Raw genomic sequence first — 115,040 nt, 5'->3', positions numbered from 1 at the left:
CTGTAAATGGACCTGGGTCGGCAAATCCGGTGGCCGGGTCGACGCCAAATCCTGCGGCTACGAAACCCGCAAAGTACAGACCCGCGCCGAACGTACCGAATGGGAGCACATCGTGCCGGCCTGGACTTTTGGCCACCAGCGCAAATGCTGGCAGAACGGCGGTCGCGAGCATTGCGTCAATGAAGACCCTACCTTCCGCGCCATGGAAGCCGACCTGTTCAACCTCTATCCGTCCGTGGGTGAAGTGAACGGTGACCGCAGCAATTTCAACTACGGCATGGTTTCAGGCGTTGCGCCCCAGTACGGGCAGTGCACCACCAAGGTCGACTTCCAGCAGAAAACCGCCGAGCCGCGTGACGAAGTCAAAGGGCTGGTTGCGCGCACCACGTTCTACATGTTCGACCGGTACAAGTTGAGCATGTCGAGACAACAGCAGCAGGTGCTTATGGCCTGGGATAAACAGCACCCGGTTTCTGCGTGGGAAAAGCAGCGCAATCAGCGAATCGCCGCGATCATGGGGCATTCGAACCCATTCGTCACCGGCGAACGGAAATGGACGCTGGGCTACAAGCCTGCCGGGGCTATGGACGTGGTAGCTTCGGCAACCCCGAAAACGGCTGCGAGAGATATCGGCAAGCCGACCCTGGCGAGTGCGTCGACTGACGGTGCGATCATTGGCAACCGCAACAGTCACGTGTACCACTTGGCCAGCGGTTGCCCCGGTTACAGCCAGGTCGCTCAGAAAAATCAGGTGGCATTTGGCAGTGAAGCAGAAGCGCAGAGTGCAGGTTACCGCAAGGCGGGTAACTGCAAGTAAGCGTATGGAGCGAGAGAAAATATGGCGTCCCAGGGCAGGTTCGAACTGCCAACCTTCCCCTTAGGAGGGGGATGCTCTATCCAATTGAGCTACTGAGACACAAGAACCGGCAGCGAACGCTGCACAGCTGGACGGCGAGCATGTTAACCAGAGGGCAGCCGTTTGTCATGCATCTATCGGGCTTTTTGCACGTAGGGCTTTTCCGATGCTCGTGTCAAACGGACACTCCCTGTTGACGCAGCAGGTCGAACAATGCGCTGACCGCCGTGGCCAGTGACCCGGAGTTGTCCAGCGCATGCACGCCGGGATCGGGACAGCCCTGGAGCCTGGCACTACGCGCCAGGCGCTGATCGATCTCTTGCGGTGTCTCCCTGCCTCTGGCAATCAGGCGCGCACGCAACACCTCTGGGTCAACCTCCAGGCGTACTGCCAGCAGACCGGGATAGCGCCTACGCGCCTCGGGCAGATAGCTACGGGAACCGTTGACCAGCACCGACCGCCCTTGCGCGAGCCAAACGTCCACTTGCTTGGGGATCCCATACTCCAGACCGTTGGCCTGCCAATGCATGGCAAATTCCCCTGCCGCTCGCATCGCTTCGAAGCGCTCTGGCGTGACGCTTTGCGCCGCTTCACCTGTGGCTTCTGCGGAACGTGTGATGACTCGCCGGGCAATTTCCACACCCGCGCCAGCCAGTTGTGCGCGAGCGGCCTCGATCAGGGAATCTTTTCCCGAGCCAGAGGGTCCCATCAGATATATCAGCACGCCTGAGGCTTTATCTTGGGAGCTTGCGTCATGTTGCATAGCCACTATGCTCTATGGAAGGAAACCTGCGCATTTTAAGGGTTTTCTCTACCCTTTGCCGCGTTTTACGGGTTTTTGACGGCAAAGGGCTGACGGTAAGGCGAACCTTGAAATGCAAAACTTTTCCAACCAGTACTCATTTCTGATAATTGGTACTGGCAAAAAGCCTTTACCGAGATCACTATTTGTCACAGAATTGACGCCAAGGAAACGGCGACCTTGAGGCAAGATGAGCACCAAATTTTCCAGGCGGTTGAACATTTTGTCGTCGCCACGGTCGTACCTGCATCCCGTGCGGCCAATTTGTGAACCGCTTCCCCTGAACCAAAAACCGGTTAATTTATATGCGCCCAATGAAACAGGCTATTTATTCGAGCCGCACCGCTGACAAGTTCGTCGTCCGCCTGCCAGACGGAATGCGTGAGCGCATTGCCGAGGTAGCGCGCAACCATCACCGCAGCATGAACTCCGAGATCATCGCACGCCTGGAGCAGAGCCTTATCCAGGAAGGTGCGCTGGGCGACGAGCTGAGCATGCGCCTGGATAGCCCCGAGCTGTCCCTGCATGAGCGCGAGTTACTGCAACGCTTCCGTCAGCTGTCCCATCGACAGCAGAACGCGCTGGTCGCCCTCATCGCTCACGATGTGGAAATGGCAGCCGACGCCTCCTGAGGCGCGTAGCGAGAACAAAAAAAGCCAGCGTAAGCTGGCTTTTTTGTTGGGCTGCGCACAGGCCTTGGTGGTGCGGTCGGGCGCATGCCTTGATCGCTCTGGCGTGTACTTCCCAATATCAAAGCAGGAACAGCGTAGCCAACCCCAGGAAGATGAAGAACCCACCACTGTCGGTCACGGCAGTGATCATCACGCTGGACCCCATGGCAGGGTCGCGCCCCAGGCGCGTCAGCGTCATCGGGATCAACACTCCCATGAGCGCGGCCAGCAGCAGGTTCAAGGTCATGGCCGCAGTCATCACCAACCCCAACGACCAGCTGTCATACAGCCAGAACGCCACAGCACCGATCACTCCACCCCAGATCAGGCCATTGAGCAGCGACACCGCCAGTTCCTTGCGCATAAGGCGGCTGGTATTGCCCGGCGACACCTGGTCCAAGGCCATTGCGCGAACAATCATGGTAATGGTCTGGTTGCCAGAGTTGCCGCCAATACCCGCCACGATCGGCATCAGCGCCGCCAGTGCCACGAGCTTCTCGATCGAGCCCTCGAACAGGCCGATCACACGCGAGGCCAGAAACGCGGTTATCAGGTTGATCGCCAGCCAGGCCCAACGGTTGCGCAATGAACGCCAGACCGAGGCGAAGATGTCTTCCTCCTCGCGCAGGCCTGCCATGTTGAGAACTTCACTCTCGCTCTCTTCACGAATCAGGTCGACCATTTCATCGATGGTCAAACGGCCGATCAGTCGGTCGCTCTTGTCCACCACCGGCGCCGAAACCAGGTCATAACGCTCGAAAGCCTGCGCCGCATCGTAGGCATCTTCGTCGGGGTGGAAGGAGACCGGATCAATCGCCATGACCTCCGCGACCTTCTTGTCCGGATCGTTGACCAACAGACGCTTGATCGGCAACACACCCTTGAGGATACCGTCGTAGTCGACTACGAACAGTTTGTCAGTGTGGTTGGGCAGCTCTTTAAGGCGACGCAGGTAACGCAGAACCACTTCCAGGCTGACATCTTCACGGATGGTCACCATCTCGAAGTCCATCAGCGCACCGACCTGCTCCTCGTCGTAGCTCAACGCCGAGCGCACACGCTCGCGCTGCTGCGCATCGAGGCTTTCCATCAGCTCGTGAACGACATCACGCGGCAGCTCCGCCGCCAGGTCCGCCAGCTCATCGGCGTCCATTTCCTTGGCCGCAGCGAGGATCTCGTGATCGTCCATGTCGGCGATCAGCGATTGACGAACCGAGTCGGAAACTTCAAGCAAGATGTCGCCGTCACGATCCGAGCGCACCAGCTGCCAGACCGTCAGGCGGTCCTCCAGGGGCAATGCTTCGAGGATATAGGCGATATCTGCAGGGTGCAGGTCGTCGAGCTTGCGCTGCAACTCGACGAGGTTTTGACGGTGGACGAGGTTTTCCACCAGGTCGTGGTGATGACCTTCCTGACGGTGGGTCAGGTCCTCAACCACGCGTTGGCGCTGCAACAGTTCGACCACCTGGGCCAGGCGATCCTGCAGGCTCTCTTGTGCTTTCTTTACTTCTACTTCAGTCATAGGCGAACTCCACTCCCAGCAGCGGAGCACGCCGGGGGAATCAATCGGTCAGATCAGGCTGTAAGAATCTTGTTAAGAAGTAACTACTGGGTAAGTCCATGGTGGTATTCCACAAGCCCCGGCGGGGCTGACGGGCGCAATCATACACTGCCTAAGCTGTCAGATCGCTTAAAATTTTGGCCAGAACAATCGTTTGCGCGATAAAGCTATGACAACGCTCGAAGCCATGTGTGCGACGGCACGAGCCAAAGAAAAAACACATGCGGCGCGCAAAGAAGTGTCGGGCGGGTTTATTTTCAGTCTAGCGGGCATCACTGATAAATCAGTGAACGGCGGAAAACAAAAAGCCCGCTCAATTGAGCGGGCTTCTTGATAGGTGGCGGACTCAGGAGGATTCGAACCTCCGACCGCTCGGTTCGTAGCCGAGTACTCTATCCAGCTGAGCTATGAGTCCGTGGTTGGTAGTTTTAGGCCAGATTACCACTGGCTTACTGAAGTCGCTTTGCAAGCAGAGCCACTTCAAAAGTGGCGGACTCAGGAGGATTCGAACCTCCGACCGCTCGGTTCGTAGCCGAGTACTCTATCCAGCTGAGCTATGAGTCCGTAGTTGGTAGTTTTAGACCAGATTACCACTGGTTGCTTGAAGCAGCTTTTTAAGCAAAGCCACTTCAAAAGTGGCGGACTCAGGAGGATTCGAACCTCCGACCGCTCGGTTCGTAGCCGAGTACTCTATCCAGCTGAGCTATGAGTCCGTGTCTTGCCGCGCATTATAGGTCGCTGAAACATTTTTGCAAGAACTTTTTCGTTTAACTTCAACGACTTAGCGTTCTTACCGATTACAGCGCCCTAAGCGAATAATGGCGGTGAAGGGGGGATTCGAACCCCCGATACCCTTATGAGGTATACTCCCTTAGCAGGGGAGCGCCTTCGGCCACTCGGCCACCTCACCGCAACACGAGGCGAATATTAAACAGGCTCTTCCTCGTTTGCAACCCTTTTTTTGAAAAAAACTTCAAAAAAATTAAAGGCTTGGCTCCTCATCCTTCTCTTTCTTGATCCGCAGGTAGATTTCCTCGCGGTGAACAGCCACTTCCTTGGGGGCGCTGACGCCGATGCGCACCTGGTTTCCTTTGACGCCGAGCACCGTCACGGTGATCTCGCCATCTCCAATGATCAGGCTCTCGGCGCACCGACGAGTCAGAATCAACATAGCTTTCTCCTTACGCAAGACATTCAGGGATAACAGTCTGGGAAAAACCGGGCCTGGTCGTGGACGACGACACAGGGGCCCATAGCGCGTCACGCTGGCAGGACAGGGCCTGCGTGACGAGCAGAAACGCGAAGGGCGCGGCAAGCCGCGCCCCTCAAGGCAACGCCTTACTCGCCCTGTCGGGCCGGAGCGTCAAGCTCGAACGCGGTATGCAGCGCGCGAACGGCCAGCTCCAGGTACTTCTCTTCGATGACTACCGACACCTTGATCTCGGAAGTGGAGATCATCTGGATGTTGATGCTCTCCTTGGCCAGGGATTCGAACATGCGGCTGGCAACACCTGCGTGGGAGCGCATGCCAACACCGACGATCGATACCTTGGCGATCTTGGTATCGCCGATCACTTCGCGGGCACCGATTTCACGTGCGGTGTTCTCCAGCACGCTGTGAGCCTTCTCGTACTCGTTGCGGTGCACGGTGAAGGTGAAGTCGGTGGTGTTATCGTGCGAGACGTTCTGCACGATCATGTCCACTTCGATGTTCGAGGCGCTGATCGGGCCGAGGATCTTGAAAGCGACGCCCGGAGTGTCCGGCACGCCGCGAATGGTCAGCTTGGCTTCATCACGGTTGAAGGCGATACCGGAAATGATCGGCTGTTCCATGGATTCCTCTTCATCAATGGTAATGAGGGTACCTGGACCCTCCTTGAAGCTGTGCAGCACGCGCAGCGGAACGTTGTACTTGCCGGCGAACTCCACCGAGCGGATCTGCAGCACCTTGGACCCGAGGCTGGCCATTTCCAGCATCTCTTCGAAGGTGATCTTCTCCAGGCGGCGCGCCTGCGGCACGACGCGCGGGTCTGTGGTGTAGACGCCATCGACGTCGGTGTAGATCTGGCACTCGTCAGCCTTGAGCGCGGCCGCCAGGGCCACGCCAGTGGTATCGGAGCCGCCGCGGCCCAGGGTAGTGATGCTGCCGTGCTCGTCGACCCCCTGGAAACCGGCTACAACCACCACACGCCCTTCCTTGAGGTCGGCGCGAATCTTCTGGTCGTCGATCTGCAGGATGCGTGCTTTGTTGTGCGCGCTGTCGGTGAGGATGCGCACCTGGTTGCCGGTGTAGGACACCGCCGGCACGCCACGCTTGATCAAGGCCATGGCCAGCAGGGCAATGGTGACCTGCTCGCCGGTGGACACGATCACGTCCAGCTCACGCGGAACCGGCTGATCGGTGATCTGCTTGGCCAGGTCGATCAGGCGATTGGTTTCGCCACTCATGGCCGACAGCACAACAACCAGGTCGTCGCCCGCTTCACGGTGTTTCTTGACCTTGTCGGCAACCTGCTCGATCCGCTCGATGGAACCGACAGAGGTGCCGCCAAATTTCTGTACGATCAACGCCATTTCAATGGTGCCTCAGCCCATACAGGGCCTCAAAAAAACCATCCAACATGGAGGGGCCGGTGACTAGACCACCGGCCCCTCCATCTCAAAGTCCCTGCTCTGCGAACGGCACGGCCAGCGCCAGGGCCTGGTCCAGCGCAGCGACGTCGACGCCACCGCCCTGAGCCATGTCCGGACGGCCACCGCCCTTGCCACCCACTGCCGCAGCGGCTTGTTTCATCAGGTCACCAGCCTTGAGTTGGCTGGAGAGGTCTTTGGTCACGCCGGCCACCAGCACGACCTTGCCCTCATGCTCGCTGCCCAGCAGGATCACTGCGTGGCCGAGCTTGTTCTTCAGCTGATCGACCAGGGCCAGCAGGGCCTTGCCATCCCGCCCATCCAGGCGGGCGGCGAGGACCTTGGCACCCTTGACCTCAACAGCCGCACTGGAGAGATCGTCCCCTGCGGCGCTGGCGGCCTTGGCCTGCAGCTGTTCCAGCTGCTTCTCCAGCTGACGGTTGCGCTCGAGCACAGCCGACAGCTTGTCGATCAGGTTGTCACGGTTGCCCTTGACCAGCTGCGCGGCTTCCTTGACCTGCTCTTCGGCAGCGTTCAGGTAAGCCAGCGCGGCAGCGCCGGTAACCGCTTCGATACGGCGCACGCCAGAGGCCACGCCACCTTCGCTGATGATCTTGAACAGGCTGATATCGCCGGTGCGCTTGGCGTGGATCCCGCCGCACAGCTCGACGGAGAAATCGCCACCCATGCTCAGCACGCGCACGGTATCGCCGTATTTTTCGCCAAACAGGGCCATCGCGCCTTTGCGCTTGGCGGTTTCGATATCGGTGACTTCAGTTTCCACCGGGGTGTTCTTGCGCACTTCACGGTTGACGATGTCTTCCAGAGCCTTGATCTGCGCAGGCGTCACCGCCTCGAAGTGGCTGAAGTCGAAACGCAGACGCTGGCTGTCGACCAGCGAGCCCTTCTGCTGCACGTGCTCGCCCAACACCTGACGCAGCGCTTCGTGCAGCAGGTGAGTGGCCGAGTGATTCAGCGAGGTGGCGTGCTGCACTTCGGCATCGACCTTGGCTTGGACCGGAGAACCGATCACCAGCGCGCCGCTGGCGACCACGCCATGGTGCAGGAAAGCGCCGCCGGTCTTGGTGGTGTCTTGCACGTCAAAGCGTACGGCGCCCGACTGCAGGTAGCCGGTGTCACCAACCTGGCCACCGGACTCGGCATAGAACGGGGTGCGGTCCAGCACCACGACGCCCTGCTCGCCCTCGCCCAACTGGTCGACCGACTGGCCGTCCTTGTACAGCGCAATGACCTTGCCCTGACCTTCGGTGGCGTTGTAGCCGACGAAATCGGTAGCGGTGTCGACCTTGACCAGGCTGTTGTAATCCATGCCGAAGGCGCTGGCGGAACGGGCGCGCTCACGCTGGGCATCCATTTCACGCTCGAAGCCCGCTTCATCGATGGTCAGCTCGCGCTCTCGGGCGATGTCGGCGGTCAGGTCCATCGGGAAGCCGTAGGTGTCGTACAGCTTGAACACCACGTCACCCGGCACTACGTCGCCCTTGAGCTGGGCCAGGTCCTGCTCGAGGATGCGCAGGCCCTGCTCGAGGGTCTTGGCGAACTGTTCTTCTTCGGCCTTGAGCACGCGCTCGATGTGCGCTTGCTGGCTCTTGAGCTCCGGGAACGCCTCGCCCATCTCGGCAGCCAGGGCGGCGACGATCTGGTAGAAGAAGCTGCCCTTGGCGCCCAGCTTGTTACCGTGACGGCAGGCACGACGAATGATGCGGCGCAGCACGTAGCCACGGCCTTCGTTGGACGGCAGCACGCCGTCTGCGATCAGGAAGCCGCAAGAGCGGATGTGGTCTGCCACGACTTTCAGCGAAGCCTGACCGTCGTTGCTGCAGCCGATGGCCTTGGCCGCAGCGCTCAGCAGGTTCTGGAACAGGTCGATCTCGTAGTTCGAGTGCACGTGCTGCATGACCGCACTGATGCGCTCCAGGCCCATGCCGGTATCCACCGACGGCGCTGGCAGCGGGTGCAGCACGCCATCGGCAGTGCGGTTGAACTGCATGAAGACGTTGTTCCAGATCTCGATGTAGCGGTCGCCGTCTTCTTCAGGGGAACCGGGTGGGCCGCCCCAGATATCGGCACCGTGGTCGTAGAAGATCTCGGTGCAAGGCCCGCACGGGCCAGTATCGCCCATGGTCCAGAAGTTGTCGGAGGCGTAAGGGGCGCCTTTGTTGTCACCGATGCGCACCATGCGCTCGGCCGGCACGCCGACTTCCTTGGTCCAGATGTCGTAGGCTTCGTCGTCGCTGGCGTAGACGGTGACCCAGAGCTTTTCCTTGGGCAGGTTCAGCCACTTGTCGGAAGTCAGGAAGGTCCAGGCGAACGTGATCGCATCGCGCTTGAAATAGTCGCCGAAGCTGAAGTTGCCCAGCATCTCGAAGAAGGTATGGTGACGCGCGGTGTAACCGACGTTTTCCAGGTCGTTATGCTTGCCGCCGGCGCGCACGCACTTCTGGCTGCTGACCGCACGGGTGTAGGCGCGCTTCTCGGCACCGAGGAAGCAGTCCTTGAACTGGTTCATGCCTGCGTTGGTGAACAGCAGGGTCGGGTCGTTGTTCGGGATCAGCGAACTGGAGGCGACTCGGGTATGGCCCTGCTCTTCGAAGAAGCGAAGGAAGGCTTCACGGATTTCTGCGCTTTTCATAGGTTCTTCCACGGAAACGGCGGCCCTGGTGGGCAAACGCGTCGACGAAACGACGGCAAAGGGCCGCATTATATCGGTCCTGCAATCTCGGTGCAGTGTGTTTATGCGATGCAAAGCGTCGATTGGACGGCTTTTAAGGCCCATGCAAACGAAAATGACATGACCGGATGCTAAATGCAGGCTTTTGCCGCTGGCAAGCCAATTACCGCTCAAGGGAAGGGAAAATGGAACAGGCGGTGAATTAAATGGTTTTCATGGGCAGCATTCAGCGACGACTGGCCGTTGTAGAAGCGCCCTTGCGCGACAAAAGGCCGCTCCTGCAAGGCAATGCGCAATCTCAGCCCAGGCGCTGCCCCGAGTCCGGGACGATGAGAATGCCGGCGCGCAGCCCGTTCTTGACCTTGGGATTGGGAAAGATGATCCGCGCCCCCTCCTCCTCCACCACCCAGCGCATTTCGGCCAGGTCCTCGGCCAGCAGATAACCTTTGCTCAGCTCGGAGAAGTTCTCGATATCCACCGGCAGGTGCAGGCGGAAGCCCTCACTGTGCTTGATGATCTCGCGAGCCACACTGAACAGTTTAAGACCATCGAGCGAATCTTCGGCCTCAGGCTCATTGCCTTCGATGATCTGGATCAGGCGCTCCTCCAGCTTGTCGAGGTTGACCTGCTCGTTCTGCCCGAACGGCCGTGCCTTGCCAAGCTCCAGGGTGAACGCCTCTGCATCGAGCTGCTCATAGGTGAAAGCACTGAAGGTGATCGAGGACTTGCTCTGCAGCAGCACCGCCTCCATGCCGGCAGCAGCCAGGCGAGCCAGCTCGCGACGAGAATGCTTGCGCCCCTCTTTATAGGGGTAAAGGGCAAACTGCTCGATCTTGGAGCCACGAATGGCGGTATGCAGGTCGTAATGCAGGCGGGTACGCTCGGGCTTGCTGAAGAACACCCGGGCGAACTGCTCAAGTTCCGCGGCACGCAATGCCTCGAAACCACTGGAAAGCTCGTGACGACCATTGAACAGGCGGTTGATGTCCTGCTCGATGAAGCGCTCGCCCTTGCGGATGGCCGCGGGGTTGCCGAACAGGAACATCACACGCGAACGCGGCTTGATCTTGCCATTGGCCACGCCATGCAGCAGCCGTTCGAGCAATTCGATCGGCGCCGTTTCATTGCCATGGATACCGGCCGACAACAGCAGGTCCAACCCGCAATCGTCGCCTTCGGGCGGACGCACCTCAAGTGCGCCCTCCCCCAGCCAGCGTAAACGCACGCCCTTGGGTGTGACTTGGGTCTTCTCGGCCGGCTCATGATCGGTCAGGGTCAGCTCAAGCAATTTGCCAAGGGCGAGCATAGGCGCTTCCTTAGTGGTCGTGGCCGCAGTCGGGGCCATGGACGTGGTCATCGTCTTCACCGACTTCTGCCGGCTCCATCTCCAGCTGCAGGCTGACCAGGTTGGTAGCCATCGGGCGCAGCAGCAGGTTGGCGTACTCGGTGTCGTTCTCATCGACGTCGACACCGATCAGCAATTGGCCACGGCCGTCTTGCTGAATCCACACTTCCTTGCCCTGCCAGACAACGGCAAAGCGGGTGCAGGAGGTTTCCAGCTGGGTGCCGTCTACATCTTCAAGGATCAGGCGCAGGGCGTCGGTCATTACAAAATCTCTCTTCAAGGTTGGCGTTGGAACGGATAGACCGAGCCCAACTTCAGAATCTGGGTCAACTCATCCAGCGCCGTACGGCATTCGACCAGCAACTGCGGGTCGGCAAGGTCCGCTTCGCCCAGGCGGTCGCGGTAGTGCTTGTCGACCCACTGCAACAGTGTGTCGTACAGCGGGGCGGTCATGATAACGCCTGGATTGACCGCCGCCAGTTCCGATTCCTTCAAAGCCACACGCAAGCGCAGGCATGCCGGGCCGCCGCCGTTCTGCATGCTTTGCTTGAGGTCGAACACCTTGACCTCCTTCACCGCGCCACCCTGGCTGGTCAGTTGCTGCAGGTACGCCCAGACGCGCTCATTGTTGCGGCACTCCTCTGGCACCACCAGCAGCATCGAGCCGTCGTCGCGGCTGAGCAGCTGGCTGTTGAACAGGTAGGAACGCACCGCATCCTCTACCGCCACCGCCGCCCGTGGCACACGGATGGCCTGGAAGTTGCCACCCTTGCTGGCCAGTTTAGCCTGCAGCTGGCCAAGCACCGCGTCAGTCTCGAGGAAAGCATCTTCGTGGTAGAACAGCACCTCGCCATTGCCCACCGAAATCACATCGTTGTGGAATACACCCTGATCGATCACTGACGGATTCTGTTGAGCGTAGACCACACCGTCCTCGCTCAGACCGTGAAGCCGTGCTACGGCCTGTGAAGCTTCCAGGGTCTGGCGCGCCGGATACTTCTGCGGCGCGGGATAGCGGCTGTCGAACGCGCTGCGACCGTAGACGAAAAACTCAACGCCCGGCTCGCCGTAGCTGCGGCAGAAGCGCGTATGGTTGGCCGCGCCCTCGTCGCCGAACTGCGCCACGGCAGGCAGCGCCAGGTGATGGGCAAAGTGCTGCTCATTGCTGAACATGGCGGCCAGCACACGGCTGGTGGTCGGATGCTCGATGCTGCGGTGGTACTTGCAGTTGAGGTTGGCCGCGGTGAAATGCACGCGGCCATCAGCGGTGTCGGCGCTGGGGCTGACGGTGGCGGCGTTGGCCACCCACATGCTCGATGCCGAACAGCTGGCGACCAGCAGCGGCATGGCCTCTTTGGCCGCGCGCTGGATGACTTCGGCATCGCTGCCGCTGAAGCCCAGGCGGCGTAACGCCGCTACGTCGGGGCGCTCCTGCGGCGCCAGCACACCCTGCTTGAAGCCCATGTCGGCCAGCGCTTTCATCTTTGCCAGGCCTTGGCGCGCCGCTTCACGCGGGTTCGAGGCCTGCTGGCTGTTGCTCTGCGAGGCCACGTTACCGTAGGACAGGCCGCCGTAATTGTGGGTAGGCCCCACCAGGCCATCAAAATTCACTTCATAGGATTTCATCGGCTAGGCTCCGTGACCTGTTGTTATAGGGTGACGCCCGGCGTCAGGGTCGCCGGCAGGGCAAGGCTGGCAGTCTCCAGCGAAGCCACGGGGTAAGCGCAGTAATCGGCGGCGTAATAGGCGCTGGCGCGATGGTTGCCACTGGCGCCTACCCCCCCGAACGGCGCGCTGCTGGCGGCACCGGTCAGTTGCTTGTTCCAGTTGACGATGCCGGCGCGGCTGCGCAGCCAGAAGTACTGGTAGCGGGCACGGGAGTCTGACAACAGCCCGGCGGCCAGGCCGTACTGGGTGTTGTTGGCCTCGTCGATGGCGGCATCGAAGTCGGTGTAACGAATCACCTGCAGCAGCGGGCCGAAAAACTCTTCGTCGGGCCGGTCGGCCACGGCGGTGACATCGATGATGCCCGGGGTCAGCAGTGCGGCATCGGCCTGGGGCTGGGTCATCTCCAGCAACTGGGTAGCACCCTTGGCGAGCAGCTCAGCCTGCGCCGCGACCAGCGCCCGCGCAGCCTGCAGCGAAATCACCGAACCCATGAAGGGTGCCGGCTGCTGATCAAAAGCGCCGACCGTGATGCCTTTGCACACCTCGACCAACCGCGTGACCAGCGCATCGCCCCAGGCGCCCTGCGGCACCAGCAGGCGGCGAGCACAGGTGCAGCGCTGCCCTGCGGAGATGAACGCCGACTGGATGATCGTGTATACCGCCGCGTCAAGGTCCTTGACCTCATCCACCACCAACGGGTTGTTGCCGCCCATTTCCAGGGCGAGGATCTTGTCCGGACGGCCGGCGAACTGCTGGTGAAGCAGGTTGCCGGTACGGCTGGAGCCAGTGAAGAACAAGCCATCGATACCTGGGTTGGCAGCCAGCGCCACGCCCGTTTCACGTGCGCCCTGCACCAGGTTGAGCACGCCGGCAGGCAGGCCCGCGGCGATCCAGCAATTGACTGTCAGTTCGGCGACCTTGGGGGTCAGCTCGCTGGGCTTGAACACCACACAGTTACCGGCCAGCAGCGCCGGTACAATGTGGCCATTGGGCAAGTGGCCGGGGAAATTGTAGGGGCCGAACACCGCCACCACTCCGTGGGGCTTGTGCCGCAGTACGGCGGTAGCATCGGCCAGCGGGCCGCTTTTCTCACCCGTGCGCTCGCGGTAGCTCTGTATCGAGATCGCGACTTTGTTGACCATGCTGGTGACTTCGGTAGCCGACTCCCACAGCGGCTTGCCGGTTTCCTCGCCAATACAGTAGGCCAGTGCCTCGGAATGCTGCTTGAGCTGTTCGGCGAACTTTTCCAGCACGTCGATGCGCGCCTCCAGGCTCAGTTGCGCCCAGGCCGGAAAAGCCTGACGCGCGGCCTGCACGGCAGCGTCGACCTGGCCGGCATCGGCGCCCTGCCCTTGCCAGACAACGGCTTGCGTGACCGGGTTGAGCGACTGCAGGGCTTCACCCTGGCCGGCCTGCCAGCTGCCGGCGATGTAATGCGTGGTCATTTACTGGGCCTCCCGGCTTGCCGACAGCGGCACGGCGCGCACATTGTCGCCAGCGCCCATGCGCAGGCGCTTGGCGGTTTGCGGGTCGACCACCAGGGTGCCCGCAGCCAGACGTGCGGGCGCGGCAGTGATACGGCAGTCATCGCGCTTGCGGTTATGGATGATGTAAGGGGTTGCGTCATCGCCAGGCGTACCGACGGCCAGCACCAGGGTCTGGCTCTCGCGTACGGCACGGATCTTCGAGGTTTCGCACTCGATGGCCGGGCCTGCGTCGAAGATGTCGACATACCCCTGGTAGCTGAAGCCTTCCTGCTTGAGCATGGCCAGGGCAGGCTCGGTGTCGGTGTGCACACGGCCGATGACGCTGCGCGCAGCCTCCGACAGGAAGCAGGTGTACAACGGGAACTTGGGCATCAGCTCGGCAATGAACGACTTGTTGCCCACACCAGTGAGGTAGTCGGCCTGGCTGAACTCCATCTTGAAGAAGTGCCGCCCAAGGCTCTCCCAGAAGGGCGAACGGCCCTGCTCGTCAGACATGCCACGCATTTCGGCGATGATCTTGTTGCCGAACAGCTCCGGGAACTCGGCGATGAACAGCATGCGCGCCCGCGACAGCAAGCGGCCATTGAGCCCGGAGCGGTGGTCGCTACGCAGGAACAACGAGCACAGTTCGGAGTTGCCGGTCAGGTCGTTGGCCAGGAACAGGGTGGGGATTTCGCGATAGATGTTCAGCTCCTGCGAGGCGCTGACGGTCAGGCCCACCCGGTAGTTGTACCAGGGCTCGCGCAGGCCGACGGCCCCGGCGATGGCACTGATGCCGACCACCAGGCCTTCGTCGTTCTCCAGCACGAACAGGTAGTCGGTGTCACCGCGCTCGGCTTCACCACGGAAGCTCTTCTCGGCCCAGCCGACACGATGCCCGAGGCGCTCCTCGTTGGCCGGCAAGGTGGTCAGCCCGGTGGTACCGGTGCTGCGTGCCAATTCGATCAGCGCAGGTAAATCGCTGCTGCGTACAGGACGAACGATCATGCTATCTCCTTGTGCGGCAACTGTAGCTACCGCAAAACTCTCTGTTCCCAGACCTCAGACCGCGACCAGGCGCACGCTGGCACCCTCGCCCACACCCAGCGCCTCGGCAGCCTCTGCACTGAGGCTGACCGGCTTGCCCGGCACCCAGTCCAGTTCGACCAGCACCGCGCGGTAATCCTGCAGTTGGCCGTTGCACACCAGGTACGGGCGCCCGCCCTTGACCGGCCCTTCCTCGAGCTTGACCGGCACCACCCTGCTCTGGGCGATCGAGCGGATGCCCGAGGCACGCGCATGCAAGGTCGGGCCGCCATCGAAGATGTCGATATAGTGCTCGGTCTCGAAGCCCTCACGCATGAGGATGTCGAAAGTGATCTGCGCGCGCGGATGCACCTGGCCCATGGCTTCCTGGGCAGCGTCCGGCAGCAGGGGCACATAGATCGGGTAGTGCGGCATCAGTTCGGCGAGGAAGGTACGGCTTTTCAGGCCGCACAGGCGCTCGGCGTGGGCATAGTTGAGGTCGAAGAAGTTGCGCCCGATGGCATCCCAGAACGGCGACTCGCCTTGCTCGTCGCTGTAACCGACGATTTCGGTGACCACCGAGTCGGCAAAGCGCTCCGGGTGCGAGGCCATGAACAGCAAGCGGCCACGCGAATTCAGCTCGGCCCAGCCACTGTTCACCAGTTCAGGCAGTACATAGAAGCTGGTCAGCAGGCTGTTGCCGGTGAGGTCATGGCACAGCGACAGGACGTGGATCTTGTTGTGGATCTTCAGTTCGCGGGAGGCGTGCACGAAGGTTTCGTTGCGAAAGCTGTAGAACGGCTCGGAGTAGCCCGCCGAGGCGACGATTGCCGAGCAACCGGCCAGCTTGCCGGTGACACTGTCCTCGAGCACGAAGAAGTAGCTTTCTTCGCCATTGAAACTGACTTCGGCAGCGAACGACGTTTCCGAGGCGGCGATCTTGTCGCCCAGACGGGCAGCGTCGTCCGGCAGCGAAGTGACACCAACGGGGCTGTCGGCAGCCATGCGCTGCACTTCGTTCAGATCAGCCATTTGCGCGGGGCGCATCACCAGCATGGTGTCACTCCTTTGGAAAAACTGGCCGCTTTCGCGGCACGGAAAAACGGCGGGCGCGTGTTGAGTCTGCAAGCACGCGCCCGCACTGGAATTCTGCTATCACCGGCCCGCTCGGGGCCGGCGAAAGGACCGCCAGCGAATCAGGCCTTGGTCAGTTTGGCCACAGCCCGCTCGAAGCGGTCCAGGCCTTCATCGATATCGGCATCTTCGATCACCAGGCTCGGCGCGAAGCGCACCACGTCCGGGCCGGCCTGCAGTACCATCACGCCTTCCTTCTCGGCGGCATTGAGGATGTCCTTGGCCTTGCCCTGCCAGGCTTCGGTCAGCACGCAGCCGATCAACAGGCCGACACCACGCACCTGAGAGAACAGGCCGGCCTGCTGGCCGATCTTCTCCAGACGCACCTTGAAGCGCTCATGCTTGGCTTTGATACCGGCCAGGGTTTCTGGGGTGTTGATCACATCCAGCACCGCGCAGGCAACGGCACAACCCAACGGGTTACCGCCATAGGTAGTGCCGTGGGTGCCGACCGCCAGATGCTTGGCAAGCTCACTGGTGGTGAGCATGGCGCCGATCGGGAAACCACCACCCAGGCTCTTGGCGCTGGTCAGGATGTCCGGCGTCACGCCGTAGTGCTGATAGGCGTACAGCGAGCCGGTACGGCCCACACCGGTCTGCACTTCATCGAAGATCAGCAGGGCGTTGTGTTCGTCACACAGCTTGCGGGCGCCTTCCAGGTACGCCTTGTCGGCCGGGACCACACCGCTCTCGCCCTGGATCGGCTCGATCACCACGGCGCAGGTCTTGTCGGAAATCTGTGCCTTCAGCGCTTCCAGGTCGTTGTAGGGCACATGGCTGATGCCGGTGATCTTCGGGCCGAAACCGTCCGAGTACTTCGGCTGACCGCCGACACTGACGGTGAACAGGGTGCGACCGTGGAAGCTGTTCACGGCGGAGATGATTTCGTGCTTGTCGGGACCGAAGCGGTCATGGGCGACACGACGGGCCAGCTTGAAGGCGGCCTCGTTGGACTCAGCGCCGGAGTTGCAGAAAAAAGCACGGTCGGCAAAGGTGGCATCGACCAGTTTATGTGCCAGGCGCAGTGCCGGTTCGTTGGTGAAGACGTTGGAAACGTGCCAGAGGGTATTGGCCTGGTCGGTCAGGGCCTTGACCAGTGCCGGATGGCAGTGGCCCAGGGCGTTTACCGCAATGCCACCGGCAAAGTCGATGAGCTCGCGACCCGACTGGTCCCATACGCGGGAACCCTCGCCTCGCACAGGAATGAAGGCCGCCGGAGAATAGTTGGGGACCATGACCTGGTCGAAATCGGCACGTTGCACCGGGGCTTGCTCAACGGACATCTGAGTCTCCTGAAGAGGAACGCTGGCCTGGAAGTGGCGAGCGATGGGGGGATTGTAAGGACTGATCTGCGCCTGTCCTTGCGGCCAAGCGACAACTTGTTACAGCGCAAAACCCAGTTTTACCCAGGCTTTCGGCAATGCGACAAACACTGTCGCAATCGCGCAGTGTAACGGCAGAGCGGGACTGGGTGAACGGGTGTTCACATAAGAAGACATGCCGGCTGTACCGGCGGCAACCCGATCAGTATGAGAGCCTGCCTGCCGGCGATGGAAGCGCATTGCGCAGGGAAGCTTTCAGCCCTTTTCGGCAGGCGCCGAACTCAATTCGAAGGGGCTGCTGTTACGCCGCTGGTTACGGTCTTCCCGTGGCGTGGCGCCAAAGAAATTGCGGTAGGCGCTGGAGAAATGCGGGCCGGAGGAGAAACCACAGGAAAGGCCGATCTGGATGATCGATTTGCTGGTCTGCATCAGCATCTGCCGCGCCTTGTTCAGCCGCAACTCCAGGTAATACTGGCTGGGCACGCGATTGAGGTACTGCTTGAAGATGCGCTCCAGTTGCCTGCGCGATACGCATACATGCTGAGCGATTTCGTCGGTGGTCAGCGGCTCTTCGATGTTGGCTTCCATCAACAGCACCGCCTGGGTCAGCTTCGGATGGCTGGAGCCGAGGCGGTTCTGCAGCGGAATGCGCTGGCGCTCCCCCCCTCACGGATGCGCTCGACCACCAGCTCCTCGGAAACCGCACCAGCCAGCTCAGCCCCGTGATCACGCGCCAGCACCGCCAGCAGCAAGTCGGTCACCGCCATACCGCCGCAAGCGGTCAGGCGATCACGGTCCCAATCGAACAGATGGCTGGTGGCGATGACCTTGGGGAAGCGCTCGGCAAAGTCGTCTTGCCAGCGCCAATGCACCGCTGCGCGGTAACCATCGAGCAGGCCGAGCATGGCCAACGGATACACCCCCGCAGACAGCCCGCCAATAATGCAGCCGCTACGGGCCAATTGCTTGAGTGCCGAGGACAGCGCCGGCCCCAGCGCCTGGGGCAACTCGTCAGCGAGCAGGAACAGTTTGTGACAACCCTCCAGGCGCCCGTTCCAGGGCTCGCCCGGCAGGCGCCAGGCACCTTCCTGCGCAGGCTCGGCCTGCAGAAAGGCCAGCTCGTAAACCACGTCAGGATGTACCCGCTGGGCCACCAGCAATACTTCCTCCGCCAGCGCCAACGTCAAGGGCTTGGTGCTTGGCCAGATGAGAAAACCGATTCGCTGGGTGGTCATAGGGTAAGGTCCGAAACCTGAAGTCGTTCGAGTCTGTGGCGCCAGGGCAGACTGCGCACTGCTGCGCAGCATGCCCTATTCTGGTGCGAAGGTGCAGCCTTTACTTCAGGCTGCCAGAGAGAAACTGCTTGAGCCGCTCCGATTGCGGGTTAGCCAGCACTTCGCGCGGGCAGCCGGTCTCTTCGACCAGGCCTTTGTGCAGGAACACCAACTGGTTGGACACCTCGCGAGCAAAGCCCATCTCGTGGGTCACCACCACCATGGTCCGGCCTTCCTGGGCCAGGGCCTGCATGACCTTTAGCACATCGCCGACCAGTTCGGGGTCGAGCGCCGAAGTCGGCTCGTCGAACAGCATCACTTCAGGCTCCATCGCCAACGCTCGGGCAATCGCCACACGCTGCTGCTCACCGCCGGACATATGCCCCGGGAAAGCATCCTTGCGATGGGCGACGCCCACCTTGGCCAGGTAGTGCTCGGCTTTTTCCAGGGCTTCTTTCCTGTTCACGCCAAGCACGTGCACCGGCGCCTCGATGACGTTTTCCAGCGCGGTCATGTGCGACCACAGGTTGAAGTGCTGGAACACCATCGACAGCCGCGAGCGCATGCGCTGCAGCTGGCGCGGGTCGGCAGCCTTGAGCGCGCCGTCCTTGCCGGCGACCAGCTTCAGCTCTTCGTTGTTGAGCAGTATCTTGCCGGCGTGCGGCTGCTCGAGCAGGTTGATGCAGCGCAGGAAGGTCGACTTGCCCGAACCGCTGGAGCCGATAATGCTGATCACATCGCCTGCCTTGGCCGCCAGGGACACACCCTTGAGCACTTCATGGCTGCCGTAGCGCTTGTGCAGGTCTTGGACTTCTAGTTTGTACATGCTGTCGGTTCTCACAGAGCGTTCAGTGCTTGCGCGGCGCCAGGTAGCCGAGCCAGCGGCGTTCGGCCATCTTGAACAGGCGCACCAGGATGAAGGTCAGGCACAGATAGAACACGCCCGCCGTGATGTAGGCCTCGAAAGGCAGGTAGTACTGGGCATTGACCGTACGTGCGGCACCGGTGATGTCGATCAGGGTCACGATCGACGCCAGGCTGGTGGTCTGCAGCATCATGATCACTTCGTTGCTGTACTGCGGCAGTGCCCGGCGCAGGGCCGACGGCAGCAGGATGCGACGGTACATCTTCATGCGGGACATACCCATGGCCTTGGCCGCCTCGATCTCGCCGTGCGGGGTAGCCTTGAGGCTGCCGGCGATGATTTCGGCGGTGTAGGCACTGGTGTTGACGGCAAATGCCAGGCACGCACAAAACGTGGCGCTCGATAGCAATGGCCAGAAGATGCTTTCGCGCACTGCCTCGAACTGAGCCAGGCCGTAGTAGATCAGGAACAGCTGCACCAGCATCGGCGTGCCGCGGATCACATAGGTGTAGAGCCAGGCCGTGAGGTTGACCACCGGCTGCTTGGACACCCGCATCAAGCCCAGCGGCACAGCCGCCAGCAGGCCGAAGAACAGCGATATCGCCAGCAGCTTGAGGGTGGTCAGCAGGCCGCCGAGGTACAGCGGCATGGCCTCCCAGATGACGTTGTAATCGAAAATCATAGCTCAGCCACCTTGACGCCCACCGAGTAGCGCTTCTCGAGATACTTCAGTGCCAGCAGCGAGACACTGGTCAGCACCAGGTACAACGCCGCCACCGCCAGGAAGAAGGTGAAGGGTTCGCGGGTGGCGTCTGCCGCCTGCTTGGCCTTGAACATCATGTCCTGCAGGCCGACCACCGAAATCAGGGCCGTCGCCTTGGTCAGTACCAACCAGTTGTTGGTGAAGCCCGGGATCGCCAGGCGGATCATCTGCGGCACCTGAATGCGGAAGAATACCTGCCGGTTGCTCATGCCATAGGCCGCGCCAGCTTCGGCTTGGCCCTTGGGAATACCCAGGAACGCACCTCGGAAGGTTTCTGACAGGTAGGCGCCAAAGATGAAGCCCAGGGTACCGATGCCTGCGACCAGCGGGTTCAGGTCGATGTAGTCGTCATAGCCCACCAGCGGCCCCAAACGGTTGATGATGTCCTGCCCGCCGTAGAAGATCAGCAGGATCAGCACCAGGTCCGGAATACCCCGGATCACCGTGGAATACATATCGCCCAACCAGGCCAGCCAGCGCACCGGCGACAAGCGCAGCGCCACGCCAATCAGGCCGAGCACAATGGCCAGGGCCATCGACGACAGGGCGAGCTGCAGCGTCAGCCACGCCCCGTCGAGGATGACTGCCCCGTAGCCTTTCAACATGATGAGGTCCTCGACCTAAAGAATGAAAAATGGTGCAAACCTCAGAGCCTCTGCTGTTTGCACCATTGCACAGGTGAAACTCGACGTGTTACTTCGAGTCTGGACCGTAGATGTCAAAGTTGAAGTACTTGTCCTGGATCTGCTTGTACTTGCCGTTTGCACGGATCGCGTCGATGGCCTTGTTGATACGCTCGCGGTTGGCATCGTCACCTTTGCGCACGGCGATGCCGATGCCGTCACCGAAGTATTTCGCGTCGGTGAACGAAGGACCAACGAAGGCAAAGCCCTTGCCGGCGTCGGTTTTCAGGAAACCGTCTTCCAGCAGGGTGGCATCAGCCACGGTGCCGTCGAGGCGGCCAGCGGCCACGTCGAGGTAGATTTCGTTCTGGGTGCCGTACGGAACCACGGTGGCACCTTTGGCGCCCAGCACTTCCTTGGCGAAGCGGTCGTGGATCGAGCCGCGCTGCACGCCGATCTTCTTGCCTTTGAGTTCATCCAGGCTGTCGCTGACGGTAGCGCCGTCCTTCATCACCAGGCGCGCTGGGGTCAGGTAGTAGCGCTTGGTGAAATCGACCGATTTCTTGCGGTCATCGGTAATCGACATGGACGACAGGATGGCGTCGATCTTGCGCACCTTCAGCGCCGGGATCAGGCCGTCGAACTCCTGCTCGACCCAGGTGCACTTGGCTTTCATCTCTTCACACAGGGCGTTGCCGATGTCGTAGTCGAAACCGGCGATGCTGCCGTCGGGCTGCTTGAAGGCGAAGGGTGGGTAGGCCGCTTCGATACCGATTTTCAACGGTTTTTCATCAGCCTGCGACACCAGGGAAAACACGGAAAGCGCCAGGGCGCCAAGCAGTGCGAGCTTCTTCATCAGGTAACTCCATCGGTACGGGGCATTACAAGGCAGGAGTAACAACTGCCCGATATGCGAATGGGTACAACGCGAGCCGCGCAGGGTTCGACCAAGGTCGCAGACCACGAGCGAGTGAGTGGCATTTTAACGACAGCCCGGTAGTCGATATTTCTTCAAAGCGACAACTACTTACAGAAGCGCTTGAAACGGCAGCGGGCGAGGTTGACAGCCTTTGCAAGATATGCAAGAGCGCAAGGAAAATAACCTATAGAACTAGCAATTACTGGGCCTATTATTGGCAAAGCCTTGTACGACGGCAAGTGTAGCGTGCTGCACTGCAAGAAATGGCGCCGCGAACGCACCGAAACGGGTCATGAGTGTTCCCGCTCGCCCCGCAGCTGTGCGTAATCGGTGACAGAAGAGTTACCGATGAATGTCGGGTAACAGTAAAGCAAAAACCCCGCCGGTTGCCCGTGCGGGGTTTTCGTGCGAAGCAGGACTGCCCTGCAGTCCCGCTCATTTCATCAGGCCGACGCCAGGTTCATTGCCTTGTGGGTATCAATCAAATGCTGCACCACGCCCGGGTCGGCCAGGGTGGAGATATCACCTAGCGAGCCGTATTCCGCCGTGGCGATCTTGCGAAGGATACGTCGCATGATCTTGCCCGAGCGCGTCTTCGGCAGCCCTGGTGCCCACTGGATAACATCCGGCGAGGCAATCGGGCCGATCTCCTTGCGCACCCAGTTCTTCAGCTCCATGCGCAACTGCTCGGTAGGCTCCACGCCGGCATTGAGGGTCACGTACACATAGATGCCCTGCCCTTTGATATCGTGCGGCACCCCCACCACCGCAGCCTCGGCCACTTTGGCATGGGCGACCATGGCGCTTTCGATCTCTGCGGTACCCATACGGTGGCCGGAAACGTTGAGCACGTCATCCACCCGGCCCGTGATCCAGTAGTAGCCATCCTCGTCACGGCGCGCGCCGTCACCGGTGAAGTACATGCCGCGGAACGTCTTGAAGTAGGTATCGACGAAGCGGTCATGATCGCCATACAGCGAGCGGGACTGGCCCGGCCAGGAATCGAGGATCACCAGGTTGCCCTCGGCGGCACCATCGATCAGGTTGCCCAGGTTGTCCACCAGCGCCGGCACCACACCGAAGAACGGGCGGGTCGCAGACCCCGGCTTGAGGCCCGTGGCGCCCGGCAGGGGGCTGATCAGGATGCCGCCGGTCTCGGTCTGCCACCAGGTGTCGACGATCGGGCAACGCTCCTTGCCGACGGTCTTGTAGTACCAGTTCCAGGCCTCAGGGTTGATCGGCTCACCGACCGACCCCAGCAGGCGCAGGCTCGAGCCGTCGGCACCCTCAACGGCCGCCTGCCCTTCGGCCATCATGGCGCGAATCGCGGTGGGTGCGGTGTAGAGGATGTTGACCTTGTGCTTGTCGACGATCTTCGATACCCGGGTAATGTCCGGATAGTTCGGTACGCCCTCGAACAGCAGCGTGGTCGCACCGTTGGCCAGCGGCCCGTAGACGATGTAGCTGTGGCCGGTGACCCAACCGACGTCAGCGGTGCACCAGTAGACCTCGCCGGGGCGGTAGTCGAACACGCGCTCGTGGGTCAGCGCGGCGTACACCAGGTAACCCCCCGTGGTGTGCAGCACGCCCTTGGGCTTGCCGGTGGAGCCGGAGGTATAAAGAATGAACAGCGCCTCCTCGGCACCCATTTCCTTTGGCGCGCAATGGCTGGAAGCCACCTTCATCAGGTCTTCGTACCAGATGTCTCGGTGCTGGTGCCAGGCGATGTCACCACCGGTGCGCTTGCACACGATGATTTTCTGCACGCTGTTGGTTTCAGGGTTGGTCAGCGCCAGGTCCACGTTGGCCTTGAGCGGAGTACGGCGGCCACCGCGCAAACCTTCGTCGGCGGTGATCACCACCTTGGACTTGCAATCGATGATGCGCCCGGCCAGCGCTTCAGGCGAGAAGCCGCCAAACACCACCGAGTGAATCGCACCGATGCGGGCACAGGCCAGCATGGCAACCACGGCCTCAGGGATCATCGGCATGTAGATGGTCACTACATCCCCACGGTGCACGTCCTGCCCGCGCAGGGCGTTGGCGAATTTGCAGACCTGCTCGTGCAGTTCGCGATAGGTAATGTTGCGGTGCTCGGAAGGGTCGTCACCTTCCCAGATGATTGCCAGTTGGTCGCCGCGCTCTTCGAGGTGGCGGTCCAGGCAGTTGGAGGAGACGTTGAGAGTGCCGTCGGCAAACCACTTGATATCGACATGGTGATCGTCGAAGGAAGTCTGCTTGACCTTGGTGAAAGGCTTGATCCAGTCAATGCGCTGGGCCTGCTCACGCCAGAAGCCGTCCGGGTTGATCACCGATTGCTGGTACATGGCCTTGTAGGTGGCCTCGTCGGTCAGGGTAGTGGCCGCAACCTCGGGACGAACGGGATACAGTGGAGCCGCACTCATCTGTGTTACCTCGGTGTAATAGTTGTTTTTGTATGGAACCGTTTGTAACTGTACCAGAGCGGCAAAAGCCATACGACGATGGTAGTAACGCGACAGGTTGCGCACCTTGTGGACGGCCGGAAAGGCTCTAGGCCGCAGCTGGCAACCCGGCGAGAGGGGAAGGCAAAAGATTTTCCCGGGGGATTGTTACAGTTTCTGTCAAAAGGCGAAAAAACTTTATCAAAACGCCCACTGTTTCCCTTAATTACCGAAGCATAAGATTCACTACGCCAGCAACGGCAAAGGCGATTAACAACTGGTAACAGTCACAGCCCCCACGAAGGCAACTCGTTAATCGCGCGCTAATCCGATAGTTGAAAACTTGGCTGTATTCGCGGTGCCACAAGCGCCGCGTGCCCCCTCACGACCTTAGACAGGTAAATAGAAAATGAAAGCGTTACTGGTATTGGTACTTGGTAGTCTTTGCAGCGCGGCAATGGCCGATGAAGCAAAGGATGCCGAGCAGATTCCGGTTGAACAGTACAGTTATTCGCAGCACCTGGATATCGCCCGCGTCATCTCCATGAGCGAAGTGCCAAACGTGTGCGAAGTCGTGCCGGCCCGCATGACCTACGAGGATTCCAAGGGTCAGAAGCACATTCTCGAATACCGCGTCATGGGTAACGGCTGCTCCAACGGCTGATGAATGATTTGGGCCCTGCGGGGCCCATTCGTCAACAACCCCACGATGAACAGTGTTGAGTTTAATCCACCCGCCACTCCGTCACTCATTCGACTTGCCCAACGAATAATCCCGCAACTTGTTGGCAATGGTTGTATGTGAAACACCCAGTCGTTTGCCCAGCGCCCGGCTACTTGGATATTCCCCGATCAGACTTTCCAGTACAGCCTTTTCAAAGCGCCCGACAATCTGCGAAAGATCACCTTCAAGGGTAAATTCACCCAAGGGTTGCCGCACGCCGTAATCCGGCAGGCGGATATGCTCGCCTTTCACTATTCCGCCTTCGCACAGCGATACCGCCTGGAACAATACGTTTTCCAGTTGCCGGACATTGCCCGGCCAATGGTAGTGCGCCAGTTTGTCCATCGCCGCAGGCGCCAGGCGCGGCAGGGCACAACCAATCTGCCGGCTGGCCTGATCGAGAAAGTGCTGCACCAACCCCTCCAGGCCGTCCATGCACTCGCGCAACGGCGGTATGTGCAACGACAACACATTGAGGCGATGGTACAGGTCCTGGCGGAATTCGCCCCGAGCGCACAATTCGGAAAGGTCCACCTGGGTTGCGCAGATCACCCGTACATCCAGGTACACCTCCTCATCACTGCCTACACGACGGAAGCAGCCGTCCTGCAGAAAGCGCAGCAGCTTCACCTGCAGGCGAGGGCTCATCTCCCCCACCCCATCGAGGAACAGTGTCCCACCAGCGGTCAACTCCAGAAGGCCCAGTTTGCCTTCGGCGCGCGCGCCCTCGAACGCACCGGGGCCATAACCGAACAGCTCGGTTTCCGCCATGGACTCTGGCAGGCCGGCACAATTGAGGGCCATCAAAGGCGCCTGCCCCCGCGGGCTAGCCAGGTGGCAGGCACGCGCCAGCAGTTCCTTGCCGGTACCTGTCTCGCCTTCGATCAGCAACGGTGCATCCAGCGGCGCCATGCGCCGCGCCTCACGCACCACCGCCGCCATCACACGCGAGCTTTGGAAGATGCTGTCGAAACCGCGCAGCTCCTGCTTGCGCACGTTATAGATGCGCTCGCCGATGCGGTCGGCACGGTGCAGGGTCAACACCGCGCCAGCCAATGCCTCGCTGTCGTCATGCTCGGACTGCAAAGGTGCGATGTCGGCCAGAAAAATGTCACCTTTGACCTTGACCCGCAGGCCATTGATTCGCGATTTGTTGGCCCGCACCAGTTCCGGCAGGTCGAAGTCCTCGACATAGCGCGCCAATGGGATGCCCGGCACCTCGTCGACCCTCACGCCCAGCAACTGCGCGGCGGTGCGGTTGGCGGCGACGATACTGCCGCCCATGTCGACCGACAGCACCGGGAAATCCAGCGCCCCCAGCAGCGCGTTGAGCTCCATGTGCCGTCGCTCGCTGGGCATCAGGCCGACACGCTTGACCCCGAAGACCCCGGCGATGGACTCGAATTTCGGGCGTAGAGCCTGGAACTGCAGGTTTATCAGGTTCGGGCAATGCAGGTAGATGGCATTGCCATGGTCGCCACCGACCTCACCACGGAGCACGTTGATACCGTACTCCACCAACAGGTTGAGGATGTCGCGAAGGATGCCGATGCGGTTCTGGCAATGCACTTTGATACGCATGAAAGCTCTCGAAGCGGCGAAGTTTTTAAACCGGCCGCATAATATTCGTAAAGAAAAGCTGACAAAAACACAGCAAGGGCCAGCTCGACACACCGAATTTTCCGCGATGCCGCCATGTTTGTAAAATTATCGTTACGAAAAACGCCTTGAAACTGCAGTTCAGGCGTTCTGACACCGGGTGCAATCGGGCAGATGAAGGGATATTTCTTAGGTATGTCGTGGACATAACAATAAAAGCCCTCACCAGGAGAGCCACATGAAACAGACGCAATACGTGGCGCGCGAGCCCGATGCGCAAGGCTTCATCGACTACCCGCAGCAAGAACATGCGGTATGGAACACGCTGATCACCCGCCAGCTGAAAGTCATCGAAGGCCGGGCATGCCAGGAGTACCTGGATGGCATCGATCAGCTCAAGCTGCCCCATGACCGCATTCCGCAACTGGGCGAGATCAACAAAGTGCTGGGCACCACCACCGGTTGGCAGGTTGCCCGTGTGCCGGCACTGATCCCCTTCCAGACCTTTTTCGAGCTGCTGGCCAGCAAACGCTTCCCGGTCGCCACGTTCATCCGCACCCCACAAGAGCTGGATTACCTCCAGGAACCGGACATCTTTCACGAGATCTTCGGCCACTGCCCGCTGCTGACCAACCCTTGGTTCGCCGAGTTCACCCACACCTATGGCAAGCTGGGCCTGGCCGCGACCAAGGAACAGCGCGTGTACCTGGCGCGCCTGTACTGGATGACCATTGAGTTCGGCCTGATGGAGACCGCACAAGGCTGCAAGATCTATGGCGGCGGCATCCTCTCTTCGCCCAAGGAAACCGTCTACAGTCTGTCCGGTGAGCCGGAGCACCAGGCCTTCGACCCGATCGAGGCCATGCGCACCCCCTACCGCATCGACATCCTGCAGCCCCTGTACTTCGTGCTGCCGAACCTCAAGCGCCTGTTCGACCTGGCCCACGAAGACATCATGGGCATGGTCCAGCAAGCCATGCAGCTGGGGCTGCATGCGCCGAAGTTTCCACCCAAGGTCGCCGCCTGAGCGACCTTGCCGACAACAACTCGAATCGGAAAACACCTCATGAATGCCTTGAACCAAGCCCACTGCGAAGCCTGCCGCGCCGATGCGCCGAAAGTCACCGACGAGGAACTGGCCGAACTCATCCGCGAGATACCGGACTGGAACATCGAAGTACGTGACGGTCATATGGAGCTGGAGCGTGTGTTCCTGTTCAAGAACTTCAAGCACGCCCTGGCATTTACCAACGCAGTAGGCGAAATCGCTGAAGCCGAAGGTCATCACCCAGGCCTGCTGACCGAATGGGGCAAGGTAACCGTGACTTGGTGGAGCCACTCCATCAAGGGCCTGCACCGCAACGACTTCATCATGTGCGCGCGGACCGACAAGGTTGCCGATACCGCTGAAGGGCGCAAGTAACACGTTGCAAAAGGCCGCTGCGCGCCCTGTTCGCGGGGCGCGCAGCGGCCTTGTTGTGTCAGGAAAATGTCCGGTATCCGCCCGCAAAACCGACAAGCGACCGGGAAAAATTACAAACTGTCATCCAGACTTGTGTATCCTGCCTCAGCTTTGCGAAGCTCCAAACGCGCCTGGCGCAGCCTTTTGACTCACACTTGCGAGGAACGACGAGATGCACGAAATCCCGAATCTTCCCTTCCCAAGCCTGAACCCCGAAGAGCAAACCGTTGCCGCTCACTCCGAACCGGCGCCTGCCGTCGAGGATGGCGACGATCAATCCAGCGCTGACCAGGAATAACCGCGCATCCCCACGACTGTGTGAAAACGGCTGACTTTCGGACTACCGCTGTCATCACGTTTTCACACCGTCCAGAACTTCTGCCACGTAGGCCCCCATGCCCGACTCACCGCGCCCCCTTGCGGTCACCCTGCAAGTCGTCTCCATCGTCCTGTTCACCTTTATCGGCTACCTGAACATCGGCATACCCCTCGCCGTGCTGCCTGGCTACGTGCACAACGACCTGGGCTTCAGCACCGTCGTCGCCGGCCTGGTGATCAGTGTGCAATACCTCGCCACCCTGCTCAGCCGCCCCACAGCCAGCCGCATCATCGACAACCTGGGCAGCAAGAAAGCCGTCATGTATGGCCTCGCCGGTTGCGGCCTGAGTGGTGTTTTCATGCTCGCCTGCGCCTTCCTCACCCACCTGCCTTGGCTGAGCCTGGCCTGCCTGTTGGTCGGCCGCCTGGTACTGGGCAGTGCAGAAAGCCTGGTGGGCTCGGGTTCGATAGGCTGGGGGATTGGCCGGGTCGGCGCTGAAAACACCGCTAAAGTCATCTCCTGGAACGGGATCGCCAGCTATGGTGCGCTGGCCATCGGTGCCCCACTGGGCGTGCTGATGGTAAAGCACCTGGGGCTGTGGAGCATGGGGGTGAGCATCATCCTGCTATGCGCGATAGGCCTGCTGCTGGCATGGCCAAAACGCGCTGCGCCGATTGTCAGCGGCGTGCGTATGCCGTTTCTGCGGGTGCTGGGCAAAGTGTTCCCGCATGGTTCGGGGCTGGCTTTGGGCTCGATCGGCTTTGGCACCATCGCCACCTTCATTACCCTGTACTACGCCAGCCGTGGCTGGGCGAATGCAGCACTGACCCTGAGCCTGTTCGGTGCCAGCTTCATCTGTGCGCGGCTGCTGTTCGGCAATCTCATCAACAGGATTGGCGGGTTCAGGGTGGCGATCGTGTGCTTGTCGGTCGAGACACTGGGCCTGCTGATGCTGTGGCTGGCACCCAGCGCAGAGCTCGCCTTGACCGGAGCGGCGCTCAGTGGCTTCGGCTTCTCGCTGGTGTTCCCGGCGCTGGGCGTGGAAGCGGTGAATCAGGTTTCGGCAGCCAACCGCGGGGCGGCGGTGGGGGCATACTCGCTGTTCATCGACCTGTCGCTGGGCATTACCGGGCCACTGGTGGGCGCGGTGGCGTCGGGGTTCGGGTTTGCTTCGATGTTTCTGTTTGCGGCAGCGGCGGCGTGCTGCGGGCTGGTGTTGAGCCTGTACCTGTACCGTCAGGCGCGGCGTTTCAGGCATATTTGAGCGCATGTGGGGGGCGCTACGCACCCCTTTCGCGACACGAGGCCGCTCCTACGGGTAACCGCGTACCTCTGCAGGAGCGGCCTTGTTTCAGCGGGCGTACTGCAACACCACTTCCAGCGGATGGCGCATCTGCCGCTCGGTCATGCGCTTGACCTGGCTACGGCACGAATAACCGGTTGCCAGGGCCTCGCCCTCCTTGTCCAGCTTGGTCGCCCAGGACTGTTCGAAGATGGTCCGCGACGTCTCCTGGTTACGTGCCTCATGCCCGTAGGTACCGGACATGCCGCAGCACCCCGTGGCCTCGGTCACCAACTTCAGGCCCAGGCGCGCGAACACCTGCTCCCATTGCCGGGTACTGGCCGGCACGTTGGTCTTCTCGGTGCAGTGCGCCATCAGGCGGAAGTTGCCGGGCGCGGCGTGCGCCTGCTCGGGCAGCACATCCATCAGCCATTCCTGGGGCAGCAACACCTTCGGGCAGCCCTCCAGGCCCGGCACCTTCTGGTACTCCTGGCGGTAGACCAGGGTCATGGCAGGGTCCAGGCCCACCAGCGGTACACCACAGTCGGCCAGGGCCTTGAGCTGGGTGGCATTACGGATTGCCGCCTTGGCAAAAGCCCCCAAAAAGCCCTGCACGTGCAGCGGCTTGCCATTGGCACTGTAAGGCGCCAGGAACACACGGTGGCCAAGGCGATTGGCCAGCTCGATGAACGCGGCCAGCAGCGGTGTCTCGAAGTAACGAGTGAAGGCATCCTGCACCAGCACGATGCTGCGCTCGCGCTGCGCCGGGGTCAGTTCACGCAGCGCCGGCACACTGGCCACGCCAACCCGGCAGCGCGTGAGGGTGGACTGGAAGTTGAAGCGGCTGATCAGCGGGCTGTCGACCATGCCGACCTTGTCCGCCAACAAACTGCTGACCCACTTCGACCCCATCACCGCGTTGTACAGCCCCGGTGCATGGGCCAGGTAGGGGATGCTGAATTCCAGCGAACCGATCAGGTAATCACGCAGCGGGCGCTGGTAGCGACCGTGGTACAGCTCGAGGAAACGCGAGCGGAAGTCCGGCACATTGACCTTGATCGGGCACTGGCCTGCACATGACTTGCACGCAAGGCAGCCGGCCATGGCGTCGTAGACCTCATGGGAAAAGTCTTCCTGGCCCTGGTTGCGTGCACGGTTGTTGCGCAGCCGTGCCGGCAGCCCCTTGAGCCAGGACACCTTGTTGCGCGCCGCAGCCAGCACATCGATGTTCGCCTCACCCTGCAGGCGCAGCCATTCGCGCATCAACGAGGCGCGCCCCTTGGGCGAATGCTGGCGCTCACGGGTAGCCTTCCACGAGGGGCACATGGCGTCATTGGGGTCATAGTTGTAGCAAGCACCATTGCCGTTGCAGTGCACGGCACTGCCGAAGTCCTGCCATACACGCTCGTCGATGGTGCGGTCGAGGTCGCCACGCAAGGTTACGCCATCGACCCTGGTCAACCCTTCGGCGCTGCCTGGCGGGGTGCAGATCTTGCCGGGGTTGAGCTGGTTGCGCGGGTCGAAGGCACCTTTGAGGCGCTGCAACGCCGGATACAGCTCACCGAAGTACTCCGGCACATATTCCGAACGCAGCCCTTTGCCATGCTCGCCCCACAGCAGCCCGCCGTAGCGTTTGGTCAACGCCGCCACGGCGTCGGAAATCGGCTTGACCAGTGCCGCCTGGGCGGGGTCTTTCATGTCCAGTGCCGGGCGTACGTGCAGCACGCCGGCGTCGACGTGGCCAAACATGCCGTAGGCCAGGCCATAGCCGTCCAGCAGCGCGCGGAAATCGGCAATGTAGTCGGCCAGTTGCTCCGGCGGCACTGCGGTATCTTCAACGAAAGGTTGCGGGCGCACCTCGCCCTCGACGTTGCCCAACAGGCCCACCGAACGCTTGCGCATGGTGTAGACCCGAGTCACGGCCTCGGCCCCTTCGGCCAGGGTATGGCCCAGGCGCTCGACACTGGTGTCGCGCTGCAGATGGTCGATGAAGGCTTCAACCCGAGCATTGACCTCGGCCGGCTCATCGCCACAGAACTCCACCAGGTTGATACCCAGGGTGGGGCGCTCCGGGTCGGCCGGGAAGTACTCGGCAACGCTGTGCCAGACGATGTCTTTCATCGCCAGCATCAGCACCTTGGAGTCCACCGTCTCGATCGACAGCGGCTTGTGCGCCATCAGCGCATTGGCATCGCGCAGCGCGTCCATGAAGCTGGTGTAGCGGACATTGACCAGCACGGCATACTTGGGAATCGGCAGCACGTTGAGCTTGGCTTCGACCACATAACCCAACGAACCCTCGGCGCCGCACAGCACACTGTTGAGGTTGAAGCGGCCCTGTTCGTCGCGCAGGTGCGCCAGGTCGTAGCCGGTCAGGCAGCGGTTGAGCTTGGGGAAGGTGGTTTCGATCAGCTCGGCCTGGGTTTCCTGAATTTCGCGGGCAGTCCGATAGACCTCACCCACCCGACCGGGCGCAGCACAAGCCTGCTCCAGTGCAGCGTCATCGATCGGCAGGCTGTGCAGGCGCTCGCCACCGAGCAGCACGCTGTGCAGTTCCAGCACGTGATCGCGAGTCTTGCCGTAGGTGCAACTGCCCTGGCCGCTGGCGTCGGTGTTGATCATGCCGCCAACGGTAGCGCGGTTGGAGGTGGACAGTTCAGGCGCAAAGAACAGCCCGTGCGGCTTGAGCGCGGCATTGAGCTGGTCCTTGACCACGCCAGCCTGCACCCGCACCCAACGCTCCTGGACATTGATTTCGAGGATGGTGTTCATGTGCCGCGACAGGTCGACCACGATACCGTCGGTCAGCGATTGGCCATTGGTGCCGGTGCCGCCACCGCGCGGGGTCAGTTTGACCTGCTGGAAGCGTTCTTCGCCCATCAGCGCGGCCACCCGCGCCACATCGTCGGCGTCCAGCGGGAACACCGCCGCCTGGGGCAGGCGCTGGTAGATGGAGTTGTCGGTAGCCAGCACGGTACGGGTACCGTAATCGGCGCTGATCTGGCCACGGAAGCCGCTGCTGCGCAGGGCTTCGAGGAATTCTGGGTAGGCGGCGGTCGGCGCAGTGGTCGGCAGCTGGGCGATCATCGAAGGATGGCCTCTTGATATGGGCTAATTCACGGGAATCCTGTCGCCCTGGCATGGGTTGAGCCATGCCAGGATGACGAATAGGCCAATGTTCCTGTAGTTTCGCCCCAGGGGCAAACGGATAATCCTGCCGCTATCAATGACTTTTATGAATGAATTACCGCCACCTCACACCCTCCATGTCATTGCTGCTGGCTTTCGAGGCTGCCGCCCGGCATGAAAGCTACACCCGCGCAGCTGCCGAACTGTCCCTGACCCAGAGCGCGGTCAGCCGCCAGGTGCAGGCGCTGGAACAGCAACTCGGGCTGACCCTGTTCCGCCGCGAAGGCCGCCAGGTACAGCTCACCGACGTGGGCCGGCTGTACCAGCGCGAGCTCAGCGAAGCCTTGGGCCGCATCCGCAGCGCCACCTTGCAGGCCCTGGCTTACCAGTCCGGGGTCGGCACGCTGCGCCTGGCGACCTTGCCCACCTTCGGCTCCAAGTGGCTGCTGCCGCGCCTGCATGCCTTCTACAGCGCCCACCCGGGCATGCTGGTGCATATTCATTCGCGGATCGAAGCGATCAACTTCGACACCAGCGAGATCGATGCCGCCATCGGCGTGGCCAGCCATGACCTGCCGGGGCTGATCTGCCATCGGCTGCATGCCGAGGAACTGGTGGTGATCCTGCCACCGCAAGCCAACATCGACGGCCAGGGTTGGGACCCGGCACGTATCAGCGCCGAGGTGCTGCTCAACGTTGCCAACAATCCACATGCCTGGGGCGAGTGGTTTTCACACCATGGCCTGCCGCACCGGGCGATGCGCCTGGGGCCGAGTTTCGAGCTGACGTCACACCTGATCCAGGCGGTACGTGCAGGGATCGGCATCGGCTTGGTGCCGCGGATACTGGTGGACGAGGAGCTGGCCAAAGGCGAGCTGTTCAGCCCTGGTACGGCGTTCGCCAGCCAGCGCAGCTATTACCTGATCTATCCGCCAAGGAACGAAGCGTTGCCCTCGCTGCGGGCGTTTCGTGGCTGGTTGCTCGAGCAGATCTGAGTGCTTTCCTGCGTTCACAGACCCTGTCGCCGGCGAGGCGGCGCATAAAAAACCCGATGCCAGCCACCTGACATCGGGTTTCGTTCACCGCCCGCTGCGCTTACTTGGTAGCGGTGCCGGCTGCTGCGCCATTGCCCAGCTCACGACGCTTGGACTTGATGATGTAGAAGACGAACATCACCAGCACCCACACCGGAATGGCATACACCGAAACCTGGATGCCCGGGATTTGCAGCATGATGCCCAGGATCAGTACCACGAATGCCAGGCAGATGTAGTTGCCATAGGGGTACCACAGGGCCTTGAACAGCGGCTTCTGGCCGGTGCGGTCCAAGTGCTGGCGGAACTTCAGGTGCGAGTAACTGATCATGGCCCAGTTGATCACCAGGGTCGCCACGACCAGCGACATCAGCAGCTCCAGCGCATCATGCGGCATGAAGTAGTTGAGCAGCACGGCAATCAGGGTAACGGCTGCCGACACCAGGATCGAACGCACCGGCACGCCGCGCTTGTCGACCTTGGCCAGGGCTGCGGGGGCATCACCTTGCTCGGCCATGCCCAGCAGCATGCGGGCATTGCAGTAGGTACCACTGTTGTACACCGACAGTGCCGCCGTCAGGACCACGAAGTTCAACAGGTGGGCGGCCACATCGCTGCCCAGCAGCGAGAACACCTGAACGAACGGGCTGCTACCGTAGCTGCCGCCAGAAGCATCGATGCTGGCGACCAGGCTGTCCCACGGGGTCAGCGACAGCAGAACGACCAGCGCACCGATGTAGAAGATCAGGATGCGGTAGATGACCTGGTTGATGGCCTTGGGGATCACGGTTCTCGGCTTGTCGGCTTCGGCTGCAGTGAAGCCGAGCATTTCCAGGCCCCCGAAGGAGAACATGATGAACGCCAGCGCCATGACCAGGCCGCTGACACCATGCGGGAAGAAGCCCCCATGCGCCCACAGGTTGGTCACCGAAGCCTCGGGGCCGCCGCTGCCGCTGGTCAGCAGGTAGGCGCCCAGGCCGATCATGCCGACGATGGCCGCGACCTTGATGATGGCGAACCAGAACTCGGCTTCGCCGAACACCTTCACGTTCATGAGGTTGATGACGTTGATCAGCAGGAAGAAGCCCGCTGCCGTGACCCACGTCGGGATCTCCGGCCACCAGTAGTGAATGTACTTGCCGACCGCCGTCAGCTCCGACATGCCCACCAGGATGTACAGCACCCAGCAGTTCCAGCCCGACATGAAACCGGCAAAACCGCCCCAGTACTTATGGGCAAAGTGGCTGAACGAACCGGCCACCGGCTCTTCGACGATCATCTCGCCAAGCTGGCGCATGATCATGAAGGCGATGAAGCCGCAGATGGCGTAGCCCAGAATCATCGACGGGCCGGCGGATTTCATCACGCCTGCCGAGCCAAGGAACAGGCCGGTACCAATCGCGCCGCCAAGGGCGATCAACTGGATGTGGCGGTTCTTCAGGCCCCGCTTGAGCTCGCCTGAATGCATGTTGTGTTCACTCATGAACGAAGTCACCTGCATTGTTTTTATCTGTGACGGAATCGGACCCACCGCGCTCGTGGCGCAGCGGAATGGGCAAGGTGGTTACCTTGGTTTCTTGAACACAGTCGCCGCCGCAGCGGATCAGCCAGGTGTGAGCAAGAGTGCGCGGTACGCAAGAGGGTCACAGGTAAAACGCGGCGCACTGTATACCCCTGCAAGCGCGCAGGCGTCAACGCGTTGCGTCGTTTCCTCGGAAAAAACGCAGCGATCCTGTGGTAGGAAGCCCTGAAAGGCGGAGTGATCGGCGTACATGGCGCCTCCATTTGTTGTTCTATAGGCCCGGCTCTTCGGACGGGCTTTTGCACACGGCAATGGTCGCTATATCAGCGTGGGACGGGGGGTTGAGCAATAGGGCTGGCGGCGCAGGCGGGGCTCTTGAGCTGCGGGAGCGGCAAGATCCGTTTACAGAGAAGGTGCCCAGCAAGAGAAACCGGGGCAATTCGTACAGTTTTCTTTACGGGGCGGTTTGAAAACTTGCCAGTCGTCCGAAAAATTCTTTTTCTTCAACATCTTGGCGCGCGGTGAGGCCCACACAAAACTGCAGACGAAAAAAAGCCAGCCCGAAGGCTAGTGCCTGCCAGTCAGCGTTATTGGGGCTGCTACGCAGCCCATCGCCGGCAAGCCAGCTCCTACAGGAACCGCGCAGTTCTTGGTTTGCGCTGTAACCTGTGGGAGCCGGCTTGCCGGCGATGGGCCGCACAGCGGCCCCAAATCGCTTAACTGACTGGCATTAGCCCGAAAGCTGGCGCTTTGATCACGGCCTGAGCCGATCAGCCACGCGGTTTGCCGCGACCACGCCCTGCCGGCTTGTCACCGTCGGGCTTGGCCGGGCGCTTGCGCATCTCGCTTGGACGCTCAGCCACCGCACTGCCGCGGCTGCCTTTGCGTGGCGCTTCTTCACGCGGCTGGCGAGCCGGACGCTCGGCAGCTGCGGCTTCCTGCGCCGGGCGCAGGCTGCGCACACGCTCGCTGCGCCCCATGGGCCGGGTCGACTTGCGCTGCAGGCGCTCCATCTTGTCTTTGGCCTTGAGGTTCATGGCAGGCAGCGCCACCGGCTGCAGGCCCACTTCAGCGGCCAGGATGTCGATTTCGCCCTGGGTCATTTCACGCCAGCGGCCCATCGGCAGATCGGAGTTGAGGAACACCGGGCCAAAACGCACGCGCTTGAGGCGGCTGACCACCATGCCCTGGGATTCCCACAGGCGGCGCACCTCACGGTTGCGGCCTTCCATCACCACGCAGTGGTACCAGTGGTTGAAACCTTCACCACCCGGGGCCTTCTGGATGTCGGTGAACTTGGCCGGGCCGTCTTCAAGCATCACGCCCGCCTTCAGGCGTTCGATCATCTCGTCGTCGACCTCGCCACGCACACGCACCGCGTATTCGCGGTCCATCTCGTAGGACGGGTGCATCAGGCGGTTGGCCAGTTCACCGTCGGTGGTGAACAGCAGCAGACCGGTGGTGTTGATGTCGAGTCGGCCAATGTTGATCCAGCGGCCTTCCTTCGGCCGCGGCAGGCGGTCGAACACGGTCGGGCGGCCTTCCGGATCGTCACGGGTGCAGATCTCGCCATCGGGCTTGTTGTACATGATCACCCGGCGCGTGGCCTCGGCGGCCTCTTCGCGCTTGATCAGCTTGCCGTCGACAGCGATGGCATCGTGAAGGTCGACGCGCTGGCCGAGGGTGGCCGCGACGCCATTGACCTTGATGCGGCCCTGGCTGATCCAGGCTTCGACGTCACGGCGCGAACCCACGCCGATGCGCGCCAGCACTTTCTGCAGTTTTTCGCCGGCTGGCGGGGTGATTTCGGTATTTTGCAGGTCTTGCTCACTCATCTGGGCACCTCCCGGTGTAGGAATGAAAACAGAGGTTCTGGCGACGAACGCGCCAAAAGGTCGCGCATCATACGCGGTTCCAAAGGGGAACGCACTGGAGCTTAGAGGGTTTTCAGGGGGTGGAGTGGTTTTCTGCCCAGTGGTTTTGTAATGAAAGGGCCGGCCTCATCGCCGGCCAGCCGGCGCCCACCACGCCGCGCAGCACCTGTAATCCCGGCGCCCAAGTCTCAGGGCTGCACCTTGTTTTGATCCTCAACCGCGACTTCAGGCTCTGGCGCATCTTCCTCTGGCAAATCATCGAAATCGGTCTTGAGCCCCTCCTCCATCGCATCCAGTTCCACCAGCAGGCTACGGAAGCTCGTTTCCTCCTTAGGTTCGGCGACCGCCTCCTCGTCGGCCAGGCTGGCATCGGCCAACGCCTGCAAATGCGCCGGTACCGGTGCATCATCCGGGTCCAGCAACGGCTCCGGCTCCATTTCGCGCAGCTCGGCCAAGGCCGGCAACTCGTCCAGGCTCTTGAGGTTGAAATGATCGAGAAACGCCTTGGTGGTGGCGAACATCGCCGGCCGCCCAGGGACCTCGCGGTGGCCAACTACCCGGATCCATTCACGCTCCATCAAGGTCTTGATGATGTTGCTGTTGACCGCAACACCCCGCACGTCCTCGATCTCGCCACGGGTGATGGGCTGGCGGTAAGCGATCAAGGCCATGGTTTCGAGCAGCGCACGGGAATAGCGCTGCGGGCGTTCTTCCCACAGGCGGCCCACCCACGGCGCGAAATTGTCGCGAATCTGCAGGCGATAGCCGCTGGCCACTTCCTTGAGCTCGAAGGCCCGGCCACTGCAGGATTTGCCGAGCACGTCCAAGGCTTTCTTGAATACCTTCGGCTCAGGGCGCTCGGCCTCCTCGAACAGCTCGTACAGCCGTTCAAGAGATTGCGGTTTGCCTGAGGCAAGCAGAAACGCCTCGATCAGCGACGCCAGGTCGCGGGGTTCATTCAGATTCATCAGGTTCTTCGACAGACTCGGCACGCACCCGGACATGGATCGCGGCGAAAGGCTCATTCTGCACCAGTTCGATCAGCGATTCCTTCACCAGCTCAAGAATTGCCATGAAGGTGACCACCACACCCAGCTTGCCTTCCTCAGCCATGAACAGCTCCACGAAAGGCACGAAGCCGCCACCCTTCAGCCGTTCGAGCACTTCGCTCATGCGCTCGCGGGTAGACAGCGTCTCACGGGTGATCTGGTGGCTTTCGAACAGGTCGTTGCGGCGCATGACCTCGGCCATCGAAACCAGCAACTCTTCCAGGCTGACCTGGGGCAACAGCTTGCGCACCTTGGCCTGGGGCGCCTCAAGGCGCGGCACCACGACGTCACGGCCAACCCGCGGCAGTTCGTCGATGCCTTCGGCCGCAGCCTTGAAACGCTCGTACTCCTGCAGGCGGCGGATCAGCTCGGCACGCGGGTCGCCTTCCTCCTCCTCGACCTCGGCGGAACGTGGCAGCAACATGCGCGACTTTATCTCGGCGAGCATGGCAGCCATCACCAGGTATTCGGCGGCCAACTCCAGGCGCACGCTTTTCATCAACTCGACGTACCCCATGTACTGGCGGGTAATCTCCGCCACGGGGATGTCAAGAATGTCGATGTTCTGCTTGCGGATCAGATAAAGCAGCAGGTCGAGCGGGCCTTCGAAGGCCTCGAGGATGACCTCCAGCGCGTCCGGTGGAATGTAAAGGTCCACCGGCATCTCGGTCAGGGCTTCGCCGTAAACCAGGGCCAACTGCAATTGTTGAGGCAGTTCGGCTTCGATGGCCGCAGCCTCGGGTATCTCCATCTGGCTCACGCGTTGACCAGAAATGGCGTGGGGTCGCCGCAGCCTTCGCGGATCAGTTCGGGCTCGTCGCCAGACAGGTCGATGATGGTCGAGGCCTTCAGGTCGCCGAAACCGCCGTCGATGACCAGGTCCACGTGATGCTCCAGGCGCTCGCGAATTTCATAGGGGTCGGTCATCGGCTCGGTATCACCGGGCAGGATCAGGCTCACGCTCATCAGCGGCTCACCCAACTCTGCCAGCAGTGCCAGAGTGATGCCGTGGTCCGGAACCCGCAGGCCGATGGTGCGACGCTTCTCGTGCAGCAACAGCCGCGGCACCTCGCGGGTGCCATTGAGGATGAACGTGTAGGGGCCGGGCACATGCGCCTTGAGAAGACGGAAAGTGCCGGTGTCGACCTTCGCGTACAGGCCCAACTGCGACATGTCGCAGCACATCAGGGTGAAATTGTGGGTCTTGTCCAAACCGCGCAGACGCCGAACCCGTTCGATCGCTGCCTTGTCACCGATCTGGCACCCCAGTGCGTAGGCCGAGTCGGTCGGATAGACGACCACACCGCCCTTACGGATGATTTCCACCGCCTGGCGAATCAGCCGCGGCTGGGGGTTCTCCGGATGAATCTGGAAAAATTGGCTCACGAAGTCTTCCTGTTCATATCGCCATAGGTTGTTCATGGCTGAATCGGCGCCACAGAGGTGGCAGATCCTCAGGCAATGGCCGGTAGGCACCGATCTCGCCCCAGGTGCCGGGGCCGTGGAAATCGCTGCCAGCGCTTGCCAGCAGGCCGAACTCACGAGTGAGGATGGACATCGTGCCCACCTGCTCGGCAGGCATCATCCCATTGACCACTTCAAGCGCCTGCCCACCTGCCTGAATATAGTCGGCAATCAGGCGCCTGCGCTTGCTGCGGGTCAGATCGTAGTGCATTGGATGGGCCAGGCTCACCCAGGCGTTGGACTGGCGCAATGTGGCAACGGTTTCCTCGAGCGTCGGCCAATGCAGCTTGACGTCACCCAGCTTGCCGGCCCCCAACCACTTGCGAAACGCTTCACCACGGTCTTTGACGTGGCCTGCGCGCACCAGGTGCTCGGCAAAATGCGGCCGTGCCGGTGCGTTACCGCTGTCGCCCAACTCCTGCTGCACGGCGCGGGCACCCTCGAGGGTACCTGGCATGCCCTTGGCCGCCAGCCGTTTGTCGATTTCCTCGGCGCGCAGCCAGCGGCCACGGTGCAGGGCTTCGATCGCTTCGAGCAGCGGCGGGGCTTCAAGCGGGAAGTCATACCCCAGTACATGGATGGTCGCGCCCCCCCACGTGCACGAAAGCTCCACCCCGCTGACCCAGCGCATGCCCCGTTCGACGCAGGCCTGGCGGGCCTCGGGCAGGCCTTCAAGGGTGTCATGGTCGGTCAGTGCCAACGTCTGCACCCCGTGCTCCTGGGCCCGGGCGACCAGGACCGCGGGCGCCAGGGCGCCGTCGGAGGCCGTGCTGTGACAGTGCAGATCAACATTCATAGAGGAGCGCTACCGCTGGATTCGATGTTTGTTATTATGCCGCCACATCCCGATTCTGGCTGCCATTGTGAAACAATTCATCGATTTCATCCCGCTGCTACTGTTCTTCATCGTCTACAAGCTCGACCCCCGCCCCATGGAAGTGGCAGGGCACAGCTTCGAATTCGGCGGTATCTATAGCGCCACGGCGATGCTGATCATCAGCTCGCTGGTGGTGTATGGCGCGCTGTTCCTGCGCCAGCGCAGGCTGGAGAAAGGCCAATGGCTGACGCTGGTCGCCTGCCTGGTATTCGGCGGCCTGACCCTGACCTTCCATAGCGAGACCTTCCTCAAGTGGAAGGCGCCGGTGGTCAACTGGCTGTTCGCCCTGGGCTTTGCCGGCAGCCACTTCATCGGGGACCGGGTGCTGATCAAGCGCATCATGGGCCACGCCCTGACCCTGCCCGATGCCATCTGGACCCGACTCAACCTGGCCTGGATCGCATTTTTCCTGTTCTGTGGCGCGGCCAACCTGTTCGTCGCCTTCACCTTCCAGGAGTTCTGGGTCGACTTCAAAGTCTTCGGCAGCCTGGGCATGACCGTGATATTCCTGGTGGCGCAGGGCGTGTACCTGTCGCGCCACCTGCACGACACTCCGTCTACCTCCAAACCCAAGGATTGACATGCTTTACGCCATCATTGCCAGCGACGTCGCAAATTCCCTGGAAAAACGCCTGGCCGCACGCCCGGCGCACATCGAACGCCTCAAGCAGCTGCAAAGCGAAGGCCGGGTGGTACTGGCGGGCCCGCACCCGGCCATCGACAGCAACGACCCGGGTGAAGCCGGTTTCAGCGGCAGCCTGATCGTCGCCGAGTTCGATTCCCTCAGCGCTGCCCAGGCCTGGGCCGATGCCGACCCGTACATTGCAGCGGGCGTTTACGACCAGGTCATCGTCAAACCTTTCAAGCAAGTCTTGCCCTGATCGATAAATTGTCGGCGTCTGCGGTATCTTTGCCACTGGCGAGCGCGTCAGACGCCGTCGATTTGAATTGAGTGAGTCATGAGCGAGCTGTTACTGATTGATGATGACCAGGAACTCTGCGAGCTGCTCGGCAGCTGGCTGACCCAGGAAGGTTTTGCCGTCCGCGCCTGCCATGATGGCCAGAGCGCGCGCCGGGCGTTGGCCGAACATGCACCGGCAGCGGTAGTGCTCGACGTGATGCTGCCTGACGGTAGCGGCCTTGAGCTGCTCAAACAGCTGCGCAGCGACCATGCAGAGCTGCCGGTGCTGATGTTGTCGGCCCGCGGCGAGCCGCTGGACCGCATTCTCGGCCTGGAACTGGGCGCTGACGATTACCTGGCCAAGCCCTGCGACCCGCGTGAGCTGACCGCCCGCTTGCGCGCAGTGCTGCGCCGCAGCCACCCGACCGCTACCACTACACAGGTGGAGATCGGCGACCTGGCCTTCAGCCCCGTGCGCGGCGTGGTCAGCATCGATGGCCGCGAGATGACCCTTACCCTGTCTGAAAGCCGTATCCTCGAAGCTCTGCTGCGCCAGCCAGGCGAGCCGCTGGACAAGCAGGAGCTCGCGCAGATCGGCCTGGGCCGCAAGCTGACCCTTTACGATCGCAGCCTGGACATGCACGTCAGCAACCTGCGCAAGAAGGTCGGCCCGCACGCCGACGGCCGCCCGCGCATCGTCGCACTGCGTAGCCGCGGCTACTACTACAGCCTGTAGGCAGGGGCCGCTGCAAGCTTGCAGCTTGAAGCTCGCAGCGCTTTCTTTACCCAGCCTTTACCGTTCGCTGACTGCGCTTGACCTTGATCTCCCTAGACTGAGCTCATCCGGTAACCACCGGCCCATGACAGGAGAGACACCATGCGCAAGACCTTGATCGCCCTGATGTTCGCCGCTGCCTTGCCGACCGTGGCCATGGCCATGCCAGAAGGCGGCCCGCGTCACGACGGCCCGCATCATCGCGGTGACGCGCCTTTCGCCCAGCTGGACCTGAGCCGCGACCAGCGCCAGCAGATTGGCAAGCTGATGGGCGACCAGATGAAAAACCGCCGCGACATCACCGAACGCTACCTGGCCAAACTGCCGGCAGCGGACCAGAAGGCCATGAAGGACGAACTGAAGGCCAGCCACGACAAGACCGATAGCCAGGTCCGTGCCCTGCTCAAGCCAGAGCAGCAGAAGAAGTTCGACGAACTGCAAAAAGCGCGTGAAGCACGCAAGGCTGAATGGAAGGAATTCCAGGCCTGGAAAGCTGAAAAAGCCGACAAGGCCCAGTAAGCTGTCCCACCAATGCCCGGCCCGCCCACAAGCGCGCCGGGCTTTTCCCGTTTAGGAGGTGCTCTTGCGTTCTCTGTTCTGGCGCATCCTGGCCAGTTTCTGGCTGGCTATCACCCTGGTCGCAGGCCTGTCGATCCTACTGGGCCATATGCTCAACCAGGATGCCTGGATACTCAGCCGCCACCCCGGTCTCAGTACGCTCGCCAGCCGTTGGGTCAAGCACTATGAACACGAAGGCCTGGCGTCGGCTCAGCATTTTCTCGAACGACGCAAGCAGCGCTTCAAGATCGATGTACAGGTGCTCGACGACAGTGGCGAGGCCGTGGTACCCGGTACCTTCCCGCGCCGCGCCGCAGCCTTCGAGGCGCGCCAGCACAATGACGAGCGCCGCCTGCCCTGGCGTCGTCTGACCGAGGAATACACCAGCCCCGAAAGCGGTGAGACGTACCTGCTGATCTACCGTATTCCGCACCCGGAACTGGACGCCTGGCACCGCGAGAGCCTGCTCTGGCCCCTGAGCGCCCTGGGCATAGCACTGGTGGTGCTGACCCTGTTCAGCCTGCTGGTGACCCTGTCCATCACCCGCCCGCTGAGCCGCCTGCGCAGTGCGGTGCACGACCTTGGCCAGGCCAGCTACCAGCAAAACAGCCTGGCGCGCCTGGCTGCACGGCGTGATGAGTTCGGCGTGCTGGCCAAGGACTTCAACAAGATGGGTGCCCGCTTGCAGAGCCTGATCGGCAGCCAGCGCCAGTTGCTGCGCGACGTTTCCCACGAACTGCGCTCACCGCTGGCGCGTCTGCGCATCGCCCTGGCGCTTGCCGAACGGGCTGAAGCCGAGCAGCGCCAAGCCTTGTGGCCGCGTCTGACCCGCGAATGTGACCGGCTGGAAGACCTGATCAGCGAAATTCTGACGCTGGCCCGGGTCGATGCTGAGCAGTCTCACGCCGAAACGGTCGACCTCAACGCCCTGCTGGGCAGCGTGCGCAAGGACGCACAGCTCAGCGCACCAGAGCAGGACGTTCGGCTGGAGGCGCAACCGGGCTTGACGCTGCAAGGCTGGCCAACGCTGATCGAGCGTGCCGTTGACAACCTGCTGCGCAATGCCTTGCGTTTCAATCCGCAGGGGCAGCCGATCGAGGTGCGCGCCGGGCGTGAGCAGGGGCGCATCGTCGTGAGTGTGCGTGACCATGGGCCGGGGGTGTCGGCGGAGCACCTGGCGCAGCTGGGTGAGCCGTTCTTCCGTGCCCCCGGGCAGGAAGCACCCGGGCATGGCCTGGGGCTGGCGATTACGCGCAAGGCAGCGGAGCGCCATGGCGGGAGGCTGGTACTGGAGAACCACCCACAGGGCGGTTTTGTCGCCCGGCTGGAATTGCCGCTGGAAGTGGAGATTGGCAGTTGAATCCGAGAGGGCTGCGCTGCAGCCCAATCGCCGGCAAGCCGGCTCCCACAGGTACCTCGCTGCTCTCCAGCTCAGCGCAAACCCAGTGGGCCGGCTTGCCGGCGATTGGGCCGCACAGTGGCCCTTGGCGTCATTCGCCCCAGGCGCTGACGAACTCGGCGGTTTGCAGAACCGGTGCAGTACGCGGCTCGGCCATCGGCGTACCGACATACAGGTAACCGATCAACTCTTCGTTCTCGCCCAGCCCCAAGCCCTTGTGCACATGGGCATCGAAGGCCATGTCGCCGGTACGCCACACTGCACCGATACCTTGGGCATGTGCGGCTATCAGGATGCCATGCGCCGCACAGCCTGCCGCCAGGCGCTGCTCCGACATCGGCACCTTGTAGTGGTCCTGCAGCCTGGCGATCACCACGATCAGCAGCGGCGCACGCAACGGCATGGCGCGGGCCTTGTCCAGCGCAGCCTGGGTAGCATCGCCCTTGTTCTGCACCGCTTCGGCAAACAGCTCGCCGAGCTTCTCGCGGCCCTGGCCTTCGATGGTCAGAAAGCGCCATGGCCGCAGCTGGCCGTGATCGGGCGCGCGCAGCGCAGCCTGGAACAGCGCCTCGCGCTGAGCGGCATTTGGCGCAGGTTCAGTGAGGCGTGGCACGGATACACGGTTGAGCAATGCGTCGAGAGCCTCCATCGGCTACCCTCCTGGCAGTTGAATGTGCGGCCATTCTCAAGCTGCAAGCGCCAAGCTGCAAGCTGCAAGCAGAAGCCGCCCGGTGCACACGGCCATTTCTTCCAGCTTCTAGCTTGCAGCTTGCAGCTGCCAGACCCACAGGTAGAATGGCGCCCTTCCGTTCAGAGTCAGAGCAGATCACATGGCGTTGCCGACCTTAAGGATCATTGGTTTCATCATCGGCATCTTCCTGATCACCCTGGCGGTCAGCATGGTCGTCCCCATGGCGACGCTGGTGGTCTTCGAACGTACCGGCGACATGCCGTCGTTCCTCTGGTCAAGCCTGATCACCTTCGTGGCAGGCTTGCTCCTGATCATCCAGGGCCGCCCGGAGCATGTGCACCTGCGCCCGCGCGACATGTACCTGCTGACTGTCAGCAGCTGGCTGGTGGTAGGCGTGTTCGCCGCCCTGCCCTTCCTGCTGACCCAACACATCAGCTACACCGACGCCTTCTTCGAAAGCATGTCCGGCATCACTGCCACTGGTGCCACCGTGCTCAGCGGGCTGGACACCATGTCGCCGGGCATCCTGATGTGGCGCTCGATGCTGCACTGGCTCGGCGGTATCGGCTTCATCGCCATGGCGGTGGCGATCCTGCCGCTGCTGCGCATCGGTGGCATGCGCCTGTTCCAGACCGAATCGTCCGACCGTTCGGAGAAGGTCATGCCGCGCTCGCACATGGTCGCCAAGTCGATCGTCGGGGTGTACGTGTGCTTCTCGGTGCTGGGCGCCCTGGCCTTCTGGTGGGCCGGCATGAAGCCGTTCGACGCCATCAACCACGCCATGTCAGCCATTTCCACCGGGGGGTTCTCGACCTCGGACCAGTCCCTCGCCAAATGGGACATCCCTGCCGTGCACTGGGTCGCGGTAGTTGTGATGATTCTTGGCAGCCTGCCATTCGCCTTGTACGTAGCCACCCTGCGAGGCAACCGCAAGGCGCTGATTCGCGACCAGCAGGTCCAGGGGCTGCTTGGCTTGCTGGTGGTCACCTGGCTGGTACTGGGCACCTGGTACTGGGCCACCACCAACCTGCACTGGCTCGATGCCTTGCGTCACGTGGCGTTCAACGTGACCTCGGTGATCACCACCACCGGTTTCGCGCTGGGCGACTACAGCCTGTGGGGCAATTTTTCGCTGATGCTGTTCTTCTACCTGGGCTTCGTCGGTGGCTGCTCTGGTTCGACCGCCGGCGGTATCAAGATCTTCCGCTTCCAGGTGGCCTACATCCTGCTCAAGGCCAGCCTCAACCAGTTGATTCACCCGCGCGCGGTGATCAAACAGAAATATAACGGCCATCGCCTGGACGAAGAGATCGTGCGTTCGATCCTGACCTTCTCGTTCTTCTTCGCGATCACCATCTGCGTCATGGCGTTGCTACTGTCGCTGCTGGGCGTGGACTGGATGACCGCACTGACCGGCGCCGCCGCAACCGTTTCGGGCGTTGGCCCGGGCCTGGGTGATGTGATCGGCCCGGCAGGCAACTACGCCATGCTGCCAGACGCTGCCAAGTGGATTCTTGCCGGCGGCATGCTGCTCGGCCGCCTGGAAATCATCACGGTGCTGGTGCTGTGCATGCCGGCGTTCTGGCGTCACTGACCACTTCGGGGTCCGCGCCCAGACGGGCGCGATACTCGCTGGGGGTGACGTCGAACCAGCGGCGGAAGGCCCGGTAGAAGTTGCTCGGGTCAGCGAACCCCAACAGGTAGGCGGTTTCCAGCAAGGTCATGCCGGGCTGGGCGAGGTACTGCTCTGCCAGCTCGCGACGGGTATCGTCCAACAGTGCCTGGAAGCTGGTGCCCTCTTCCTGCAAGCGGCGCTGCAGGGTGCGCTGGGACAGGTGCAGCGCCTGGGCCAGGGTTTCCCGCTTGGGTTCGCCCTGAGGCAGGATGCGGCAAAGCACCTGGCGCACCCGGTGGGTCACCCGGCTTTCAGAGAAGCGCGCCAGATATTCCCCGGCAAACCGGTCGTGCAGAATGGCCATGGCCTCATTGGCGGTCGGTAGCGCAGCTTCCATGTCGGCGCGCTCGAACACCAGCGCGTCGTGCGGTGCACCGAACACCAGCGGGGAATGGAAAGCCACCTTGTAGGGCTCGACGTTCTTGGGTTGAGGCCCTTGGATCAGCACCCGCCGCGGCTGGATGGGCCGCCCGCTGAGCCACTTGCACAGCGCCAGCGCACAGGCCAGCGAAGCCTCTGCACTGTGCCGCGTCGGTGGCAGGTGATCACCGTGCACGGTGAGGATCAGCGAATACCCCTCAGGCCCCAGGCGGAAGCTCAGGTCGGAGCTTTCAGCGATGATGCGCTGGTAGCGCACCAGGCGCTCGAAACCTTCGGCCAGGGTGCGGCTGGACATCAAGGCGTAGCCCACCACATGGAACGAAGCCGGCCTGACCACCCGCGCCATGTTCAGGCCGATCGCTTCATTGCCCGACAGTTCTACAGCCAGTTGCCAAAGGCGGGTCATGGAATCCTGAGGGAACCGCGCATCGGGGTCGTCGAGGGCAGCGAAATCCAGGCCGAGTTGCTCGAACATGGCCGGGCAGTCGAGCCCTTCCAGCTCGAGCGCCTTCACAATCCCTGATGCCCAGCTGGCTGACGTGGTTCTCTCACTCATGACAGGCTTCTTATCCTGACCGCTTCATGCGGTTAACCTCAAGGATACTCATTTGGCGCCTATTGTCACTGGTAGGCTCCGCCAATGACTCTAGACTCGATTCAGGCTCCACGCCGTGTATCCTGTCAAAAAGTGTCAATCCTGGAGCACTGCTCATGAACAGCACAGCGCAGTTTCGCAGTTTTGCCGAGTTCTACCCCTATTACCTGGGGGAGCACAGCAACCCCACCTGCCGGCGCCTGCACTTTGTCGGTACCAGCCTGGTGATCGCCCTGCTGGCGTACACGATCGGCAGCGGCAAATGGCTGCTGCTGCTGGCAGTGCCGCTGTTCGGCTATGGGTTTGCCTGGGTCGGGCACTTCTTTTTCGAGAAAAACCGGCCGGCAACCTTCAAGCATCCGCTGTACAGCCTGATTGGCGATTTCGCCATGTTCCGCGACATTCTGCTGGGCAGGATCAGCCTCTAGTTTCTCGGGCGCCTGTCACGCAGGTTCGCGCAACCCCGCAACGCCCTCTGCCTGCCGTAGCTGTGCGTCGGCCAGCCGGTACAGCTCGATACTGCCATCCCAATGCTCGATCAGCGCAGTGCAGGATTCCACCCAATCGCCACAATTGAGGTAATCCACATCCCCGACCTTGCGGATTTCGGCATGGTGGATATGCCCGCACACCACCCCGTGAAAGCCGCGACGGGTGCACTCATGGGCAATGGCATCCTCGAAATCGCTGATGAAGTTCACCGCGCCTTTGACCTTGTGCTTGAGGTAGGCCGAAAGCGACCAATAACCATAACCGTAGCGGGCCCGCCAGTGGTTGAGCCAGCGGTTGAGGACCAGCGTGAATTCGTAGGCACGGTCACCGAGAAAAGCCAGCCAGCGGTGATAACGGGTAATCACATCGAACTGGTCACCATGGATCACTAACAGCCGACGACCATCAGCGGTGAGATGCTCGGCCTCGTCCACCAACTGGATGTTGCCCAGGACCAGCCTGGAGTAGCGCCGCAGGAACTCATCATGGTTGCCCGTCACGTAGATCACCTCGGTGCCACGTTTGCTCATGGTCAACAAACGGCGGATCACGTTGGTGTGGGCCTGCGGCCAGTAGATACCGCCGCGCAGCTTCCAGCCATCGATGATGTCACCGACCAGATAGATACGGTCGGCCTGGTAGCCCTTGAGAAAGCGCGACAGGTGTTCGGCCTGACAGTCGCGGGTGCCCAGATGCACGTCAGATATCCACAGGGTGCGTACGCGCTGCTTGCGTGACGGGCGAGAGAGTTCGGCATGGGTCATGGGCGGGCTCCGGCGCTGTTTGCTGGAGACTGGCATCCGCACATGACAGGCTGGTGGCAGCGATGTGATCGGTGCTGGCCAGCCAGGAATGCGGCACAATGGCGCTCTGCCCTGCGAGGACCCACCATGACCGCCGGCCCGATTCTTTCCCTTCGCCACTACCGCGACGACGTGATCGCCCACAGCCACGACCACCCACAGTTGGTGTTCGGCCTGCGCGGCCGGCTGGACTTCGAGGTGCAAGGGCATGGGGCACGGATCGACCGTCAAGGCCTGATCGTTGTGCCGGCCGGCGCCCATCACACCTGTGGCAGCGATGCCGGCAGCCACTGCCTGGTCCTCGATGTACCGAGCGATGATTGGCTGGACGAGCAACTCGGCGAGCATGCCAACGCCAGCCGGCGCCTGCTGGACCGCTCTGCCGCGCTGGGCCTGGACCCTCGCCAGCAGCAACTGGTGGACTGGCTGGCGGCAAGCCCGGTGGACGATCCGCTGATCGCCCGCCAAGGGGCAGGCCTCTTCGGGTAAACGCACAAAAAAGTCCGCGACTGAACAAACGCATTTCAAAGGACCACCATGAACCACCGTACAGCCCTGGGCGCCCTGCACATCGGCGCACTGTTCTTCGGCCTGACCGGCGTGTTTGGCAAACTGGCCGCCAGCGCCAGCCCGGCCATCATCGTCTTCGGCCGTGCCGCCTTCGCCGTGCTCGCCCTTGCGCTGTTCGCCAGCCTCGCCGGCCCAGGCTGGCAGCGCCTGCGCAGCCAGGACGTACAGCGCCTCTTGCTGGGTGGTGTGCTGCTGGCCGGCCACTGGGTCAGCTTCTTCATCGCCGTCAAAGTCGGTGGCGTGGCTATCGCCACCCTCGGCTTCGCCAGTTTCCCGGCGTTTACCGTGATGCTCGAAGGGGTGCTGTTCCGTGAACGCATCCGCCGCAACGAAGCACTGCTGGTATTGCTGGTGAGCATCGGCCTGGTTCTGGTGACGCCGTCTTTCGACCTGGCCAGCGAAGCCACGGGCGGACTGCTGTGGGCGCTGCTTTCCGGCTTGCTGTTCTCGCTGCTGTCGCTGACCAACCGGGCAGGCTCGGGGCGTTTGCCCGCCGTACAGGCAGCGCTGTGGCAAAACCTCGTGGTCGGCCTGTGCCTGTTGCCGTTCGCCGTGCATGGCCTGGGCGCGGTGAAGCCGATGGACTGGCTGTGGATCGCCCTGCTAGGGGTTTTCTGCACGGGCGTCGCCCACAGCCTGTTCGTCGCCAGCCTGGCAGTGATCAAGGCACGCACTGCCGCGGTGGTTTTCGGCATGGAACCGGTCTACGGCATCGCTGTTGCCTGGATGGTGTTCGCCGAAACACCAACCCTGCGCATGCTGCTGGGCGGTGCACTGATCATCTTCGCCATTGTGCTTTCCAGCCGCCTTGGCGCCGAGCAGCCGCCCAAGCCACGCACCGTGGCCGAGGGCGCCTGATCAGCGATCGTTGTGCCCAAGGTCGCGCTGCGGGTCGATCTGGTCACGCACGCGCTGCTTGAGCACCTTGGCCTCTGGGAAACCACCGTCAGCCTTGCGTTCCCAGATCTGCACGCCATTGCAGGTGATGCGGAAGGTGCCGCCGGTAGCGGGCTCCAGCGCCACCCGGGCCAGGTCGTCGGCGAAGGTGCTGAGCAGTTCCTGGGCCAGCCAGGCGGCGCGCAGCAGCCATTGGCACTGCGTGCAATATGTGATGACGATTTCCGGCTTGTTGTCGGCCATGGTGCGCTTTCTCCAGGTAGGGGCCGCTTATACTAGCGGTCTTTAACCCCCTGTTTGAGACTCACGATGCGCCGCCTGCTGTTCTGCCTTTTGCTGACGCTCAGCTCTTTCACCGTGCTCGCCGAGGCGGCACGCCCCAAGGTCGGCCTGGTACTCTCCGGGGGCGCTGCCCGTGGCCTGGCCCACATCGGCGTGCTCAAGGCCCTGGAGGAACAGGGCGTGCGCATCGACGCCATCGCCGGCACCAGCATGGGCGCGGTGGTTGGCGGCCTGTATGCGTCCGGCTACAGCGTCGAGGAGCTGGAAAAACTCGCCACTACGCTCGACTGGCAGCAGGCGTTGTCCGATGCCCCACCGCGCAAGGACGTGCCCTTCCGGCGCAAGCAGGATGACCGCGATTTTCTGGTCAAGCAGAAGCTGAGTTTTCGAGACGACGGCAGCCTTGGCCTGCCACTTGGGGTGATTCAGGGCCAGAACCTCGCACTGCTGCTGGAAAGCAAGCTGGCCCACACCGCCGATACCCGCGATTTCGACAAGTTGCCAATACCGTTCCGCGCCGTGGCAACCGACATCGCCAGCGGCGAGAAGGTGGTATTCCGCCGCGGCCACCTGCCCCAGGTGATCCGCGCCAGCATGTCGATCCCGGCGGTGTTCGCCCCTGTCGAGCTTGATGGGCGCCTGCTGGTGGACGGCGGCATGGTCGACAACATACCCGTGGATGTGGCCCGGGACATGGGCGTTGATCTGGCCATCGTCGTCGATATCGGCACCCCGCTGCGTGACCGCAAGCAACTGGCCACGGTGGTGGATGTACTCAACCAGTCGATCACCCTGATGACACGGCGCAATTCCGAAGAACAACTGGCCAGTTTGCATAGGGATGACATCCTCATCCAGCCACAGCTGGCCGCGTTCGGCGTCACCGACTTCGGCCGCGCGCGCGACATGATCGAGGCCGGCTACCGTGCAACCCGCCTGCTCGACCCTCGCCTGGCCACCCTGCGCCAGCCTGAAGGCGATGCCGAACTGGCCATGGCACGCTCACCGCGCCAGCGCACCCCGGTGATCACGGCCATCAAGGTGGAGAACGATTCCAAGGTCAGCGATGACGTGATCCGCTATTACATCCGCCAGCCAATCGGCGAACCGCTGGAGCTCGACCGCCTGCAAACCGACATGGGCACCCTGTATGGCCTGGACTACTTCGACCGCGTGCAATACCGCGTGGTCCATAAAGGCGACGACAACACCCTGGTGATCAACGCCCGTGGCAAGCGCGGCGGCACCGACTACCTGCGCCTGGGCCTGAACCTGTCGGACGACCTGCGCGGCGACAGCGCCTTCAACCTGGGCGCCAGCTATCGGGTCAATGGTATCAACCAGTTGGGCGCCGAGTGGCTGACGCGCGCGCAGATCGGTGACAAGCAGGAGCTCTACAGCGAGTTCTACCAGCCGCTTGACGTGGGCTCACGCTACTTCATCGCCCCCTATCTGGACTTCGGCTCGCAGAACATCGAAGCCACCCTGGACAGCGACCCAGTAGCCGAATACCGCCTCGAGCGCTACGGTTTCGGTCTCAACGTCGGCCGCCAGATCGGCACCTATGGCGAAGTGCGCCTGGGTGCGGGCAAGGCCTGGGGCGAGGCCGAGGTGCGCATTGGTGAACAGGACCTGCCCAAGGTCAGTTTCAACGAAGGTTTCTACGAGCTGAAATACTCGTTCGACACGCTCGACAATGTGTACTTCCCGCACAGTGGCGAGAACATAGGCCTGACCCTGCGCAAATACGACAAATCGCTGGACTCGGACGCGGACTATCGCCAGTGGATGTTCAATCTGGACAAGGCTTTGAGCAGCGGGCCGAACACGCTGGTGCTCGGTGGTGGGTATGGACGCACGCTCGACGACACCGAAGTCGTGACGTCGAGCTTTGTGCTTGGCGGGGCGCGGCAACTGTCCGGGTTCCGCCAGGACTCGGTATCCGGGCAGAACGTGAGCCTGCTGCGCATGGTCTATTACCGCCGCCTCACGCCGCGTTCCTATCTGCCGCTGGACTTCCCGCTGTACATAGGCGGGTCACTCGAGCGCGGACGGGCGTGGAACAACGACAATGAGTTCGACAGTGGCTACATCAATGCCGCCAGTATCTTCCTGGGGCTGGACACGCCACTGGGGCCGTTGAGCCTCAGCTATGGGGCCAACAGCGCGGATGAGCAGGCAATCTACTTGAACCTGGGCAATACGTTCTGAGCCTGAAGCCCGAACCGGGCCTCAGGATTTTTCCAGGTTGGCCAGAATCTTCGCATGCACCCGCATGCACACATCCAGGTCAGCCTCATCCACCCCGGTGAACAATTCCAGGCGCAGGGCATTGGCGATGGTTTCGATCTGCTCGATCAGGGGCTTGGCCGGTGGACACAACTGGATCTTCTTCGCCCGCCGGTCCTCAAGCACCGCCTGGCGTCGAACCAGGCCCTGGTTTTCCAGGCTGTCTAGCAGACGCGCCAGGGTCGGGCCTTCCACGCCTACACTTTGCGCCAGCTCGCGCTGGGTCGGCGCTTCTTCGAAACGAGCCAGGTGCAGCAACACCAGCCAGCGCGCCTGGGACAGGTTGAGCCCGGCCAGGCGGCGATCCAGTTCGGCACGCCAGCCACGGGACATCTGGGCCAGCTGCATGCCGAAACGGTGTTGGTTGTCGGTCAGGGGCATAAACAACTCATTGACTAGAACTAATTATTAGTCAGCTAACCATGCCCCGGGCCATCAGGCAAGGCTGCCCCACCCGCAAAGCCCTGAAAATCGTCAAAAAGGATGACATTGATCAGCGGATATCCGAAATGTCTTCCATCGTCAGAGCTCGAATTCCGACGCCAGCGCAGCACGCACGCAGTACAGCACACCCTCGGGTATGCGTGCGCCGAACAGCGGAGCAATGGCCGATACCGGTGGCAGCTCGCCTTCGCCATCGAGGAAGGCATCCTGCACCTCCATCAGCAAGTCTTCAGGCAGGTCCAGCGCCTGGTCCAAGCTCAGTTCCTGGCGCCCAATGGCCTCGGCCAGCAAGCTGTAGACGTTCTTTTCGCTGCAATTGAGCTGGCCGGCGATCTGTGCCGGGGTCATGCCGGCACGGGCAAGGCTGACCAGTTCGTGGCGCAGGTCGAGTACCACCTTGGGCGCCTCGGTGGTGCCACCGGCGTCATTGAGCACTTCGAGGAAGGCCTGGCCATAGCGCTCCAGCTTGCGCGCACCCACACCGCTGACCTGGGCCATGTCGCTGAGGCTGGCCGGCTGGCTGCGCAGCATCTCCAGCAGCGTGGAGTCCGGGAAGATGACATAAGGCGGCACGCTGTGCTCTTCGGCCAGTTTGCGGCGCAACGTGCGCAGCGCTTCCCACAGCTCGCGCTCTTCGGCGCGCACCAGCTGGCTGGCCGGGCTGCCGCCGCCGGAAGAAGTTTTCGCCACTGTCTGCGGCTTGAGGTCGCGATGCAACTGCAAGGTCACTTCGCCGCGCAGCAGCGGCCTGCAGCTGTCGGACAGGCGCAGGCCGCCGTAGCCTTCCAGGTCGATGTCGACCAGCCCGCGGGCCACCAACTGGCGGAACAGCGAACGCCATTCAACCTCGGCCATCGCCTTGCCAACACCGAACACCGAGAGTTTTTCGTGGCCGAAATTGCGCACTTTCTCGGTATCCTTGCCCAGCAGCACATCGATCAGGTGGCCGACACCATAACGCTGGCCGGTACGGAACACCGCCGACAGCGCCTGGCGCGCAGGCTCGGTGGCATCCCAGGTCTGGACCTGGTCGACGCAGTTGTCGCAGTGCCCGCAGGGCTGTTCGAGTACTTCATCGAAATAGGCCAGCAACGCCTGGCGGCGACAACGGGTTTCCTCGCACAGCGCCAGCATGGCGTCGAGCTTGTGTTGCTCGACGCGCTTGTGGCGCTCGTCCCCGTCGGAGTTCTGCAGCATCTGCTTGAGCATCACCATGTCCTGCAGGCCGTAGGCCATCCAGGCATCGGACGGCAGGCCATCCCGGCCGGCACGCCCCGTCTCCTGGTAATAGGCCTCGAGCGACTTGGGCAGGTCGAGGTGGGCGACGAAGCGCACGTTGGGCTTGTCGATGCCCATGCCGAAGGCGATGGTGGCGACCATGATCAGCCCTTCCTCGTTGAGGAAGCGGTGCTGGTTGGCCGAACGGGTTTCAGCAGCCAGGCCGGCGTGGTACGGCAACGCCGGGAAGCCTTGGTCGCACAGGTAGGCAGCGGTCTCATCGACCTTCTTGCGTGACAGGCAGTAGACGATGCCGGCGTTGCCGCGGCGCTCGCCGAGGAAGGCCATCAACTGCTTGCGCGGCGACTCCTTGGGCACGATGCGGTAGAAGATATTTGGCCGGTCGAAACTCGACAGGAAGCGTTCGGCGCCCTGCAGGTGCAGGCGCTGGACGATTTCCTCGCGGGTGCGCATGTCGGCGGTAGCGGTCAGGGCGATGCGCGGCACGTGCGGGAACAGTTCGGCCAGTTGGCCCAGTTGCAAGTATTCCGGGCGGAAATCGTGACCCCATTGCGAAACGCAGTGGGCCTCGTCGATGGCGAACAGGGAAACGTCCAGGCCGCGAAGGAAATCCAGCATCCGCGGCTGTACCAGGCGCTCAGGCGCCAGGTAAAGCATCTTCACTTCACCGCGACGCAGGCGCCCGGCGAGGTCACGCTGCTGTTCCGCACTGAGGGTGGAGTTCAGGGCAGCCGCCGCGACCCCGAGTTCATCGAGGGTGGCGACCTGGTCGTCCATCAGCGCGATCAGCGGCGACACCACCACGGTCAGGCCCGGGCGCAACAGCCCAGGTACCTGGAAACACAGCGACTTGCCGCCACCGGTGGGCATCAGCACCAGGGCATCGCCGCCATTGGCCACGCATTCGATGATTGCTGCCTGGCGCCCACGGAAACTGTCGTAGCCGAAGATATCCTTGAGAACGCGCTGAGCCTGTTCGAGCATGTGCAACTCCACAAATCGCCGTACCATCCTGGACACAGGCTGGACGAAAAACCCGCTCCGCACACGCCAAATGCGTAAGCGGCTTTTGCCAGAGGCCGGGGAAACCCGCCCCTTGGGTGAAAAACCGCGAAGTATACCCCAGTGCCAGGCTGTGCAGGATGCCCGGTGACAGACGTTCCCTTTGCCCCGCCATCGCCGCAAGGTGCTAGAATTCACTATCGTTTATTCCCCAAGGTAGCCCTGTAATGTCCTTCGCCGAGCAACTGACCCGCCTGCAAGCCTTCCTCGACGCCGATGAGCTGCACGAAGAAGCGCTGGACTACGTCGCCGCCCACGGCTACCTGACCGCGCTGTCGATCTGCTCGGAAGACGTCCCCGAACGTGAATGGATCGACGCGCTGTTCGCCGAAGAGCCCCATTACGCCAGCGATGCCCAGCGCACCGAGATCGAAGCTACCTTGGTGGCACTGAAGGGCCATATCGCCCGTCAGCTGGCCAGCGACGAAGAATTCGACCTGCCGTGCGAGCTGGACCTGACCGACGAGCCGGACGACTCCGACCTGCGCGGCTGGTGCATCGGCTTCATGGAAGGCGTTTTCCTGCGTGAAGAGGCCTGGTTCGAGAACGCCGAAGAAGAAGTCAGCGAGATGCTGCTGCCGATCATGGTCGGTTCGGGCCTGTTCGACGAACAACCAGAATTCGCCGACATCGCCAGCAACGCCAACCTGCAGGACGACATGATCGTGCAGATCCCAGAGGCGCTGAGCGCGTTGTTCCTGCTGCTGCACGCACCTGACGAGAAGCCTGCGCTGCTCAAACCGCGCCACCACTGAGTCGGCTGTGCGCTACCTGCTGCTGGCCATCGGCTGGTTCAGCGTCGCGCTGGGGGTGCTGGGGATCTTCCTGCCGGTGTTGCCCACCACCCCTTTCCTGCTGCTGGCGGCGGCCTGCTTCGCCCGCAGCTCGCCACGCTTTCATCACTGGCTGGTCAACCACCCCACGCTAGGGCCGTGGATCCGCGACTACCTGAGCGGTGAAGGTATCCCCTTGAAGGGCAAGGTATACGCCATCGGCCTGATGTGGGCGAGCATCGGCCTGTCCTGCTACCTGGTGCCCCTGTTCTGGGCACGGGCCTTCATGCTGACCAGTGCGGTGCTTGTGAGCCTGTACATTCTCAAGCAGAAGACATTGCACCGGCCAGGCTGAACAGCGCAGCCAGCTCTGGCGCTATCGCCGGCAATCCGGAGATAGCGCCACAAGCTTCAAGCAAACTTGCAGGCCGCGCAGCTCACACCGTGTCCACCTTCAACGAATGATCATCGATCATCCCGTTGATGATGGTCGCCGTATCCGGCCCCGCCGATATCACCCCGCCCGCCCCCGCCGTCACGCCGTAGTGCTGCGCAAGGTCAACGCCGGCCAGGTCGATCGTCTGCGTCGGCGCCGCCCCCGCCACGCTGCTGACTTCAATGGTCGAGACCACTGTCGCCCCGGCGCCACTGACCTTGAAGTGCAGGTATTCATCCAGGGACGCCGCCGTGGCGTGTTCCCCCGTCAGCAGCTGCGACAGGTCGAGCTTGTCGCTGCCTGGGGTGAAATCGTTGAGCGTGTCATGGCCGCTGTCGTTCTTCTGCCAGACGAAAGTGTCGCTGCCATTGCCACCGATCAAAATGTCATTGCCGCCACCCCCTTTGAGCACATCATTGCCTGCACCGCCGTTGAACACGTTGTCGGCACTGTTGCCGATCAAGGTATCGTCATAGTCCGAGCCGACCAGGTTGTAAATGCCATTGAAGGACTCAACCCCCGCACCTCCAGTGTCCTGCGCCCCTTCAAGGCTGAGGTCGACGGTGACCGCGCCCTCGGCTTGAGCATAGTCAGCCGTAGCGCTCGCCCCCTGGGCAGCGGCGGCATGCGCTTCAAGCGACGCAATGTCGATAACTCCAGCAGTGAAGTGCTCACTGCCTGCGCCCATGAGCGGGGCCGCGTCCTGCACATTGGCGTAGTCGAGGACCATGTTCAGTTTGTAGCCTTCGCCGCCTTTGGCTGCACCCAACGGGTCGCTGAGGTGAATGCTGTACACCCCGTCATGGCTGGCCGTGAAGCTGTCTCCCGAGGCGATGGACTGATAGCTGCCACCGGCATCCTTCCACTGCATTGCCAGGTCGCCGCCATCGGGCGTGTGATTCAGCTGCAAGGCTTCACCTTTGCGCAGGGTGACATTGATCACTTCTTCGGCATTGCCTTGGGCGTTGACCATGCCGGACGCGCCCAGATAGCCGAGCACCACCAGCGCCGCGGTCATGCTGCTGGCATCGAGCGTGAACGCGCTGCGATCGACAACCCGTTGCTCCTGCCCCCTGGCGTACCCGGCGCCACATTCGGCTATCGAATTGTCGTGCACGTTGATCGTGATGGTCGCGGTGCTTTCGTCACCGTCAGCATCACGAATGGTGTAGACGAAGGTGTCGGTAGCATCCCGCGGTGCCACGACGCTCGGGTCGGAGTGGTAAATCGCATTCCCCCTGGCGTCCAGTATGAGGTAGCCATACTGGCCAACCACCTGGCTGCCGAGCTGACCGATAGCCGAGGTGCAGGTGTCATCGCCAGCGCGCACGCCCACCACGTAGCCGCAATCGCCCGGCACGTCAGCGCCGATCACATCGTTGGACAGGACATTGCCACGCACCTCCTCGCCTTTGCTGACACTTACAAAATCGCAATGGGCCTGCGGCACGTCATCCACGATGGTGATGGTGACGCTGCTGGTGGTCCAGTTACCTTGCGTATCCTCCACCCTGTAAGTGAATGACTCCCCGACGGTATTGGCACCATCGTTGGCATGGGTCGGCGAATTCGCTGGTGAAGTCAGGGTGTAGGTGTAGGAGCCGTCTGCGTTCAGGTGGATCTGACCGTACTCGCCTATGCCATTGCCTATCAGGCTGTAGGTCAATGCTCCGACGCCGCCACCGACTTGTCCGACCAGGCTGCCGACAGCCGTTTCGGCAGTCGAGCAAGGCTCACTGCCGTTGACATTTCCGGCCGCCAGGTCCTGGCCATCCTTGGTCAGGTCAAGCGCTTTTTCGTAAACCGTGACCCCACCGTCGCCACAGGGCTGAAGCGACTGGTCATGCACGTTGATGGTCACGGTAGCGGTACTTTCGTCGCCGTCGGCATCGCGAATGGTGTAAACAAAGGTGTCGAGCGCATCCCGCGGCGCTACGGCATTGGGGTTGGAGTGATACTCGGCGTTGCCCTGGGCATCGAGGGTCAGGTAGCCGTACTGCCCATACACATGGCTGTCGAGCTGACCGTTGGCAGCGGTGGAGGTGTCATGCCCGGCGCGCACGCCAATCACATAGGCGCCGTCATTCGAGGTATCGGCACCCACCACATCGTTGTACATCACGTTGCCGCGCACGATGTCGCCCTTGCCCACGCTGATGAAGTCGCAATGGGCTTGCGGGACGTCATCGACGATGGTGATGCTGACGCTGCTGGTGGTCCAGTTGCCCACCGTGTCCTGCACCCGGTAGGTGAAGGATTCGGTGACGGTATTGGCGCCGTCGTTGGCATGGGTCGGCGAGTTCGCCGGCGAGGTCAGGGTGTAGGTGTATGAACCGTCAGCATTGAGGAGCAATTGGCCGTATTGGCCAACGGCATCGCCGACCAAGGTGTAGGTCAACGCCCCCACGCCTCCTGCAACCTGGCCGACCAGGCTGCCGGAAGCGGTCTCGCGGGTCGACTCTGGGTCGCTGCCGGTGGCGGTTCCAACAGCCAGGTCGTGACCATCGCGGTGCAGGTCCAGCGCGTTTTCGAACACCGTGACGCCCCCGTCACCACATGGCTGCAGTGAAGGGTTGTGCACGTTGATGGTGATTGTCGTGGTGCTCTCGTCGCCGTCGGCATCACGAACGGTGTAGACGAAAGTATCCAGCGCATCACGCGGCGCGACGGCATCGGGGTTGGAGTGGTACTCGGCATTGCCCTGGGCATCGATGATCAGATAGCCGTACTGGCCATGCACCTGACTGTCGAGCTGGCCGAGCGCAGAGCTAGAGGTATCGTTGCCAGCGCGCACGCCTACCACGTACTTGCCATCGCTCAAGGTGTCGGCACCGACCACATCGTTGTACATGACATTGCCGCTGACCACATCACCTTTGGCGACACTGACGAAATCGGCGTTGGCCGTCGGTACATCGTCGACGATGCTGATGACGATCGTGCTGGTGGTCGAATTACCCTGAGAATCCTGCACCTGGTAGGTGAAGGTTTCAGTCACGGTATTGGCGCCGTCGTTGGCATGGGTCGGCGAATTCGCCGGTGAGGTCAGGGTGTAGGTGTAAGAGCCATCAGCGTTCAGCAGGATCTGACCGTACTGGCCGACAGCATTGCCGACCAAGGTGTAGGTCAGTGCGCCGACCCCGCCACTGGTCGAGCCGGCCAGGGTGCCAGAGGCCGTTTCCTGGTGCGATGCTGGGTCGCTGCCAATCACGGTGCCGGCGGCCAGGTCGCCACCGTCCTTTTGCAGGTCCAGGGCTTTCTCGTGAACCGTGATGTCACGATCTTCGCAAGCCATCAACGAATTGTGCACGTTGATGGTGATGGTCGTGGTGCTTTCGTCGCCATCGGCGTCGCGAATGGTATAGACGAAGGTGTCCACGGCATCCCGTGGTGAGGTGACGTTCGGGTTGGAGTGATACTCGGCGTTGCCCTCGGCATCGATGGTCAGGTAGCCGTACTGGCCGTTGACCTGGGTGTTGAGCTGGCCGATAGCAGACGTGGAGGTATCGCTGCCCGCGCGCACACCGACCACATATTGGCCGTCGCCGCGGACGTCAGCGCCCACCACGTCGTTGTACATCACGTTGCCATACACCACATCGCCCTTGGCCACGCTGACGAAATCGCTGCTGGCTGTCGGCACGTCGTCGACGATGGTTATGACGATGGTGCTGGTGGTCGAATTGCCCAGCGAGTCCTGCACCTGGTAGGTGAAGGTTTCAGTCACGGTATTGGCGCCGTCGTTGGCATGGGTCGGGGAGTTCGCTGGCGAGGTCAGCGTATAGGTGTAGGAGCCATCAGCATTGAGCTGAATCTGGCCGTATTGGCCTACGGCATTTCCGACCAGTGCGTATGTGAGCGCACCTACCCCGCCGCTGGCTGAGCCGACCAATGTGCCGGATGTGGTTTCCTGGCTCGAAGCTGAGTCGCTCCCCGTGACATTGCCGGCGGCCAGGTCGTTACCGTCCTTTTGCAGGTCCAGGGCTTTCTCGTGAACCGTGATGTCACGATCTTCGCAAGCCATCAACGAATTGTGCACGTTGATGGTGATGGTCGTGGTGCTTTCGTCGCCATCGGCGTCGCGAATGGTATAGACGAAGGTATCGACGGCATCCCGTGGTGAGGTGACGTTCGGGTTGGAGTGATACTCGGCGTTGCCCTGGGCATCGATGGTCAGGTAGCCGTACTGGCCGTTGACCTGGGTGTTGAGCTGGCCGATAGCCGACGTGGAGGTATCGCTGCCCGCGCGCACACCGACCACATATTGGCCGTCGCCGCGGACGTCAGCGCCCACCACGTCGTTGTACATCACATTGCCATACACCACACCGCCTTTAGCCACGGCGGCCTGATCGTCATCAGCCTGAGGTAGATCGTCGACGATATTCACATCCAGGCTGCCAGTCGCAGTGCTGCCATCGACATCCTTGCCGATCACCTGGAACACTTCGCTGATGCTGCCCTCCCCGCCGGGGTGGTTTTCGTTGTCCACCAAGGTGTAGCTGTAACTCACCACACCCGTCGTCGGGTCATAGCCGGTCACGGTCAGGGTGTTGCCTTCAGGCGTGACGATCGATTGCGGGAAGCCCGCCGCCACGCCACCACTGACCACGCTGATGCCACCCACGCTCAGGCTCTGCAAGCCGTCTGGGGCGGTGATCTTGAAGGTGCCCTGTTGGGTCAGTGCGCTGGCATCGGGTGCGCTGCCGTCCTGCAGGTTGCTTTCAGATACCGTCAGTTCGCCGCCCTGCACGCCGAGCCCATCCAGCGTCACCGGGTCGTTCAGGTTGGTCACGTTCAGCGTCAGGATCGCGCTGCTGGTGTCGCCGTCGGCGTCCTTGATGGTGTAGGTGAAACTCTCCACGCCCTGGCCACCGCCGCCCAGGCTCTTGAAGTCCGGGTCGCTGGTGTTCAGCGTGTAGGTGTAGGAACCGTCTGCGGCCAGTACCAAAGTGCCGTAAGTACCGGTGAAGGTACCGGCGATTACCGGGCCACCGGGCACGCGGTCGGCGCCCTGCACGTCATTGCCCAGTACATTCCCGGTCAGTTCGGTTTGCTGTTCGGTGGCGGCTACCGCATTGCTGTCATCCACGGCTTGGGGCGCATCGTCACGGAGGGTCACATCCAGGCTGCCGGTCGCAGTGCTGCCATCGACATCCGTGGCGACCACCTGGAACACTTCGCTGATGCTGCCCTCGCCGCCGGGGTGGTTTTCGTTGTCCACCAAGGTGTAGCTGTAACTCACCACACCCGTCGTCGGGTCATAGCCGGTCACGGTCAGCGTGTTGCCTTCAGGCGTGACGATCGACTGCGGGAAGCCAGCCGCCACACCACCACTGACCACACTGATGCCACCCACGCTCAGGCTCTGCAAACCGTCTGGGGCGGTAATCTTGAAGGTGCCCTGCTGGGTCAGGGCGCCGGCATCGGGTGCACTGCCGTCCTGCAGGTTGCTTTCAGATACCGTCAGCTCGCCGCCCTGCACGCCGAGCCCATCCAGCGTCACCGGGTCGTTCAGGTTGGTCACGTTCAGCGTCAGGGTCGCGCTGCTGGTGTCGCCGTCGGCGTCCTTGATGGTGTAGGTGAAACTCTCCACGCCCTGGCCACCGCCGCCCAGGCTTTTGAAGTCCGGATCGCTGGTGTTCAGCGTGTAGGTGTAGGAACCGTCTGCGGCCAGGACCAAGGTGCCGTAAGTACCGGTGAAGGTCCCGGCGATTACCGGGCCACCGGGCACGCGGTCGGCGCCCTGCACGTCATTGCCCAGTACATTCCCGGTCAGTTCGGTTTGCTGTTCGGTGGCAGCAACTGCATTGCTGTCATCCACAGCTTGGGGCACATCGTCACGGAGGGTCACATCCAGGCTGCCGGTCGCAGTGCTGCCATCGACATCCGTGGCGACCACCTGGAACACTTCGCTGATGCTGCCCTCCCCGCCAGGGTGGTTTTCGTTGTCCACCAAGGTGTAGCTGTAACTCACCACACCCGTCGTCGGGTCATAGCCGGTCACGGTCAGGGTGTTGCCTTCAGGCGTGACGATCGATTGCGGGAAGCCCGCCGCCACGCCACCACTGACCACGCTGATGCCACCCACGCTCAGGCTCTGCAAGCCGTCTGGGGCGGTAATCTTGAAGGTGCCCTGTTGGGTCAGGGCGCCGGCATCGGGTGCACTGCCGTCCTGCAGGTTGCTTTCAGATACCGTCAGTTCGCCGCCCTGCACGCCGAGCCCATCCAGCGTCACCGGGTCGTTCAGGTTGGTCACGTTCAGCGTCAGGGTCGCGCTGCTGGTGTCGCCGTCGGCGTCCTTGATGGTGTAGGTGAAACTCTCCACGCCCTGGCCGCCGCCGCCCAGGCTCTTGAAGTCCGGGTCGTTGGCGTTCAGCGTGTAGGTGTAGGAACCGTCTGCGGCCAGGACCAAAGTGCCGTAAGTACCGGTGAAGGTCCCGGCGATTACCGGGCCACCGGGCACGCGGTCGGCGCCCTGCACGTCATTGCCCAGTACATTCCCGGTCAGTTCGGTTTGCTGTTCGGTGGCGGCTAGCGCATTGCTGTCATCCACGGCTTGGGGCGCATCGTCACGGACGATCACATCCAGCGACCCTTGGGCAACATCGCCGTCGCTGTCGCTGACCAGTACCGGCAATTGTTCGCCCTGTGAGTTGTTGCCCGCGCCCTCAACGTGCTGCTCGGCACCGGTCAGGGTGTAGCTGTAGCTCACCACGCCCGTGGCAGGGTTGTACCCGGTAATGGTCAGGGTGTTGCCCAGGCCCGTGGTGATCGATTGGCCAACACCGGTCACCACACCAGCGGTCACCACGTTGATGCCACCCACACTGAGGTTGTACACGCCGTCTGGCGCCAGCACGGTAAAACTGCCTTGCTGGGTCAGGGTTGCTGGGTTGCTGGCCGACCCCAGGGGCAGATTGGCCTCATCCAAAATCAGCTCACCGGGGCTCACATTCAACCCGGAGAGCTCTACCGGACGGTCTTCGTCGACCGGCGGGATGGGTGGATTGGGCGGCAGGCCACCATCGCCACCGTTGCCAGCCCCCAAGGAGTCGCGCCCACTGCCGTCCAGGCCACCCACATAGCGGTTCGCCAATTCAGGAATGCCATTGAAACCAGCCGTGGGAAAACCAACCACAGGATCAACCCGATCCGCCACTTCGGTAAGCAACACAAAACTGTGGCCACCGCCCAGTGCGCCTGGCGCGCCGTTGCCGCCATTTCCAGCGGCAGGGGCTTCGGTGTTGACGCTAGGGTCATCGCCGGCGGCAATCGCCCGCTGAATGCGCTCGACATCGCTCAGCTGCGCCTCGCTCGGCGCAACGTCCTGAGCCTGTACAGGGGCGGCCTGGTTAGCCAGGAGCTTTTCGGTCATGGCCAGGCTGCTGTCGCGGCCGAGTGTCAGCTCGGCGCCATTATGCAAGCGCACAGCCACGGCACCTGCGGCACCCGTTTGCAACTGCTCGCCCGCGTACAGGCGATCGCCCTCGATCAGAGGGCGTCGGCTGCCATCGCCGCCAACGGCAAATACTTGCCCCACCACCTTGCTGACCACACCGACTGACTTAGCCATGAGCGCACGCCTCCCTAACCTATTGGCTACACAGCCAACAACATGGCAGATGGAGGTCAACGGCTTCGCGCCCGCATGTCTCAACCGTGAGAATCGTGCGCGAAGGTCACTGATTTGGCGATAGTCATAATGTAAATTTGCCACCACCGGATGCCAAATTTTTGTCGCCAAATTCCGCTTTTACCTACCTACCCCACGTCCTTAGCCATAAAAAATCTGGAACTCATTGCGATGCAGGAAACTCGCAGGCTACAGCGGCTTCCGAAATCACTTGAATGAAACAATGTCTTGGTTTCGATAGACCGCATAAGTTTTTTTTCGCATATCACTTATGAAAAAATCTTCTTAGCTCGCGCGCTAAATGTTCTTAGCTCTGTTGTTACAAACATGAAACGGTTTGAACGATAAAAATCGTCATTTTTTTGGCGAGAAGAAGCAGGGCCATTTTGAGATCAGGGAGAAGTACCCCATGCGCAGGTTCAACCCCATCACCAGTGCAATTCTGTTGGCCATGGCGTGCGCCAACGTTCAGGCGATGTCGCTCACCGAGGCTGTCCAGAGCGCCGTGGACTACCACCCGGAAATAAGCTCCAACCGCAACAGCAGGTTGTCAGCCGACGAGGACGTGAAATTTGCCCGTGGTGGGTACTATCCAACCGTGGACCTGGTAGCCGGGTACGGCAGACAGCGCTCGGACAACATCAATACCCGCGGCCTGAACGCTGACGGTACCCGCAACCACAACAAAGAAACCCTGAACTACACCCAGTCGGAGTTGCGCCTTCGGCAAATGATCTTCGATGGTTTCAACACAGCCAACGAAGTGGGCCGTACCGAGGCGGTGGCCACCTCCCGCGCCTACTACACTCAGGCCGTCGCACAAGATGTCGCCCTGCGCGCCATCGAGGTGTACCTGGAAGTGCTGAAGCGCCGAGAGTTGGTGACCCTGGCAAAGAACAACCTGCAGGCGCACCTGCGCGTCAGCGATCAGATAGGCCTGCGTAGCGAGCGGGGCGTAGGCAGCACCGCCGACCTTGACCAATCCCGCGCACGCCGGGCTCTGGCGGAAAACAACCTGGACACCGCCGAGGTCGACCTGGCCGATGCCGAGGCCAACTTCTACAGCGTGGTCGGCCGCCTGCCGGATGAGCTGGAAGGCCCGCAATCGGTCAAGGTGGAAATGCCTGGCACTCTGGACGAGGCGCGCGAAGGCATGCGCCAGAACAACCCCTACTTGAAATCTGCCCAGGCCGACGTCAATGCCGCCGAGCAGCAATACGAAGTGGCCAAATCGCCTTTCTACCCACGGCTGGACGCGGTGCTGGCCACCGGCGCCAACAACAACCTCGGTGGCGAAAAAGGCCACAGCAACAACGACTGGCAGGCCGGCGTCGAACTCAGCTACAACCTGTTCCGCGGCGGCAGCGACAAGGCCCGCCTGCAGTCCGACGCGCACAAGATCAACCAGGCACTGGACATCCGCAACAACGCGCTGCGCGAGCTGACCGAAAACCTCAGCCTGGCCTGGAACGCCATGAACAACGCCCGTAAACAGACCCCTACCGCCCGCGAGTACGCAGAAACGACGCAACGTGTGCGCGCCGCCTATCAGGACCAGTTCGGCCTGGGCCAACGCACCCTGCTCGATGTGCTGGACAGCGAGAATGAGCTGTACAACGCCAACCGCCGTTACACCGAGGTGCGTTACACCGAGGAGTACTCGATGTATCGCGTGCTGGCGACCATGGGTGAGCTGTTGAGCAAACAGCGTATTTCACTGCCGCCGGAGGCCATCGCCAACAACGACGTACGCACCGAGGCCAGGTTGCCCGACATGCGTTGAGCCAGCCCCACGCAACTGGCACTCAGCACCGCGCCTCATCCCCCTTACACCGTGGCGGGAGTAGTTCATCGTGACCAGTATGCAAAGCGCACAACCGCGCCCCGATGTCGATGACCCCCTGCTCGATGGCCTGCTGATTCTGTGCCGCCTGCACGGTCGGCCGGCCAGCCGCGCCAGCCTGAGCAGTGGGCTGCCACTGCTCCAGCAACGCCTGGGTGCGGATTTGCTGCCACGCGCTGCGGCGCGTGCCGGTTTGCAAGGCCGTGTGCTGCAGCGTGAGCTGGCGGCCATTTCGCCGCTCAACCTGCCGGTGCTGCTGTTGCTCAACGACGGCCGCAGCGCCGTGCTGCAGCGCTGGGGCGAAGATGGCCGGGCGCTGATCCTGCCCTGCGAGGCTGAGGGCGGCGAACAATGGGTAGAGCGCGAGGCGCTGGAACAGGCCTACGCAGGTCACGCTTTGTTCGCACGACCCCGTCATACCCTGGAGGAAGTCCGCTCACCGCTGCTGCCGCGGGTGGAGGCCTGGTTCCGCGATACCTTGCGCCATTCCCGCTGGCTGTACGGCGATGCCCTGCTGGCCAGCCTGCTGATCAACCTGCTGGGCCTGATGGTGCCGCTGTTCGTGATGCAGACCTACGATCGCGTGGTACCCAACCAGGCACTTTCGACCTTATGGGTGCTGGTCGCTGGCCTGTTCATCGGCACCGCCTTCGAGCTGGTGCTGCGCATGGTCCGCGCCCACCTGCTGGACCAGGCCGGCAAGAAGACCGACCTGATCCTCTCCGCCGCCCTGTTCGAACGCATCACCGGCATGGCCATGAAAGCCAAACCTGCCAGCATCGGCGGCTTCGCCCAGAGCATCCATGACTTCCAGGGCCTGCGCGAATTCCTCACCGCAGTCACCCTGACCAGCATCATCGACCTGCCCTTCGTCGCCCTCATGCTACTGGTGATCGGCCTGCTGGGCGGCTGGCTGGTACTGATCCCACTGATCGCCTTCCCGCTGGCGGTGGGCTTTGCCCTGTTCATTCAGGCACGCCTGCGCGACACCGTGCAAAAAAGCCTCAGCCTCGGTGCGGTACGCCAGGCACTGCTGATCGAAACCCTCGGCGGCCTGGAAACCCTCAAGGCCTGCGGTGCCGAGAGCGAGCGCCAGTACCAGTGGGAACACACCAATGGCGCCATGGCCCGCCTCGACGCCCACGCCCGCAACCTGTCGTCGCTGGCCAGCAACGGCACGCTGTTCATCCAGCAGTTCTGCGGCATGGCCACCATCGTCGCCGGGGTGTACAGCATCATCGCTGGCAACCTCAGTGTCGGCGCCCTGGTCGCCAGCTACATGCTCGGTAGCCGGGTGCTGGCACCGCTCGGCCAGATTGCAGGGCTGATCACCCGCTATCAGCAAGCGCAACTGACGATGCGCAGCACCGATGCCCTGATGGCCCTGCCGCAAGAACGCCAGGCCGAACAGCAAGCCCTGGAGCACACCGCGCTCAAGGGCGGCCTGACCCTCAGCCATGTCAGCTTCCGCTACCCGGCACAGACCAGCCCGGCACTGCAGGATGTGAACGTGGCCATAAAGCCGGGTGAGCGGATTGGCATCATCGGCCGCAGCGGCTCGGGCAAAAGCACCCTGGGCCGCCTGCTGATGGGCTTCCATCACCCGGAAGAAGGCCAGGTATTGCTGGACAACCTCGACCTGCGCCAACTGGACATCGCCGACCTGCGCAGCCAGCTTGGCTACGTCGCCCATGACCTGCCGCTGCTGGCCGGCAGCCTGCGTGACAACCTGACCCTCGGTGCCCGCCACGTAAGCGATGCGCGCATGCTCGAAGTGGCCGAACTGACCGGCGTCAGCGAGCTGGCCCGCCAGCACCCGCAGGGTTTCGACCGCCCGGTGGGCGAACGTGGCCAATTGCTTTCCGGCGGGCAGCGCCAGGCCGTGCTGCTGGCCCGCGCGCTGTTGCTGGAGCCACCCATCCTGATCCTCGACGAACCTACCAGCCACATGGACAACAGCAGCGAAGAGCAACTGCGCCAGCGACTGCTGAACTGGGTGCCCGGCAAGACCCTGCTGCTGGTCACCCACCGCACCTCGATGCTTAGCCTGGTGGACCGGCTGCTGGTACTGGACAACGGCAAGATCGTCGCCGACGGGCCAAAGGATGCGGTTATCGATGCCCTGCGCAAGGGCCGCATCGGCGCAGCTCTCTAGGAGGTTTCCATGCCCATCGGCCACAGCGTGCGCAGTTCCCACAGCAGCGCCGACAAGCGCACCGAACACGACTACATGCCAGAGCTGGCCAGCGCCACCCTGCAAGATTCCCCGCGCCTGTCACGCCTGACCGTGTGGCTGGCAGCGGCGCTACTGCTCGCGGCCTTGACCTGGGCGAGCCTGGCAGTGCTCGACGAGGTAACCGTCGGCGAAGGCAAGGCGATCCCTTCGAGCAAGGTGCAGGTGGTGCAGAACCTGGAGGGCGGCATCGTCACTGAGATTTTCGTGCGCGAAGGCCAGATGGTGGACAAAGGCGCCACCCTGCTGCGCCTGGACGACACGCGGTTCAAGTCCAACAAAGGTGAAAGCGAGGCTGACCGCTATGCCTTGACCGCCCAGGTCGAGCGCCTTTCCGCCGAAGCCGAAGGGCGGCCCTTGGTGCTGTCCGAGGAGGTCCGCGCCAAGGCGCCGCAAGTGGCCGAGGACGAACTGTCGTTGTACGACTCGCGCCAGCGCCGCCTGGCCAGTGAAAAGCAGACCCTCAACGAGCAGTTGCGACAAAAGACCCAGGAATTGGCCGAGTTCCGTTCCAAGGTCGAACAGTACCGTTCGGCGGTAGGCCTGCTGCAGCAGGAACTAAACATGTCCGCGCCGCTGGTGAGCAAGGGTGCCATTTCACCGGTGGAAATCCTGCGGCTCAAGCAACGCACGGTCGAAGCTCGCGGCCAGCTCAACGCCACCAGCCTGGCCATCCCCCGCGCCGAGGCCGCCGTGGCCGAGATCAGGAGCAAGATCCAGGAATCGGACGCCAGCTTCCGCTCCGAGGCCGCCAAGGAGCTCAACGACAAACGCACGGAGCTATCGAAGATCACCGCCACCAGCATCGCCATCGACGACCGGGTCAACCGCACTACCGTGGTTTCGCCGGTGCATGGCATCGTCAAGATGCTCAAAGTCAACACAATTGGCGGGGTGGTGCAGCCAGGCAGCGACCTGGTGGAGATCGTGCCGATCGAGGACAACCTGCTGATCGAAGCCAAGGTGCGGCCACAGGACGTGGCATTCCTGCACCCGGGGCAGCCGGCGATGGTGAAGTTCAGTGCGTATGACTACACCATTTATGGCGGCATGAAGGCCAAGCTTGAGTTGATCGGTGCCGATACCGTGACCGATGACAAGGGCAATGCGTTTTACCTGATTCAGGTGCGCACCGAGAAGAACCACTTGGGCGGCGATAACAAGCCGCTGCTGATCATCCCCGGGATGGTGGCCACGGTGGATATCATCACCGGGCAGAAGAGTGTGCTGGATTATCTGCTCAAGCCGGTGCTCAAAGCACGGACCGAGGCGTTGCGGGAGCGGTGAAAGGCAGGCCGTTACCGGCCCGCACACAAAAAAAGAACTGATAGGCCCCGGCGCATCGCGATGCTGCGTTTGTTTCGGCGCCTTGCGCAAACGCTCACACAATGTTGAGTCGGACGTGCTCCATCGCTTGAGCTGGAGTCATGGGCGCAAGCGGCACCTCTCTATTCATCAGCTTTTGTGCGGCCAAACCAGCAAAGATGCGTGCCCGCTCGGTCAGCGCGAACTGGTTTGCCATGGCAACCTGTTGCGGCCCGGCGTGAGTTCTGGACAAATGAAGGCTCACTGCATTCGACGCGTCGCGTGATACACGCCCTAGTTGCATCAGACCCTTGTTCCCCACGTGCCCCAGCAACAGGTCAGTAGCAGGACTATTTTGTTTCAGAATGACCAGTAAAGGCGCCATACGAGGTGGCGTAGACGAGATTTCATTAACAAAACTGACCGAGGCCGGTGGATTTGAGCTCATTGCCGGGAGCGTGATGGCAGGGTTTTCTACGTCAGAGTTTTGTACGTCAATGGCTACCGACTTGCCCGGTATAAGTTTTTTGACCCATCTGAACATTCGGCCGGTAGGATCATCTCGATTGACCGGGTCCCCCTGCACGTAGGCGTATGCGTTCAAACCGCCCGCCGCAAAGGGACTCAATCGGTCCGCAGAAAAGAACCTCATCAGCGCGGTACTGTAGACCCTGTAACCATTCCCCAACAAATAGGCATGCTTCAACATACAAGACAGCTGGCCGTTGAATCCCAGTACGGTACTTTCAGTCAGCAATGCATCGTACCCATACGCTGTATAGCTGTGACGCTCTTTGCACAGCGGGTCCAGAATCAATAAAGGTGACCCCATGCCATCGGTGCCGATCAAGCGCGCGTTGGCGACACCGGTGGAACTCCCACTCACCTGCCCCACAACGAAACCCTGCCCCCGCATCAGGGAGTAGACGTGCTTGCCGGCCTTAACCGTAAAGGCTACACCCTGATTCTGATACCAGATTCTGATCATGATGGTTGCTCGGATGCCAAGTAAGAATGCCTCCCAGCATCACCGAACCCGATCGCCGCGCAAACTAGCAAAATTATCAGTTAAATTCCGAGTGCCGGTGTCAGCCCTCACCATGATTTCTCTGGAACGCCTCAGTCCCCATCGCCCTGACCTGCCTCTCGATCAACACCTCGAACGGACGCAACCGCGCCACCGTAATTTCGCCGGTAGGCGCATCTTCAAGCGGCTCAAGGCCAAGCTTGCAGGCGACGAAGGCCGGTACAGCCAACGACTGTTGCCACGTCAACCCGGCATTTTTGCCAGTAGCGATATGTAACGAGAGCCACCATGCTGAACGCTCAATCACCTGAAGGAGTAGGTCACATGCGTATTATCGCCGCAGTAGGTATCGCAACAGTGCTGGCAATGGGTAATGCATTTGCAGCAGATTGCCCGAAAGTTACAAGCATCACTCAATCTGCCGATGAACAAGACGGTATGGAAGGCATCGCTTACAGCGTAAAAAATAACGACGGTCAATGGGCTGGCTTCACCCCTAACGCGTCGGAGTCGGATCTCAGCGCATTTGAACTGAAGAACAAGAAAGATACAAAAACGTCGGTGATTTGCCGCTACGAGAGTGGGGATGAAGGCATCAGCCTGGCCTTGAAAAAGTAGACGGCCATTTTAAATGCCTAGTGTCCCGGACGCTTGATTCGTTTATCCACTCGATTTGTCTCACCAATGGTTCTTCGGCTTAGCGATTAACGAACCACCCCATTCGGGACACTGCTGTACGCAGATCGGCGAACCGGGAACTTGGAACCCGGCAGACCCGAAGTCCTCCCACGCACAGCCGCAATGGCACGAAGCTGCGGGCACACACAAAGCGCCTGCAATCGTGAGGAGAGAACGGCACTGACAGTGCAGGTGTCAGCCTTCACCGTGATTTCTTTGGAACGTCTCAGGCCCCATTGCCCTGATCTGCCCCTCGATCAACACTTCGAACGGGCGCAGCAACTCATCGAAACAGGCCGGCTGCTCCAGCACATTCAATGCCTGCACCACCGCCTCTATGGTCGACACCGCTCCCGGCTCCGGCGCCTTGCGCACGCGGTAGCGCGAGGGCGCCACCTGCGCCAGCGTCACCCTGGGCAACGCTTCGAGCAGCGGATTGAGGTACAAAAGCTTGCGAGCCTTGCGCCAGGTGCCATCAGGGACAATCAGCATGAGCGGCCTGTCGTCTGTATCGCCGTAGGCTGCAAGCACTTGGGCCTGCTCACCTGGGAACAACAGCACCGGCCGATACTCAGGTGCATCCAGCAAATCACCCAGGTCTTCAAACACCTCGCCGACGCGCAACTCGGCATTGACCAGGCCAAGGGCAGCCAGGCGTGCGGTATTCAGGGCGTGCGAGGTTTCACTCGGGTGCTGCAGCAGGACCACGCGGGTGCGGCTGTCGAGCGAGGGGATCAGTGGGCAAAGGCAGTGGTCGAGCGGGCGCAGGCAACGCTCGCAGCGGGGTCTGGACATCGGTTTCTCCTTACCGGGCGCAGTGTGCCACAGCCCTGAGGAAAAGCCCCACATCCTTGTGGGAGAGGCGATAAATCAGCGGTTGAAGCGCTCTGCCAGGCTGTGCAGATACTCGGCCATTCGCTCCAGGTCCTGGCTGATTTCAGCCCCCTGCTTGGCCTGCCCTGCCGTCTGGTCACACAGCTGGGCGATGCGCACGATCTGCTGGTTGATGTCTTCGGCCACGTGGCTCTGCTGCTCCGACGCCGTCGCCATCTGCTGGCTCATGCCGGTGATGCGGCTGACCGCCTGGGCAATCCCGGCCAGCGCCGACTGCACCGCCTCGACACTGTGCACGCTATCCCGCGAGATCTGCTCACCGCGGCTGGCAGTGCTTACCGCCCGCTCGGCGCCCGTGCGCAGGGAGGCAATGATCTGGTGGATTTCCTCGGTCGAGGTGCGCGTGCGCTGCGCCAGCGAGCGCACCTCATCGGCCACCACGGCAAAGCCCCTGCCCTGCTCACCCGCCCGCGCCGCCTCGATCGCGGCATTGAGCGCCAGCAAATTGGTCTGTTCGGCAATCGAGGTGATGGTGTCGACCACGCTGCCGATCGACTGGGTCTGCTCAGCCAGGGCATTGACCGCCTGGCCGATGTCGCTGACCGCCTCACTCATGCTGCCCATCGCCTTGAGGCTCTGCCGGGCCAGTTCGCTGCCCTGCTGCGCCAACTGATCGGCATCGCCCGCAGCATGCGCGGTGCTTTGCACGTTATGCGTCACTTCCTGAATGGTCGCCGCCATCTGCGCAATGGCGGTGGCCGACTGATCGGTCTCACTGCGCTGGCGATCGAGCATCTGCGCCTGGGCATCGGACAGGTCGGCTGACTGGGCTGCCCGCGACTTCACGCCGACGCCGGCGTCCACCAGGCGTGTCAGGGCGGTTTGCAGCCTCGCTTCCTCGCTGATGATCGCCAGGTCGAGCTGGCCGTGCAGGCCCGGGTTGTCACTGTACGTCAGCGCTACCAGCGGGCTGGTGAAGGCTTTGGGATGTTCGGCCAGTGTGCGGCGGATCGCCTGGTTATGCCGTTGTTCAATCAGGTACCAGGCCAACAGCATACTGGCCATCAGCACGCCCAGCGCTGCATAGGGCGGTAACCAGAGGTAGCCGGCGGCCGACAACAGGCCTGCGCCGATCAGCGGCCAGCCATCGCCAACGCCACGCCCCAGCCGCGCGGCCCAGGCTACAGCCGGGCGACCGGCGCGCAGACGCGCATACAGCCGTTCTGCGCGGCGGATCTGCTCACGGCTGGGCACCGAACGCACCGACTCGTAGCCGCTGATGCGGCCGTTTTCATAAATGGCGGTGACATAAGCACTCACCCAGTAGAAATCACCGTTCTTGGCGCGATTCTTCACCACGCCCATCCAGGGTTTGCCTTGTTTGATGGTGTCCCACATATGCCCGAAAACCGCCGGTGGCATGTCGGGGTGACGCACCAGGTTGTGGGTCTGGCCCACCAGCTCGTCGTAGGTGAACCCGCTGATGGTCACGAACGCGTCGTTGCAGTAAGTGATGCGGCTGTTCAGGTCGGTGGTAGAGATCAGCCGCTGGTCGCTGGAAAACGTTCTTTCATGCTCAGTGACGGGCAAATTCATGCGCATCTGGGCGGTCCTTGCTTGTATAGATGAAGGGGAAAATCATCAAAGCAAGTAGAGGTTTAGCAGAACGCCATCAGCCTAGTAGTCAGGTTTGTAGGAAATTTATTCATGCCGACGGAATGACCAAAACGTCCTGTTCATCAGCCAACATTGAGCTGGCTTTTGAGCAGGTCACGGAAGGTCTGAATCAAGGGTTCACGGCTGCGACCGCGGCGGACGATCAGCGAAAATGGCGCCTGATAGCCGAAAGTGGCCGGAGATAATACGCGCAGGTCGCCCTTGTCGACCCAAGCCTGGGCATAGTGCTCGGGCAGGTAGCCGATATAGGCACCTGACAGGATCAGAATGAGCTGCGCCTCCATGCTTTCGACGGTCGCCGCGCTGTGTTTGAAGCCATGCCGGGCCAACTCCGCCTGGCTCCAGTAACCGCGCCCGACCATGCGCTGCTGGGTCACCACCGGTTCGGGGATACGCCGCTCGGCGAACAACGGGTGGCGGCTGCTGCAGTACAACCAATGCTGCTCGCGGTACAGCGGCTGGTAAACCAGGCCACTCATGCGCGAGGAGAACGCCCCGATAGCCAGGTCCAGGCGGTTGTCCTGCACGCCAAGCTGCAGCTCATAGGGGCTGGATACCGAAAGGTGCAGGTGCACCGCCGGGTGCTCCTGGCTGTAGGCTCCGATCGCTTCAGCCAACGGCAGCGCGCGGTCGCCCACGGTTGAGTCGATTACCCCGAGGTTGAGCGTACCGCGCAGCTCACCCTTGAGCGCTGCGGCGTATTGCTCGAAGCCATCGAGCTCCGCCAGCAGGCGCAAGGTCTCCTGATGGAACAGCTCGCCCTTGCTGGTCAGGCTGAAACCGCCACGCCCGCGGTGGCACAGCACGATGCCCAAGGCGCCTTCGAGCTGGCTCATGTAGGTACTGATGGCCGAGGTCGACAGGTTGAGATCGCGCTGGGCATTGGCGAAGCCTTGGTGGCGCACCACGCTGACAAAGATGCGCAGCAGTTTCAGGTCGGGCAAGGTCGAGGCCATGGTGCAACGGTTCCGCTGTGTCATTTGCGCGCAGTCTAACCGCTGCGATGGCGTTTAGTTCAGAAATTCCTGAAGTAAGTATTTGCCGGTAGCGATTTTTCCCACGCACTACCTTGAGCAGACTTGGCCGAAATGTCCCTGCCCGCCGGCATAACCACATTTCAAGGCGCGCGGCGGCACAGGTTCGAACAAACAAAACAATCGACCGACTGATGAGGCCCACCGTGGACAAAGTTCTCCATCAACCACTGGGCGGCAACGAAATGCCGCGTTTCGGCGGCATCGCCACCATGCTCCGTCTCCCCCACCTGCAAAGCGCCGAAGGCCTGGACGCCGCGTTCATCGGCGTGCCGCTGGACATCGGCACCTCGCTGCGCTCCGGCACCCGCTTCGGCCCACGGCAGATCCGCGCCGAATCGGTGATGATCCGCCCGTACAACATGGCCACTGGTGCCGCCCCGTTCGACTCGCTGTCGGTGGCCGACATCGGTGACGTGGCGATCAACACCTTCAACCTGCTCGACGCCGTGCGCATCATCGAAGAAGCCTACGACGAGATTGTCGAGCACAATGTCATCCCGATGACGCTGGGTGGCGACCACACCATCACCCTGCCGATCCTGCGCGCCCTGCACAAGAAGCACGGCAAGATCGGCCTGGTGCACATCGACGCCCACGCCGACGTCAACGATCACATGTTCGGTGAGAAAATCGCCCACGGCACCACCTTCCGCCGCGCGGTGGAAGAGGGCCTGCTCGATTGCGACCGCGTGGTCCAGATCGGCCTGCGCGCCCAGGGCTACACCGCCGACGACTTCAACTGGAGCCGCCGCCAGGGCTTTCGCGTAGTACAGGCCGAAGAGTGCTGGCACAAGTCGCTGGAACCGCTGATGGCCGAAGTGCGCGAAAAAGTCGGCGGCGGCCCGGTGTACCTGTCGTTCGATATCGACGGTATCGACCCGGCCTGGGCCCCGGGCACCGGCACCCCGGAAATCGGCGGCTTGACCACCATCCAGGCGATGGAGATCATTCGCGGCTGCCACGGCCTGGACCTGATCGGCTGTGACCTTGTCGAAGTCTCCCCGCCTTACGACACCACCGGCAACACCTCGCTGCTCGGTGCCAACCTGCTGTTCGAAATGCTCTGCGTGCTGCCCGGCGTCGTGCGCCGCTGAAACTTGCTGCACCCCGGCAGGAGCCATGAGGGAGGGCCACAGAGGCCCGCCAACACAAGACAAGACCGCCAGGCGCCGTGAACCCGCCTGAGCGGTCGATCTCGCCATAATAAAGATAATCGGGAGACCCCCAATGGCCTTGGACATCATTGTTGTAATGATCTATACCGCCGGCATGCTCGGGCTGGGCTGGTATGGCATGCGGCGCGCAAAAACCCACGAAGACTACCTGGTGGCAGGGCGCAACCTGGGCCCGACCTTGTACATGGGCACCATGGCCACAACCGTGCTCGGCGGCGCCTCCACCGTCGGCACCGTACGCCTTGGCTATGTGCATGGCATCTCCGGTTTCTGGCTGTGCGCAGCCCTGGGCCTGGGCATCATCGCCCTCAACCTGTTCCTCGCCAAACCGCTGCTGCGCCTGAAGATCTTCACCGTGACCCAGGTACTGGAACGTCGCTACAACCCCATGGCGCGCCAGGCCAGTGCGGCAATCATGCTGGCCTATGCGCTGATGATCGGCGTCACCTCGACCCTGGCCATGGCGACTGTCCTGCAGGTGTTGCTGGACTTGCCGTTCTGGATGTCGCTGCTGCTCGGCGGCGGCGTGGTGGTGGTCTATTCGACCATCGGCGGCATGTGGTCGTTGACCCTGACCGATATCGTCCAGTTCGTGATCAAGACCGTGGGCCTGATGTTCATCCTGCTGCCGGTGTGCCTGTACAACGCCGGTGGCTGGGACACCCTGGTAGCCAAGCTGCCGGCGGCCAGCTTCGCCTGGACCACCATCGGCTGGGACACCATCATCACCTACTTCCTGATCTACTTCTTCGGCATCCTGATCGGTCAGGACATCTGGCAGCGGGTGTTCACCGCCCGTGACGAGAAGGTCTGCCAACGCGCCGGCACGACTGCAGGCCTGTACTGCGTGCTATATGGCCTGGCCTGCGCCCTGATCGGCATGGCCGCGCATGTGCTGATGCCGGACCTTGCCAACCCGAACAACGCGTTCGCCGAGATGATCAAGAGCCAGTTGCCTGATGGTATCCGTGGCCTGCTGATGGCCGCTGCCCTGGCAGCGATGATGTCGACCGCCAGCGCCGGCCTGCTGGCCGCCTCGACCACCATTACCGAAGACCTGCTGCCAAAACTGCGTGGCGGCAAGCAGTCGAGCCTGGGTGTCAGCCGCCTGTTCACCCTGCTCACCGGCTTGGTGGTGTTGGGCATCGCCCTGGCGGTGAACGATGTGATAAGCGCACTGACGCTGGCCTACAACCTGCTGGTCGGCGGCATGCTGATCCCGCTGATCGGGGCTATCTTCTGGAAACGTGCAACCACTGCAGGGGCCATCGCCAGCATGTCGCTGGGCTTTGCCACGGCGCTGTTGTTCATGTTCAAGGACGGGCTGGACGCCAATACGCCGATCTACTACAGCCTGGCGGTTGGCCTGGTGAGCTTCGTGCTGGTCAGCCTGCTGTCGCGTAAACCGGTGGGAGCGATGAAGCTGGCTTGAGGGTGAGATCGAGCGTCGCCCAGGCAGCGCTCGATCCCAAAGGTGCCGGCGCAACCCAGGCATGCGCTCGACCGCATGCACAACGCCCCGAAAACAACCAACAAAAAAGCCACGGCATCATCTCTGATATCGCGGCTTTTGTTGGTTTCAACGACGACGCGGCTGGCGCCTGCGCTGCTCTTCATCAGTCGGGATAGGCACCGGCTGCAAGGGTGGTGGTATCAGCCCCAGGGCGACAGCCAAGTCGTGGAGCCAGTTGAACATTTGGTTTTTCATAGTGCCCCCTTGACGGGTCAGCCTCTCGGTCAATCAATCCTGCGATGTTTCATACAGATCATAGCCCGATGTCCTGTATTACGCATGCCCTTGTACTTACAGATAGGGGCAAGTTTGACGCGGATCAAGCGGAAACGGTGGATTCCGACGGCTGGTTAATCGTTTCGCTTTGTTGCAAATCGACCCACGCCTGCAAATTCGCCCCTCGCATCCCCTGCCGCCACATCAGCCAGGTCACCGCCTGATCGAACGGCGCCTGCAGGCGATGGACCCGCACGCGGTCACGCCCCGGCAGGCTGTCGAGCATCGATTGCGCCATCAGCGCCACGCCCGCGCCGGCTATCACACAGGCCAGCATGCTCTGGTAAGACTCGATCTCCATTACCCGCCCCATGGGCGTATGTGCATGGGCATACCACGCCTCCAGGCGCATCCGGTAGGAACAGCCCTGGCGGAAGGTGAACACCGCCTTGCCCGCCACATCCCTGGCGCTGTGCACTGTTGGGTGTTCAGGGCTGGTGATCAGTACCAGTTCTTCTTCGCACAAGGGCACGCCATCGAGCCCCGCCAGGCTCGGAGGCCCGTCCACCAGTGCGGCGTCCAGGCGGTGGCTGAGCAACCCCTCGAGCAACTCGCCACTGGGGGCAGCCTGCACCTGCAAGTTAACGGCCGGATAGGCCTGATGGTAGCGCGCCAACAGCGCGGGCAGGTGAATGGCCGCCGTGCTGTACATGGTGCCCAGGACGAAGTCGCCGGCCGGCTGCCCGCCCTGTACCGCCGCCATGGCTTCGTCACGCAGCGCCGCCAGGCGGTTGGCGTAATCCAGCAGCACCTTGCCAGCGGGGGACAACTGCAGGCGCTGGCGTTCACGCAAGAAAAGCTCCACGCCCAGTTGCTCTTCAAGCTGGCGCAAGCGCGTGGACAGGTTCGACGGCACCCGGTGCAGGCGCTCGGCGGCGCGTGTGATGGAACCTTCCTCTGCGACCGCCTGGAAGATACGCAGCTGGCTGAACTCCATGACATTCTCCAAAACAGAACAACTTGATCATCATTATTCAATTTTATTGAAAACAAAAGCGCCCTAACCTGCCATCCATCGTTTACACCCGCGCAGGAGTGTCCTCATGTCGCCGTTCGTACAACTGCTGGCCAGCGCCGTAGCCCTGATGATGGCCATGGGCATCGGCCGCTTCGCTCTCACCCCACAACTGCCGCAACTGATCGCCGAAGGCCAGTTCGACCTGACCGCCGCCGGCCTGGTCGCGGCGGCCAACTACCTGGGTTATTTCATTGGCGCGGCAGACGCCATGTTCGCCCGCACCCCCGCCCAGGTCAGGCTGCGCCTGCATGGCGGCCTGTGGCTTTGCGCAGTGCTGACCCTGGCGTCCTGGGCTGCGGACGGGTTCTGGAGCCACCTGCTGCTGCGCTTCGGCACGGGTGTTGCCAGTGCCTGGGTGCTGGTGATGATCACCAGCCTCAGCCAGCAACTGGCCAACGCCAACAACCGTCCGCGCCTGGGCGCCCTGGTGTTCGCCGGGCCCGGCCTGGGCATCGCCGTCACCGGCCTGCTGGCATTGCTCGCTCACTTGCTCGGTATGAGCTCGGCAGCGTTATGGCTGGTGTATGCCGTTGCCGCGCTGGTCATGCTGCTGGCGGTGTACCCTTGGCTGCCTCGCGCTCTGGAACCCGCCGTGGTACCGAGCACGGTGCAGCAAGGGGCGACGCGCAGCGTTGGCATTGGCCGCCTTGGCCTGGTGTATGCCTTGTATGGCGTGGGTTACATCCTGCCGGCCACGTTCCTCTCGCAAATGGCCAACCAACAGTTCCAGGGCAACTGGATGGCCGATCTGTTCTGGCCAGCGTTTGGTGTGGCGGCGGCGATGGGCGTGGTGCTGGTGAGTGTGCGACGCGCCGGCCGCACTTCGGCCTGGCTGAGCGCGACCTTGTGGCTGCAAGGCCTTGGCGTGCTGGCCTGCCTGATGGGCGGTGGCCTTGGCCTCGCCTTGGGCGTAGTGCTCTGCGGTACGCCGTTCCTGGCATGCATGCAGTTGGTGATGCAACGCTCGCGGGAGCTGGCGCCGCATGCGACGCAGCGCAATGCCGGGCTGTTGACTGCGTGCTTTGCGCTGGGGCAATTGAGCGGGCCGTTGCTGGCGGCGTTGAGCAACCATTACAGCGGGAGCTTGCAGCCGGCGCTGGTAATGGCGGCGGCTGGGTTGGGGCTGGCGGGGGTATTGGTTCTTACCGGCACACGCAACAACCAGAACTGCCAAATTGCAGGGCGGGTTGCGTGATGGATCAAGCTTGATCAATACCGGCCCTGTCGCCGGCAAGCCGGCTCCCAAAGATGCCCCACTGCCCTCAGGTTTAGTGGGGTACCTGTGGGCCGGCTTGCCGGCGATAGGGCCAGTAACAGCAACCCCTATCCCACAAACCTGCGCAATTGCTGCTTCACCCAAGGCTCGGCACTGACCAGCACCACGCCGAGCAAAACCATTACGGCCCCGAGCACAAAATTCACGCTAAGCGGTTCATCCAGCAAGAGCACGCCAAACGTCACCCCAAATAATGGGGTAATAAAAGAAAACACCGCCAAATTCGAGGCCAAGTACTTACGCAGCAACCAGAACCACGTCAGGTAGCTGACAAACGACACCACAATGCCCTGGAACAGCACGCTGCCGACCGCCAAGGGCGTCCACGAGACCTTGTCGATCTGCCCGCTGAGCAAGGCGATCAGCACTAACCCGACAAAACCTACTGCCAGTTGGTAGAAGAGGGTCAACGTCGCAGGCGCCTCGGACAAGCGCGAACCCCGTACCACCACGGTCGTCGCCCCCCAAGCTAACCCGGCCAGCACACCGAAGGCATCGCCGAGCAGCATGCGCCCGTCCATTTCTTCGAACGACACGCCCCCGGCAAACGCAGTAGCAATTCCGCCGAACGCCAACAGAATGCCCAGCCACTGCAGCAGGCGCAGCCGCTCGCTGGGCAGCATGAAATGTAGCCCAAGTGCCGTGAACACCGGCGCGGTATAGAGGAACACAGACATGTGCGCCGCCGATGTCAGCTTCAGCCCCTCGGCGATGAACAGGAACTCCAGGCCAAACAAACCGCCGGCCAGCAACCCGCCACGCCAGGTACTCCCCACCTGCCCCCAGCCACCGCGCCAGCAGATCATCAAGCCGACCAGCACCGCCGCAAGGCCGTTGCGCAGAGCTGCCTGCATCACCGGCGCAATATCAACCGCCGCAGACTTGATCAGTACCTGTTGGCAACCCCAGATCAGGCACAGCCCCAGCATGACCTGGAAGGCAAAGGCATCGGGATTCTTGCGGGCCGCACTCATGGGCGGCCCTCTTGGGTGATCGATGGCATGGGCAAGGCTCGGCAGTATTCAGAAAAGACCGATTATCGGTTTTTCCGGGCAGGCCTTGCCAGCCTCAATACGACCTCAAGCGATCTGCGCCTTCGCCGACACCTGCTCGAAGGTGGTTTCGTCCAGCGCATCTTCCTGGTCATCCAGTACCTGGCGCGGGTGCTCGAAGCCCGGGATGCTGCTGTCGATCAGGCTCAACAGCCGCGACCCGCGCTCGGTGAGCACGAAGTTCTCTCCATTGCCGCCATCCTCTGGCGGCCGGCTCTCGACGAAGCCGCGCTCGAATAGCAGCTTCTCGTACTCGCAGGCACGGGTTTTCAGATGGTCCACATCCCCCACCGGCTGGCCCTCGGCGGCCAGAGCCGCAGCGTGCTGCTCGGCATAGGGGCGTGGTGTGAAGCTGTGACCGGCGCCGTTCTGCACTTCGTGCAGCAAGCGCTCGATCAGGTCCCAGTCGTAGGTAATGCTCATGGCTATGGCCTCTTGCTGTGGACGCATGGGGTACACAGCTTGGGACCGGTCGCGGGTCTGGTGCGTTCCAAAAGATCTCAGCGCTGGCGCTGCTGGGCTTGCATGTACTGGCGCAGCAACTGATTAATCCGCGTCTGATAACCCGCCCCCTGATCCTTGAACCAGGTGAGGACATCAGCGTCCAGGCGAATGGTTACTGCCTGCTTCGCCGGGACACGCAGTTCAGCCTGCTGGAAGAAAGCCTGGTCCAACTCGGGGATATCCGAGGTATCAATATCTTTATCGTCCATTTGAGCCAGGCGGCTCCAATCAGTTTTCGATGCTTTGGTCATAGTGTTTGGCCTCCCATCTGGTGGCTTTACGTGCGGAAATGATGCGGATTACCTCACCCTGCCTCTCCGTGTACACGACTACCCCAAGCAAGGCATTGAGCCATCCCAAGCTTACCCAGCGCTCCTCAGCGTATTGTGCGCTGTCGTCCCGTCGGGTCAACATGGGATGGTTGAACATGTCGGGCACATCAGCGAAATCGATGCCGTGCTTTCGGATATTGGTTTGATTTTTCGTTGCGTCCCACTCAAATATCATGGGGCGCCCTGTATTTACAGATGTACATACGATACCTCCTCTTTCATCGCGAGACTAGGACGAGGTCACTCGCGCATCAATGGGGCCAGGAGGTTAAACGCCAGTTTCGGAAAGGGATTACAGCCGAGATAGAAAAGCCGCACAGATCCATTACAGGCCATAGCCTTCAGATCATTGCTGCTTCGTGAGATAGCCAATAAACAACCGAAACAACTCCGCATTCCCGGCAATCCCCAACCGCTGCCAGATGTTGTGCCGGTGCACCTTGACCGTCCCTTCCGAAATCCCCAGCGCCCGCGAGATCGACTGGCTGCTGTGCCCCTGCAAAATCAGCTTGGCCACATGCCGCTGGGTTTCGGTCAACTGGCCCTGGAGGATATCGACGAAGGCGTCTTCCAACTGGCAGTCCGAGTCCTGCGGGTCGGCCAGGTCTTCGGCATGAGCAAGGTGCAGGTGCTGGCTGAAAATGGCATCGATCAGCGGCGTCAGCGCAGCGAGGCGTTGGGTTTCATCGGTTTCGAACGCCCCCTTGTGCAAGCCGCGCATCAAGGAAAACACCAGCGCCGTGCGTGGGCGCACAGGGACGATGAAGCCGATTTCTTCGATCAAGCTGCCGTGGTGCATTGTTGGTGCAAGCGACGTAGAACGGGTCGAGCAAATAGCCCCCGCGCAGATACGCCTTGAGCGTACGCTCGGTCACCCGCTGGTTGTAGCCATCGTGCACCAACAGCGCCGGCTGGTTGAAGCGAAACAGGTAAGCGCAGCTCATGTCGAAATCGACTACGCCCTTGAGCGCAGTGTCGATGGCCGGGCCCAGTGCGTCGCTGCCGATGCTGCGAATCACCGTGGCCAGGCGGTTGGCGTGGTCGCTGTTCATGGCTGCGGCCTGTGCGCGCGCGAACATGTGGCAGGCGCCCTTGGTGGTGCAGTAGAGCACTTCCATCGGCGTGCCCACCACGGCCGAAATCGACGACGTGCAGATCACGCTGCCGCCACCGGCGGCCAGCATGCCCGGCAGCACTGCCTTGGTCACCAGGAACATGCTTTTCACGTTGACGCTCATCAAACGGTCCCAATCGGCTTCGCTGGTCTCCAGAAAGGGCCCGGCAGCGATGATGCCTGCGTGATTCATCAGCACCGTGATCGGCCCGAAGTGCGCCTGGGCCTGGCTGACGGCGCGGTGCACCTGATCGGCCACGGAAACGTCTGCCGCGACGAACAGGGCTTGTCCGCCCGTTGCATTGATGCGCGCCGCTACGGCTTCACCTTGGCTGCTGGGCAAGTCGAGGATCGCCACCTTGGCGCCCTCGGCGGCAAACAGCTCCGACGCTGCCAGGCCACATCCCCCTGCCCCGCCGGTAATCAGTGCCACCTTGCCTTTCAATCGATCCATGGGTCTGCTCCTCGGTTGTTCTGGTTGTGGCTCCAAACTAGAGCCGAGGGCAGTCGGGGTCCATATACCCAGGGGTATAGGCCAGGTGCACAGGGGCTTCCGCCGGTCGTGGAGGCGGAACTTACCGGCATGCAGGCGCCTCCACCGGGCATCCCCACCGCCGGAGGTATAAAGGATGAAACCGCTGCTGCGCATCGCCTGTGCGACCGCCCTGTTCTGCGCCCTGCCCGCCTGGGCCTGCACGCCGGAAGAGGCCACCCAGAAACGTGAAGAACTGGCCGGGCTGGTGAGCCAGCTGACCGAACAGAACCCGCAGAAAGCCAAGGAAATTAACGATGAGCTCCAGGGGATGGAGCTGGGGACGGCGAGCAAGGACTTGCCCGACAAGTGTCAGCTGATCGACAAGCGGATCAAGGAGCTGAAGGAGGCGGAGAAGAAGGCGGATTGATCTATTACATCAAGACCCAATCGCCGGCAAGCCAGCTCCCACAGTGATCGCATCGCCCTTGAGGCTGATGGAGTACCTGTGGGAGCCGGCTTGCCGGCGATAGGGCCAGCATTGACTGATTACTCAGCAGCAGGCTTGCGCTTTTTCAGCGGTGCCAGGCCATCGGAGCTGGTCAGCGGTGCATTGGCCTTCGGCTTGGCGGTAGGCTTGCGCTTCACGGCCTTCTTGTCGCCAGTTTTCTTCTCGGTCTTTTTCTTCTTGGTGCCGGCAGCCTTGCCCGACGCCTTGACCTTCTTCGGCCCGTTGTAGGTGCCCTTCACTTCCTTGATCACACGGCGCTCGAACTGCTGCTTGAGGTAGCGCTCGATGCTGGACATCAGGTTCCAGTCATTGTGGGTGATCAACGAAATCGCCAGGCCTTCGCCGCCGGCACGGCCGGTACGGCCAATGCGGTGCACATACTCGTCGCCGCTGCGCGGCATGTCGAAGTTGATCACCAGGTCCAGGCCGTCGATGTCCAGGCCACGGGCCGCCACGTCGGTGGCGACCAGCACCTTGGAGCTGCCCTGCTTGAAGCGCTCGATGGCCAGCTTGCGGTCCTTCTGGTCCTTTTCACCGTGCAACACGAACGCTTTTACGTCCTTGGCGACCAAGTGGCCATAGATACGGTCGGCAAGCACGCGGGTGTTGGTGAAGATGATCGCCTTGTCGAATTTTTCGTTGGCCAGCAGCCACTGCACGATCGCCTCTTTGTGCTGGTCGTGGTCAGCGGTGATGACCTGCTGGCGGGTACCTTCGGCCAGCTGCGAAACACTGTTGAGCATCAGGTGCTCAGGGTCTTTCAGCACTTTGCCGATGATGTCGCGCAGGGCAGCGCCGCCGGTGGTGGCCGAGAACAGCAGGGTTTGCTCGCGGTTCTCACACTCCTTGCACAGGCGCTCCATGTCTTCGGCGAAGCCCATGTCGAGCATGCGGTCGGCTTCGTCGAGGATCATCACCTGCACGTGGGACAGGTCGAGGTTGCCGGCATTGAGCTGCTCGAGCAGGCGGCCCGGGGTGCCGATCAGCACGTCCGGCACCTTGCGCAGCATGGCGGCCTGTTCCTTGAAGTCCTCACCGCCGGTGACCAGGCCCGCCTTGATGTAGGTGAACTGCGAGAACAGCTGCACTTGCTTGAGGGTCTGCTGGGCCAGCTCGCGGGTCGGCAGCAGGATCAGCGCGCGGATCTCGACGCGCGCGCCTTTCAGGTCGACCAGGCGGTTGAGCAGCGGCAGGACGAAGGCCGCGGTCTTGCCGCTGCCGGTCTGCGCGGTCACACGCAGATCACGCCCTTGCAGGGCCAAGGGGATGGCCGCGGCCTGCACCGGGGTTGGCTCGACAAATTTAAGCTCGGCCACGGCTTTAAGCAGGCGTTCATGCAGGGCGAATTGGGAGAACACGGAGGTAACCTCAGGCAAGTGCGGGAAATTCAGTTGCATAGGGTAACGTTTTCTGCAGCCGGAGCCGAATTTCTTTTGGCAACTTTGTCGCCATCCGCGCTCTAATGGCGCTTCGTTTCGCAAGCAAAGACCGTACTCAAGCTCATGGATATGCAAAAACTCTGGCGCGACAGCCTCGACCTGTGGGGCACCCTCGACCAACACCCGATGCTCCACGCCGCCATCGGCCTGGCCGTGCTGCTGCTGGTTTCCCTGGTAATCGGCCGCCTGGCGCGCTTTCTGATCCTGCACGGCACGCGCCTGCTGGCCCGCCAGCCTGCGCTCAAATGGCTCGACGACCTGCGCCACAACAAGGTGTTTCACCGCCTGGCGCAGACCACACCGTCGCTGGTCATCCAGTTCGGGCTGAAACTGGTACCGGAGCTGTCCGATACCGCCCAGCACTTCCTTGGCAATATGGCGCTGGCGTTTACCCTGCTGTTCATGACCCTGGCGCTGTCGTGCCTGCTCGATGGCCTGCTCGACATCTATGCCCGCACCGAACATGCCCGCACCCGCTCGATCAAGGGCTATGTGCAACTGGCGAAGATGATGCTGTGGATTTTCGCCTCCATCGTCATCGTCGCCACCCTGATCGACCGTTCACCCCTGTTGCTGCTGTCAGGCCTGGGTGCGATGTCGGCAGTATTGCTGTTGGTGTACAAGGACACCCTGTTGTCGTTCGTCGCCAGCGTGCAGCTCACCAGTAACGACATGCTGCACGTCGGCGACTGGATCGAAATGCCCCAGGTCGGCGCCGATGGCGATGTGGTCGATATCACCCTGCACACGGTTAAGGTGCAGAACTTCGACAAGACCATTGTCTCGATCCCCACCTGGCGGCTGATGAGCGAGTCGTTCCGCAACTACCGTGGCATGCAGCAATCGGGCGGCCGGCGGATCAAACGCAGCCTGTTCATCGATGCTGCGGGCGTGCGTTTTTTGACCCGAGAAGAAGAACAGCGCCTGAGCGGAGTGCGCCTGCTCGCTGACTACCTGGCCGGCAAGCGCCAGGAGCTCCATGAATGGAACGAAGCCCTGGGGCCGGTGGCCGAGCTGTCGGCCAACCGCCGCCAGCTGACCAACATCGGCACCTTCCGCGCCTTTGCCCTGGCCTACCTGAAGAACCACCCCAACGTGCACCAGGGCATGACCTGCATGGTCCGGCAGATGCAGACCGGCGCCGAAGGGGTGCCGCTGGAGATCTACTGCTTCACCACCACGACCGTGTGGGCCGAGTACGAACGGATCCAGGGGGATATCTTCGATTACCTGCTGGCGGTGTTGCCGGAGTTTGGGCTGAGCTTGTATCAGCAGCCGAGCGGCAATGACATGCGCGTGGGGCTGGCGGGGCGCGCTTCGGTAGAGCCAGTGCCGCGTCGCCTGGAAGAAATGAGCGAGGCTTGAGATTGTTGGGGCCGCTTTGCGGCCCTTTCGCGACACAAGGCCGCTCCTACCGGGGATTTGCGTCCGTAGGAGGAGCGGCCTTGTGTCGCGAAAGGGCTGCGCAGCAGCCCCAAATCACCCCGCATAACCCAGCAGGTACAACAACCCGGTCAAGGTGACTAAAGAAGCCACCGTCGACAACAGTATCGTCCGCGATATCAGCCCGGCTTCCCGGTTGTAATACTCCGCCAGCATGAAGGGCCCGGTCCCCGTCGGCAGCGCCGCCAGCAGTACCGCTGAAACAGCCCACATGTTCGGCAGGCTGAATACCTTGAACGCCAACACCCAAGTCAGCGCTGGCTGCCCTACCAGCTTCATCGCAACCAGTGGCCATGGGCTGGCCTGAGCGCCGCTGCGTTTCTCTGCCAGAAACGCCCCCAGCGAAATCAATGCACAGGGCGTGGTGGCCAAGGCCAGCATGTCGAGAAAATGCATCACCGGCTCCGCCAACCCCAACCCGGACATTGCCCAAGCGGCCCCAGCCACGGGCGAAATCACCAGGGGGTTCTTCGCCAGCGCCTTGCCCACTACCCACATGGCGCGGCCGATCCACTTCTCTTCCTGTAGGCCAATTTCGATCAGCGTCAGCGATATCGCGAACACCAGGCAGACCACGATCAACGAAGAAATCAACGCAGGCTGCAGCCCGGGCTGACCGAACAGCAGCAAACACAGCGGGATGCCGATATAGCCGGTGTTGGCATACCCCGCGCTGAGCCCGTCGATGCTGGCCGCGACCAGCCCGTGGCCGCTGAACAGCCGCCAGGCCAGCGTGGCCACGAACATCGCCAGCGCCCCTGCGCCAAAGGCCACGATGAACCCTGGGTGCCATACCTCGCTCCAGGTTGCGGTGGCTGTGACCTTGAACAGCAGGGCCGGCAGGCACAGCCAGACCACCATCTTGTTGATCTCGGCCGCAGCCTTGTCGCCAAGCTTGTTGGTCCGGCGGCAAAGATAACCGACCAGGATCAACGCAAAGATCGGCGCGACGATGACCAGGATGGTGTGCATGTCAGGCCCTGCGCACCAGCGGTGCATCCGTGCGGCTGCCCAGGCGGCTCAGCCACACGGAGGCCAGGATGATCGCGCCACCGATGAGCAAGCGCCCCAATGGCTCGTGCTGGTTCCAGATCAGCAGGTTGAGCAGCAGCCCCACCGGCACGTGCAGGTTGTTCATCACCGCCAGCGTAGCGCCGGACACCATGCAGGCCCCCTTGTTCCACCAATACAAGCCCAGCGCCGTCGGGCACAGCCCGAGGAACAGCAGCACCAGCCATTGCACGTCGGTACTCGGCAAATGCTGGGTGTTGCCGAACAGCAGGAAAGCCGGCAGCACGACGATCAACGCCCCCAGGTAGAAGTAGCCGAAACGCTTGTAATGCGGCAGGTCGCTGGGGTGGCGGGCAACCAGATGGCGGTATAGCACCTGGCCGGCAGCGTAGGTGAAGTTGGCCAACTGCAGCAACAAAAAGCCGATGAAGAAGTCGCCACTGATGCTGTCGAAGCGGATCACCGCCGCCCCTGCGACCGCGACCAAGGCCGCGAGCAAGGCCCAAGGGTTGAAGCGGCGGTTCAGCGCATCCTCGATCAGGGTCACGTGCAGTGGCGTGAGGATCGTGAACAGCAGCACCTCAGGTACGGTCAGCACGCGGAAACTCAGGTACAGGCAGACATAGGTGATGCCGTACTGCAGCGCACCGATCAGCAGCATCGAGCGCATGAAGCGCGGCTCGACCTGGCGCCAGCGGGTCAGCGGCAGGAAAACCAGGCCCGCCAGCACCACGCGTGCGAGCACGGCAAAGTAGCTGTCGACGTGCCCGGCCAGGTACTCGCCGATCAGGCTGAAGGAAAACGCCTGGATCAGCGCGACGATTATCAGGTAGCCCATGGTTGCCTCTCGTAAATCAAGGCCGCGACCTTAGCGGGTTGCGACCGATGTGTTCAACCATGCGCAATGTGGGGGCTGCGCATTTCATGGGCGTGAGTGATTCACACACAAAAAAAACCCGGCCATCGAGGCCGGGCAGGTACACCCAAAGGAGCAAACAAGGTGTCAGGGTTGGGAATTGGTTGACGCTCAGGCCACCGCAGCCAGCTTGGCCTTGGCCTGGTTGATGCCTTTCTCGTGGAAGTCACCGCTCATGTTCAGGCCTTCGGCATGGATGAAGTTCACATCGTGAATGCCGATGAATGCCATCACCTGGCGCAGGTACGGCTCCTGGTGGTCGCTGGTGGCGCCGGCGTGGATGCCGCCACGGGCAGTCAGGACAATGGCGCGCTTGCCGGTCAGCAGGCCTTGCGGGCCGGTCGGGGTGTACTTGAAGGTGATGCCGGCACGCAATACGTGGTCAAGCCAGGCCTTGAGCGTGCTGGGGATGGTGAAGTTGTACATCGGTGCAGCCATCACCAGCACGTCGGCCGCCAGCAGCTCATCTGTCAGCTCATTGGAACGGGCCAGGGCCTCCAGTTCAGCGGCATTGCGCTGCTCTTCAGGCTTCATCCAGCCACCGAGCAGGTTGGCGTCCAGGTGCGGCACCGGGGTCACCGCCAGATCGCGAACGGTGATCTCGTCGGCCGGGTGCGCTGCTTGCCAGTGTTCGATGAAGTCACGGGTCAGTTGACGGGAAACGGAATCCTGCTGGCGGGCGCTGCTTTCGACGATCAGTACGCGGGACATGGGTGCCTCCAACGGCAAAATGGGTTGCGATTCGATGGAGGTGAGATTAAGGCTTGACCTATCGATAAAAAAGCGTAAAAAGTGGGTGCAATCTATCGATTAATCAGTTTTATTCCGCTTTGCAGTTCACTGCGATGCGCAGCTTGATGATCTGCCGGTTGAACTTGGCCGTGACGTCCACACTTTTGCCCGCCGGTACATTCACCCGGCGTACCCGTGGCGCTTCCGGGCCGTTGCGGAACGTCACCTTGCAGGCCGCCAGCACTTGCCCATAGTTGTTCAGGGTGATGGCTCCGATGTCGTACGCGGTGTCGTAGGCGGTGTAGTCCAGCTTGACTCCGGCCAGTTCCTTCTCCACGTCGATGGGGTAAGCCATGGCCCCGAGGGGCAGGCACATCAGTATTGCCGCACAACATTTCTTCATGGGGCGCTCTCCTTGAAAGAGCGCAGCTTAGGTCAACAGGAGCCAAAGATGAAAGCGCCGCGCGTAACCCTGGATCAGTGGCGAACCTTGCAGGCAGTGGTCGATCACGGTGGGTTTGCCCAGGCAGCCGAAGCCCTGCACCGCTCGCAGTCATCGGTCAGTTACACGGTGGCGCGCATGCAAGAGCAGCTCGGCGTACCACTGCTGCGCATCGATGGCCGCAAAGCCGTGCTGACCGAGGCGGGCAACGTGCTGCTGCGCCGCTCACGGCACCTGGTCAAGCAGGCCAGCCAGCTTGAAGACCTGGCCCACCACATGGAGCAAGGCTGGGAAGCCGAGGTACGTGTGGTGGTCGATGCCGCCTACCCCAGTGCCCGCCTGGTACGTGCCCTGGCCGCGTTCATGCCGCAGAGCCGCGGTTGCCGGGTGCGCCTGCGCGAGGAAGTGCTGTCCGGCGTCGAGGAGGTGATGCATGAAGGTATCGCCGACCTTGCCATCAGCAGCTACAGCATTGGCGGCTATCTGGGCACCGAGCTCAGTGCCGTGGAGTTCGTGGCTGTCGCCCACCCCGAGCACAGCCTGCACCGCCTGGGCCGGGAGATCACGTTCCAGGACCTGGAAAGCCAGTTGCAAGTGGTGATCCGCGACTCCGGCCGCGCCCAACCCCGCGATGTCGGCTGGCTCGGCGCAGAACAGCGCTGGACCGTCGGCAGCCTGGGTACCGCCACGACCTTCGTCAGCAGCGGGCTGGGCTTTGCCTGGCTGCCGCGGCACATGATCGATCGCGAACTGCGCGAAGGCGTGCTCAAGCCGCTGCCACTGGACCAGGGTGGCAGCCGTCATCCACTGTTCTACCTTTATTCGAGCAAAGAGAAGACCTTGGGCCCGGCCACGCAGATTCTCATCGACCTGCTGCGCAATTTCGACACCGCGCCACTGGACGTGCCCTTCGCAGCCCCCCCGCAAGCCTGAGAGAACCGCGCCCATGGCCTATTTCGAACATGAAGGATGCTCGCTGCATTATCAGGAATACGGCCAGGGTGAACCCCTGGTACTGCTGCACGGCCTGGGCTCGAGCAGCCAGGATTGGGAGCTGCAGGTACCCGCGCTCAGCCGCCATTACCGGGTGATCCTCATGGACATCCGGGGCCACGGCCGCTCCGACAAGCCCAATGATGGCTACCAGATCGCCACATTCAGCGAAGACCTGCTGGCCCTGCTCGAACACCTGCAGACCGGCCCGGTGCACTTCGTGGGGCTGTCGATGGGCGCCATGGTCGGGTTTCAATTCGCCGTCGACCATCCGCAATGGCTGCGCAGCCTGTGCATCGTCAACAGCGCCCCCGAGGTCAAGCGCCGTACGCGCAACGACTGGGTCTGGTGGGCCAAGCGCTGGGGCCTGGCGCGCATCCTCAGTGTCGAGACGGTCGGCAAGGGCCTGGCCCAGCGCCTGTTCCCCAAACCGGAGCAAGCCGACTTGCGCCAGAAGATGGCGCAACGCTGGGCGCGCAACGACAAACGCGCCTACCTCAGGAGTTTTGACGCCATCGTGGACTGGGGCGTGCAGGAACGCATCGGCCAGATACACTGTCCCACGCTGGTGGTCGCTGCCGACCACGATTACACCCCGGTACAACTCAAAGAGCGCTACGTTGCCCTGATGCCGCAGGCAAGGCTGGTAGTCATCGATGATTCCCGGCACGCTACACCCCTCGATCAACCCGAAGTCTTCAACCAGACTTTGCTGCAGTTCCTCGCAGCCGCTTCCACCTCTCAAGGATCTTTGAGCCCATGCTGAAAAAACTTCTGCTCACCGCCTGCTCGGTCGCCTTTGCCACCACCGTCATGGCCTCCGACAAGACCCCTCACGTAGTGCTCGACACCAGCTTCGGCCAGGTCGAAATCGAGCTCGATGCCGAGAAGGCGCCGGTCAGTACCAAGAACTTCCTCGAATACGTCGACAGCGGTTTCTACAACAACACCATTTTTCACCGTGTGATCCCGGGCTTCATGGTCCAGGGCGGTGGGTTCACCGAGCAGATGGTGCAAAAGCCGACGCGTGACCCGATCCGCAACGAAGCCGGCAACGGTCTGCAGAACACCCGCGGCACCCTGTCGATGGCACGCACCTCCGACCCGAACTCGGCCACCAGCCAGTTCTTCATCAACGTGGCCGACAACGATTTCCTGAACCCGGGCCGTGACCGTGGCTATGCAGTGTTCGGCAAAGTGACCAAGGGTATGGAGGTGGTCGACCAGATCGTCAACTCGCGCACTACCGTCAAGAAAGGCATGAGCGATGTGCCGGCCGATCCGGTGTTCATCAAGTCCGCCAAACGCATCGACTGACTGCAGGCTTCACAAGGACGTGAAACCGCCTGAGGGTCGGGTTGAACAGGAGTGTTGTCACCCATGCTGTACCGCCGTTTCGAGCAACTGATCGACATCTTCCGCGACGCGCCCAGCGAGTCGCCGCCAACCCAGGTGTGGCCCTTCTACCTCTATTATCTGCGCCAGGTGTGGCCGAGTTTTCTCGCCCTGCTGGTGGTCGGCCTGGTTGCCTCGCTGATCGAGGTGGCGATGTTCAGCTACCTGAGCCGCATCATCGACCTGGCCCAGGGCACGCCCAATGCCAACTTCTTCAGCGAGCACAGCGGCGAGCTGATCTGGATGCTGGTGGTGGTCCTGCTGCTGCGGCCGATCTTCTTTGGCCTGCATGACCTGCTGGTGCACCAGACCATCAACCCGGGCATGACCAGCCTGATCCGCTGGCAAAACCACACCTATGTGCTCAAGCAGAGCCTCAACTTCTTCCAGAGCGATTTTGCCGGGCGTATCGCCCAGCGCATCATGCAGACTGGCAACTCGCTGCGCGACTCGGCCGTGCAGGCGGTGGATGCGTTGTGGCATGTGCTGATCTATGCGATCACCTCGCTGGTGCTGTTCGCCGAGGCCGACTGGCGCCTGATGCTGCCGTTACTGGTCTGGATTGCCAGCTATGTCGCCGCGCTGTTCTACTTCGTGCCACGGGTCAAAGAGCGCTCGGTGATCTCCTCCGACGCCCGCTCCAGGCTGATGGGGCGCATCGTCGACGGCTACACCAACATCGCCACCCTCAAGCTGTTCGCCCACACCGACCACGAGCAGCAGTACGCCCGCGAAGCGATCCGCGAACAGACCGAAAAGACCCAGCTGGCGTCGCGGGTGATCACCAGCATGGACGTGGTCATCACCAGCCTCAACGGCTTGCTGGTAGTCGCCACCACCGGCCTGGCCCTGTGGCTGTGGAGCCAGTCGCTGATCACCGTCGGCGCCATCGCCCTGGCCACCGGGCTGGTGATCCGTATCGTCAACATGTCGGGCTGGATCATGTGGGTGGTCAACGGCATCTTCGAGAACATCGGCATGGTGCAGGACGGCCTGCAGACCATCGCCCAGCCGGTCACCGTCACCGACAAGCCCAAGGCAGCGCCGCTGAAAGTGACCCGTGGCGCGGTGCGTTTCGATAACGTCGACTTCCACTACGGCAAGGCCCGCAACGTCATCGACGGGCTGAACCTGGACATCCGCCCGGGCGAAAAGATCGGCCTGATCGGCCCCTCCGGCGCCGGCAAGTCGACCCTGGTCAACCTGCTGCTGCGCCTTTACGACGTGCAGGGCGGGCGTATCCTGATCGACGGGCAGGACATCGCCGAGGTGAGCCAGGCCAGCCTGCGGGCGCAGATCGGCATGATCACCCAGGACACCTCACTGCTGCATCGTTCGATCCGCGACAACCTGTTGTACGGCCGCCCGGATACCAGCGAGCAAGCGCTGCACGAGGCGGTGCGCCGGGCCCGTGCCGACGAATTCATTCCTCAGTTGTCGGATGCCCAGGGCCGCACGGGCTTCGACGCGCATGTGGGCGAGCGCGGGGTCAAGCTGTCCGGTGGCCAGCGCCAGCGCATCGCTATAGCCCGGGTGCTGCTCAAGAACGCGCCCATCCTGATCATGGACGAGGCCACGTCAGCACTGGACTCGGAGGTCGAAGCGGCGATCCAGGAAAGCCTGGAAACCCTCATGCAAGGCAAGACGGTGATCGCCATCGCCCACCGCCTCTCGACCATTGCGCGGATGGACCGCCTGGTGGTGCTGGACAAGGGGCATATCGTCGAAAGTGGCAGCCACAGTGAACTACTGGCGCAACAAGGCTTGTATGCCAGGCTGTGGCATCACCAGACGGGCGGGTTCGTCGGGGTGGATTGAGGCCTGTCGGGTTTCAATCCCGGCGGTAAGGCAACATCCCCCGTGCCTCTTCGGCATAGCCCATAACCCCTGCCCGCTCCTGCTGCAGGAAATCGTCCACCGCCCGGCGCAGGCCTGGGTGAAGCAGATAATGCCAGGAGCGGGTCAGCACCGGCTCGAAGCCACGAATCAGCTTGTGCTCGCCCTGCGCGCCGGCATCGAAGCGCTGCAAGCCTTCGGCAATCGCAAAGTCCATGCCCTGGTAGAAGCAGGTTTCGAAGTGCAGCCGGTCGAACTCATCCAGGCAGCCCCAGTACCTCCCAAACAGGCTGTCGCCACCCACCAGGCTCAGGGCCATGGCGACATCGCGACCGCCTTGACGCGCCATCACGACCCTTAGGGCCTCGGGCATGCGCTGCGCCAGCAGGCTAAAGAATTCGCGGGTCAGATAGGGCGTACGCCTGCGCACTGCGTAGGTGTTGGCGTAGCAGAGGTAGACGAAATCCCATTGGGCCTCATCAAGTTCATCGCCACGGTACCAACGAAAGTCGATGCCCTGCCCTGCAACCTGCTCACGTTCCTTGCGCATCTGTTTGCGCTTGCGCGAACTCAAGCTGTCGAGAAAGTCCTGAAAGTCGCGGTAGCCATGGTTGCGCCAGTGGAACTGACATCCCAGGCGCTCCATCCAGCCCGGCAGGCCGGCCATCTGTGCATCCAGGCCAGGGTCGGTGAAGTTGATGTGAGCCCCGGATAGCCCGCCTTTGCCCAGATACTCAGGCAATGCCTGGAGCATGAGCAGGCCATCGGCCGGGTCAACGCTGAGCAGGCGCGGCCCGCTGACCGGGCTGAACGGCACGGCGCCGAGCAGTTTGGGGTAATAGGCAATACCAGCACGCTCGCAGGCGTCGGCCCAGCCATGATCGAACACGTACTCGCCGTACGAATGCCACTTGCGGTACGCCGGCAACAGCGCACGCACTTGCCCGTCACGCTCCAGCACCAGGTGTTCCGCCGCCCAGCCGGTGGCTGGCGCAACACTGCCGCTGTCCTCCAGGGCGCTCAGGAACGCATGGCGCAGGAAGGGTTGGCCGGCAGGTACCAAGGCGTCCCAGGTCGCGGCAGGCAGGTCACGCAGATGGGCAAGGCTATAGAGGCTGGTCACGATGTCGACTCGCGGAGTGAGGGCATCAGTATCAGGGAATACCGGCCTCTCACTCAAATGCCGAATGCCGGCCCGATCCTTTCATTCTCAATTACTTAACGGCAGTGCCACCAAATAGACATTATTCTGTCATTCGCCCCCGCAATACTTGCGCCTGTTTTCCGGAACCCTAGAACCTGTCTATTCAGGCCCTTTCCGAAGACATGCCAACATGGGGGTGGACGCTGAGCCTCCCCAATATTTTTCAGTAGGGAGAACCTTATGCGTCTTGTTTCTACACTTACCGGAGTGAGCCTCACCGGCATGATGCTGGCTCTGAGTACTCCGGCCAGTGCGGCTGTCGACGCCAAGCTGCTCGAAATGCTCCGCGCCAACGGCTCGATCAACCAGGCGCAGTACAACGAACTGCAAGGTGACCTGGCAAAAGAAACCAAGGAAAAGGCCGACCAGAAAGCTCAGTCAGAACGCATGAGCTCCTTCGAACAGAAAGTGGCTTGGGCCGCCAAGACCCAGGTCAAAGGCGATATCCGCCTGCGCTACGAGGACGTCAACGTCGACGACCCGAACAGCAGCAGCGGCAACCAGGACCGCCAGCGCGTTCGCGCCCGCGTCGGTTTCTACAGCGAGATCAACCCGCAAGTCGACGCAGGCATCCGCATCGCCACCGGCAGCAGCGCAGACCGCCGTTCGACCAACCAGAGTTTCGATAACTACTTCGACAAAAAATCGCTGTGGGTCGACCAGGCCTACCTCGACTGGCACCCGAGCGCAGTACCGAACCTGCACCTGATCGGCGGCAAGATGGCACAGCCTTGGGTGAGCATGGGTGACATCATCTGGGACGGCGACATCAACCCGGAAGGCGTTGCCGCCACCTACAAAGCCGACCTCGGCGGCGCCGAAGTCTTCGCCAGCGCGGGCCAGTACACGCTCAAGGACAACGTGGACGGCGACGGCGTGCAGTACAAGCACGACGCCCAGGTCTACCACGGCCAGTTGGGCGCCAAGTTCGCCCCGGCCGATGTGCTCAAGCTCACCGTCGGCGCGAGCATCTATGGCTACGACAACGACAAGGAAGCGACCATCCTGCAGTCGTTCGGCAATACCACCAACGAGTTCAACCTGGTGGAAGGCTTCGGCCAGGTGGACTTCACCGGCTTGGCCATCCCGCTGTCGGCGTATGGCCAGTACGTGAAGAACACCGAAAGCACCGATGGCGAAGACCAGGCCTGGCTGGCTGGCCTGAAGACCAAAGTCGGCGCCTGGAGCCTGGATTACAACTACCGCGATGTTCAGCGCAACGCCGTGGTCAGCCTGTTCACCGACTCCGACTTCGGCAACGGTTACACCGGCTCGCGCGGCCACAAGTTCAAGGTCGGTTATGAAATCGACAAGAACTTCTCGCTGGGCGCTGCCTACCTGATGGCCAAGACCGACCTGTCGCAGTTGCCGAACAGCGATGCCGATGTCGACACGCTGCAGGTGGACCTGGAAGCCAAGTTCTAAGCTGCAACGCCTGAGCTTCACTCAAGGCGGGAAATGCCGACCCCATCCGGCATTTCCTGCCTTTTTTTGCCTGCGAGAAACGCACTGGCCCTGCGGCCGGCAAGCCGGCGCAGGGCTGACTGTCAGCGTTTACGCAGAATCACACTACCAATCGAGTAGCCCGCACCAAACGAGCTCAGCACGCCCAGCGAACCCTTGGCCAGGTCATCCTGGTACAGGTGGAAGGCAATCACCGACCCCGCCGAACTGGTGTTGGCATAACGGTCGAGAATGACTGGTGCATCTTCCTCGGCCACTTCACGCCCCAGCAGCTTCTTGACGATCAGCTGGTTCATGCTCAGGTTGGCCTGGTGCAGCCAGAAGCGCTTGACGTCGGAGGGCTGCAGATCGTTCTCGCCCAGGTGCTTGCCGATCAGCTCGGCGACCATCGGGCAGACTTCCTTGAATACCTTGCGGCCTTCCTGCACGAACAACTTGTCCCGCGTACCGACGCCCTCTTCCGCAGCACGGTTGAGGAAGCCGAAATTGTTGCGGATATTGTTGGAGAACGAGGTCTGCAACTTGGTACCGAGGATATCGAACTGGTGTGCCGAGGTGGCCTGGTCGGCACGCTCGACCAGCACGGCAGTCGCAGCGTCACCAAAAATGAAATGGCTGTCGCGGTCACGGAAGTTCAGGTGCCCGGTGCAGATTTCCGGGCTGACCACCAACAACGCACGGGCCTGGCCCAGTTGCACGCTGTTGGCTGCGGTCTGGATGCCGAAGGTGGCCGAGGAGCAAGCCACGTTCATGTCGAAGGCGAAGCCCTGGATGCCCAGCGCCTGTTGCACTTCGATGGCGATGGCCGGGTACGGGCGCTGCAGGTTGGAGCAGGCGACGATCACCCCGTCGACATCGGCAGGGGTGCGGCCTGCGCGCTCGAGTGCCTGACGGGCAGCGGCCACGCCCATCTCGCAAAGGATCGACTGCTCGTCGTTGGAACGCTCCGGCAGGCGCGGCTTCATGCGCTGCGGGTCGAGAATGCCGGCCTTGTCCATGACGAAGCGGCTCTTGATGCCCGAGGCCTTCTCGATGAAGGCGGCGTCGGAGAGCGGCGCAGCTTCGACCTCGCCGCGCTCGATGGCGGCAGCGTTGTCGCGGTTGAACTGTTGCGACCAGGTGTTGAAGGATTCCACCAGTTCTTCGTTGGAAATGCTCTGGGCCGGGGTATACAGGCCGGTGCCGCTGATCACGACGTTATGCACGATCGTTCCTCTGGTCAAAGGCCATCGCCACAGGGCGCTGGCTGGAGTAATAGCACTTTAGTACCAAGTTCAAGGCGCAGGTTGAACCCGCAAGGGGCCGCAATGCGGCCCCAAATTGCCTCAATATTGCCACAACTTGCGGGGTTTAGGCTTCCACCTGAGACCACTGTTTGCTGAGACGTTTGTCAGAAATCGGTACTTTCGTGCCCAATTGCTGGGCAAACAGCGACACCCGATATTCTTCCAGCAACCAGCGGTACAAGGTCAGTTGCTCGTCGCGCTTGCCTTCCTGGGCGTGCTTGTCGGCACGGGCCTTGTACTGGGCCCAGAGGTTGGTCAGCTCGCCACTCCACACCCGGTCCTTCTGCACCTGGCTGCCAAGCTTCTCCAGGCGCAACTCCACCGCCCTGAGGTAGCGCGGCAGCTCCTTGAACCAGGCCGAAGGCGTCTCGCGCACGAAGCCCGGATACACCAGGTTGGCCAACTGCTGCTTGATGTCGTTCAGCGCCACCGCCTGGCTCAGGTCGATCTTGCCTTTGAAACGCTTCTGCAGGCCGTGCCACAGCTTGAGCACTTCCAGCGTCTGGCGGGCCAGGCGCTCGGCATGCTCGGCCCAGCTGCCGCGCTTGCGCTCGGCAAGCCCGGCCAATGCTGCGCCATCGCGCGGTAGCGTGGCCTCCCCTTCGAGGATGCAACTGTCGAGGCTGGCCAGCAGGATATCCTCCACCAGCGCCTCGACACGGCCCAGTTCGCGGTACAGCAAGCCCAGTTCGGTCAGCCCCGGGAGCTTGCCGCGCAGGAACTTGGCAGGCTCTGCCAACTGCTGCAGCAACAGGCGCTGCAAGGCACGGCGATGCTGGAACTCGGCTTCGGCCTGGGTCGAGAAACGCCCCTCGCGCACGCTGCCGCTCTCTTCCACCAATGCCGGGTACACCGTCATCGACAGCCCGGCGATCTTCTGCTGGGCGGTCTGTTTCACTTCACTGAAGGCCTTGGCCTGCACCGGCTGCGCGCCCTTGTCGTCGCGCGGCACAGCCAGCGCTGCCTGGCTGGCGGCGGCAAAGCGTGCGGTCAACTCGGCCAGGTCGCGGCCCTCGCCGAGGAACTTGCCTTGGCCATCGACCACCTCGATATTCATACGCAGATGCCCTTCGACCAGGCCTACCGACTCTGCCCAGGCCTCATCGGACACACGGGCACCGGTCATGCGCAACAGCTCCTGCCCCAAGGCCTGAGGCAAGGCCCCCTGGCCGAACGTCATGCGTGCCAGCGACGCCTTGACGAAGTCCGGTACCGGCACGAAGTTCTTGCGCAGGGCCTTGGGCAGGTTGCGTACCAGCGCCACGCACTTGGCTTCGAGCAAGCCCGGCACCAGCCACTCCAGGCGCTCGCCCGGCAGGCTTGGCAACAGCGGCGCGGGCACCCTTACCGTCACGCCGTCACGTGGGTGGCCCGGTTCGAAGTGGTAGCTCAGCGGCAGGCGCAGCTCGCCGACCTGCAGGCTGTCCGGGTATTGCGCCGCAGTGACTTCGCTGGCCTCACGGGCCAACACGTCTTCCTCACGCATGATCAGCAGGCTGGCATCCTTCTGGCTGCCCATGCGGTACCAGCTGTCGAAGGTCGCGGTCTGGTGGATCTCCGCTGGCAGGCGCGCCTCATAGAAGGCGTAGAGGGTTTCTTCATCGGCAAGAATGTCGCGCCGACGCGCCTTGGCTTCCAGCTCGTCGAGCTCTTCAAGCAGGCGCTTGTTGGCGGCCAGGCACTTGGCCCGCGACTGGATTTCGCCTCCAACCAGCCCTTCGCGTATGAACAGCTCACGCGAGGTAACCGGGTCGATCGGACCGTAATGCACTGGGCGGCGGCCGACCAGGATCAGCCCGTAGAGGGTGATCTGCTCGTAGGCCACCACCTGCCCGCGCTTCTTCTCCCAGTGCGGTTCGAAGTGGTTTTTCTTGACCAGGTGAGTCGCCAGCGGCTCGATCCAGTCGGGCTCGATCTTGGCCACCATGCGCGCATACAGCTTGGTGGTCTCCACCAGCTCGGCGGCCATGACCCACTGCGGGCGCTTGCGGCCAATGCCCGAGGACGGGTGCACCCAGAAGCGCCGCTGACGCGCGCCCTGGTAGTCGCCGTCTTCGGTCTTGTGGCCGATCTGGCTGAGCAGCCCGCTGAGGATGGCTTTGTGCATCTTCTGGTAGTCGGACGGGTCCTTGTTCACCGTCAGTTGCAGGTCACGGCAGATCAGCGCCAACTGACGATGGGCGTCACGCCATTCGCGAAGGCGCAAATAGTTGAGAAAATTCTTGCGACACCAGTTGCGTAGCGGGTTGGCCGTCAGCGCCTGGCGCTGCTCCTCGAAGCCTCGCCACAGGTTGACCAGTGCGGCAAAATCGGAATCCACATCTTTCCACTGCGCATGCGCCTGGTCAGCCGCCTGCTGACGCTCCGGCGGGCGCTCGCGCGGGTCCTGCACCGACAATGCACTGGTGACGATCAGCACTTCCTGCAGGCTGCCCTGACGGGCGCCTTCGAGCAGCATCCGGCCCAGCCGGGGATCGATCGGCAAGCGCGCCAGTTGACGGCCCAGGGGCGTCAGCTGGTTCTCGCGGTTGACCGCCGACAGCTCCTGCAGCAGGTTGAAACCGTCGCTGATGGCCTTGCCATCCGGCGGCTCGATGAACGGGAAGGCATCGATGGCGCCCAGACGCAGGTGCAGCATCTGCAGGATCACCGCCGCCAGGTTGGTGCGCAGGATCTCGGGGTCGGTGAAGGCTGGCCGGCCGTTGAAGTCTTCTTCGCTGTAAAGGCGTATGCAAATGCCCGGCTCGACACGGCCGCAACGGCCTTTACGCTGGTTGGCGCTGGCCTGGGATACCGCTTCGATCGGCAAGCGCTGGACCTTGGCCCGGTAGCTGTAGCGGCTGATGCGCGCGGTACCGGTGTCGATCACATAGCGGATGCCTGGCACGGTCAGCGAGGTTTCCGCCACGTTGGTGGCCAGCACCACTCGCCGGCCAGTGTGCGACTGGAAGATACGCTGCTGCTCGGCCGGAGACAGGCGCGCATACAGCGGCAGGATCTCGGTATGACGCAACTGGGCCTTGCGCAGGATCTCGGCGGCATCGCGAATCTCGCGCTCGCCCGGCAGGAACACCAGCACGTCGCCGGGGCCCTTGCCCTCGCTGCGCTCGTGGTGGGCGATCTCATCGAGGGTGGCGAGGATCGCCTGGTCGACGGTGAGGTCGTCCTCGACCTGGTTGCCTTCTTCGTCCTGTTCACTGGTCAGCGGGCGATACCAGGTGTCCACCGGGTAGGTACGGCCGGATACCTCGATGATCGGCGCACCGTCGAAATGCTTGGAGAAGCGCTCCAAGTCGATGGTCGCCGAAGTGATGATCAGCTTCAGGTCCGGGCGGCGATGCAGCAGGGTCTTGAGGTAGCCGAGCAGGAAATCGATGTTCAGGCTGCGCTCGTGCGCCTCGTCGACGATGATCGTGTCGTAGCGCTCGAGGAAGCGGTCATGCTGGGTTTCGGCCAGCAAGATGCCGTCGGTCATCAGCTTGACCAAGGTGTTGGCGTCGCTCTGGTCCTCGAACCGCACCTGGTAACCGACCAGGGCGCCCAGCGGTGTACCCAGCTCTTCAGCCACACGGGCAGCAACGCTGCGCGCGGCAATCCGCCGTGGCTGGGTGTGGGCGATCAGGCCGTGGCTGCCGCGGCCCAGCTCCAGGCAGATCTTGGGTAGCTGGGTGGTCTTGCCCGAACCGGTCTCACCGGCAATCACCAGGACCTGGTTTTCGGCCAATGCCTTTTTGATCTCGTCGCGCTTGGCGGCAATCGGCAAGCTGTCGTCGTAGCGTATGCGCGGCACACTGTGCTGACGCGCGGTCACCTGGGCGCAAGACGCCTGGACCTTCTCCACCCACTGCGCGAGCTTGGCCTCGTCGGGGCGCTTGCGCAGCTCATGCAGTTGCCGGCGCAGGCGATGGCGGTCGGCGATCATGGCGTGGTCGAGGTTTTGCAGCAGTTTGTCGATGGCGTGGTCAGTCATGGGGCTTTTTAGTGATGCAGGTGAGCCTGCTTTTGCATGATCGGCATTCGAAGGATGCGCGATTGTCGCAGATTTGCCGGCTTTTTGCTGTCTGTACCGGCCCCCGCCAATGTTTAGCCGTTACCAGAGTGAAGGTTGCCATTCACTGCTTTAATCAACGTGACGTCGCATGTGAGTATCCAATGCATGATCCCCGTCCAGCCCATCGCCCCGCCGCTTTCGCGCCCTTCGCTACCGAAGGCCCGAACCTGCGCCGGTGAAAATCCGCTGGTCCATGTGATTCTGGCCTTCTGGGCCCTCTGGCATTGCCGCCACGCCCGCCCACCGGACACTTCACTCGCGCATCTGACAAAGCCCGGCCACCTTTCGGCCGATTGACTCAGCCGGACCGCCGCCAAGCGGCGGTCCTGTATGCACACGAGCGAATCCCTCATGCACTTTGCCCCCGTTGAACACGCCCGACGTTTCCTTGCCGAAAACCCCGATATCGAGCTGTTCGAACTGTTCATCCTCGACGCCAACGGCGTGCCGCGCGGCAAGCTGCTGCACCGCGACGAGCTGCTGGCGGTTTACCAGAGCGGCCGCCCGCTGCCCAGTACCATCCTGGGCCTGACCCTCAATGGCGATGACGTGGAAAACTCCGGGCTGGTCTGGGACGTCGGCGACATCGACTGCCGCGCCTACCCCTTGGAGGGCAGCCTGGTACGCCTGCCATGGCGCCGCGTGCCGACCGCCGCCGTGCAAGTCAGCATGCACCCCAGCGAAGGCCTGCCGGCCAGCGTCGCCGACCCGCGCCATGTGCTGTTGCGCACCATCGAAGCGCTCAAGGCCGACGGCTACCACCCGGTGATGGCGTGCGAACTGGAGTTCTTCCTGCTCGACCAGCAGCGTGACGCCCAGGGCCGGCCGCAACCGGCCCTGGACAATGATGGCGGCCGCCCGCGCAGCACCCAGGTCTATGGCCTGCGTGAACTGGAGCAGATAGAGCCGTTTCTCGCCGACCTTTACGCGGCCTGCAAAGCCCAGGGCATCCCGGCCCGCACGGCGATTTCGGAGTACGCCCCAGGCCAGGTGGAAATCACCCTGGAGCATGGCGATGCCCTGGAAGCGATGGACCAGGCCGTGCGCTACAAGCGCCTGGTCAAAGGCGTGGCGCACGCCCACGGCATGCAGGCGTGCTTCATGGCCAAACCCTTCGCGCAACTGGCCGGCACCGGCATGCACATGCACCTGAGCCTGGCCGACAGCGCCGGCAACAACCTGTTCGCCAGCGAAGACAAGGCCGGCACTCCCCTTCTGCGCCAAGCGGTTGCCGGCATGCTACGCCACCTGCGCGACTCGCTGCTGCTGTTCTGCCCCAACGCCAACTCGTTCCGTCGCTTCCAGGCCAACAGCTATGCACCGCTGGCGCCAACCTGGGGTGTCGACAACCGCACGGTCAGCTTGCGCGTGCCCGGCGGGCCGGCCAACAGCCGCCATGTCGAACACCGCATCTGTGGCGCCGACGCCAACCCGTACCTGGCCGCTGCGGCGATTCTCGCTGCCAGCCACCGCGGCATCCGCGAACAACTCGACCCGGGCGCACCGGTCGAAGGCAACGGCTACGCCCAGGCCACCGAACACCTGCCCACCGACTGGCTGACCGCCCTCGACGCACTGGAGCGTTCGGCGTGGGCACGCGAAGCACTCGGTGCAGACTTCCTCGGGGTGTACCTGAAGGTCAAGCGCGCCGAGTATCGCCAGTTCATGGCCGAAGTCAGCGAACAGGACTGGCGCTGGTACCTGCACCAGGCCTGAGCCTCACCCTATTCAGAATAAGGAACACCCATGAACGCAGCAGTGAACAACGGCCCGGCCCAGCGCGCGCCGTCCTACTACAGTGCCTCCCTCAACGACCACACGCAGTACCCGCAGCTCAAGGGCACCGTGCAGGTCGACGTAGCCATTATCGGCGGCGGTTTCACCGGCGTAGCCACCGCCGTGGAGCTGGCCGAGCGCGGCCTGAAAGTGGCGGTGGTGGAAACCAACCGCATCGGCTGGGGCGCCAGCGGCCGCAACGGCGGCCAGGTCACCGGCAGCCTCTCGGGCGACGAAGCCATGCGCACGCAGATGCGCGACCGCCTGGGCAGTGAAGTGGATGACTTCATCTGGCACCTGCGCTGGCGCGGGCACCAGATCATCGAGCAGCGGGTCGAGCGCTATGGCATCGACTGTGACCTCAAGCGCGGCCACCTGCATGCAGCGATGAAACCGTCACACCTCAACGAGCTGCGCGCCTTCGAGGCCGAAGCGCAGCGCCGCGGCATGGGTGATCAGGTGCACATGCTCGACCGCAACTCGGTTGCCGAACACCTGCAAAGCCCGTTGTACCTGGGCGCGCTGAAAAACCTGCGCAACCTGCACCTGCACCCGCTCAACCTGTGCCTGGGCGAGGCGCGTGCCGCCCATGCACTGGGCGCGCTGATCTTCGAGAACTCCGAGGTACTGGACATCGTGCACGGCCCGCGCCCTGCAGTGGTCACTGCCCAAGGCCGAATCGAAGCACGCCAGGTGATGCTGGCCGGCGACGTTTACCACAAACTGGAAAAGCGCCAGCTAAAGGGCAAGATCTTCCCCGCCATGGGTGGCATCGTCACCACCGCGCCGCTGGGCGAACTGGCCGAACAGATCAACCCCCAGGACCTGGCGGTGTACGACTGCCGTTTCGTGCTCGACTACTACCGCCTCACTGCCGACAAACGCCTGCTGTTCGGCGGCGGCGCCAACTATTCGGGCAAGGATTCCCGTGATATCGCAGGTGAACTGCGCCCGTGCATCGAGCGCACCTTCCCGGCCCTCAAAGGGGTGCCGATCGAGTTCCAGTGGAGCTGCGCGATGGGTATCGTGGTCAATCGCATACCGCAGCTGGGCAAGCTTTCGGACAACGTCTGGTATTGCCAGGGCTATTCGGGGCACGGCATCGCCACCAGCCACATCATGGGCGAAATCATGGCCGAGGCGCTGACTGGAACGCTGGAGAAGTTCGATACCTTTGCCGGGTGCAAGCACATCAAGGTGCCGATGGGGGATCTGCTGGGCAATCCGCTGTTGGCGGCAGGGATGTGGTACTACCAGATGCTGGAAAAACTGCGTTGATTGCGCTCCCCCTGTAGGAGCGGCCTCGTGTCGCGAAAGGGCCGCAAAGCGGCCCCAGATTTTCAGCATGATGCAGATATAGCCAGGCAATGGTCAGCGATCAGGCGATCTTCTTGAAACCCTGCTTCTTCAGCTCTTCATCACGCAACTCGCGGCGCAGGATCTTGCCCACGTTGGTCGTTGGCAGCGCGTCGCGGAACTCGATGTAACGCGGCACCTTGTAGCCGGTGACGTTGGCACGCATGTGCTCCATCACCTGCTCCTTGGTGACGGTCATGCCCGGCTTGACCACGATGAACACCTTGATCAGTTCGCCCGACTTTTCGTCCGGCACGCCGATCGCAGCGCACTGCAGCACACCCGGCAGGGCTGCCAGTACGTCCTCCAGCTCGTTGGGATACACGTTGAAGCCCGAGACCAGGATCATGTCCTTCTTGCGGTCAACGATGCGCATGTAGCCATCCGGCTGGATCAGGGCAATGTCCCCGGTCTTCAGCCAACCGTCACTGTCGAGGATCTCGGCGGTGGCATCTTCACGCTGCCAGTAGCCCTTCATCACCTGCGGCCCCTTGACGCACAGCTCGCCCACCTCGCCCAGCGGCAGTTCGGTGCCACTGTCATCGATGACCTTGCACAGGGTCGAGGGCACCGGGATACCGATGGTGCCGACCTGGTTGGCTTCGGCCGGATTGACCGCCGCAACCGGGCTGGTCTCGGTCATGCCATAGCCTTCGCAAATGGCGCAACCGGTGACGGCTTTCCAGCGCTCGGCCACGCTCAGTTGCAGCGCCATGCCACCGGACAGGGTGATCTTCAACGCCGAGAAGTCCAACGCACGGAACGCCTCGTTGTTGCACAGGGCAACGAACAGGGTGTTGAGGCCGACGAAGCCGCTGAATTTCCACTTGCCCAGCTCCTTGACCATTGCCGGCAAGTCACGCGGGTTGCTGATCAGCACGTTATGGTTGCCGATCAGCATCATCGCCATGCAATGGAAGGTAAAGGCATAGATGTGGTACAGCGGCAGCGGCGTGATGAGGATCTCGCAACCTTCATGCAGGTTCGAACCCATCAGCGCCCGGCACTGCAGCATGTTGGCCACCAGGTTGCGGTGCGTCAGCATTGCGCCCTTGGCCACACCTGTGGTGCCGCCGGTGTACTGCAGCACGGCAACATCATTGGCTTGCGGGTTGGCCTCGGCCACCGGCTGGCCCTTGCCCAGCGCCAGGGTATCGTTGAAGCGCACGGCGTTCGGCAGGTTATAGGCCGGCACCATCTTCTTCACGTACTTGATCACGCTGTTGATCAGCAGGCGCTTGAGCGGTGGCAACAGGTCGGCCACTTCAGTGACGATGACGTGCCTGACCTGGGTCTTGGGCACCACTTTCTCGGCCAGGTGCGCCATGTTGGCCAGGCACACCAGCGCCTTGGCACCGGAGTCGTTGAACTGATGTTCCATTTCCCGTGCGGTATACAGCGGGTTGGTGTTGACCACGATCAGGCCGGCGCGCATGGCACCGAACACCGCTACCGGGTACTGCAGGACATTCGGCAGCTGTACGGCAATGCGATCACCCGGCTTGAGGTCGGTGTGCTGCTGCAGCCAGGCCGCAAAAGCGCCCGACAGGGCATACAACTCGCCGTAGGTGATGGTCTTGCCCAGGTTGCTAAAGGCCGGTTTGTCGGCAAAGCGTTGGCAGGATTGCTTGAGTACCGCCTGGATATTGGGGAATTCGTCAGGATTGATTTCCGCCGTAATCCCGGCTGGGTATTTATCCTTCCAAAAATGGTCGATCATGGAAGCCCACTCCTTCAGCAACAGCGAAGTTCGATTTACGCGTCGATGCGTTTATTATTGATATGAGATGGCGGTTCGTTGCAAACCGAATCATCTGAAAGCGGGCCGAGAGTAACAGCTTTGCAAAGGGTCGCCTAGAGGCCAAAACGGGCCTTACGGTCACAAAAATGACTCAATGAAGGATACAAGTCATTTTTAGAGTATTTGACTTAGAGCGCCAAGTTTCAAGCGGCAAGCTGCAAGCTAGAGCGGCGCACGCCCCCTCTTGCAGCTTGAAACTTGAAGTTTGAAGCTCGCCCCCCTTACGCGATGTCGCGCAGCTCGCGACGCAGGATCTTGCCCACCGGGGTCATCGGCAACGACTCGCGCAGCACGATGTGCTTGGGCACTTTGTAACCTGTGAAGTTGGCCTTGCAGTAGGCCTTGAGTTCATCGACGCTGAGCCCGCCCTCACGGGCCACCACGAACAGTTTGACGGCCTCGCCCGAACGCTCGTCAGGCACGCCGATGGCGGCGCAGTTGGCCACCTTCGGGTGGCCCATGATCACGTCTTCGATTTCGTTGGGGTACACGTTGAAGCCCGAGACGATGATCATGTCCTTCTTGCGGTCGACGATACGCGTAAAGCCGTCCGGGTCGATCACTGCAATGTCGCCGGTTTTCAGCCAGCCATCAGCATCCAGGGTCTGCGCCGTAGCCTCGGGTTGCTGCCAGTACCCCTTCATCACCTGCGGGCCCTTGATGCACAACTCGCCCCGCTCACCGAGCGGCAGTTCATTGCCCTCATCATCGATGACCTTGAATGCTGTGTCTGCCACCGGTATGCCCACGGTACCCAGGCGTGCCAGCTCGCCATAAGGGTTGGTGCTGGCCACTGGCGAAGTCTCTGTCAGGCCGTAGCCCTCGACAATGCGGCAGCCGGTCAGGCTCTCCCAACGTTCGGCGGTGGCCTTGACCAGTGCCGTACCGCCAGAGTTGGTCACCTTGAGCGCCGAGAAATCCAGCTGCCGGAAGCCCGGGTGATCCATCAGCGCCACGAACAGGGTGTTCAACCCCAACAGTGCGGTGAACCGCCACTTGCCCAGTTCCTTGATGAAGCCAGGGATATCGCGCGGGTTGGTGATCAACACGTTATGGTTGCCGGTGACCATCATGCACATGCAGTTCGCGGTAAAGGCATAGATGTGGTACAGCGGCAGCGGCGCGATCATCACCTCCTGGCCTTCCTTGATCAGCTTCTGCCCGTCCGGGCCATGCTGCGAAAAGCACGCCAGCACCTGCAGCATGTTGGCCACCAGGTTGCCGTGGGTGAGCATGGCGCCCTTGGCCAGGCCCGTGGTGCCGCCGGTGTACTGCAGCACGGCGATGTCGTCCAAGCTCAGCGTTACCGGCTTGTGGCTCAGCGCCGCGCCCTCGCGCAGTGCCTGCTTGAACGAGATGGCCTGGGGCAGATGATAGGCCGGGACCATTTTCTTGACCTTGTCGACCACGGTGTTGATCAACCACCCCTTGGCCATGGGCAACAGGTCGCCCATCTTCGCCTCGATCAGGTATTCGATGCCGGTATCGGGCAGCACCTCCTGGACCCGCTTGCCGAACATGTTCAGGTACACCAGGGCGCGGGCACCGGCGTCTTTGAACTGGTGGCGCATTTCACGCTCGGTGTACAGCGGGTTGGTGTTGACCACGATCAGCCCGGCGCGCAGGGCGCCGAACACCGCAATGGGATACTGCAGCACGTTGGGCATCTGTACGGCGATGCGGTCACCCGGCACCAGGTCGGTATGCTGCTGCAGCCAGGCAGCAAAGGCCGCCGAAAGGCGGTCGAGTTCGCCATAGGTCAGGGTCTTGCCCAGGTTGCTGAACGCCGGGCGGTCGGCGAAGCGCTTGCAGGATCGCTCGAAAACTTCGACGACCGAGGTGTACGCATGGATATCGATGGTGGAAGGCACGCCCGCCGGGCGCTTGTCATTCCAGAAGTCGGCTTGCATTTATTATTGTTCCTCTGCCTGAACCCGCTCTTAGCCTGTAATCCCTTTGCCTGATGGCAAAAAGGCGTTCAACCGACGTTAGCAGGTAAGCCTGAGGTGGCATATATGCCAAGTGCCGCCATTAACATTGTGAATCTTATTTGTGCCCTTCCTGCAATCCGGCCGCTTGCGCATACACTGTGCTCGTACCCCAGCGCAAAGGATCCGCCATGCCTTACGACGCCTTCTGGCTGCCGGCCAGCGAGCATTGCAGCCTGTACGTGCACCAATGGCTGCCGGCCACGCCGGTCAAGGCCGTGGTGCTGCTGGCGCACGGCATGGCCGAACATGCCGGGCGCTACCAGCGCCTGGGCCAGGCGCTGAGCGCTGCCGGCTATGCGCTGCTGGCTGCGGACCTGCGCGGCCACGGCCGTACCGCCGAACGGGGTAGCCTCGGCCTGTTCGCCCGGCAACATGGCTGGAATGCCGTGGTCAACGACCTGGCCCTGCTCACACAGCACATCGGCCAGCAGTTCCCCTGCACACCGCTGTTCCTGTTCGGCCACAGCATGGGCAGCTACATCGCCCAGGCTTACCTGATGCACCACAGTGGCAGCGTGCACGGGGCGATCCTCAGCGGCTCCAATTTCCAGCCGCCGGCGCTGTACCGCATGGCGCGCCTGATCGCCCGGCTGGAGGCCTGGCGCCAAGGGCCCCAGGGCAAGAGTGCGCTGATCGAATGGCTGTCGTTCGGCTCGTTCAACAAATCGTTCAAACCCACCCGTACCGCCTTCGACTGGCTCAGCCGCGACCCTGAAGAGGTAAACAGGTACGTCAGCGACCCGCTGTGCGGTTTTCGCTGCAGCAACCAGTTGTGGCTAGACTTGCTGCACGGCCTGGCGCAGATCAGCCAGGCGAAGAACCTCGCGCAGATCGATCCGAACCTGCCGTTGCTGGTGATTGGCGGTGAATGTGATCCGGTGAGTGCCGGCAAGCGTCTCACCCATCTGGCCGACGCCCTGCGCGCGACCGGCAATCGACATGTACAACTGCGCGTCTACCCCAAGGCGCGGCACGAAGTGCTCAATGAACTCAATCGGGACGAGGTCACCGCCGATATCCTCGCGTGGCTGGAGCAGGCGCTGGCCCTTGGCCGCCCTGCCCGCAGTGAATGATAACGGCCTTGTCCGCCCATCAAGGAAGCGCCAATGACCCAGGTCACCAACACGCCTTACGAAGCTCTAGAAGTCGGCCAGAAGGCCAGTTACGAAAAGTCTGTGGAAGAACGCGACATCCAGCTGTTCGCCGCGATGTCCGGTGACCACAACCCGGTGCACCTGGATGCCGAATTCGCCGCCAAGAGCATGTTCCGTGAGCGCATTGCCCATGGCATGTTCAGCGGCGCGCTGATCAGCGCGGCAGTAGCCTGCACCCTGCCCGGCCCCGGCACCATCTACCTGGGCCAGAAGATGAGCTTCCAGAAGCCGGTGAAAATCGGCGACACCCTGACCGTGCGCCTGGAAATCCTCGAGAAGCTGCCCAAGTTCAAAGTGCGCATCGCCACCAACGTGTACAACCAGAACGATGAGCTGGTTGTAGAGGGCGAGGCAGAGATCCTGGCGCCGCGCAAGCAGCAGACGGTAGAGCTGGTATCGCCGCCCAATTTTGTCGCCAGCTGATGGCTTCAGGCAGTACCGGCGACAGGGCCGGTGCTGCCGGGTCATTCCAACGCCTGCAGCTTTCCCTCGATATGCCGCCGTTCCGGCGCCTGATGCGTCAACTCCAGCGCCTGCCGCCAGGCCGCACGGGCCTGTTCTGCCTCACCCAACTGGTAGTGCAGCTCCGCCCTTGCCGCATGCGCCAGGTGATAGTCGCGCAACTCGCCAGTCGCCAGAATTGTTTCAATCTCCGCCAACCCCACCCGCGGCCCATCCCGCTTGGCCAATGCCACCGCTCGGTTGAGCGCCACCACTGCGGACGGCCAATGCCGCTGCAGCACATCGTAAAGGCCGACAATCTGCGCCCAGTCCGTTTCACTGGCGCTCGCAGCCTCCGCATGCACCGCTGCAATCGCCGCCTGCACCGTGTAGGCACCGAACGCCCGGCTGCGCAACGCCAGCTGCACCAATTCACAGCCTTCGCTGATTTGCGCACCGTCCCACAGGCTGCGATCCTGCTGCTCGAGCAGCACCAGATTGCCTTGGGCATCGCTACGCGCGTGCTGGCGTGACGCCTGCAGCAACATCAGCGCCAGCAAACCGACCGCCTCCGGGTCCGGTAACAACTGCACCAGCAAGCGACCGAGGCGAATCGCTTCATCACTCAACGCCTGTTGCACCAACGCCTCACCCGAAGACGCCGAATAGCCTTCGTTGAACACCAGGTAAATCACCCGCAACACGCTTTCCAGGCGCTCAGGCAATTCGTGCAGCTCCGGCACCTGGTAAGGAATGCGTGCGTCGCGGATCTTGGCCTTGGCGCGCACGATGCGTTGGGCAATGGTCGCCGGGCTCTGCAGGAAGGCACGGGCGATCTGCTCAGTGGTCAGGTCACAGACTTCGCGCAACGTCAAAGGCACCTGCGCATCGGCAGCCAGAGCCGGGTGGCAGCACGTGAAGATCAGCCGCAGGCGATCGTCGGCGAGCAACGCCTCATCACTGGGGTCTTGCCCCTGGCCCTCGATGAGCATGATCAGGTCAGCCTGCGAACGGTCGAAACGCGCACGCCGCCGCACCGCGTCAATGGCCTTGAAACGGCCGGTCGACACCAGCCATGCACGTGGGTTTTTGGGGATACCATCGCGCTGCCAGCGCTCGACGGCAATGAAGAAGGCATCATGCATGGCCTCCTCTGCCAGGTCGAAATCCCCCAGCAGGCGGATCAGCGTCGCCAGGATACGCCGCGAGTCCCGGCGGTAAACCCCCTCGATCTCGGCGCGTACCTGCACCAGCGTTGCCATCAGTCCGGCATCCGCTGGGTCACCACCTCCACCAGGCGGTCCAGGCTTTCTCCCCACCCCTGGTGAAAACCCATTTCTTCATGGGCCGTGCAGTCGGCAGCGCTCCAGTGCCAGGCGCGGGCGGTATAACGGGTCTTGCCGTGTTCCTCGTCAAAGGTCACCACTGCGGTCATGAAGGCCTTGGCAGACGGCACCCAGCCTGGCCCGAACGCATCGGTGAACACCAGCCGACGTGGCGCGGCGATCTCCAGGAACACACCCTGGGTGGGGTAGTCGGTACCGTCGGGGGCGCGCATCAAGGTACGAAACAGGCCACCGACCCAGAGCTGCATTTCACATTCCGGCGTGGTCATGCCATGCGGCCCCCACCACTGCATCAGCCACTGGGGTTCGGTCCAGGCACGGAACACCTTGGCGGGCGGGGCGTCGATCAGACGGCTGATGGCCAACTCGTGTTGCGCTTGCGCAGGTTGGGCAAGGCTCATTCTTGTTGTTCTCCGTTGCGGTCAGGGTTGCAGTTCGCGCACGGGCCTTACTTCAACGCTGCCGACCCGTGCGGCCGGGATGCCTTTGGCAATGTTCAATGCCTCGTTGAGATCGCGGGCATCGACCAGGTAAAAACCCGCAAGCTGCTCTTTGGTCTCGGCGAACGGGCCATCGGTCAGGCTCATGTGGCCACCGCGCATGCGTACCGTGGTGGCGGTCTGCACCGGTTTCAGCGCCTCGGCCGCGAGCATGCGCCCACAGCGCTGCAGCGACTCGGCGTAAGCCATGCATTCGGCATCTTCGGGGCTGTCGGGCAGGCTGTGCAGCAGCCCCTCGTCACAATAGACCAGGCACAGGTATTTCATGGTGATCTCCACGGCATTGGCAAAGTGCGTTTGGCGATAGCTGATCAGGGTTTGAGATCAAACAGCGCTTTCTGGGTTTCCACATCGAAAGGCGCCGACCAGTGCTCGTGGATGACCCGCCACTGGCCGGCGGTCTTGCGATAGCCCACGGTGACGCGCATGAAACCGCACTGGCTTTCGTCATCCGACGGGCCGCAGCGGTTGAGCCAATGGGCCAGGCCCAGCTCGCCATCGGCGTACACCGTAAGTTCGGCCAACTCGAACGTCATCGGGCCGGTGCAAAAACCCATGCACATTTCCCAATGTGCCTGGTACACGGCCTTGCCCTTGAACTGCAGTTCCTTGATCGCATCGAAGGCGACGATGTCGTCGGCATAGGGGGCGGTGATACCTGGGATGTCACGATCGCGCACCGCTTGCATCCAGCGTTCGATCAGTTCACGGATTTCGCTTTCGGCCTGGGTATTCATGAGGGGCTCTCCGAAGTGCGGGTGGCGCCGGTACTCGGCGCCTTCAACACTGGTCGAACGAGAGAGCGGGAAATCGACAACAGGGAGGAAAAAGGCTGACAGGCGCGGCGGCCCCCTGTAACTGCCTACACGCCCGGGCTGGCCAGTATGAATTCGCGATAGCCCGAAACGATCACGTACACCGCGAAATAGCAGAAAATCGCTGCCGAGAGCAGGTATGACCACGTCAGCAGACGGTCACCGAGCAAACGCCCACCATGGCTGGCGATGCCGCACAGGCTCAGGCACCAGACCAGCCCTGCAGCGAAAAAGCCGCCGAGAAACAACCCGGCCTCCAGCAGGCTACCGCCACCGGAACGGGAAATCAGCACGCCACCGACAGCGGCGAACCACAAAATGGCGGTGGGCGACGACATGGCCAGGAAGATACCGCGCATGAATTCGCGCCAGGCCGATTCCGCCACCACCTCGCTGCGCGCTTCCATATGCCCGCCGCGCCAGGCCGCCAGCAGCATCTTCAGCGCGAACCACACCAGCAGCGCCGAACCACCCAGCCACAAGGCCCAGCGCACGCTCTCGAACTGCAGCAACACGGTCATGCCGGCCAGCGCTGCGATCGCATACACCAGGTCACCGACACACGTGCCCAGGCCGAGCCAGAACCCTTGCAGGAAACCGCGCTGCATGGCCAGGGTGATCATGGCGATATTGGCCACACCGATATCAAGACACAGGGACAGGCTGAGGAGAAAACCGTTGGAGAAAGGCATTGAATACTCGATGACGGGTAAATGAGCGCCGTAGAGCCTGCCATGAGTGATTGCGGGATTGGAAGAACAAGTGTTCGATCAGGCCAGCGCCGCCTGTTCAAACACCTCGTCGGCCCACTGGTTCAGGCTTTTGCCTGCCGCACGGGCAGCAACGCTGGCAGCGGCATGGATTTCGGGCCGAATACGCAGCATGACCTTCCCCGATGCCGGCTTTTCGGGAGTGATGCCCTGTTCCGCGCAATCGGCCAGGTAGTCCTCCAACGCATGACGGAAGGCCTCATGCAGTTCCGGGACAGAACTTGCGTGGAAACTGATGATGTCGCGAATCCCCAGCACGCGGCCGACGAAAATATCATCACGCTCATCATATTCAATACGGGCGGCATAGCCCTTGTAGCGCATGCAACTCATCATTTCACTCCTGCCCGCAGCAAGAATTCGCGGGCCTCTTCAATCTGATACCGCCTGGCCTCCTTGCCTGGATGGGGACGATGGCACCTCCAGCACTGGCCGCCAAGCACCAGTTTGACCCGGGAGCCTTGCCGCTCCAGCACCTGCCCCCGAGGTGCAGCACCAGCGTTTCAATCTCGGAAAAGGCTAGTGACGACGTGGTTGGCGTCCTCAGGATAGCGTCGAGAATTTTTCGGTATCGAGTATTCATGGAAAAATGCTATCAAAATAAGATAGCACTTATTCCAAGATATTCATTCAGGATCTTTCATTGCCCCCGAGAATCCGCGCATACCGCGCCCGGTCCACGTTCGCTCCGCTCAACACCACAGCCACGCGCTTGCCGGCCTGCTGT

General features: G+C 62.1%; 99 protein-coding genes, 5 tRNA genes and 2 pseudogenes (2 of these 106 only partly in view). 39 read left to right on the top strand and 67 right to left on the bottom strand.

Features of this window, described 5'->3' with window-relative positions; translation table 11 throughout:
- Positions 1-817, top strand: partial view of an endonuclease gene (locus tag ACMGGN_RS04000; protein WP_174142108.1) — the 3' portion only. Its footprint begins 155 nt before the window's first position; 817 of the gene's 972 nt are visible here — the last part of the coding sequence; its start codon lies off the left edge, out of view; it ends in the stop codon at positions 815-817.
- Positions 818-839: 22 nt separating this feature from the next.
- Here the strand turns inward: ACMGGN_RS04000 and ACMGGN_RS03995 are convergent.
- Positions 840-916 (bottom strand) — tRNA-Arg (locus ACMGGN_RS03995).
- Positions 917-1,031: 115 nt separating this feature from the next.
- The gene (gene phnN / locus ACMGGN_RS03990; RefSeq protein ID WP_174142109.1) at positions 1,032-1,619 is read right to left on the bottom strand and encodes a phosphonate metabolism protein/1,5-bisphosphokinase (PRPP-forming) PhnN; all 588 of its coding nucleotides are present in this window, start codon (positions 1,617-1,619) and stop codon (positions 1,032-1,034) included.
- A 344-nt stretch (positions 1,620-1,963) separates the two neighbouring features.
- Between phnN and ACMGGN_RS03985 the strand changes: the two genes are divergently transcribed.
- On the top strand, positions 1,964-2,290 hold the full coding sequence (locus ACMGGN_RS03985; protein WP_003254499.1) for an Arc family DNA-binding protein: 327 nt from the start codon (positions 1,964-1,966) through the stop codon (positions 2,288-2,290).
- Positions 2,291-2,408: 118 nt separating this feature from the next.
- Here the strand turns inward: ACMGGN_RS03985 and mgtE are convergent, their stop codons facing one another.
- On the bottom strand, positions 2,409-3,851 hold the full coding sequence (gene mgtE, locus ACMGGN_RS03980; RefSeq protein WP_012315589.1) for a magnesium transporter: 1,443 nt from the start codon (positions 3,849-3,851) through the stop codon (positions 2,409-2,411).
- A 208-nt stretch (positions 3,852-4,059) separates the two neighbouring features.
- Here mgtE and ACMGGN_RS03975 point away from each other — a divergent pair, with 208 nt between their 5' ends.
- On the top strand, positions 4,060-4,224 hold the full coding sequence (locus ACMGGN_RS03975) for a hypothetical protein (RefSeq protein ID WP_161871676.1): 165 nt from the start codon (positions 4,060-4,062) through the stop codon (positions 4,222-4,224).
- A gap of 4 nt (positions 4,225-4,228) precedes the next feature.
- On the opposite strand, the gene ACMGGN_RS03970 is transcribed toward ACMGGN_RS03975, so the two are convergent.
- The 20 genes and pseudogenes from ACMGGN_RS03970 to acs form a co-directional block, all read right to left on the bottom strand.
- Positions 4,229-4,305, bottom strand: a tRNA-Arg gene (locus tag ACMGGN_RS03970).
- Positions 4,306-4,377: 72 nt separating this feature from the next.
- A tRNA-Arg gene (locus ACMGGN_RS03965) sits at positions 4,378-4,454 on the bottom strand.
- 72 nt (positions 4,455-4,526) lie between these two features.
- A tRNA-Arg gene (locus ACMGGN_RS03960) sits at positions 4,527-4,603 on the bottom strand.
- Positions 4,604-4,709: 106 nt separating this feature from the next.
- Positions 4,710-4,800, bottom strand: a tRNA-Ser gene (locus ACMGGN_RS03955).
- Positions 4,801-4,872: 72 nt separating this feature from the next.
- Entirely contained in the window at positions 4,873-5,061 is a 189-nt protein-coding gene (gene csrA, locus ACMGGN_RS03950) for a carbon storage regulator CsrA (protein WP_003254503.1), read from the bottom strand.
- Positions 5,062-5,228: 167 nt separating this feature from the next.
- A complete protein-coding gene (locus ACMGGN_RS03945; RefSeq protein ID WP_039603358.1) occupies positions 5,229-6,464 on the bottom strand; it encodes an aspartate kinase in 1,236 nt (411 codons plus the stop codon).
- Between the two features lie 85 nt (positions 6,465-6,549).
- Positions 6,550-9,174, bottom strand: a complete 2,625-nt coding sequence (alaS, locus tag ACMGGN_RS03940; RefSeq protein ID WP_414156473.1) for an alanine--tRNA ligase — start codon at positions 9,172-9,174, stop codon at positions 6,550-6,552.
- A gap of 337 nt (positions 9,175-9,511) precedes the next feature.
- A complete protein-coding gene (gene astE, locus ACMGGN_RS03935; protein ID WP_046785389.1) occupies positions 9,512-10,519 on the bottom strand; it encodes a succinylglutamate desuccinylase in 1,008 nt (335 codons plus the stop codon).
- A 10-nt stretch (positions 10,520-10,529) separates the two neighbouring features.
- Positions 10,530-10,820 (bottom strand): hypothetical protein, encoded by a 291-nt coding sequence (locus tag ACMGGN_RS03930; RefSeq protein ID WP_039602667.1) that lies wholly within the window; start codon positions 10,818-10,820, stop codon positions 10,530-10,532.
- A gap of 14 nt (positions 10,821-10,834) precedes the next feature.
- Positions 10,835-12,184, bottom strand: a complete 1,350-nt coding sequence (astB, locus tag ACMGGN_RS03925) for an N-succinylarginine dihydrolase (protein ID WP_414156472.1) — start codon at positions 12,182-12,184, stop codon at positions 10,835-10,837.
- A 23-nt stretch (positions 12,185-12,207) separates the two neighbouring features.
- Complete coding sequence (astD, locus tag ACMGGN_RS03920) at positions 12,208-13,671, bottom strand: succinylglutamate-semialdehyde dehydrogenase (RefSeq protein ID WP_046785391.1); 1,464 nt, start codon at positions 13,669-13,671, stop codon at positions 12,208-12,210.
- Positions 13,672-14,700: an arginine N-succinyltransferase gene (astA, locus tag ACMGGN_RS03915; RefSeq protein WP_012315596.1), complete on the bottom strand. Its 1,029-nt coding sequence runs from the start codon at positions 14,698-14,700 to the stop codon at positions 13,672-13,674.
- Positions 14,701-14,754: 54 nt separating this feature from the next.
- A complete protein-coding gene (aruF, locus tag ACMGGN_RS03910) occupies positions 14,755-15,774 on the bottom strand; it encodes an arginine/ornithine succinyltransferase subunit alpha (protein WP_046785392.1) in 1,020 nt (339 codons plus the stop codon).
- Between the two features lie 140 nt (positions 15,775-15,914).
- The gene (locus tag ACMGGN_RS03905) at positions 15,915-17,135 is read right to left on the bottom strand and encodes an aspartate aminotransferase family protein (protein WP_115274158.1); all 1,221 of its coding nucleotides are present in this window, start codon (positions 17,133-17,135) and stop codon (positions 15,915-15,917) included.
- Between the two features lie 294 nt (positions 17,136-17,429).
- Positions 17,430-18,409: pseudogene (argR, locus tag ACMGGN_RS03900) on the bottom strand (transcriptional regulator ArgR).
- A gap of 100 nt (positions 18,410-18,509) precedes the next feature.
- Positions 18,510-19,274 (bottom strand): ABC transporter ATP-binding protein, encoded by a 765-nt coding sequence (locus ACMGGN_RS03895; RefSeq protein ID WP_046785395.1) that lies wholly within the window; start codon positions 19,272-19,274, stop codon positions 18,510-18,512.
- A gap of 22 nt (positions 19,275-19,296) precedes the next feature.
- The gene (locus tag ACMGGN_RS03890; protein ID WP_115274156.1) at positions 19,297-19,995 is read right to left on the bottom strand and encodes an ABC transporter permease; all 699 of its coding nucleotides are present in this window, start codon (positions 19,993-19,995) and stop codon (positions 19,297-19,299) included.
- Positions 19,992-20,681 carry an ABC transporter permease gene (locus tag ACMGGN_RS03885; RefSeq protein WP_012315602.1) on the bottom strand — a complete coding sequence of 230 codons (690 nt, stop codon included), beginning with the start codon at positions 20,679-20,681 and terminating at the stop codon, positions 19,992-19,994. The genes ACMGGN_RS03890 and ACMGGN_RS03885 overlap by 4 nt, the downstream gene beginning before the upstream one ends.
- An 88-nt stretch (positions 20,682-20,769) precedes the next feature.
- Entirely contained in the window at positions 20,770-21,555 is a 786-nt protein-coding gene (locus ACMGGN_RS03880; RefSeq protein WP_115274155.1) for an ABC transporter substrate-binding protein, read from the bottom strand.
- A gap of 506 nt (positions 21,556-22,061) precedes the next feature.
- Positions 22,062-24,023: an acetate--CoA ligase gene (gene acs, locus ACMGGN_RS03875; RefSeq protein WP_174142111.1), complete on the bottom strand. Its 1,962-nt coding sequence runs from the start codon at positions 24,021-24,023 to the stop codon at positions 22,062-22,064.
- 427 nt (positions 24,024-24,450) lie between these two features.
- On the opposite strand from acs, the gene ACMGGN_RS03870 reads away from it, so the two are divergent.
- Positions 24,451-24,705, top strand: a complete 255-nt coding sequence (locus ACMGGN_RS03870) for a DUF2790 domain-containing protein (protein WP_012315605.1) — start codon at positions 24,451-24,453, stop codon at positions 24,703-24,705.
- 81 nt (positions 24,706-24,786) lie between these two features.
- On the opposite strand, the gene ACMGGN_RS03865 is transcribed toward ACMGGN_RS03870, so the two are convergent.
- A complete protein-coding gene (locus ACMGGN_RS03865; protein WP_046785398.1) occupies positions 24,787-26,346 on the bottom strand; it encodes a sigma-54-dependent phenylalanine hydroxylase transcriptional regulator PhhR in 1,560 nt (519 codons plus the stop codon).
- A 256-nt stretch (positions 26,347-26,602) separates the two neighbouring features.
- On the opposite strand from ACMGGN_RS03865, the gene phhA reads away from it, so the two are divergent.
- From phhA to ACMGGN_RS03845, 4 genes are all read left to right on the top strand, one after another.
- Entirely contained in the window at positions 26,603-27,391 is a 789-nt protein-coding gene (phhA, locus tag ACMGGN_RS03860; RefSeq protein WP_046785399.1) for a phenylalanine 4-monooxygenase, read from the top strand.
- Between the two features lie 39 nt (positions 27,392-27,430).
- Positions 27,431-27,787: a 4a-hydroxytetrahydrobiopterin dehydratase gene (locus ACMGGN_RS03855; protein ID WP_039604830.1), complete on the top strand. Its 357-nt coding sequence runs from the start codon at positions 27,431-27,433 to the stop codon at positions 27,785-27,787.
- 211 nt (positions 27,788-27,998) lie between these two features.
- Positions 27,999-28,124, top strand: coding sequence for a hypothetical protein (locus ACMGGN_RS03850; RefSeq protein WP_256345817.1), 126 nt, complete (start codon positions 27,999-28,001; stop codon positions 28,122-28,124).
- A 97-nt stretch (positions 28,125-28,221) separates the two neighbouring features.
- Positions 28,222-29,409 (top strand): MFS transporter, encoded by a 1,188-nt coding sequence (locus ACMGGN_RS03845; protein WP_115274154.1) that lies wholly within the window; start codon positions 28,222-28,224, stop codon positions 29,407-29,409.
- Positions 29,410-29,496: 87 nt separating this feature from the next.
- Here ACMGGN_RS03845 and ACMGGN_RS03840 read toward each other — a convergent pair whose 3' ends face one another.
- Positions 29,497-32,514 carry an FAD-binding and (Fe-S)-binding domain-containing protein gene (locus ACMGGN_RS03840; protein ID WP_115274153.1) on the bottom strand — a complete coding sequence of 1,006 codons (3,018 nt, stop codon included), beginning with the start codon at positions 32,512-32,514 and terminating at the stop codon, positions 29,497-29,499.
- Positions 32,515-32,666: 152 nt separating this feature from the next.
- On the opposite strand from ACMGGN_RS03840, the gene ACMGGN_RS03835 reads away from it, so the two are divergent.
- Positions 32,667-33,551 (top strand): LysR substrate-binding domain-containing protein, encoded by an 885-nt coding sequence (locus ACMGGN_RS03835; RefSeq protein WP_046785402.1) that lies wholly within the window; start codon positions 32,667-32,669, stop codon positions 33,549-33,551.
- 100 nt (positions 33,552-33,651) lie between these two features.
- Here ACMGGN_RS03835 and ACMGGN_RS03830 read toward each other — a convergent pair whose 3' ends face one another.
- The 6 genes from ACMGGN_RS03830 to ACMGGN_RS03805 all read right to left on the bottom strand — a co-directional run bounded on the left by ACMGGN_RS03830 (position 33,652) and on the right by ACMGGN_RS03805 (position 40,295).
- Positions 33,652-35,073, bottom strand: coding sequence for an amino acid permease (locus ACMGGN_RS03830; RefSeq protein ID WP_161871241.1), 1,422 nt, complete (start codon positions 35,071-35,073; stop codon positions 33,652-33,654).
- An 809-nt stretch (positions 35,074-35,882) separates the two neighbouring features.
- Positions 35,883-36,947: a 23S rRNA pseudouridine(2605) synthase RluB gene (gene rluB / locus ACMGGN_RS03825; protein WP_046785403.1), complete on the bottom strand. Its 1,065-nt coding sequence runs from the start codon at positions 36,945-36,947 to the stop codon at positions 35,883-35,885.
- 227 nt (positions 36,948-37,174) lie between these two features.
- Complete coding sequence (scpB, locus tag ACMGGN_RS03820; RefSeq protein WP_119687585.1) at positions 37,175-37,954, bottom strand: SMC-Scp complex subunit ScpB; 780 nt, start codon at positions 37,952-37,954, stop codon at positions 37,175-37,177.
- Complete coding sequence (locus ACMGGN_RS03815; RefSeq protein ID WP_177433170.1) at positions 37,941-38,666, bottom strand: segregation and condensation protein A; 726 nt, start codon at positions 38,664-38,666, stop codon at positions 37,941-37,943. The genes scpB and ACMGGN_RS03815 overlap by 14 nt, the downstream gene beginning before the upstream one ends.
- Positions 38,667-38,791: 125 nt before the next feature.
- Positions 38,792-39,421 (bottom strand): L-threonylcarbamoyladenylate synthase, encoded by a 630-nt coding sequence (locus ACMGGN_RS03810; RefSeq protein WP_039604644.1) that lies wholly within the window; start codon positions 39,419-39,421, stop codon positions 38,792-38,794.
- Positions 39,422-39,434: 13 nt separating this feature from the next.
- Positions 39,435-40,295 carry a PHP domain-containing protein gene (locus ACMGGN_RS03805; protein ID WP_115274149.1) on the bottom strand — a complete coding sequence of 287 codons (861 nt, stop codon included), beginning with the start codon at positions 40,293-40,295 and terminating at the stop codon, positions 39,435-39,437.
- 67 nt (positions 40,296-40,362) lie between these two features.
- Between ACMGGN_RS03805 and ACMGGN_RS03800 the strand changes: the two genes are divergently transcribed.
- The 5 genes from ACMGGN_RS03800 to ACMGGN_RS03780 all read left to right on the top strand — a co-directional run bounded on the left by ACMGGN_RS03800 (position 40,363) and on the right by ACMGGN_RS03780 (position 43,970).
- Entirely contained in the window at positions 40,363-40,956 is a 594-nt protein-coding gene (locus ACMGGN_RS03800) for a septation protein A (protein ID WP_046785407.1), read from the top strand.
- A gap of 1 nt (position 40,957) precedes the next feature.
- Complete coding sequence (locus tag ACMGGN_RS03795) at positions 40,958-41,257, top strand: YciI family protein (RefSeq protein ID WP_039604111.1); 300 nt, start codon at positions 40,958-40,960, stop codon at positions 41,255-41,257.
- Positions 41,258-41,335: 78 nt separating this feature from the next.
- A complete protein-coding gene (locus tag ACMGGN_RS03790; RefSeq protein WP_046785408.1) occupies positions 41,336-42,013 on the top strand; it encodes a response regulator transcription factor in 678 nt (225 codons plus the stop codon).
- A 141-nt stretch (positions 42,014-42,154) separates the two neighbouring features.
- Positions 42,155-42,571 carry a Spy/CpxP family protein refolding chaperone gene (locus ACMGGN_RS03785; RefSeq protein ID WP_115274148.1) on the top strand — a complete coding sequence of 139 codons (417 nt, stop codon included), beginning with the start codon at positions 42,155-42,157 and terminating at the stop codon, positions 42,569-42,571.
- Between the two features lie 58 nt (positions 42,572-42,629).
- Positions 42,630-43,970: a sensor histidine kinase gene (locus tag ACMGGN_RS03780; protein WP_281868985.1), complete on the top strand. Its 1,341-nt coding sequence runs from the start codon at positions 42,630-42,632 to the stop codon at positions 43,968-43,970.
- Positions 43,971-44,100: 130 nt separating this feature from the next.
- Here ACMGGN_RS03780 and ACMGGN_RS03775 read toward each other — a convergent pair whose 3' ends face one another.
- Positions 44,101-44,658 carry an NAD(P)H nitroreductase gene (locus ACMGGN_RS03775; RefSeq protein WP_046785411.1) on the bottom strand — a complete coding sequence of 186 codons (558 nt, stop codon included), beginning with the start codon at positions 44,656-44,658 and terminating at the stop codon, positions 44,101-44,103.
- 181 nt (positions 44,659-44,839) lie between these two features.
- Between ACMGGN_RS03775 and ACMGGN_RS03770 the strand changes: the two genes are divergently transcribed.
- On the top strand, positions 44,840-46,294 hold the full coding sequence (locus ACMGGN_RS03770) for a TrkH family potassium uptake protein (protein ID WP_115274146.1): 1,455 nt from the start codon (positions 44,840-44,842) through the stop codon (positions 46,292-46,294).
- Here the strand turns inward: ACMGGN_RS03770 and ACMGGN_RS03765 are convergent.
- Positions 46,251-47,312, bottom strand: a complete 1,062-nt coding sequence (locus ACMGGN_RS03765) for an AraC family transcriptional regulator (protein WP_012315624.1) — start codon at positions 47,310-47,312, stop codon at positions 46,251-46,253. The genes ACMGGN_RS03770 and ACMGGN_RS03765 overlap by 44 nt on opposite strands.
- 155 nt (positions 47,313-47,467) lie before the next feature.
- Here ACMGGN_RS03765 and ACMGGN_RS03760 point away from each other — a divergent pair, with 155 nt between their 5' ends.
- Positions 47,468-47,779 (top strand): DUF962 domain-containing protein, encoded by a 312-nt coding sequence (locus ACMGGN_RS03760; RefSeq protein WP_008091834.1) that lies wholly within the window; start codon positions 47,468-47,470, stop codon positions 47,777-47,779.
- A 15-nt stretch (positions 47,780-47,794) separates the two neighbouring features.
- Here ACMGGN_RS03760 and ACMGGN_RS03755 read toward each other — a convergent pair whose 3' ends face one another.
- Entirely contained in the window at positions 47,795-48,607 is an 813-nt protein-coding gene (locus ACMGGN_RS03755) for a UDP-2,3-diacylglucosamine diphosphatase (protein ID WP_046785412.1), read from the bottom strand.
- A gap of 126 nt (positions 48,608-48,733) precedes the next feature.
- On the opposite strand from ACMGGN_RS03755, the pseudogene ACMGGN_RS03750 reads away from it, so the two are divergent.
- Positions 48,734-49,126: pseudogene (locus ACMGGN_RS03750) on the top strand (AraC family transcriptional regulator); the annotation flags it as partial.
- Between the two features lie 57 nt (positions 49,127-49,183).
- Entirely contained in the window at positions 49,184-50,074 is an 891-nt protein-coding gene (locus ACMGGN_RS03745) for a DMT family transporter (RefSeq protein WP_115274145.1), read from the top strand.
- Here the strand turns inward: ACMGGN_RS03745 and ACMGGN_RS03740 are convergent, their stop codons facing one another.
- Positions 50,075-50,356: a SelT/SelW/SelH family protein gene (locus ACMGGN_RS03740; protein WP_125924520.1), complete on the bottom strand. Its 282-nt coding sequence runs from the start codon at positions 50,354-50,356 to the stop codon at positions 50,075-50,077.
- Positions 50,357-50,422: 66 nt separating this feature from the next.
- On the opposite strand from ACMGGN_RS03740, the gene ACMGGN_RS03735 reads away from it, so the two are divergent.
- Positions 50,423-52,606 (top strand): patatin-like phospholipase family protein, encoded by a 2,184-nt coding sequence (locus tag ACMGGN_RS03735; RefSeq protein ID WP_046785415.1) that lies wholly within the window; start codon positions 50,423-50,425, stop codon positions 52,604-52,606.
- 21 nt (positions 52,607-52,627) lie between these two features.
- Here ACMGGN_RS03735 and ACMGGN_RS03730 read toward each other — a convergent pair whose 3' ends face one another.
- Positions 52,628-53,065: a MarR family transcriptional regulator gene (locus ACMGGN_RS03730; RefSeq protein WP_046785416.1), complete on the bottom strand. Its 438-nt coding sequence runs from the start codon at positions 53,063-53,065 to the stop codon at positions 52,628-52,630.
- A 141-nt stretch (positions 53,066-53,206) separates the two neighbouring features.
- Positions 53,207-55,351 carry a DNA helicase RecQ gene (gene recQ, locus ACMGGN_RS03725; RefSeq protein WP_414156471.1) on the bottom strand — a complete coding sequence of 715 codons (2,145 nt, stop codon included), beginning with the start codon at positions 55,349-55,351 and terminating at the stop codon, positions 53,207-53,209.
- Between the two features lie 245 nt (positions 55,352-55,596).
- On the opposite strand from recQ, the gene ACMGGN_RS03720 reads away from it, so the two are divergent.
- Complete coding sequence (locus tag ACMGGN_RS03720; protein ID WP_039602166.1) at positions 55,597-56,184, top strand: YecA family protein; 588 nt, start codon at positions 55,597-55,599, stop codon at positions 56,182-56,184.
- Positions 56,156-56,557, top strand: a complete 402-nt coding sequence (locus ACMGGN_RS03715; protein ID WP_371928090.1) for a YbaN family protein — start codon at positions 56,156-56,158, stop codon at positions 56,555-56,557. The genes ACMGGN_RS03720 and ACMGGN_RS03715 overlap by 29 nt, the downstream gene beginning before the upstream one ends.
- Before the next feature lie 82 nt (positions 56,558-56,639).
- Here ACMGGN_RS03715 and ACMGGN_RS03710 read toward each other — a convergent pair whose 3' ends face one another.
- Positions 56,640-64,214, bottom strand: a complete 7,575-nt coding sequence (locus tag ACMGGN_RS03710) for a retention module-containing protein (protein WP_414156470.1) — start codon at positions 64,212-64,214, stop codon at positions 56,640-56,642.
- A gap of 469 nt (positions 64,215-64,683) precedes the next feature.
- Here ACMGGN_RS03710 and ACMGGN_RS03705 point away from each other — a divergent pair, with 469 nt between their 5' ends.
- The 3 genes from ACMGGN_RS03705 (at position 64,684) to ACMGGN_RS03695 (ending at position 69,637) form a co-directional block, all read left to right on the top strand.
- Positions 64,684-66,057: a TolC family outer membrane protein gene (locus ACMGGN_RS03705; protein WP_046788077.1), complete on the top strand. Its 1,374-nt coding sequence runs from the start codon at positions 64,684-64,686 to the stop codon at positions 66,055-66,057.
- A gap of 79 nt (positions 66,058-66,136) precedes the next feature.
- The gene (locus tag ACMGGN_RS03700) at positions 66,137-68,272 is read left to right on the top strand and encodes a type I secretion system permease/ATPase (protein ID WP_115274142.1); all 2,136 of its coding nucleotides are present in this window, start codon (positions 66,137-66,139) and stop codon (positions 68,270-68,272) included.
- A 9-nt stretch (positions 68,273-68,281) separates the two neighbouring features.
- Complete coding sequence (locus ACMGGN_RS03695) at positions 68,282-69,637, top strand: HlyD family type I secretion periplasmic adaptor subunit (protein WP_046788075.1); 1,356 nt, start codon at positions 68,282-68,284, stop codon at positions 69,635-69,637.
- 94 nt (positions 69,638-69,731) lie between these two features.
- Here the strand turns inward: ACMGGN_RS03695 and ACMGGN_RS03690 are convergent, their stop codons facing one another.
- The gene (locus tag ACMGGN_RS03690) at positions 69,732-70,643 is read right to left on the bottom strand and encodes an RHS repeat-associated core domain-containing protein (protein WP_115274140.1); all 912 of its coding nucleotides are present in this window, start codon (positions 70,641-70,643) and stop codon (positions 69,732-69,734) included.
- Positions 70,644-71,006: 363 nt separating this feature from the next.
- Between ACMGGN_RS03690 and ACMGGN_RS03685 the strand changes: the two genes are divergently transcribed.
- A complete protein-coding gene (locus ACMGGN_RS03685) occupies positions 71,007-71,300 on the top strand; it encodes a hypothetical protein (RefSeq protein WP_115274139.1) in 294 nt (97 codons plus the stop codon).
- Between the two features lie 255 nt (positions 71,301-71,555).
- Here the strand turns inward: ACMGGN_RS03685 and ACMGGN_RS03680 are convergent, their stop codons facing one another.
- From ACMGGN_RS03680 to ACMGGN_RS03670, 3 genes are all read right to left on the bottom strand, one after another.
- Positions 71,556-72,155, bottom strand: coding sequence for a tRNA-uridine aminocarboxypropyltransferase (locus tag ACMGGN_RS03680; protein ID WP_115274137.1), 600 nt, complete (start codon positions 72,153-72,155; stop codon positions 71,556-71,558).
- Between the two features lie 75 nt (positions 72,156-72,230).
- A complete protein-coding gene (locus tag ACMGGN_RS03675; protein WP_237860771.1) occupies positions 72,231-73,796 on the bottom strand; it encodes a methyl-accepting chemotaxis protein in 1,566 nt (521 codons plus the stop codon).
- Positions 73,797-73,933: 137 nt separating this feature from the next.
- Complete coding sequence (locus tag ACMGGN_RS03670; protein WP_115274135.1) at positions 73,934-74,827, bottom strand: LysR family transcriptional regulator; 894 nt, start codon at positions 74,825-74,827, stop codon at positions 73,934-73,936.
- Between the two features lie 224 nt (positions 74,828-75,051).
- Here ACMGGN_RS03670 and speB point away from each other — a divergent pair, with 224 nt between their 5' ends.
- On the top strand, positions 75,052-76,002 hold the full coding sequence (gene speB / locus ACMGGN_RS03665) for an agmatinase (protein WP_012315641.1): 951 nt from the start codon (positions 75,052-75,054) through the stop codon (positions 76,000-76,002).
- Positions 76,003-76,135: 133 nt separating this feature from the next.
- On the top strand, positions 76,136-77,515 hold the full coding sequence (locus ACMGGN_RS03660) for a sodium:solute symporter (protein ID WP_251961737.1): 1,380 nt from the start codon (positions 76,136-76,138) through the stop codon (positions 77,513-77,515).
- 147 nt (positions 77,516-77,662) lie between these two features.
- Here ACMGGN_RS03660 and ACMGGN_RS03655 read toward each other — a convergent pair whose 3' ends face one another.
- Both ACMGGN_RS03655 and ptrR read right to left on the bottom strand, forming a co-directional pair.
- Positions 77,663-77,791, bottom strand: a complete 129-nt coding sequence (locus ACMGGN_RS03655; protein WP_008090807.1) for a PA1414 family protein — start codon at positions 77,789-77,791, stop codon at positions 77,663-77,665.
- A 124-nt stretch (positions 77,792-77,915) separates the two neighbouring features.
- On the bottom strand, positions 77,916-78,809 hold the full coding sequence (gene ptrR / locus ACMGGN_RS03650) for a putrescine utilization regulator PtrR (RefSeq protein WP_115274133.1): 894 nt from the start codon (positions 78,807-78,809) through the stop codon (positions 77,916-77,918).
- Positions 78,810-78,915: 106 nt separating this feature from the next.
- Between ptrR and ACMGGN_RS03645 the strand changes: the two genes are divergently transcribed.
- Positions 78,916-80,085 (top strand): MFS transporter, encoded by a 1,170-nt coding sequence (locus tag ACMGGN_RS03645; protein ID WP_174142431.1) that lies wholly within the window; start codon positions 78,916-78,918, stop codon positions 80,083-80,085.
- 128 nt (positions 80,086-80,213) lie between these two features.
- On the opposite strand, the gene ACMGGN_RS03640 is transcribed toward ACMGGN_RS03645, so the two are convergent.
- The 6 genes from ACMGGN_RS03640 to ACMGGN_RS03615 all read right to left on the bottom strand — a co-directional run bounded on the left by ACMGGN_RS03640 (position 80,214) and on the right by ACMGGN_RS03615 (position 83,622).
- Positions 80,214-81,140, bottom strand: a complete 927-nt coding sequence (locus ACMGGN_RS03640; protein WP_125924526.1) for a DMT family transporter — start codon at positions 81,138-81,140, stop codon at positions 80,214-80,216.
- A gap of 105 nt (positions 81,141-81,245) precedes the next feature.
- Positions 81,246-81,641, bottom strand: a complete 396-nt coding sequence (locus ACMGGN_RS03635; RefSeq protein WP_115274130.1) for a transcriptional regulator — start codon at positions 81,639-81,641, stop codon at positions 81,246-81,248.
- A gap of 77 nt (positions 81,642-81,718) precedes the next feature.
- Positions 81,719-81,973, bottom strand: coding sequence for a BrnA antitoxin family protein (locus ACMGGN_RS03630; protein ID WP_012315648.1), 255 nt, complete (start codon positions 81,971-81,973; stop codon positions 81,719-81,721).
- Entirely contained in the window at positions 81,951-82,229 is a 279-nt protein-coding gene (locus ACMGGN_RS03625) for a BrnT family toxin (RefSeq protein WP_046788068.1), read from the bottom strand. Before ACMGGN_RS03625 ends, ACMGGN_RS03630 begins: the two co-directional genes overlap by 23 nt.
- A gap of 171 nt (positions 82,230-82,400) precedes the next feature.
- Complete coding sequence (locus ACMGGN_RS03620) at positions 82,401-82,775, bottom strand: LuxR C-terminal-related transcriptional regulator (RefSeq protein ID WP_182445346.1); 375 nt, start codon at positions 82,773-82,775, stop codon at positions 82,401-82,403.
- Positions 82,738-83,622: an SDR family NAD(P)-dependent oxidoreductase gene (locus tag ACMGGN_RS03615; protein WP_346640954.1), complete on the bottom strand. Its 885-nt coding sequence runs from the start codon at positions 83,620-83,622 to the stop codon at positions 82,738-82,740. The genes ACMGGN_RS03620 and ACMGGN_RS03615 overlap by 38 nt, the downstream gene beginning before the upstream one ends.
- Before the next feature lie 175 nt (positions 83,623-83,797).
- On the opposite strand from ACMGGN_RS03615, the gene ACMGGN_RS03610 reads away from it, so the two are divergent.
- Positions 83,798-84,070, top strand: coding sequence for a hypothetical protein (locus ACMGGN_RS03610; protein ID WP_046788065.1), 273 nt, complete (start codon positions 83,798-83,800; stop codon positions 84,068-84,070).
- 119 nt (positions 84,071-84,189) lie between these two features.
- Here the strand turns inward: ACMGGN_RS03610 and ACMGGN_RS03605 are convergent, their stop codons facing one another.
- Entirely contained in the window at positions 84,190-85,548 is a 1,359-nt protein-coding gene (locus tag ACMGGN_RS03605; protein WP_012315652.1) for a DEAD/DEAH box helicase, read from the bottom strand.
- A 105-nt stretch (positions 85,549-85,653) separates the two neighbouring features.
- Between ACMGGN_RS03605 and ACMGGN_RS03600 the strand changes: the two genes are divergently transcribed.
- On the top strand, positions 85,654-86,955 hold the full coding sequence (locus ACMGGN_RS03600) for a mechanosensitive ion channel family protein (protein ID WP_046788064.1): 1,302 nt from the start codon (positions 85,654-85,656) through the stop codon (positions 86,953-86,955).
- Between the two features lie 114 nt (positions 86,956-87,069).
- Here the strand turns inward: ACMGGN_RS03600 and ACMGGN_RS03595 are convergent, their stop codons facing one another.
- From ACMGGN_RS03595 to ACMGGN_RS03580, 4 genes are all read right to left on the bottom strand, one after another.
- Positions 87,070-88,005, bottom strand: a complete 936-nt coding sequence (locus tag ACMGGN_RS03595; RefSeq protein ID WP_119687593.1) for an AEC family transporter — start codon at positions 88,003-88,005, stop codon at positions 87,070-87,072.
- Position 88,006: 1 nt separating this feature from the next.
- Positions 88,007-88,882 carry a carboxylate/amino acid/amine transporter gene (locus ACMGGN_RS03590; RefSeq protein WP_039603958.1) on the bottom strand — a complete coding sequence of 292 codons (876 nt, stop codon included), beginning with the start codon at positions 88,880-88,882 and terminating at the stop codon, positions 88,007-88,009.
- 189 nt (positions 88,883-89,071) lie between these two features.
- Complete coding sequence (locus tag ACMGGN_RS03585; protein WP_046788059.1) at positions 89,072-89,671, bottom strand: FMN-dependent NADH-azoreductase; 600 nt, start codon at positions 89,669-89,671, stop codon at positions 89,072-89,074.
- Between the two features lie 109 nt (positions 89,672-89,780).
- Positions 89,781-90,095, bottom strand: coding sequence for a 3-phosphoglycerate kinase (locus ACMGGN_RS03580; RefSeq protein WP_414156469.1), 315 nt, complete (start codon positions 90,093-90,095; stop codon positions 89,781-89,783).
- A 48-nt stretch (positions 90,096-90,143) separates the two neighbouring features.
- On the opposite strand from ACMGGN_RS03580, the gene ACMGGN_RS03575 reads away from it, so the two are divergent.
- The 4 genes from ACMGGN_RS03575 (at position 90,144) to ACMGGN_RS03560 (ending at position 94,340) form a co-directional block, all read left to right on the top strand.
- Positions 90,144-91,067: a LysR family transcriptional regulator gene (locus ACMGGN_RS03575; RefSeq protein WP_012315658.1), complete on the top strand. Its 924-nt coding sequence runs from the start codon at positions 90,144-90,146 to the stop codon at positions 91,065-91,067.
- Between the two features lie 13 nt (positions 91,068-91,080).
- On the top strand, positions 91,081-91,893 hold the full coding sequence (locus tag ACMGGN_RS03570; RefSeq protein WP_119687595.1) for an alpha/beta fold hydrolase: 813 nt from the start codon (positions 91,081-91,083) through the stop codon (positions 91,891-91,893).
- Entirely contained in the window at positions 91,887-92,444 is a 558-nt protein-coding gene (locus ACMGGN_RS03565) for a peptidylprolyl isomerase (RefSeq protein ID WP_115274128.1), read from the top strand. Before ACMGGN_RS03570 ends, ACMGGN_RS03565 begins: the two co-directional genes overlap by 7 nt.
- A 63-nt stretch (positions 92,445-92,507) precedes the next feature.
- On the top strand, positions 92,508-94,340 hold the full coding sequence (locus tag ACMGGN_RS03560) for an ABC transporter ATP-binding protein (protein ID WP_414156468.1): 1,833 nt from the start codon (positions 92,508-92,510) through the stop codon (positions 94,338-94,340).
- A 13-nt stretch (positions 94,341-94,353) separates the two neighbouring features.
- Here ACMGGN_RS03560 and ACMGGN_RS03555 read toward each other — a convergent pair whose 3' ends face one another.
- Positions 94,354-95,481, bottom strand: a complete 1,128-nt coding sequence (locus ACMGGN_RS03555; protein WP_174142425.1) for a GNAT family N-acetyltransferase — start codon at positions 95,479-95,481, stop codon at positions 94,354-94,356.
- A 261-nt stretch (positions 95,482-95,742) separates the two neighbouring features.
- On the opposite strand from ACMGGN_RS03555, the gene ACMGGN_RS03550 reads away from it, so the two are divergent.
- Complete coding sequence (locus tag ACMGGN_RS03550; protein ID WP_125924532.1) at positions 95,743-96,987, top strand: putative porin; 1,245 nt, start codon at positions 95,743-95,745, stop codon at positions 96,985-96,987.
- A 122-nt stretch (positions 96,988-97,109) separates the two neighbouring features.
- Here the strand turns inward: ACMGGN_RS03550 and ACMGGN_RS03545 are convergent, their stop codons facing one another.
- Both ACMGGN_RS03545 and hrpA read right to left on the bottom strand, forming a co-directional pair.
- Positions 97,110-98,231, bottom strand: a complete 1,122-nt coding sequence (locus tag ACMGGN_RS03545; protein ID WP_046788054.1) for a beta-ketoacyl-ACP synthase III — start codon at positions 98,229-98,231, stop codon at positions 97,110-97,112.
- 145 nt (positions 98,232-98,376) lie between these two features.
- Positions 98,377-102,282: an ATP-dependent RNA helicase HrpA gene (gene hrpA / locus ACMGGN_RS03540; protein ID WP_125924534.1), complete on the bottom strand. Its 3,906-nt coding sequence runs from the start codon at positions 102,280-102,282 to the stop codon at positions 98,377-98,379.
- A gap of 432 nt (positions 102,283-102,714) precedes the next feature.
- Here hrpA and ACMGGN_RS03535 point away from each other — a divergent pair, with 432 nt between their 5' ends.
- Both ACMGGN_RS03535 and ACMGGN_RS03530 read left to right on the top strand, forming a co-directional pair.
- On the top strand, positions 102,715-104,079 hold the full coding sequence (locus ACMGGN_RS03535) for a glutamine synthetase family protein (protein WP_046788051.1): 1,365 nt from the start codon (positions 102,715-102,717) through the stop codon (positions 104,077-104,079).
- Between the two features lie 30 nt (positions 104,080-104,109).
- Positions 104,110-105,417 (top strand): NAD(P)/FAD-dependent oxidoreductase, encoded by a 1,308-nt coding sequence (locus ACMGGN_RS03530; RefSeq protein WP_046788050.1) that lies wholly within the window; start codon positions 104,110-104,112, stop codon positions 105,415-105,417.
- A 100-nt stretch (positions 105,418-105,517) separates the two neighbouring features.
- Here the strand turns inward: ACMGGN_RS03530 and fadD1 are convergent, their stop codons facing one another.
- Positions 105,518-107,215 (bottom strand): long-chain-fatty-acid--CoA ligase FadD1, encoded by a 1,698-nt coding sequence (gene fadD1 / locus ACMGGN_RS03525; RefSeq protein ID WP_414156467.1) that lies wholly within the window; start codon positions 107,213-107,215, stop codon positions 105,518-105,520.
- Positions 107,216-107,517: 302 nt separating this feature from the next.
- Positions 107,518-109,206, bottom strand: a complete 1,689-nt coding sequence (gene fadD2, locus ACMGGN_RS03520; protein WP_046788048.1) for a long-chain-fatty-acid--CoA ligase FadD2 — start codon at positions 109,204-109,206, stop codon at positions 107,518-107,520.
- 209 nt (positions 109,207-109,415) lie between these two features.
- Here fadD2 and ACMGGN_RS03515 point away from each other — a divergent pair, with 209 nt between their 5' ends.
- Both ACMGGN_RS03515 and ACMGGN_RS03510 read left to right on the top strand, forming a co-directional pair.
- Positions 109,416-110,360, top strand: coding sequence for a lysophospholipase (locus ACMGGN_RS03515; protein ID WP_414156466.1), 945 nt, complete (start codon positions 109,416-109,418; stop codon positions 110,358-110,360).
- Between the two features lie 33 nt (positions 110,361-110,393).
- On the top strand, positions 110,394-110,864 hold the full coding sequence (locus tag ACMGGN_RS03510) for a MaoC family dehydratase (RefSeq protein ID WP_012315672.1): 471 nt from the start codon (positions 110,394-110,396) through the stop codon (positions 110,862-110,864).
- A 41-nt stretch (positions 110,865-110,905) separates the two neighbouring features.
- Here the strand turns inward: ACMGGN_RS03510 and ACMGGN_RS03505 are convergent, their stop codons facing one another.
- The 7 genes from ACMGGN_RS03505 to ACMGGN_RS03475 form a co-directional block, all read right to left on the bottom strand.
- Positions 110,906-112,144, bottom strand: a complete 1,239-nt coding sequence (locus tag ACMGGN_RS03505) for an RNA polymerase sigma factor (protein WP_115274124.1) — start codon at positions 112,142-112,144, stop codon at positions 110,906-110,908.
- Positions 112,144-112,629 (bottom strand): SRPBCC family protein, encoded by a 486-nt coding sequence (locus ACMGGN_RS03500; RefSeq protein ID WP_115274123.1) that lies wholly within the window; start codon positions 112,627-112,629, stop codon positions 112,144-112,146. The genes ACMGGN_RS03505 and ACMGGN_RS03500 overlap by 1 nt, the downstream gene beginning before the upstream one ends.
- 21 nt (positions 112,630-112,650) lie before the next feature.
- Entirely contained in the window at positions 112,651-112,995 is a 345-nt protein-coding gene (locus tag ACMGGN_RS03495; protein WP_039603659.1) for a YciI family protein, read from the bottom strand.
- Positions 112,996-113,039: 44 nt separating this feature from the next.
- On the bottom strand, positions 113,040-113,465 hold the full coding sequence (locus tag ACMGGN_RS03490) for a YybH family protein (RefSeq protein ID WP_039603658.1): 426 nt from the start codon (positions 113,463-113,465) through the stop codon (positions 113,040-113,042).
- A 125-nt stretch (positions 113,466-113,590) separates the two neighbouring features.
- The gene (locus ACMGGN_RS03485) at positions 113,591-114,235 is read right to left on the bottom strand and encodes a LysE family translocator (RefSeq protein ID WP_046788043.1); all 645 of its coding nucleotides are present in this window, start codon (positions 114,233-114,235) and stop codon (positions 113,591-113,593) included.
- A gap of 78 nt (positions 114,236-114,313) precedes the next feature.
- A complete protein-coding gene (locus ACMGGN_RS03480) occupies positions 114,314-114,646 on the bottom strand; it encodes a type II toxin-antitoxin system HicB family antitoxin (RefSeq protein ID WP_039603657.1) in 333 nt (110 codons plus the stop codon).
- 297 nt (positions 114,647-114,943) lie between these two features.
- On the bottom strand, positions 114,944-115,040 hold the final stretch of the coding sequence (locus tag ACMGGN_RS03475) for a threonine dehydratase (RefSeq protein WP_414156465.1). Its footprint extends 869 nt past the window's final position; only the last 97 of its 966 coding nucleotides appear in the window; its start codon lies off the right edge, out of view; it ends in the stop codon at positions 114,944-114,946.

The organism is Pseudomonas sp. BNK-30 (genome assembly GCF_047456185.1).
Taxonomy (GTDB): Bacteria; Pseudomonadota; Gammaproteobacteria; order Pseudomonadales; family Pseudomonadaceae; genus Aquipseudomonas; species Aquipseudomonas putida_E.
The sequence above is the reverse complement of the archived record's forward strand: the minus strand, read 5'-3'. Positions and strand labels throughout refer to the sequence as shown.

Coding starts and splice junctions, on each gene's coding strand:
- ACMGGN_RS03660 (WP_251961737.1), top strand. CDS start 76,136: ATGGCCTTGGACATCATTGTTGTAATGATCTATACCGCCGGCATGCTC.
- ACMGGN_RS03675 (WP_237860771.1), bottom strand. CDS start 73,796: ATGCGCATGAATTTGCCCGTCACTGAGCATGAAAGAACGTTTTCCAGC.
- ACMGGN_RS03565 (WP_115274128.1), top strand. CDS start 91,887: ATGCTGAAAAAACTTCTGCTCACCGCCTGCTCGGTCGCCTTTGCCACC.
- ACMGGN_RS03490 (WP_039603658.1), bottom strand. CDS start 113,465: ATGAATACCCAGGCCGAAAGCGAAATCCGTGAACTGATCGAACGCTGG.
- acs (WP_174142111.1), bottom strand. CDS start 24,023: ATGAGTGCGGCTCCACTGTATCCCGTTCGTCCCGAGGTTGCGGCCACT.
- mgtE (WP_012315589.1), bottom strand. CDS start 3,851: ATGACTGAAGTAGAAGTAAAGAAAGCACAAGAGAGCCTGCAGGATCGC.
- ACMGGN_RS03790 (WP_046785408.1), top strand. CDS start 41,336: ATGAGCGAGCTGTTACTGATTGATGATGACCAGGAACTCTGCGAGCTG.
- ACMGGN_RS03855 (WP_039604830.1), top strand. CDS start 27,431: ATGAATGCCTTGAACCAAGCCCACTGCGAAGCCTGCCGCGCCGATGCG.
- ACMGGN_RS03840 (WP_115274153.1), bottom strand. CDS start 32,514: ATGATCGCCCAGCTGCCGACCACTGCGCCGACCGCCGCCTACCCAGAA.
- ACMGGN_RS03760 (WP_008091834.1), top strand. CDS start 47,468: ATGAACAGCACAGCGCAGTTTCGCAGTTTTGCCGAGTTCTACCCCTAT.
- ACMGGN_RS03755 (WP_046785412.1), bottom strand. CDS start 48,607: ATGACCCATGCCGAACTCTCTCGCCCGTCACGCAAGCAGCGCGTACGC.
- ACMGGN_RS03605 (WP_012315652.1), bottom strand. CDS start 85,548: ATGCAACTGAATTTCCCGCACTTGCCTGAGGTTACCTCCGTGTTCTCC.
- ACMGGN_RS03775 (WP_046785411.1), bottom strand. CDS start 44,658: ATGGAGGCTCTCGACGCATTGCTCAACCGTGTATCCGTGCCACGCCTC.
- ACMGGN_RS03835 (WP_046785402.1), top strand. CDS start 32,667: ATGAATTACCGCCACCTCACACCCTCCATGTCATTGCTGCTGGCTTTC.
- csrA (WP_003254503.1), bottom strand. CDS start 5,061: ATGTTGATTCTGACTCGTCGGTGCGCCGAGAGCCTGATCATTGGAGAT.
- ACMGGN_RS03905 (WP_115274158.1), bottom strand. CDS start 17,135: ATGTCCGTTGAGCAAGCCCCGGTGCAACGTGCCGATTTCGACCAGGTC.
- ACMGGN_RS03535 (WP_046788051.1), top strand. CDS start 102,715: ATGCACTTTGCCCCCGTTGAACACGCCCGACGTTTCCTTGCCGAAAAC.
- ACMGGN_RS03630 (WP_012315648.1), bottom strand. CDS start 81,973: ATGACCAAAGCATCGAAAACTGATTGGAGCCGCCTGGCTCAAATGGAC.
- rluB (WP_046785403.1), bottom strand. CDS start 36,947: ATGAGTGAGCAAGACCTGCAAAATACCGAAATCACCCCGCCAGCCGGC.
- ACMGGN_RS03580 (WP_414156469.1), bottom strand. CDS start 90,095: ATGAAGAAATGTTGTGCGGCAATACTGATGTGCCTGCCCCTCGGGGCC.
- ACMGGN_RS03740 (WP_125924520.1), bottom strand. CDS start 50,356: ATGGCCGACAACAAGCCGGAAATCGTCATCACATATTGCACGCAGTGC.
- ACMGGN_RS03765 (WP_012315624.1), bottom strand. CDS start 47,312: ATGAGTGAGAGAACCACGTCAGCCAGCTGGGCATCAGGGATTGTGAAG.
- ACMGGN_RS03485 (WP_046788043.1), bottom strand. CDS start 114,235: ATGCCTTTCTCCAACGGTTTTCTCCTCAGCCTGTCCCTGTGTCTTGAT.
- ACMGGN_RS03895 (WP_046785395.1), bottom strand. CDS start 19,274: ATGTACAAACTAGAAGTCCAAGACCTGCACAAGCGCTACGGCAGCCAT.
- ACMGGN_RS03640 (WP_125924526.1), bottom strand. CDS start 81,140: ATGAGTGCGGCCCGCAAGAATCCCGATGCCTTTGCCTTCCAGGTCATG.
- ACMGGN_RS03515 (WP_414156466.1), top strand. CDS start 109,416: ATGCCTTACGACGCCTTCTGGCTGCCGGCCAGCGAGCATTGCAGCCTG.
- ptrR (WP_115274133.1), bottom strand. CDS start 78,809: ATGGAGTTCAGCCAGCTGCGTATCTTCCAGGCGGTCGCAGAGGAAGGT.
- alaS (WP_414156473.1), bottom strand. CDS start 9,174: ATGAAAAGCGCAGAAATCCGTGAAGCCTTCCTTCGCTTCTTCGAAGAG.
- ACMGGN_RS03685 (WP_115274139.1), top strand. CDS start 71,007: ATGCGTATTATCGCCGCAGTAGGTATCGCAACAGTGCTGGCAATGGGT.
- phhA (WP_046785399.1), top strand. CDS start 26,603: ATGAAACAGACGCAATACGTGGCGCGCGAGCCCGATGCGCAAGGCTTC.
- ACMGGN_RS03785 (WP_115274148.1), top strand. CDS start 42,155: ATGCGCAAGACCTTGATCGCCCTGATGTTCGCCGCTGCCTTGCCGACC.
- astD (WP_046785391.1), bottom strand. CDS start 13,671: ATGACCACGCATTACATCGCCGGCAGCTGGCAGGCCGGCCAGGGTGAA.
- ACMGGN_RS03595 (WP_119687593.1), bottom strand. CDS start 88,005: ATGCACACCATCCTGGTCATCGTCGCGCCGATCTTTGCGTTGATCCTG.
- ACMGGN_RS03670 (WP_115274135.1), bottom strand. CDS start 74,827: ATGGCCTCGACCTTGCCCGACCTGAAACTGCTGCGCATCTTTGTCAGC.
- ACMGGN_RS03505 (WP_115274124.1), bottom strand. CDS start 112,144: ATGGCAACGCTGGTGCAGGTACGCGCCGAGATCGAGGGGGTTTACCGC.
- aruF (WP_046785392.1), bottom strand. CDS start 15,774: ATGCTGGTGATGCGCCCCGCGCAAATGGCTGATCTGAACGAAGTGCAG.
- ACMGGN_RS03590 (WP_039603958.1), bottom strand. CDS start 88,882: ATGGGCTACCTGATAATCGTCGCGCTGATCCAGGCGTTTTCCTTCAGC.
- ACMGGN_RS03885 (WP_012315602.1), bottom strand. CDS start 20,681: ATGTTGAAAGGCTACGGGGCAGTCATCCTCGACGGGGCGTGGCTGACG.
- ACMGGN_RS03570 (WP_119687595.1), top strand. CDS start 91,081: ATGGCCTATTTCGAACATGAAGGATGCTCGCTGCATTATCAGGAATAC.
- ACMGGN_RS03550 (WP_125924532.1), top strand. CDS start 95,743: ATGCGTCTTGTTTCTACACTTACCGGAGTGAGCCTCACCGGCATGATG.
- astB (WP_414156472.1), bottom strand. CDS start 12,184: ATGAAATCCTATGAAGTGAATTTTGATGGCCTGGTGGGGCCTACCCAC.
- ACMGGN_RS03575 (WP_012315658.1), top strand. CDS start 90,144: ATGAAAGCGCCGCGCGTAACCCTGGATCAGTGGCGAACCTTGCAGGCA.
- ACMGGN_RS03845 (WP_115274154.1), top strand. CDS start 28,222: ATGCCCGACTCACCGCGCCCCCTTGCGGTCACCCTGCAAGTCGTCTCC.
- ACMGGN_RS03500 (WP_115274123.1), bottom strand. CDS start 112,629: ATGAGCCTTGCCCAACCTGCGCAAGCGCAACACGAGTTGGCCATCAGC.
- ACMGGN_RS03930 (WP_039602667.1), bottom strand. CDS start 10,820: ATGACCGACGCCCTGCGCCTGATCCTTGAAGATGTAGACGGCACCCAG.
- ACMGGN_RS03625 (WP_046788068.1), bottom strand. CDS start 82,229: ATGATATTTGAGTGGGACGCAACGAAAAATCAAACCAATATCCGAAAG.
- phnN (WP_174142109.1), bottom strand. CDS start 1,619: ATGCAACATGACGCAAGCTCCCAAGATAAAGCCTCAGGCGTGCTGATA.
- ACMGGN_RS03530 (WP_046788050.1), top strand. CDS start 104,110: ATGAACGCAGCAGTGAACAACGGCCCGGCCCAGCGCGCGCCGTCCTAC.
- ACMGGN_RS03655 (WP_008090807.1), bottom strand. CDS start 77,791: ATGAAAAACCAAATGTTCAACTGGCTCCACGACTTGGCTGTCGCCCTG.
- ACMGGN_RS03945 (WP_039603358.1), bottom strand. CDS start 6,464: ATGGCGTTGATCGTACAGAAATTTGGCGGCACCTCTGTCGGTTCCATC.
- ACMGGN_RS03720 (WP_039602166.1), top strand. CDS start 55,597: ATGTCCTTCGCCGAGCAACTGACCCGCCTGCAAGCCTTCCTCGACGCC.
- astA (WP_012315596.1), bottom strand. CDS start 14,700: ATGATCGTTCGTCCTGTACGCAGCAGCGATTTACCTGCGCTGATCGAA.
- ACMGGN_RS03985 (WP_003254499.1), top strand. CDS start 1,964: ATGCGCCCAATGAAACAGGCTATTTATTCGAGCCGCACCGCTGACAAG.
- ACMGGN_RS03645 (WP_174142431.1), top strand. CDS start 78,916: ATGTCGCCGTTCGTACAACTGCTGGCCAGCGCCGTAGCCCTGATGATG.
- ACMGGN_RS03830 (WP_161871241.1), bottom strand. CDS start 35,073: ATGAGTGAACACAACATGCATTCAGGCGAGCTCAAGCGGGGCCTGAAG.
- ACMGGN_RS03635 (WP_115274130.1), bottom strand. CDS start 81,641: ATGAGCATTACCTACGACTGGGACCTGATCGAGCGCTTGCTGCACGAA.
- ACMGGN_RS03690 (WP_115274140.1), bottom strand. CDS start 70,643: ATGATCAGAATCTGGTATCAGAATCAGGGTGTAGCCTTTACGGTTAAG.
- fadD1 (WP_414156467.1), bottom strand. CDS start 107,215: ATGATCGACCATTTTTGGAAGGATAAATACCCAGCCGGGATTACGGCG.
- ACMGGN_RS03700 (WP_115274142.1), top strand. CDS start 66,137: ATGCAAAGCGCACAACCGCGCCCCGATGTCGATGACCCCCTGCTCGAT.
- ACMGGN_RS03865 (WP_046785398.1), bottom strand. CDS start 26,346: ATGCGTATCAAAGTGCATTGCCAGAACCGCATCGGCATCCTTCGCGAC.
- ACMGGN_RS03870 (WP_012315605.1), top strand. CDS start 24,451: ATGAAAGCGTTACTGGTATTGGTACTTGGTAGTCTTTGCAGCGCGGCA.
- ACMGGN_RS03705 (WP_046788077.1), top strand. CDS start 64,684: ATGCGCAGGTTCAACCCCATCACCAGTGCAATTCTGTTGGCCATGGCG.
- ACMGGN_RS03770 (WP_115274146.1), top strand. CDS start 44,840: ATGGCGTTGCCGACCTTAAGGATCATTGGTTTCATCATCGGCATCTTC.
- ACMGGN_RS03735 (WP_046785415.1), top strand. CDS start 50,423: ATGCGCCGCCTGCTGTTCTGCCTTTTGCTGACGCTCAGCTCTTTCACC.
- ACMGGN_RS03495 (WP_039603659.1), bottom strand. CDS start 112,995: ATGAAATACCTGTGCCTGGTCTATTGTGACGAGGGGCTGCTGCACAGC.
- ACMGGN_RS03600 (WP_046788064.1), top strand. CDS start 85,654: ATGGATATGCAAAAACTCTGGCGCGACAGCCTCGACCTGTGGGGCACC.
- ACMGGN_RS03745 (WP_115274145.1), top strand. CDS start 49,184: ATGAACCACCGTACAGCCCTGGGCGCCCTGCACATCGGCGCACTGTTC.
- ACMGGN_RS03560 (WP_414156468.1), top strand. CDS start 92,508: ATGCTGTACCGCCGTTTCGAGCAACTGATCGACATCTTCCGCGACGCG.
- ACMGGN_RS03480 (WP_039603657.1), bottom strand. CDS start 114,646: ATGAGTTGCATGCGCTACAAGGGCTATGCCGCCCGTATTGAATATGAT.
- ACMGGN_RS03585 (WP_046788059.1), bottom strand. CDS start 89,671: ATGTCCCGCGTACTGATCGTCGAAAGCAGCGCCCGCCAGCAGGATTCC.
- ACMGGN_RS03890 (WP_115274156.1), bottom strand. CDS start 19,995: ATGATTTTCGATTACAACGTCATCTGGGAGGCCATGCCGCTGTACCTC.
- ACMGGN_RS03795 (WP_039604111.1), top strand. CDS start 40,958: ATGCTTTACGCCATCATTGCCAGCGACGTCGCAAATTCCCTGGAAAAA.
- ACMGGN_RS03710 (WP_414156470.1), bottom strand. CDS start 64,214: ATGGCTAAGTCAGTCGGTGTGGTCAGCAAGGTGGTGGGGCAAGTATTT.
- ACMGGN_RS03610 (WP_046788065.1), top strand. CDS start 83,798: ATGAAACCGCTGCTGCGCATCGCCTGTGCGACCGCCCTGTTCTGCGCC.
- ACMGGN_RS03615 (WP_346640954.1), bottom strand. CDS start 83,622: ATGGATCGATTGAAAGGCAAGGTGGCACTGATTACCGGCGGGGCAGGG.
- scpB (WP_119687585.1), bottom strand. CDS start 37,954: ATGAATCTGAATGAACCCCGCGACCTGGCGTCGCTGATCGAGGCGTTT.
- astE (WP_046785389.1), bottom strand. CDS start 10,519: ATGCTCGCCCTTGGCAAATTGCTTGAGCTGACCCTGACCGATCATGAG.
- ACMGGN_RS03850 (WP_256345817.1), top strand. CDS start 27,999: ATGCACGAAATCCCGAATCTTCCCTTCCCAAGCCTGAACCCCGAAGAG.
- ACMGGN_RS03730 (WP_046785416.1), bottom strand. CDS start 53,065: ATGCCCCTGACCGACAACCAACACCGTTTCGGCATGCAGCTGGCCCAG.
- fadD2 (WP_046788048.1), bottom strand. CDS start 109,206: ATGCAAGCCGACTTCTGGAATGACAAGCGCCCGGCGGGCGTGCCTTCC.
- ACMGGN_RS03805 (WP_115274149.1), bottom strand. CDS start 40,295: ATGAATGTTGATCTGCACTGTCACAGCACGGCCTCCGACGGCGCCCTG.
- ACMGGN_RS03695 (WP_046788075.1), top strand. CDS start 68,282: ATGCCCATCGGCCACAGCGTGCGCAGTTCCCACAGCAGCGCCGACAAG.
- ACMGGN_RS03620 (WP_182445346.1), bottom strand. CDS start 82,775: ATGCGCGGCTTGCACAAGGGGGCGTTCGAAACCGATGAAACCCAACGC.
- recQ (WP_414156471.1), bottom strand. CDS start 55,351: ATGCTCGAACAGGCTCAGCGCGTTCTCAAGGATATCTTCGGCTACGAC.
- ACMGGN_RS03975 (WP_161871676.1), top strand. CDS start 4,060: ATGACAACGCTCGAAGCCATGTGTGCGACGGCACGAGCCAAAGAAAAA.
- ACMGGN_RS03510 (WP_012315672.1), top strand. CDS start 110,394: ATGACCCAGGTCACCAACACGCCTTACGAAGCTCTAGAAGTCGGCCAG.
- hrpA (WP_125924534.1), bottom strand. CDS start 102,282: ATGACTGACCACGCCATCGACAAACTGCTGCAAAACCTCGACCACGCC.
- ACMGGN_RS03880 (WP_115274155.1), bottom strand. CDS start 21,555: ATGAAGAAGCTCGCACTGCTTGGCGCCCTGGCGCTTTCCGTGTTTTCC.
- ACMGGN_RS03680 (WP_115274137.1), bottom strand. CDS start 72,155: ATGTCCAGACCCCGCTGCGAGCGTTGCCTGCGCCCGCTCGACCACTGC.